98 protein-coding genes, 1 tRNA gene, 1 pseudogene and 3 riboswitches (1 of these 103 running past the window's edge) are annotated in these 115,343 nt (G+C 30.3%); of the genes and pseudogenes, 22 read left to right on the top strand and 78 right to left on the bottom strand.

Features of this window, described 5'->3' with window-relative positions:
• The 3 genes from ACJDT4_RS18120 to ACJDT4_RS18110 all read left to right on the top strand — a co-directional run.
• Positions 1 to 756, top strand: the 3' portion of a protein-coding gene (locus tag ACJDT4_RS18120) for a cation diffusion facilitator family transporter (RefSeq protein WP_406789000.1). The gene continues 102 nt to the left of window position 1, outside the view; only the last 756 of its 858 coding nucleotides appear in the window; its start codon lies off the left edge, out of view; the stop codon is at positions 754 to 756.
• An 80-nt stretch (positions 757 to 836) separates the two neighbouring features.
• Positions 837 to 1,301 carry a DUF4883 family protein gene (locus tag ACJDT4_RS18115; RefSeq protein WP_406788999.1) on the top strand — a complete coding sequence of 155 codons (465 nt, stop codon included), beginning with the start codon at positions 837 to 839 and terminating at the stop codon, positions 1,299 to 1,301.
• A 109-nt stretch (positions 1,302 to 1,410) separates the two neighbouring features.
• On the top strand, positions 1,411 to 2,262 hold the full coding sequence (locus tag ACJDT4_RS18110) for a PHP domain-containing protein (RefSeq protein ID WP_406788998.1): 852 nt from the start codon (positions 1,411 to 1,413) through the stop codon (positions 2,260 to 2,262).
• Between the two features lie 189 nt (positions 2,263 to 2,451).
• Here ACJDT4_RS18110 and ACJDT4_RS18105 read toward each other — a convergent pair whose 3' ends face one another.
• From ACJDT4_RS18105 to glpX, 4 genes are all read right to left on the bottom strand, one after another.
• On the bottom strand, positions 2,452 to 3,861 hold the full coding sequence (locus tag ACJDT4_RS18105; RefSeq protein ID WP_406788997.1) for an aminopeptidase: 1,410 nt from the start codon (positions 3,859 to 3,861) through the stop codon (positions 2,452 to 2,454).
• A 105-nt stretch (positions 3,862 to 3,966) separates the two neighbouring features.
• The gene (locus ACJDT4_RS18100; protein WP_406788996.1) at positions 3,967 to 4,509 is read right to left on the bottom strand and encodes a 5-formyltetrahydrofolate cyclo-ligase; all 543 of its coding nucleotides are present in this window, start codon (positions 4,507 to 4,509) and stop codon (positions 3,967 to 3,969) included.
• Entirely contained in the window at positions 4,502 to 5,422 is a 921-nt protein-coding gene (gene hprK / locus ACJDT4_RS18095) for an HPr(Ser) kinase/phosphatase (protein WP_406788995.1), read from the bottom strand. Before hprK ends, ACJDT4_RS18100 begins: the two co-directional genes overlap by 8 nt.
• Positions 5,423 to 5,458: 36 nt before the next feature.
• On the bottom strand, positions 5,459 to 6,433 hold the full coding sequence (glpX, locus tag ACJDT4_RS18090) for a class II fructose-bisphosphatase (RefSeq protein WP_406788994.1): 975 nt from the start codon (positions 6,431 to 6,433) through the stop codon (positions 5,459 to 5,461).
• Between the two features lie 385 nt (positions 6,434 to 6,818).
• Between glpX and ACJDT4_RS18085 the strand changes: the two genes are divergently transcribed.
• Entirely contained in the window at positions 6,819 to 7,016 is a 198-nt protein-coding gene (locus tag ACJDT4_RS18085; protein ID WP_406788993.1) for a Spo0E family sporulation regulatory protein-aspartic acid phosphatase, read from the top strand.
• A 262-nt stretch (positions 7,017 to 7,278) separates the two neighbouring features.
• Here the strand turns inward: ACJDT4_RS18085 and ACJDT4_RS18080 are convergent.
• Positions 7,279 to 7,353: transfer RNA gene (locus tag ACJDT4_RS18080), tRNA-Glu, on the bottom strand.
• A gap of 186 nt (positions 7,354 to 7,539) precedes the next feature.
• Positions 7,540 to 7,938 (bottom strand): hypothetical protein, encoded by a 399-nt coding sequence (locus ACJDT4_RS18075; RefSeq protein WP_406788992.1) that lies wholly within the window; start codon positions 7,936 to 7,938, stop codon positions 7,540 to 7,542.
• A gap of 301 nt (positions 7,939 to 8,239) precedes the next feature.
• Between ACJDT4_RS18075 and rocF the strand changes: the two genes are divergently transcribed.
• Positions 8,240 to 9,175: an arginase gene (gene rocF, locus ACJDT4_RS18070; protein ID WP_406788991.1), complete on the top strand. Its 936-nt coding sequence runs from the start codon at positions 8,240 to 8,242 to the stop codon at positions 9,173 to 9,175.
• Between the two features lie 163 nt (positions 9,176 to 9,338).
• Here rocF and ACJDT4_RS18065 read toward each other — a convergent pair.
• From ACJDT4_RS18065 to ACJDT4_RS18040, 6 genes and pseudogenes are all read right to left on the bottom strand, one after another.
• A pseudogene (locus tag ACJDT4_RS18065) lies at positions 9,339 to 9,599 on the bottom strand (GyrI-like domain-containing protein); the annotation flags it as partial.
• 12 nt (positions 9,600 to 9,611) lie between these two features.
• On the bottom strand, positions 9,612 to 9,776 hold the full coding sequence (locus ACJDT4_RS18060) for a hypothetical protein (protein ID WP_406788990.1): 165 nt from the start codon (positions 9,774 to 9,776) through the stop codon (positions 9,612 to 9,614).
• Complete coding sequence (locus ACJDT4_RS18055) at positions 9,760 to 9,936, bottom strand: MerR family DNA-binding transcriptional regulator (protein WP_406788989.1); 177 nt, start codon at positions 9,934 to 9,936, stop codon at positions 9,760 to 9,762. Before ACJDT4_RS18055 ends, ACJDT4_RS18060 begins: the two co-directional genes overlap by 17 nt.
• 219 nt (positions 9,937 to 10,155) lie before the next feature.
• On the bottom strand, positions 10,156 to 11,793 hold the full coding sequence (locus tag ACJDT4_RS18050) for an ABC transporter ATP-binding protein (RefSeq protein ID WP_406788988.1): 1,638 nt from the start codon (positions 11,791 to 11,793) through the stop codon (positions 10,156 to 10,158).
• Entirely contained in the window at positions 11,786 to 12,898 is a 1,113-nt protein-coding gene (locus tag ACJDT4_RS18045) for a helix-turn-helix domain-containing protein (protein ID WP_406788987.1), read from the bottom strand. Before ACJDT4_RS18045 ends, ACJDT4_RS18050 begins: the two co-directional genes overlap by 8 nt.
• 558 nt (positions 12,899 to 13,456) lie before the next feature.
• The gene (locus ACJDT4_RS18040; protein ID WP_406788986.1) at positions 13,457 to 14,686 is read right to left on the bottom strand and encodes an iron-containing alcohol dehydrogenase; all 1,230 of its coding nucleotides are present in this window, start codon (positions 14,684 to 14,686) and stop codon (positions 13,457 to 13,459) included.
• A gap of 240 nt (positions 14,687 to 14,926) precedes the next feature.
• On the opposite strand from ACJDT4_RS18040, the gene ACJDT4_RS18035 reads away from it, so the two are divergent.
• Positions 14,927 to 16,204, top strand: a complete 1,278-nt coding sequence (locus ACJDT4_RS18035; RefSeq protein WP_406788985.1) for an esterase/lipase family protein — start codon at positions 14,927 to 14,929, stop codon at positions 16,202 to 16,204.
• A gap of 182 nt (positions 16,205 to 16,386) precedes the next feature.
• On the opposite strand, the gene ACJDT4_RS18030 is transcribed toward ACJDT4_RS18035, so the two are convergent.
• The 9 genes from ACJDT4_RS18030 to helD form a co-directional block, all read right to left on the bottom strand.
• Complete coding sequence (locus tag ACJDT4_RS18030) at positions 16,387 to 16,872, bottom strand: sugar phosphate isomerase/epimerase family protein (RefSeq protein WP_406788984.1); 486 nt, start codon at positions 16,870 to 16,872, stop codon at positions 16,387 to 16,389.
• Between the two features lie 50 nt (positions 16,873 to 16,922).
• Positions 16,923 to 17,804 carry a hypothetical protein gene (locus ACJDT4_RS18025; protein WP_406788983.1) on the bottom strand — a complete coding sequence of 294 codons (882 nt, stop codon included), beginning with the start codon at positions 17,802 to 17,804 and terminating at the stop codon, positions 16,923 to 16,925.
• A 129-nt stretch (positions 17,805 to 17,933) separates the two neighbouring features.
• On the bottom strand, positions 17,934 to 18,656 hold the full coding sequence (locus tag ACJDT4_RS18020; RefSeq protein WP_406788982.1) for a metallophosphoesterase family protein: 723 nt from the start codon (positions 18,654 to 18,656) through the stop codon (positions 17,934 to 17,936).
• Between the two features lie 131 nt (positions 18,657 to 18,787).
• Positions 18,788 to 19,393 (bottom strand): TetR/AcrR family transcriptional regulator, encoded by a 606-nt coding sequence (locus ACJDT4_RS18015; RefSeq protein WP_406788981.1) that lies wholly within the window; start codon positions 19,391 to 19,393, stop codon positions 18,788 to 18,790.
• A gap of 11 nt (positions 19,394 to 19,404) precedes the next feature.
• A complete protein-coding gene (locus ACJDT4_RS18010; protein WP_406788980.1) occupies positions 19,405 to 20,364 on the bottom strand; it encodes a ketopantoate reductase family protein in 960 nt (319 codons plus the stop codon).
• A 453-nt stretch (positions 20,365 to 20,817) separates the two neighbouring features.
• Positions 20,818 to 22,344, bottom strand: a complete 1,527-nt coding sequence (locus tag ACJDT4_RS18005; RefSeq protein WP_406788979.1) for a M1 family metallopeptidase — start codon at positions 22,342 to 22,344, stop codon at positions 20,818 to 20,820.
• Between the two features lie 105 nt (positions 22,345 to 22,449).
• Positions 22,450 to 23,019: a class I SAM-dependent methyltransferase gene (locus ACJDT4_RS18000; RefSeq protein WP_406788978.1), complete on the bottom strand. Its 570-nt coding sequence runs from the start codon at positions 23,017 to 23,019 to the stop codon at positions 22,450 to 22,452.
• A gap of 557 nt (positions 23,020 to 23,576) precedes the next feature.
• Positions 23,577 to 24,755 carry an FprA family A-type flavoprotein gene (locus ACJDT4_RS17995; RefSeq protein ID WP_406788977.1) on the bottom strand — a complete coding sequence of 393 codons (1,179 nt, stop codon included), beginning with the start codon at positions 24,753 to 24,755 and terminating at the stop codon, positions 23,577 to 23,579.
• Positions 24,756 to 24,843: 88 nt separating this feature from the next.
• The gene (helD, locus tag ACJDT4_RS17990) at positions 24,844 to 27,147 is read right to left on the bottom strand and encodes an RNA polymerase recycling motor HelD (protein WP_406788976.1); all 2,304 of its coding nucleotides are present in this window, start codon (positions 27,145 to 27,147) and stop codon (positions 24,844 to 24,846) included.
• Between the two features lie 167 nt (positions 27,148 to 27,314).
• Between helD and ACJDT4_RS17985 the strand changes: the two genes are divergently transcribed.
• Genes ACJDT4_RS17985 through nadC form a run of 4 tightly spaced genes read left to right on the top strand, consistent with a single transcriptional unit; the run spans position 27,315 to position 30,890 of the window.
• Entirely contained in the window at positions 27,315 to 27,821 is a 507-nt protein-coding gene (locus tag ACJDT4_RS17985) for an ECF transporter S component (RefSeq protein WP_406788975.1), read from the top strand.
• Positions 27,822 to 27,851: 30 nt separating this feature from the next.
• Positions 27,852 to 28,763 carry a quinolinate synthase NadA gene (gene nadA, locus ACJDT4_RS17980; RefSeq protein WP_406788974.1) on the top strand — a complete coding sequence of 304 codons (912 nt, stop codon included), beginning with the start codon at positions 27,852 to 27,854 and terminating at the stop codon, positions 28,761 to 28,763.
• Positions 28,764 to 28,768: 5 nt separating this feature from the next.
• Positions 28,769 to 30,070, top strand: a complete 1,302-nt coding sequence (locus tag ACJDT4_RS17975) for an L-aspartate oxidase (protein WP_406788973.1) — start codon at positions 28,769 to 28,771, stop codon at positions 30,068 to 30,070.
• Positions 30,051 to 30,890, top strand: coding sequence for a carboxylating nicotinate-nucleotide diphosphorylase (gene nadC, locus ACJDT4_RS17970; protein ID WP_406788972.1), 840 nt, complete (start codon positions 30,051 to 30,053; stop codon positions 30,888 to 30,890). The genes ACJDT4_RS17975 and nadC overlap by 20 nt, the downstream gene beginning before the upstream one ends.
• Here nadC and ACJDT4_RS17965 read toward each other — a convergent pair.
• From ACJDT4_RS17965 to ACJDT4_RS17945, 5 genes are all read right to left on the bottom strand, one after another.
• Complete coding sequence (locus ACJDT4_RS17965; RefSeq protein WP_406788971.1) at positions 30,887 to 32,533, bottom strand: B12-binding domain-containing radical SAM protein; 1,647 nt, start codon at positions 32,531 to 32,533, stop codon at positions 30,887 to 30,889. The genes nadC and ACJDT4_RS17965 overlap by 4 nt on opposite strands.
• The gene (locus tag ACJDT4_RS17960; protein ID WP_406788970.1) at positions 32,505 to 33,041 is read right to left on the bottom strand and encodes a hypothetical protein; all 537 of its coding nucleotides are present in this window, start codon (positions 33,039 to 33,041) and stop codon (positions 32,505 to 32,507) included. The genes ACJDT4_RS17965 and ACJDT4_RS17960 overlap by 29 nt, the downstream gene beginning before the upstream one ends.
• A gap of 178 nt (positions 33,042 to 33,219) precedes the next feature.
• Complete coding sequence (locus ACJDT4_RS17955) at positions 33,220 to 33,939, bottom strand: zinc dependent phospholipase C family protein (protein ID WP_406788969.1); 720 nt, start codon at positions 33,937 to 33,939, stop codon at positions 33,220 to 33,222.
• Positions 33,940 to 33,951: 12 nt separating this feature from the next.
• Positions 33,952 to 35,241: a PQQ-dependent sugar dehydrogenase family protein gene (locus ACJDT4_RS17950; protein WP_406788968.1), complete on the bottom strand. Its 1,290-nt coding sequence runs from the start codon at positions 35,239 to 35,241 to the stop codon at positions 33,952 to 33,954.
• 63 nt (positions 35,242 to 35,304) lie between these two features.
• Complete coding sequence (locus ACJDT4_RS17945) at positions 35,305 to 35,871, bottom strand: metal-iron-binding protein (protein WP_406788967.1); 567 nt, start codon at positions 35,869 to 35,871, stop codon at positions 35,305 to 35,307.
• Between the two features lie 129 nt (positions 35,872 to 36,000).
• On the opposite strand from ACJDT4_RS17945, the gene spoVB reads away from it, so the two are divergent.
• On the top strand, positions 36,001 to 37,503 hold the full coding sequence (gene spoVB, locus ACJDT4_RS17940; RefSeq protein WP_406788966.1) for a stage V sporulation protein B: 1,503 nt from the start codon (positions 36,001 to 36,003) through the stop codon (positions 37,501 to 37,503).
• On the opposite strand, the gene ACJDT4_RS17935 is transcribed toward spoVB, so the two are convergent.
• Positions 37,504 to 37,977, bottom strand: coding sequence for a hypothetical protein (locus ACJDT4_RS17935; protein ID WP_406788965.1), 474 nt, complete (start codon positions 37,975 to 37,977; stop codon positions 37,504 to 37,506).
• Positions 37,978 to 38,243: 266 nt separating this feature from the next.
• On the opposite strand from ACJDT4_RS17935, the gene ACJDT4_RS17930 reads away from it, so the two are divergent.
• Entirely contained in the window at positions 38,244 to 39,467 is a 1,224-nt protein-coding gene (locus ACJDT4_RS17930) for a macrolide family glycosyltransferase (RefSeq protein ID WP_406788964.1), read from the top strand.
• Between the two features lie 89 nt (positions 39,468 to 39,556).
• On the opposite strand, the gene ACJDT4_RS17925 is transcribed toward ACJDT4_RS17930, so the two are convergent.
• From ACJDT4_RS17925 to ACJDT4_RS17905, 5 genes are all read right to left on the bottom strand, one after another.
• Positions 39,557 to 41,170: a putative polysaccharide biosynthesis protein gene (locus tag ACJDT4_RS17925; RefSeq protein ID WP_406788963.1), complete on the bottom strand. Its 1,614-nt coding sequence runs from the start codon at positions 41,168 to 41,170 to the stop codon at positions 39,557 to 39,559.
• A gap of 12 nt (positions 41,171 to 41,182) precedes the next feature.
• Positions 41,183 to 42,136 (bottom strand): RluA family pseudouridine synthase, encoded by a 954-nt coding sequence (locus ACJDT4_RS17920; protein WP_406788962.1) that lies wholly within the window; start codon positions 42,134 to 42,136, stop codon positions 41,183 to 41,185.
• Positions 42,137 to 42,159: 23 nt separating this feature from the next.
• Positions 42,160 to 43,344, bottom strand: coding sequence for a M20 metallopeptidase family protein (locus tag ACJDT4_RS17915; protein ID WP_406788961.1), 1,185 nt, complete (start codon positions 43,342 to 43,344; stop codon positions 42,160 to 42,162).
• Between the two features lie 22 nt (positions 43,345 to 43,366).
• Positions 43,367 to 45,439 carry a cell division protein FtsA gene (locus ACJDT4_RS17910; RefSeq protein WP_406788960.1) on the bottom strand — a complete coding sequence of 691 codons (2,073 nt, stop codon included), beginning with the start codon at positions 45,437 to 45,439 and terminating at the stop codon, positions 43,367 to 43,369.
• 71 nt (positions 45,440 to 45,510) lie between these two features.
• Positions 45,511 to 47,496 (bottom strand): fructose-1,6-bisphosphatase, encoded by a 1,986-nt coding sequence (locus ACJDT4_RS17905; protein ID WP_406788959.1) that lies wholly within the window; start codon positions 47,494 to 47,496, stop codon positions 45,511 to 45,513.
• Positions 47,497 to 47,669: 173 nt separating this feature from the next.
• Here ACJDT4_RS17905 and ACJDT4_RS17900 point away from each other — a divergent pair, with 173 nt between their 5' ends.
• Entirely contained in the window at positions 47,670 to 47,987 is a 318-nt protein-coding gene (locus tag ACJDT4_RS17900; protein WP_406788958.1) for a hypothetical protein, read from the top strand.
• A gap of 103 nt (positions 47,988 to 48,090) precedes the next feature.
• Here ACJDT4_RS17900 and ACJDT4_RS17895 read toward each other — a convergent pair whose 3' ends face one another.
• The 8 genes from ACJDT4_RS17895 to ACJDT4_RS17860 all read right to left on the bottom strand — a co-directional run bounded on the left by ACJDT4_RS17895 (position 48,091) and on the right by ACJDT4_RS17860 (position 57,556).
• On the bottom strand, positions 48,091 to 49,494 hold the full coding sequence (locus ACJDT4_RS17895) for a sugar porter family MFS transporter (RefSeq protein WP_406788957.1): 1,404 nt from the start codon (positions 49,492 to 49,494) through the stop codon (positions 48,091 to 48,093).
• A gap of 216 nt (positions 49,495 to 49,710) precedes the next feature.
• Positions 49,711 to 50,607: a myo-inosose-2 dehydratase gene (gene iolE, locus ACJDT4_RS17890; protein ID WP_406788956.1), complete on the bottom strand. Its 897-nt coding sequence runs from the start codon at positions 50,605 to 50,607 to the stop codon at positions 49,711 to 49,713.
• A gap of 25 nt (positions 50,608 to 50,632) precedes the next feature.
• Positions 50,633 to 51,649 carry an inositol 2-dehydrogenase gene (iolG, locus tag ACJDT4_RS17885; RefSeq protein ID WP_406788955.1) on the bottom strand — a complete coding sequence of 339 codons (1,017 nt, stop codon included), beginning with the start codon at positions 51,647 to 51,649 and terminating at the stop codon, positions 50,633 to 50,635.
• A 71-nt stretch (positions 51,650 to 51,720) separates the two neighbouring features.
• On the bottom strand, positions 51,721 to 53,667 hold the full coding sequence (iolD, locus tag ACJDT4_RS17880) for a 3D-(3,5/4)-trihydroxycyclohexane-1,2-dione acylhydrolase (decyclizing) (protein ID WP_406788954.1): 1,947 nt from the start codon (positions 53,665 to 53,667) through the stop codon (positions 51,721 to 51,723).
• Positions 53,668 to 53,697: 30 nt separating this feature from the next.
• A complete protein-coding gene (locus tag ACJDT4_RS17875; protein WP_406788953.1) occupies positions 53,698 to 54,498 on the bottom strand; it encodes a 5-deoxy-glucuronate isomerase in 801 nt (266 codons plus the stop codon).
• Positions 54,499 to 54,517: 19 nt separating this feature from the next.
• On the bottom strand, positions 54,518 to 55,534 hold the full coding sequence (iolC, locus tag ACJDT4_RS17870; RefSeq protein ID WP_406788952.1) for a 5-dehydro-2-deoxygluconokinase: 1,017 nt from the start codon (positions 55,532 to 55,534) through the stop codon (positions 54,518 to 54,520).
• An 11-nt stretch (positions 55,535 to 55,545) separates the two neighbouring features.
• Positions 55,546 to 56,391: a class II fructose-bisphosphate aldolase gene (locus tag ACJDT4_RS17865; protein ID WP_406788951.1), complete on the bottom strand. Its 846-nt coding sequence runs from the start codon at positions 56,389 to 56,391 to the stop codon at positions 55,546 to 55,548.
• Between the two features lie 10 nt (positions 56,392 to 56,401).
• The gene (locus tag ACJDT4_RS17860) at positions 56,402 to 57,556 is read right to left on the bottom strand and encodes an iron-containing alcohol dehydrogenase (protein WP_406788950.1); all 1,155 of its coding nucleotides are present in this window, start codon (positions 57,554 to 57,556) and stop codon (positions 56,402 to 56,404) included.
• 404 nt (positions 57,557 to 57,960) lie between these two features.
• On the opposite strand from ACJDT4_RS17860, the gene ACJDT4_RS17855 reads away from it, so the two are divergent.
• Entirely contained in the window at positions 57,961 to 58,716 is a 756-nt protein-coding gene (locus ACJDT4_RS17855) for a DeoR/GlpR family DNA-binding transcription regulator (RefSeq protein ID WP_406788949.1), read from the top strand.
• A 166-nt stretch (positions 58,717 to 58,882) separates the two neighbouring features.
• Here the strand turns inward: ACJDT4_RS17855 and ACJDT4_RS17850 are convergent, their stop codons facing one another.
• Positions 58,883 to 60,883 carry an ATP-dependent helicase gene (locus ACJDT4_RS17850; RefSeq protein WP_406788948.1) on the bottom strand — a complete coding sequence of 667 codons (2,001 nt, stop codon included), beginning with the start codon at positions 60,881 to 60,883 and terminating at the stop codon, positions 58,883 to 58,885.
• 341 nt (positions 60,884 to 61,224) lie between these two features.
• Here ACJDT4_RS17850 and ACJDT4_RS17845 point away from each other — a divergent pair, with 341 nt between their 5' ends.
• Both ACJDT4_RS17845 and ACJDT4_RS17840 read left to right on the top strand, forming a co-directional pair.
• Complete coding sequence (locus ACJDT4_RS17845) at positions 61,225 to 62,517, top strand: lactate racemase domain-containing protein (RefSeq protein ID WP_406788947.1); 1,293 nt, start codon at positions 61,225 to 61,227, stop codon at positions 62,515 to 62,517.
• Positions 62,518 to 63,089: 572 nt separating this feature from the next.
• The gene (locus ACJDT4_RS17840; RefSeq protein ID WP_406788946.1) at positions 63,090 to 64,568 is read left to right on the top strand and encodes a nicotinate phosphoribosyltransferase; all 1,479 of its coding nucleotides are present in this window, start codon (positions 63,090 to 63,092) and stop codon (positions 64,566 to 64,568) included.
• Positions 64,569 to 64,986: 418 nt separating this feature from the next.
• Here ACJDT4_RS17840 and thrC read toward each other — a convergent pair whose 3' ends face one another.
• The 10 genes from thrC to ACJDT4_RS17790 all read right to left on the bottom strand — a co-directional run bounded on the left by thrC (position 64,987) and on the right by ACJDT4_RS17790 (position 75,619).
• Complete coding sequence (gene thrC / locus ACJDT4_RS17835) at positions 64,987 to 66,477, bottom strand: threonine synthase (protein WP_406788945.1); 1,491 nt, start codon at positions 66,475 to 66,477, stop codon at positions 64,987 to 64,989.
• Between the two features lie 17 nt (positions 66,478 to 66,494).
• Complete coding sequence (locus ACJDT4_RS17830) at positions 66,495 to 67,784, bottom strand: homoserine dehydrogenase (RefSeq protein WP_406788944.1); 1,290 nt, start codon at positions 67,782 to 67,784, stop codon at positions 66,495 to 66,497.
• A gap of 74 nt (positions 67,785 to 67,858) precedes the next feature.
• Positions 67,859 to 68,680: an MBL fold metallo-hydrolase gene (locus tag ACJDT4_RS17825; RefSeq protein WP_406788943.1), complete on the bottom strand. Its 822-nt coding sequence runs from the start codon at positions 68,678 to 68,680 to the stop codon at positions 67,859 to 67,861.
• Positions 68,681 to 68,828: 148 nt separating this feature from the next.
• On the bottom strand, positions 68,829 to 69,278 hold the full coding sequence (gene ndk, locus ACJDT4_RS17820; protein ID WP_406788942.1) for a nucleoside-diphosphate kinase: 450 nt from the start codon (positions 69,276 to 69,278) through the stop codon (positions 68,829 to 68,831).
• 119 nt (positions 69,279 to 69,397) lie between these two features.
• The gene (locus tag ACJDT4_RS17815; RefSeq protein WP_406788941.1) at positions 69,398 to 69,616 is read right to left on the bottom strand and encodes a hypothetical protein; all 219 of its coding nucleotides are present in this window, start codon (positions 69,614 to 69,616) and stop codon (positions 69,398 to 69,400) included.
• Between the two features lie 166 nt (positions 69,617 to 69,782).
• The gene (locus ACJDT4_RS17810; protein ID WP_406788940.1) at positions 69,783 to 70,466 is read right to left on the bottom strand and encodes a DUF4430 domain-containing protein; all 684 of its coding nucleotides are present in this window, start codon (positions 70,464 to 70,466) and stop codon (positions 69,783 to 69,785) included.
• 5 nt (positions 70,467 to 70,471) lie between these two features.
• Positions 70,472 to 72,436, bottom strand: coding sequence for a DUF4430 domain-containing protein (locus ACJDT4_RS17805; RefSeq protein WP_406788939.1), 1,965 nt, complete (start codon positions 72,434 to 72,436; stop codon positions 70,472 to 70,474).
• Positions 72,433 to 73,134: an ECF transporter S component gene (locus ACJDT4_RS17800; protein ID WP_406788938.1), complete on the bottom strand. Its 702-nt coding sequence runs from the start codon at positions 73,132 to 73,134 to the stop codon at positions 72,433 to 72,435. Before ACJDT4_RS17800 ends, ACJDT4_RS17805 begins: the two co-directional genes overlap by 4 nt.
• The gene (locus tag ACJDT4_RS17795) at positions 73,131 to 74,756 is read right to left on the bottom strand and encodes an ABC transporter ATP-binding protein (protein ID WP_406788937.1); all 1,626 of its coding nucleotides are present in this window, start codon (positions 74,754 to 74,756) and stop codon (positions 73,131 to 73,133) included. Before ACJDT4_RS17795 ends, ACJDT4_RS17800 begins: the two co-directional genes overlap by 4 nt.
• 8 nt (positions 74,757 to 74,764) lie before the next feature.
• Positions 74,765 to 75,619, bottom strand: a complete 855-nt coding sequence (locus ACJDT4_RS17790; RefSeq protein ID WP_406788936.1) for an energy-coupling factor transporter transmembrane component T — start codon at positions 75,617 to 75,619, stop codon at positions 74,765 to 74,767.
• A 171-nt stretch (positions 75,620 to 75,790) separates the two neighbouring features.
• Positions 75,791 to 76,008, bottom strand: a riboswitch (cobalamin riboswitch).
• A 140-nt stretch (positions 76,009 to 76,148) separates the two neighbouring features.
• Between ACJDT4_RS17790 and ACJDT4_RS17785 the strand changes: the two genes are divergently transcribed.
• The 3 genes from ACJDT4_RS17785 (at position 76,149) to ACJDT4_RS17775 (ending at position 78,502) form a co-directional block, all read left to right on the top strand.
• Positions 76,149 to 76,652 carry a hypothetical protein gene (locus tag ACJDT4_RS17785; protein WP_406788935.1) on the top strand — a complete coding sequence of 168 codons (504 nt, stop codon included), beginning with the start codon at positions 76,149 to 76,151 and terminating at the stop codon, positions 76,650 to 76,652.
• Positions 76,653 to 76,730: 78 nt separating this feature from the next.
• Complete coding sequence (locus ACJDT4_RS17780; RefSeq protein ID WP_406788934.1) at positions 76,731 to 77,075, top strand: hypothetical protein; 345 nt, start codon at positions 76,731 to 76,733, stop codon at positions 77,073 to 77,075.
• Positions 77,076 to 77,200: 125 nt separating this feature from the next.
• A complete protein-coding gene (locus ACJDT4_RS17775) occupies positions 77,201 to 78,502 on the top strand; it encodes a D-alanyl-D-alanine carboxypeptidase family protein (RefSeq protein ID WP_406788933.1) in 1,302 nt (433 codons plus the stop codon).
• 84 nt (positions 78,503 to 78,586) lie between these two features.
• Here the strand turns inward: ACJDT4_RS17775 and ACJDT4_RS17770 are convergent, their stop codons facing one another.
• From ACJDT4_RS17770 to ACJDT4_RS17705, 14 genes are all read right to left on the bottom strand, one after another.
• Positions 78,587 to 79,609, bottom strand: coding sequence for an acetylxylan esterase family protein (locus ACJDT4_RS17770; RefSeq protein WP_406788932.1), 1,023 nt, complete (start codon positions 79,607 to 79,609; stop codon positions 78,587 to 78,589).
• Positions 79,610 to 79,705: 96 nt separating this feature from the next.
• Positions 79,706 to 80,326, bottom strand: coding sequence for a DUF488 family protein (locus tag ACJDT4_RS17765; protein ID WP_406788931.1), 621 nt, complete (start codon positions 80,324 to 80,326; stop codon positions 79,706 to 79,708).
• Between the two features lie 214 nt (positions 80,327 to 80,540).
• The gene (locus ACJDT4_RS17760; RefSeq protein ID WP_406788930.1) at positions 80,541 to 81,113 is read right to left on the bottom strand and encodes a xanthine phosphoribosyltransferase; all 573 of its coding nucleotides are present in this window, start codon (positions 81,111 to 81,113) and stop codon (positions 80,541 to 80,543) included.
• Positions 81,114 to 81,135: 22 nt separating this feature from the next.
• Entirely contained in the window at positions 81,136 to 82,446 is a 1,311-nt protein-coding gene (locus ACJDT4_RS17755; RefSeq protein WP_406788929.1) for a nucleobase:cation symporter-2 family protein, read from the bottom strand.
• Positions 82,447 to 82,527: 81 nt separating this feature from the next.
• Positions 82,528 to 82,629: riboswitch (purine riboswitch) on the bottom strand.
• 226 nt (positions 82,630 to 82,855) lie between these two features.
• The gene (locus ACJDT4_RS17750; protein ID WP_406788928.1) at positions 82,856 to 86,884 is read right to left on the bottom strand and encodes a DUF5057 domain-containing protein; all 4,029 of its coding nucleotides are present in this window, start codon (positions 86,882 to 86,884) and stop codon (positions 82,856 to 82,858) included.
• A 20-nt stretch (positions 86,885 to 86,904) separates the two neighbouring features.
• Entirely contained in the window at positions 86,905 to 88,347 is a 1,443-nt protein-coding gene (locus ACJDT4_RS17745; protein WP_406788927.1) for a hypothetical protein, read from the bottom strand.
• Positions 88,348 to 88,349: 2 nt separating this feature from the next.
• Positions 88,350 to 89,150 carry a PilW family protein gene (locus ACJDT4_RS17740; RefSeq protein WP_406788926.1) on the bottom strand — a complete coding sequence of 267 codons (801 nt, stop codon included), beginning with the start codon at positions 89,148 to 89,150 and terminating at the stop codon, positions 88,350 to 88,352.
• Positions 89,151 to 89,156: 6 nt separating this feature from the next.
• Positions 89,157 to 89,717, bottom strand: a complete 561-nt coding sequence (locus tag ACJDT4_RS17735; protein WP_406788925.1) for a prepilin-type N-terminal cleavage/methylation domain-containing protein — start codon at positions 89,715 to 89,717, stop codon at positions 89,157 to 89,159.
• 20 nt (positions 89,718 to 89,737) lie between these two features.
• Complete coding sequence (locus ACJDT4_RS17730) at positions 89,738 to 90,358, bottom strand: hypothetical protein (RefSeq protein WP_406788924.1); 621 nt, start codon at positions 90,356 to 90,358, stop codon at positions 89,738 to 89,740.
• A complete protein-coding gene (pilM, locus tag ACJDT4_RS17725; protein WP_406788922.1) occupies positions 90,333 to 91,922 on the bottom strand; it encodes a pilus assembly protein PilM in 1,590 nt (529 codons plus the stop codon). The genes ACJDT4_RS17730 and pilM overlap by 26 nt, the downstream gene beginning before the upstream one ends.
• Positions 91,923 to 91,951: 29 nt before the next feature.
• The gene (locus tag ACJDT4_RS17720; protein WP_406788921.1) at positions 91,952 to 92,725 is read right to left on the bottom strand and encodes a prepilin peptidase; all 774 of its coding nucleotides are present in this window, start codon (positions 92,723 to 92,725) and stop codon (positions 91,952 to 91,954) included.
• A 78-nt stretch (positions 92,726 to 92,803) separates the two neighbouring features.
• Complete coding sequence (locus ACJDT4_RS17715; protein ID WP_406788920.1) at positions 92,804 to 93,187, bottom strand: type IV pilin protein; 384 nt, start codon at positions 93,185 to 93,187, stop codon at positions 92,804 to 92,806.
• Between the two features lie 82 nt (positions 93,188 to 93,269).
• Complete coding sequence (locus ACJDT4_RS17710; RefSeq protein ID WP_406788919.1) at positions 93,270 to 94,520, bottom strand: type II secretion system F family protein; 1,251 nt, start codon at positions 94,518 to 94,520, stop codon at positions 93,270 to 93,272.
• 14 nt (positions 94,521 to 94,534) lie between these two features.
• Positions 94,535 to 96,232 carry a GspE/PulE family protein gene (locus tag ACJDT4_RS17705; protein ID WP_406788918.1) on the bottom strand — a complete coding sequence of 566 codons (1,698 nt, stop codon included), beginning with the start codon at positions 96,230 to 96,232 and terminating at the stop codon, positions 94,535 to 94,537.
• Between the two features lie 327 nt (positions 96,233 to 96,559).
• Here ACJDT4_RS17705 and ACJDT4_RS17700 point away from each other — a divergent pair, with 327 nt between their 5' ends.
• The gene (locus tag ACJDT4_RS17700) at positions 96,560 to 98,080 is read left to right on the top strand and encodes a hypothetical protein (protein ID WP_406788917.1); all 1,521 of its coding nucleotides are present in this window, start codon (positions 96,560 to 96,562) and stop codon (positions 98,078 to 98,080) included.
• A gap of 8 nt (positions 98,081 to 98,088) precedes the next feature.
• Here ACJDT4_RS17700 and ACJDT4_RS17695 read toward each other — a convergent pair whose 3' ends face one another.
• The 6 genes from ACJDT4_RS17695 to ACJDT4_RS17670 form a co-directional block, all read right to left on the bottom strand.
• Positions 98,089 to 98,469 carry a prepilin-type N-terminal cleavage/methylation domain-containing protein gene (locus tag ACJDT4_RS17695; RefSeq protein ID WP_406788916.1) on the bottom strand — a complete coding sequence of 127 codons (381 nt, stop codon included), beginning with the start codon at positions 98,467 to 98,469 and terminating at the stop codon, positions 98,089 to 98,091.
• Positions 98,470 to 98,572: 103 nt separating this feature from the next.
• On the bottom strand, positions 98,573 to 99,232 hold the full coding sequence (locus ACJDT4_RS17690) for a ribonuclease H-like domain-containing protein (protein ID WP_406788915.1): 660 nt from the start codon (positions 99,230 to 99,232) through the stop codon (positions 98,573 to 98,575).
• A 137-nt stretch (positions 99,233 to 99,369) separates the two neighbouring features.
• A complete protein-coding gene (locus tag ACJDT4_RS17685) occupies positions 99,370 to 99,765 on the bottom strand; it encodes a PilZ domain-containing protein (protein WP_406788914.1) in 396 nt (131 codons plus the stop codon).
• A gap of 53 nt (positions 99,766 to 99,818) precedes the next feature.
• Positions 99,819 to 100,541 carry a pyruvate formate-lyase-activating protein gene (gene pflA, locus ACJDT4_RS17680; protein WP_406788913.1) on the bottom strand — a complete coding sequence of 241 codons (723 nt, stop codon included), beginning with the start codon at positions 100,539 to 100,541 and terminating at the stop codon, positions 99,819 to 99,821.
• A gap of 16 nt (positions 100,542 to 100,557) precedes the next feature.
• On the bottom strand, positions 100,558 to 102,789 hold the full coding sequence (gene pflB, locus ACJDT4_RS17675; RefSeq protein WP_406788912.1) for a formate C-acetyltransferase: 2,232 nt from the start codon (positions 102,787 to 102,789) through the stop codon (positions 100,558 to 100,560).
• Between the two features lie 219 nt (positions 102,790 to 103,008).
• Positions 103,009 to 103,089, bottom strand: a riboswitch (ZMP/ZTP riboswitch).
• 59 nt (positions 103,090 to 103,148) lie between these two features.
• On the bottom strand, positions 103,149 to 103,946 hold the full coding sequence (locus ACJDT4_RS17670; RefSeq protein WP_406788911.1) for a ribonuclease H-like domain-containing protein: 798 nt from the start codon (positions 103,944 to 103,946) through the stop codon (positions 103,149 to 103,151).
• Between the two features lie 198 nt (positions 103,947 to 104,144).
• On the opposite strand from ACJDT4_RS17670, the gene ACJDT4_RS17665 reads away from it, so the two are divergent.
• Positions 104,145 to 104,609: an Lrp/AsnC ligand binding domain-containing protein gene (locus ACJDT4_RS17665; RefSeq protein ID WP_406788910.1), complete on the top strand. Its 465-nt coding sequence runs from the start codon at positions 104,145 to 104,147 to the stop codon at positions 104,607 to 104,609.
• An 84-nt stretch (positions 104,610 to 104,693) separates the two neighbouring features.
• A complete protein-coding gene (locus tag ACJDT4_RS17660) occupies positions 104,694 to 104,903 on the top strand; it encodes a DUF378 domain-containing protein (RefSeq protein ID WP_406788909.1) in 210 nt (69 codons plus the stop codon).
• A gap of 119 nt (positions 104,904 to 105,022) precedes the next feature.
• Here ACJDT4_RS17660 and ACJDT4_RS17655 read toward each other — a convergent pair whose 3' ends face one another.
• From ACJDT4_RS17655 to ACJDT4_RS17625, 7 genes are all read right to left on the bottom strand, one after another.
• Positions 105,023 to 106,759, bottom strand: a complete 1,737-nt coding sequence (locus ACJDT4_RS17655; RefSeq protein WP_406788908.1) for a phosphoenolpyruvate carboxykinase — start codon at positions 106,757 to 106,759, stop codon at positions 105,023 to 105,025.
• Positions 106,760 to 106,905: 146 nt separating this feature from the next.
• Positions 106,906 to 108,225, bottom strand: coding sequence for an argininosuccinate lyase (gene argH / locus ACJDT4_RS17650; protein ID WP_406788907.1), 1,320 nt, complete (start codon positions 108,223 to 108,225; stop codon positions 106,906 to 106,908).
• Positions 108,225 to 109,427 (bottom strand): argininosuccinate synthase, encoded by a 1,203-nt coding sequence (locus ACJDT4_RS17645; protein WP_406788906.1) that lies wholly within the window; start codon positions 109,425 to 109,427, stop codon positions 108,225 to 108,227. Before ACJDT4_RS17645 ends, argH begins: the two co-directional genes overlap by 1 nt.
• A 232-nt stretch (positions 109,428 to 109,659) precedes the next feature.
• The gene (locus tag ACJDT4_RS17640; RefSeq protein ID WP_406788905.1) at positions 109,660 to 110,664 is read right to left on the bottom strand and encodes an isocitrate dehydrogenase (NAD(+)); all 1,005 of its coding nucleotides are present in this window, start codon (positions 110,662 to 110,664) and stop codon (positions 109,660 to 109,662) included.
• A gap of 30 nt (positions 110,665 to 110,694) precedes the next feature.
• The gene (locus ACJDT4_RS17635) at positions 110,695 to 112,620 is read right to left on the bottom strand and encodes an aconitate hydratase (RefSeq protein WP_406788904.1); all 1,926 of its coding nucleotides are present in this window, start codon (positions 112,618 to 112,620) and stop codon (positions 110,695 to 110,697) included.
• 25 nt (positions 112,621 to 112,645) lie between these two features.
• On the bottom strand, positions 112,646 to 113,995 hold the full coding sequence (locus tag ACJDT4_RS17630) for a beta/alpha barrel domain-containing protein (protein WP_406788903.1): 1,350 nt from the start codon (positions 113,993 to 113,995) through the stop codon (positions 112,646 to 112,648).
• A 531-nt stretch (positions 113,996 to 114,526) separates the two neighbouring features.
• Complete coding sequence (locus ACJDT4_RS17625; protein ID WP_406788902.1) at positions 114,527 to 115,249, bottom strand: lysophospholipid acyltransferase family protein; 723 nt, start codon at positions 115,247 to 115,249, stop codon at positions 114,527 to 114,529.
• Between the last annotated feature and the right edge of the window lie 94 nt (positions 115,250 to 115,343).

The following is a 115,343-nucleotide window of genomic DNA, read 5'->3' as shown; positions in this document are numbered from 1 at the left end:
TCCGAAGGAATTCATTCCTCAATTGATCTTATAGCAAGCTTCATAGCTTTTATTTCTATAAAAAAATCATCAAAAAAGGAGGATGAAGATCATCCTTTTGGACATGGTAAATACGAAAATATCTCTGGTTTTGTTGAAGCTCTTTTAATACTACTTGCTGCATTTATAATAATATATGAAGCAGGTAAAAGATTATTTGAAAATACACCTGTAGACAATATTAATTCTGGAATATATGTAATGCTAGCATCTTCTTTAATAAATTTCTTTATATCAATAATTTTATTTAAATCAGCTAAAAAAACTAATTCTATAGCTCTTGAAGCAGATGCAGCTCATTTATTTACAGATGTACTTACTGCATTAGGTGTATTAGTAGGGCTTATTTTACTTAAAATTACTCATATAAAGATATTAGATTCTATAGCAGCACTAGCTGTTTCTTTACTAATAATTAAAACTTCTATAAACTTGATAAAAAAATCCGTTAAAGATTTAGTGGATAGCAGTCTGGATAGTATGGATATCGAAAAAATAGTAAATGTGCTCAAAGAATATCCAAACGTAAAGAGCTATCACAAACTTAGGACAAGAAAAAGTGGTAATACAAGAGAAATTGATATTCATATACAAATAATAAATACAGATTCTCTTACAGAAACGCATGATATTTGTTCATCTATAGAGAAGAAAGTCAGTTTAATATTTCCAGACTCTTATATAGTAATACATCCTGAACCATATGAAATGAAATAGTAATAAAAAGCCTCCTATAATCATAATTTATTATGTAAGACATAATAAGTCTTATAATTTAATCAATGGTGGTTTTATTTATGAAATCTATTAGATTTGCTAAATTTTCAATATTAATCTTTATTTGCCTTACTGCTTGTGGATGTTCTTTTTCGTTTAATCAAAAAAAGCCTTACATATTTTACTACACAAACGAGCTTTCAAAGAACTTCCATACAGAAAAGCAAATAAAAGCTTCATTAATTGATACAAGCTATTATAAAAATCATAATTTAAGTTCAGACGAAATAAATGATTTTTATAACTTTCTTTCTGCTTTAAGAAAACATAATTATATAAAAAGACCTAAAGATCTTCCAAACAAGCCTCTTTATAGGTTATTTTTTACATTTTCAAAAAACAAGTATGTGCTAGATGTTTATAATGAAAAGTATGCATCTATATACCCTTGGGATGGCAGCTATGAAAAAGACTTTTTAAATATATCAGATATTCCTGCTTCAATAAATCCTTACAGCCTTTGCAAATATGCTATTCCAAGATAATATAAAGCTTTGTCTTAGATAGATAAAAGTATTTATTTAAAGCAAAGCTAAATTATAAAATCGACAAATAAACTTATTTTTGATATATTAAGTTTAGGAGGCGATTTTATTGTATTTCAAAGGAGATTTTCATACGCATACAAATGCTTCAGATGGTAAGTTTTCTGCTCACGACCTACTTATCTTAGCCAAATCAAAGGGCATAGACATAATGGCAGTTACTGACCATGATACAACTGATAATTTAAACCCTGCTATAACCCTAAGCAAAGAGGCAAATATAAAAATTATACCTGGCATAGAATTATCAACACTTCATAACGGTGAAAGTATTCACATATTAGGATATTTTAAAGATTCCTCGTATAAAGAAAAAAACTTTCAAAATTTTCTAAGTGAAATGAAAGAGTATAGAATTTGGAGAGCAAAAAAGATAGTATCTAATTTAAAAAAGTTTTTTAATATAGATTTAGATTATGAAGACTTAACAAAATATGCAAGAGGCGTTATTGCAAGACCACACATAGCACGTGCTATAATGTCGGCTGGTTATAATTACACTTATGATTATATATTCGATAATATATTAAATAAAGAAAGTCCAGCATACATTCCTAATAAAAAAGTTTCAGTTGATGAAGGGATTAAAATATTAAAAAGTGCAAATGCAATTGTAGTTTTAGCTCATCCAATATTAATCAAGAAAACCTCTGTAGATGAAATGATAAAATTTAATTTTGACGGGATTGAAGCAATATATCCTTTAAACAGCAAAAATGACACTGAACGTTTTATATCGCTTGCTAAAAAAAATAATAAACTTATAACGGCAGGTTCGGATTTTCACACAGATGAAATTTCTGATACAAAACATGGAAAACTAGGAGATATTTATTTAGACGGTGAAAACTTAGATAAACTATTAAAAAAATTGAGAAGTAACAATGCTTCGTCACGTTAAAAAAATTCTATAAATCTAAGGTAAAAAAATCATAAGATCCTAAGATATTTCAATAACTCGCTAAAAAATGCTCAAACAGATTGAAATATCTAAGTATTTTATGATTTCTTTACCAAGATTTATATGACATGAGGAATATAAATCAACATTAACTGTCAATTATCCTCTGTCCTTTGTCAAGTGTATTTATTAACCTATAAGAAATGCTAAATATCCATTCTTAGTTTCATATATATCTGCTTTACTTGATATTTCCCATGGTGCATGCATATTTAAAAGAGCGACTCCGCAGTCAATAACCTCCATGCCATATTGAGCAAGTATATAAGCTATTGTTCCACCACCGCCTTGATCAACTTTTCCAAGTTCTGAAGTCTGCCATGAAACCTTATGCTTTGAAAGTATGCTTCTAAGCTCTGCTATAAATTCAGGATTTGCATCATTGCAGCCAGACTTACCACCTGAACCTGTATATTTATTGAATACAATTCCTTTTCCAAAATAAGCACAATTATTCTTCTCCATTACAGATGGGAAATTAGGATCAAAGGCAGCACTAACATCAGATGAAAGCATCTTAGAATTAGCAAGTGCTCTTCTAACTTTAAGTTCACTGTAGTCACCGCATAAATTCATAATTTCTGCAACAGTATTCTCAAAAAATCTAGAATGCATTCCTGTTGCTCCTATGCTTCCAACTTCTTCTTTGTCAACTAAAAGAGTAACACAAGTTTTATCACATTCCTTCATTTCTAGCATTGCCTCAAAAGAAGTGTACGCACAAATTTTATCATCTTGACCATAAGCCATTATCATGCTTTTATCAAATCCATAATCTCTTGCTTTTCCTGCTGGAACCACTTCAAGTTCTGCTGATACAAAGTCTTCCTCTTCTATTCCATACTTTTCATTAAGTATATTAAGTATGTTAGCTTTAACTTTATTTTTTTCTTCCTCATCCTTTAATGGTATACTTCCAACTAATATATTTAAGTTTTCTCCTTCTATACCTTTAGATAGCTTTTTTTCAAGCTGTTCTCTAGAAAGGTGTATAAGTAAATCCGAAACACCAAATACAGGATCGTTATCATCCTCTCCAACCACCACATTAAGAACAGTTCCATCCTTTTTTATGATGACACCATGTATTGATAAAGGTAATGTAACCCATTGATATTTCTTTATTCCACCATAATAATGTGTATCAAGCATAGCCATTTCTGTATCTTCATACAACGGATTTTGCTTTAAGTCAAGCCTTGGTGAATCTACATGTGCACCTAAAATTTTCATTCCATCTTCAAATTTATCTTTGCCTATAATAAACATTGCAAGTGTTTTGCCCTTATTATTTGCATAAACCTTATCTCCAGGTTTTAATACTGCTTTTTGTTTTATAAGGCTTTCAATATTTCTATAGCCTTTTTCTTCTGCAGCTCTTATAAATTCCGCTACACATTCTCTTTCTGTTTTACACTTTGACATAAAACCCTTATATCTTTCTCCAAGTGCAAAAACATTTTTCAAATCAACTTCATCATATTTGTTCCATGCATTCTCATATTTCTTTTCGAATGCCCCTTTTTTTGTTTCAGCCATAATGTCTTCCTCCAAACTAAAAAAATAATGTACCTAAAATGCACTAAAAAATGGCACTAAGGTACATTTAGCTTATTTTATACTTTTCATAAATGTTATATGCATTTAATCTTCAATTATGCCATCTATTCTAATATCATACTCCTCCATAGGAACATTTTCAATAACTTGAAAACTATAACATAATCCAATTTTAGCTGTTGACTTTTTTAAGAGTTTTAGGTACCTATCATAAAAGCCACCACCGTACCCAAGCCTTCCACCTTTTTTATCAAATGCAAGTCCTGGTATAAAAGCAACATCTATCTCTTCTGGTCTAATATAATTATTCTCGCAAGGCTCTAAAATTCCATATTTACTTCTTTTCAAATCAGAAAATCCTCTTATTTCTATAACTTCCATGCCAAGCTTTTTAGATATAACCTTTGGCACGAAAATCCTTTTACCATTCTTCAAGGAATATTCTATTACTTTGTGAGTATCAACCTCAGAACTATAGCTTACAAATATAAATATATTATTAGAATGCTTATACTGATAGCTATTTATGATATTATTAAAAATCTTACTGTCCTTTACCTGTTTTTCGTACACATCAATACTATTTCTAATTTCGAGAATTTTTTTTCTTAGCTCACTCTTATTCATGAATACCTCGGCTGGCTTCTTCCATGCGCTTATTTATAGTATCCACTGGAGAAATTTTTGTGCTTAAGCTATATCTATAATTTACAGCTGCAGTTTCTATTATTACCGCAACATTTCTACCAGGTCTTAAAGGCAACGTCATCTTTCTTACAGGAATATTTAAAATTTCTATATACTCATCAGCCGTTCCTAGTCTATCGTAGTCCTTACCTTCTTTCCATTGTTCAAGGTATATTACAAGATCTATAGTTTTTCCAGTAAGAACAGAACTAAGACCGTATAATGCTGGAACATCTATTATTCCCATTCCCCTCACCTCAAGCATTCCAGAAGTTATATAAGGTGAAGTTCCGCTTAATATTCCTTCTACTTCCTTTATATCAACTGCATCATCTGCAACAAGTCTATGTCCTCTTTTTATAAGTTCAAGTGCTGTTTCACTTTTTCCTATACCACTTTCTCCTGTTATAAGTATACCTATACCATAAATTTCAACAAGAACACCATGCATTCTGGTTTCAGGTGCTAATTTTTCATCTAAATACCCCATAATTTTACTTATAAATCTTGTAGTATGCGTATTAGTTCTAAGCACCCATCTATTATATTCTCTGGCACTTTCTAATAGTTCTTGCTGTGGCTTAAGGCCTCTAGCTATTATAGTACATGGAGTATCAAATCTAAAGAACTTTTCCAGTCTTTTTCTTCTAAGTTCTGATCTCATAGCATCAAGAAAACTCCACTCAGTTCTTCCTATAACTTGTACTCTTTCACTAGCAAAATAGCTATAAAAACCGGTAAACTGCAAGCCAGGTCTATTTATATCGCTCAAATTTATTTCTATACCTTTTTCACCCTCAACTAAAACTTCTAATCCCAAATCTTTAATTAAATTTTCCACATATACAGGCATCCCAATACCGCCTTTCATAAACTCAAATATATAATTTTATTCTATCACTAATTTGCTTTTATTCAAGTCATGTTTTGCTTCTACAAACCTTATTGTACCAGTTTTTGACCTCATTATTACTGAATGCGTTGTAGCCCATTCATCTTTTGAAAATACTATTCCTTTAAGTAGATCACATTCAGTTATAGCTGTAGCCGCAAAAAATACATCATCACTTCTAACTAAATCATCTATTCCTAAGACTTTGTCAACATCATTTATTCCCATTTTTTGGCATCTATCTATCTCTGCTTGAGAGTGTGGTACAAGCTGAGCCTGCATTTCTCCACCCATGCACTTTATAGCAGCGGCAGCTATAACGCCTTCTGGAGCTCCACCTATTCCCATAAGTATATCTATTCCTGTATCCTCAAAGCCGCATGCAAGTGCTGCTGCTACATCACCTTCACCAAAAAGTTTTACACGTGCTCCAACTTCTCTTGCAGCATCTATAATAAAATCATGCCTTTCCCTTTCCTGAACTATTACTGTAAGCTCTGAAACATCCTTTCTAAGAGCCTTAGCAACACTTATTATATTTTCCTTTGGTGATTTATTTATATCAATAGCTCCTTTAGCTTGTGGCCCTACAACTATCTTTTTCATATACATATCTGGTGCATGTAAAAGACTGCCTTTTGGTCCCATAGCAATTACAGCAACAGCATTTGGAAGTCCTTTCGCTATTAAAATAGTACCATCCAGTGGATCTACTGCTATGTCCATTTCTGGCATATACTCTTTGCCTACTCCTAATTTTTGGCCTATGTAAAGCATAGGAGCCTCATCTAGTTCTCCTTCTCCTATTACAACAGTTCCTCTAACTGGCATAAATTTAAATGCTTTTTCCATACCATCAACAGCTGCTTGATCTGCTGCCATTTTGTCTCCTCTTCCCATATACTTTGAAGATTCAATAGCGGCTGCCTCTGTAACTCTTACTAAATCCATTGATATATCAACATCAAACATTAATTAATTTACCTCCGATATATTAAATTTGTTTACACAATATATAATATCAGTTTTTCTTCAACATTCAAAACAATTTTTGCTCGAAATAAAAATTCATTATATTTATTTTGACCTATTTTGACCAATTCTATTATTTACAATTATTTACATATAGCTTTTTTTCAACATTTGCTATTTATGCAAATCATAAAATTCGAGTCGCTTACATTATTTTCCAGCTGTAAAAAATCATTTTTGGTAGATATATGTATTAAATTGACATCTTAAAAAGTTTTACATATAATGAATTATTTGGTAAAATAAAATCGCACCAAAAAAATATTACTCACTTTTTAATCTATCATTTATTATTTAGTATAAAAATTGATATATTGTTTTTATTTTGTCAGGAGGTGTTATTTTGAATTTTGAACTTGCAGTATTGATTTTGAAAATTGACTATTATAGGAATGCATTATACTCATTAATCAGCAATAGCAATTTGACTGACCCCAATGTAGTATTGTGCAGCCAGAAACTAGACAAGCTTTTGACTCGCTATGAGCAGATAAGAACTTATATGCAACAATCGGCAGCTTAATGTATTTATACTTTTTAATTAGTTTAATGTAAGTATTAAAATTCTGCCTCTTAATTTAAAATTATTTTTAAACATATAATTAAACCTTAATATATAGATAAACAGTTTCAAAGTAGTTTATCTTTAGTAAAATTATTTTATTAAAAATACAATTTGATTGGAAATAATATCAATCACTTCCAATCAAATTGATTTATTTAAAACAAATCTAGAAATAAAAAATAAGCAGACCTACAATATTGTAAACCTGCCTATCTTTAAATGGTAGCCCCATCGGGAATCGAACCCGAGATTCCGCCTTGAGAGGGCGATGTCTTAACCGCTTGACCATGAGGCCATAACTAGTGCTCAATGTTTTACCCCTGAGCACTTATTTATTATAACATTTTATTTTATACTTTCAAGTACTTTTTTTTTGATATACTTTCCATATTGACATTTAACATAGTTTATCTGTATATTTCTCCAAAATTCAAGTCTATCCATATAGATATGTTTATGTGGAGAACTATATGTTATAATTTTACAATTTAAGTTCATCAAGAACATTATCAATATCAAATTCTTGATCCTTATCAAAAAAGATACCTATAGCTTCACTATATTCATATTCATCTGCACTAACATTGTAAACCACAAACTGAGTTCTTATTCCAAGTTCATCCATACAATTTTCCATTATTTCACCTATACTATCTGCCGCCAAATCATCCAAATATGGAAGAAAAAATTCACCATACCATACCTCTCCACGAGATTCGCCATCACATTCGTCATTTGCAAAAGCCTCTGCTGCATTCAATTCATCTGCATCAAAATCATAATAGAATCTTAAAACTAAAACTTGGGGTTTGTATTTTATTTCCTCTATGTCTTCTATATCCTCACTTTTAATAAACTCCAAAACCTTATCTTTATCCATATTTTCACCTCAATTTTTTTAATAAATATTTATAAACTTTTTTGGTTAAAGTTATAATATATAATGTATTTAAAATTCATATTATCATATAATATGCTAATATAAAATATTTATACAAAATTATTTTATGCATGATTATTACTTTCACAATTTTTGAAATATTTTGTATATGTATTTACTACTTTATATTTTCTGTATTTAATATATAATAAGGTGGCAGAAGGATTAAAGCTTTTGAATTTGATTGCACTTATTAAAAACTTAGTTAAATTTTTCTAGTTCTTTTTTGGGAGGTATAATAATGAACATAAACTTAATAGGCGTACCACTATATTACGGTTCTGATAAAAAGGGTGCAGATCTTGGTCCAGATAAAATACGTGAAAATAATGTAATGGATATATTCCAAAAATATAATCACGATGCCTATGACCTTGGAAATATCTTTGTCCCAAAAGTATCTGATGAAGACAAATTTTTATTTAATAATAAAATGAAATTTTTAAAACCAATTGTTGATGTTACTACTAATTTAGCTGAAGAAGTATATAATTCTATGTTTTCAGGAAATTTCCCGTTCATAATAGGCGGCGATCATTCTCTTGGACTTGGAAGCATTTCAGGGGCTAGTAAATATTATGACAATTTAGCCGTTATATGGGTTGATGCTCATGGTGATATAAATACAGATAAAACAACTGAATCAGGAAACGTACACGGAATGCCTCTTGCCGCTGCTATGGGTATAGGTTCACCAGAACTCACAAATGTATATTACAGCGGAAGAAAAGTAAAACCTGAAAATGTATTTATAATTGGAGCACGTGATCTTGATGAAGGAGAATATAAGTTAATTTCAGATAGAAAATTAAATGTATATTCTACAAAAGATATAAACAAGTTAGGTATTAAAGCTATATTAGCTGATGTACAAAAAAAGCTCACCCAAAACTCTGTGGAAGCCGTTCATTTAAGTTTTGATATAGATTGTATTGATAAAGCATTGGTACCTGGAACCGGAACTCCTGTATCAAACGGTATGAGTGTCGATGAAGGTAAGTATCTCATTGAATACCTTATGAATACTGGTCTTATTAAATCAATGGATTTAGTTGAATTTAATCCATTACTCGATAAGAATGATAAAACTCTAAAGGTAGTAATGGATTTAATAGATTGTACTTTTAAAAGCACTTATAATGCAAATAGTACTATTTCTACTATGTCTGCTAAATAAATATAAATGGTATTATGAGAAACTCCAAATGTTTTTAAAACATTTGGAGTTTCTCATAATACTAAGATTTATTTGTATTCAATAGGAATTCTTAAAACCGTTTTTAAGTTTTCAGCTTTTGTTTTTCTTGGATCAGATAGATAAATTTCATGATGTCTTTTCAATCTTCACACCACCATAAGCCTTCAAGTGGAGGTATCACATATTCAAAATATCCTTCCAGTTTATTTCCTCCCATTTTAATTGTATATGATAATGCCTATAACAATTCTACAGCTGCCCTATATTCTCCATCTTCCTCATTAGGATTGCCCTTACCATCTACCATAATAAAATTCATTTGAGGTACATCAATTAGGCTAGGTTTTCTTTTTGGCATATATAAATCTGTAAATTCTTTTTTATAATCTAATTTATTTTCCATGCTTTTGTCCTCCTATACTATAGGTACAATAATATGAGTTATATAATTATCTGGATTTCCTTTAACTGCACCATAAAGTCTTCCAAAATACTTTGAAACGTCGCTGTATTTGCCTTTAAATCTAATGGCTGCCACAAGCACCTCTTCAATATTTTTAATTTCAACTTTGTAATTCATATAATTTACCTCTTTCCTTTCTGGATTTATGTAGAGGTCTATTTTTTTTATAAGCGCCTTTTCCTTTCTCATTTTTTCTTCTATAATTTTCTTCATCATAGTACCTTAAAATTTTTACCGTTAAACCTGCAATCTTAGAAAATTCACCTATCTTATACACTTTATCACCTCTACAAAAATTAGTATAAACTATCCCCCGCACTGGAAAGTCAAGAGTCTATATAACAAAAGTACATATAAGCTTTAAATTACTAAACCCTTTTAACCACATTTAATTATTAAATAGAGTAAAGAATACAATTGACAGAGGACAGTGGAGGTAGAGTTGACTTCTAATTTAACATTATGAATTTGATATTAGTAATTTTAATCTTACAAGTCATTCATCTATATTAACAGTCTTATCTATAAAATTCATCTCATCAATTAAGTGTGAAACCACAATAAGTATTCCTTTGAATTCTCTTGTTCTTAAAATACTTAATACTATTTTCCTTGTCTCTGCATCTATATTGGAAATAGGTTCATCTAAAATTATTACATCTTTATCTCCCAGCATTGCCCTTATAAATGCTATAATCTGTGCCTGTCCTCCTGAAACTCCACAAGTATTCTGACTTATTTCTGTGTCTAAGCCTTTTGGCATTTTATTTACATACTCCTCTAAATTTAATTCCTGTATTACTTTCTCCGCATCGCTTCGATTTTTCTCATTTTGTCCATATAATATGTTTTCAAGCACAGTTCCTTTAAACAAAAATATATTTTGTGATACTATTCCAACTCTTTTTCTGAGACTTTCAGTGTTAATTTCCTTAATGTCAAAATCATTATAAAATATGCTTCCAGAGCTTACACTATAAAGTCCCAGGAGAAGCTTAATAAGTGTTGATTTTCCAGAACCATTTTCACCTTTTATAAGTACTTTTTCGCCCTTTTTAATTTCAAAGTTTAAAGAACTCAAAACAGTTTTATTTTCGTCATATTTAAAACTTACATTTTTTAGTTCTATAGATTTTATTCTTTCATTTAAAATTTTATCTTTTCCAAAGTTTTCGTCTTTCATGTCCAAAAGTTCATAAATCCTTTCTATGCTAAGGCAGGCTGGTTTCATAGTTGTGCCTATTGTAGCTATTCCTTGTGCACTTGAAAAAACTTTGCCTATATATAGTGAAAATGAAGTGTACAAGCCTATTGTAAATTGTCCCTTTAAAATTAAAATTCCTGCAATGAGTAAAATTAAAAGAGAACCAAAATTACTTATAAGCTCTGTATTTTCCATAAAAAGAACCATTGATTTACTCTGCTTTATGCTTACCTTTATAAGTTTACTTAACTTTTCTTTGAACTTCATAAGCTTACTTTTCTTACCATTAAGCACTTTAATAGTCTCAATTCCATTTATTATCTCATAAGACTCACCGTTTAAAAAAGCACTGGCTTCCATCATAGCCATTGTATTTTTCATAAAATTTTCAGCCGATAACTTTGCCGAAAAGAAAAATACAGGTGCTAATAAAATTGCAACAATAGCTAATTTATAATTTATTACAAACATAGTTACTACTGCAAGCCCAGCATCTACAATGCTCAAAAAAACACTGATAATTGATGGTGAAAAAATGCTTCCAACAGAGCTGCACTCATTTATTCTACTTTGAACATATCCTTTTTCTGTTTTTGCGAGATAACTCATGGGTAAATCCATAACCTTCTCCATAACAGAGCATCTCATTTCATTTACCACTAAATTATTTATTTTTACAAAAATATATTTTGAAGCAAAAGAAATTGCATATCGAAAAACATATAAAAGTGCTATTATTCCTATATAAAAGTAAAGTTCATTAAAACCCTTTTTTCCTAACAATACCTTGTCCATTAAATATCCTATTATATATGGAACTGGAGTTGAGATAGCAGAGCTTAAAATCATTCCTATAATTCCAGCGGTAAATATTATCCAATACTTTTTCAAAAACGGCTTTAACTTTAAAATACTACTAAGCTTACCCAAGTGAAACACCTCTTTCTTTAAGAGCATTTAATTTATTAATTATTTTCCTAAAGTTTTCATTTTCTCTTACAAGATCAAATACTGGTTCTTCTAAAATTTTAATTATATTTTCATATAAGTTCATAGTTATAGCTCTTTCGCCTTCTGTAAATTCATTAAAGCACCACACTGAACTAAATTTTCGCGGTTTATTTAAATCATTATGCACCATATCATTAAGCATTTTATTTAACATTTTAATTGCCTTTTCCTTTTCGTTAAACTTTAAATAAGCTTCTGCTAATCCTAAGTAATCTTCCCATAAACTAAATATTAAGTATCCTTCACTAGAAAAAATTTTCTTAATATCAATAGATAATTTATAATACTTCTCCACAAAATTTAAATTTTTTTCATTTTCAATATATGAATTGGCCAATGCCATAGAAACAACATTAGAAAAGAATATGTCTTTGTAAAGTTCGCTTTGAAATATTTTTCTGCCTTTTTTTATATCACCTTTTTTAATATAAATACTTGCAAGAATTATATTGGTATTAATTTCACTTTTATGAATTTTATTTAAAGCTTCTATTGCATCATCCTCTCGCCCCTGTGAACTATAAATATTACTAAGTTGAACCAACGCTTGCTCTACTAACTCTGCTTTGTTACAATTTTCAACCACATCTTCATACATTTTCATGACCCTTACTTGCATTTTTTTAGTTGTGTCTTCACTATTACTTTTCCATGAATATATAGTAAATAAAAATCCTATCCTAAACTTTAAATAGTAACTTGATTTATATTTTAATAAATATTCTTCACATTTATTAACCGCAGCATCAAATTTTCCTTTACTAAACAATCTATCGCATTCTTTGAATATTTCCATAACTTCATCCTCTGAGAGTTCAACCTTATAATTAAGAAGTTCATCTATAGAAACATCAAAAAAAGCAGCAAGAGAAGGCAGCAGTGTTATATCTGGATAGGAATTTCCGCTTTCCCATTTTGACACTGCTGCTGTAGATACCCCCATAAAGTTTCCAAGCTCCTCTTGAGTAATCTTCTTCTTTTTTCTAAGCCTGAATATAGTTTCACCTATCTGCAATTTGTCCATGTTTTATCACTCCAGTAATTTTATTGTAGAATTTATATTTAGTATATATTACATAAATGATTATTCCAATGGATGTGTAGTTAAATATACTAAAAAAATTTAACCAGTGGTTAAATTTTATGATACAATTGCAATAACAGGCTTTTCTGAAAATAAAAAAGTCACAAATTCTTAACTAAGAGGAACTATACTTTATGATTGAGTATAAAAACGGAAAAGAATACTGGAAAGGTCATGAATGCACTGATAATTTCATATTTCGTACATTGGCAGACATGTTCCCACAAGATTATGAACGATATCAAATAGAATCACTAGAATTTAAGAAAAATCATATTGTTTTTTGCTGTTCTAACTGTGGTTATAAATTGGTATTAAATAATCCTAACACATCTGATATAAATTGTCCTTCATGTAAATCAACATCTGTTAACAGAATAGTATAATGAAAATAAAACTTAAATACCAAATCATAAAATTCTTACAAGTTTCAGTGTGTTTTATCTTTAACAGTGAACTATTGGAGCTTGCTAGAACTTTATGATTTATTAGCTTTATTTAATGTTTCAAGCCATTATCCATATACAATTTTTTAACAAGTTCCTCACATTCACTAACACTTATTATTTTAGGTACTGGATAAGCTGGATTTCCCTCTTTAGTCGCCCTTCTAGCAATTAAAGGTATATCCTCATCTTTTAACTCTTTAATACCTAGTGGTATACCCATATTTTTGTTCATACTTTTTATTTTTTCTATAAATTTTAGAGCTAAATTTTTTGAGGACTCATTTTTATCTCCTAATCCTGAATAAACTGCCATTTCGCCAAGTTTTTCATATGCAGTCTCTCCATAATACTCTAACACCTTTGGAAGTATTATAGCATTAGCAAGTCCATGAGCAACTCCATATAAACCACCAATACTGTGAGCTATAGCATGAACATATCCAACATTAGCTCTAGTAAAAGCATGGCCTGCGTAATTTGAAGCTAGTAACATAGCATTACGCCCTTCAATATTAGTTCCATCTTTATATACCTTCTCTAAATTTTCTATAATCATTTTTGCTGCCCTTAATGCCTTGTCATTTGTAAAACTTGTTCCATCATTGCCTACATAAGCTTCAACTGCATGAGTTAATGCATCCATCCCTGTTGCAGCAGTAAGATGCGGAGGAACTCCAACTGTTAATTCCGGATCAAGTATTGCAAAATCTGGCATAAGCTTTAAGTCTGCAATTGCATATTTTTCATGTGTTTTAGAATCCGTTACCACTGCTGCAACAGTAGCTTCTGAACCACTTCCTGCTGTGGTTGGAACTGCAAAAAGAGGTGGTATAGGTTTTTTCACTTTTAAAAAGCCTCTTAAATCCTTAATTTGCAGATTATTATTAGTTGCCCTTGCTGCTACTACCTTTGCACAATCAATAGGTGATCCTCCTCCAATTGCAACTATAGCTTTACATTTACTATCTTGATAAATCTTAAGGCACTCTTCAATGTTATCTATGCTTGGATTAGGTTTTACATTATTATAAGTTTCATAAAATATGTTATTTTCCTTTAGTTTTTCAAAGAACTCATTTAGCAAACCAGATTTCATTATAGTATTACTTACTACAATAAAAATTCTATCTATATTTTGCTCTTTTATTATGTCTGGTAACTTATTTATACTTCCAGCACCAGATATCAATTTAGGCTCTTTAAACTTTACAAGATTAATTCCTGCCTTCATCGCCGCTTGAACTGTTCTGTAATAGACCTTTTTTAATGTCCAAATCATATTTTATCCCCTCACTGATAAACTCAATTTTTATAAAACGTAAAAAAATACCAATTTCTTTTTATATCTTATATCTTATTTAAAATAGCTGTCAAGTTTTATGTGTTATATTTTTGTTTCACAATTTACTATTCATATGTTTGCTGATATTTGTCATCAAAAATGGAAATTTATTCTTTTACATTTATATACATATATTTAATATTATGCTATAATATTTTTTCATAAGGAGATGATTTAATGAGAAAAAACATCAAAAAATTTTTAATTACATTACTTCTTATTGCAAATATATTTTTATTTATGCCAAACAACAGTTATGCAAAATCAACTCATATCACATCAAATAATAACTACCCTATAGTAATGGTTCATGGCCTTTTCGGTTGGGGGAACAATGAGCTTTTCGGGGAAAATTATTGGGGAGGCTTTGAAAGTCTAAGAGATGTTTTACAAAGCAAAGGTTATACTGTTTTTACCCCAACTATAGGTTGTGTATCTAGCAATTGGGATAGAGCTTGTGAACTATATGCCTATTTGAAAGGTGGTACTGTAGATTATGGAGAAGCTCACTCAAAAAAATATGGTCATGCAAGATATGGAAGAACTTTTCCTGGTGTATATCCAAGCTGGGGTACACTTTCTAAATCAAATCAACTTCAAAAGGTTCACCTAATTGGTCACAGCATGGGTGGACAAACCATAAGGGTGCTAACTCAATTACTGGAGAACGGTGATAAAAATGAAATTGCTGCAACTCCAAAGAAAAATATCAGTCCCCTCTTTGTAGGGTACAAACATTGGGTTGACAGTGTTACAACCATAGCCACTCCACATGATGGCAGTCAAGAAGCATATAAAAATTATACTCTAGAGCCTGCATTTCATGATTTTTTTGCAGCTATGGCAGCACAAGGCGGATTAACAAGCTCCAATAATCCATGTCTTGATTTAAAACTAGATCAATGGGGACTTAGAAAACAACCTAATGAATCCTTCAAGCATTATTATACTAGAGTGTTTTCCAGCAATATATGGAAAAGCACTAAGGATTTAAGTATATGGGATCTAAAACCTGAAGGTGCCAAAGAATTAAATTCATGGGTAAAAGCTCAAAATGATGTTTACTATTTTTCAATAAGCTGTAAAGACACCCACAAAAGTTTATTAACTAGTCATCAGATTCCAAACATAAATATGAATCCTGTTCTTTTACAAAGTTCATATTTTATGGGAGCATTTACAAATAACAAAGCCGGAGAAGTAAAAATTGACTCTTCTTGGTGGGAGAATGATGGAATAGTAAGCATAATATCTGCAATAAGCCCTAAGGTTGGCTCCACAGATAAAGTAATTGACTACAATGGTACCCCTCAAAAAGGAATTTGGAATTACCTTGAAAAAATAAATAATATAGATCATATTTCTGTAGTTGCCTTTAGAAATAATTCAGATAGAGCTTATTTAGAAAATAAATATGTTGATTTAGCTAAAATGCTGTACAATCTTCCTAAATAATAAAAAAGGTAAAGTAACAATGATTTAGAGCATTAAATAAAGCTAATAACTCGTTCATTCATCACTGTTACTTCACCTCCCTCGATAGTGCAAGGAAAAAATTTCTCCGTGACCACGGAAGTTTAGGTGTGAATCTTTGTAACCAATTAAATTTTTATAACATATCATCCAAACATCATAGTCTATATTAATTCATGTGTTTTTAAATATTCTACTGACTTTTCAAGTGCATCTACTGTTTTCGTTTCAATAACACACCTACATCCATTATCTTTAGCAACTTTAAATCTTTCTTTCAAATTTATTTCGCCACTTCCAAGTACTAAATGATTTTTTTCTCCCTTTGCATCGTGAATATGCATATGTATTAATCTACTACTATTTTCAAGTAAGAGTTTTATACCATCAAGCATATAATTTTTGTAACCATCAGTGTTCTCAATACAAATTTTAATATTGTTGCCTCTGATTGCCTTATCACAAACATCTCTAAATTTCTTTAAATAAGCCATATATCTTTCTTCATACTCATCAAATAAATATACTTTTTTATCTGGTAGTGTAAAATGAACCCCTTCTGCCATGTGCATATTTAATACTGGTATCTCCAATTCCTTTGCAAACTTTATTGCCTCAAGTACAGTATCCGCGTAAGCTACTGCATTCAATTAATGTTGGCATTCCAAAAATAATATTATTTTTCATTGAAAAAGCCTCATCAAAGCTTTAAATTCCTTTTATTCTCATTAATATTTCTCATTAATATTACAAATAAATATATACAGCCTAAGTTTGCTATTAAAAAAATAACTATTTGAATTAAGCTTACCACAACCCCAGAAAGCATCATATTAATCATCATAACAGTAATTGTTGTAAGCATTGAAAATCCTTTAACAATTATTATAGATGATATTAAATAACCATAATTATTTTTCCTAATGAGGAGAATTCCAGATAAAATGGCAAATGGAACAACAAATCCTAAGTCCATTCCTTGAATAACCAAGGTAGTATAATGTTCTAACCCATCTGGTGCTGCTCCCGTCTTTAAAGCTTGTGCTATCTTGCCAAGCCACATCAGTCCTATTGCTGTACCTATAAATATTTCAAATCCACCTATTAGCTTGTTTGGCAGCTTGTCACTAAAGTTGTTTTTCATATTAGATATATCAATTTCCATAATTGACAATATAAAAGCAAACAAACTACAGGACATTAATATAACATAAACCAAAAAAAGATAATTGAAATTCCAAAGAAAAGTATAAGACATGTATGTGTATAAAAAGTAACCTAAGGTTCCTGTAAGAAGCAGCTTCCCTCTCAAACTTTCCTTTCTAAGAATAACCATAGAAATTATAAGCATAGGGATTCCAAGTATTAGTGTCACCAAATCCTGAGCCTTACCTTGAGCTACAACTGAAATTGAATCATTTTTGTATATTCCTCTTCCATAAACAGTAATCTTTTCTCCACTTACTGATGTTATTACATGCTGTCCATCACCACCATGAGATAATAATCCTACAAATGAAGAAACCGCCGCCAAAATTATTATTATGGCTACCAGAACCCTTAGGTATTTTTTTAACTTCATAAAAATCATCTCCTATACTTGAATTTTTTCTTTTGTTTAACAGTGTTTAATTCATTAACAATGTTAATTCTACCATTAGAGATAAATTCAATCAATGATTTTTAGTATAAAAAATTAAGTACTTGAAAATTAAAGTTTTCCTCTATACTCTGCCGTTTTTAATTCCTTTATATATGACTCTAAACCTGGCATTTTACTTTTAACTGCAAGCTTAATAGCTTTTCCAATATCATATGGAACTCTTACTAAACTTATGGACAATGCTAAATTTTCTTTTTTACCATATTCCCCTTCAATAACAGCATAGGACGCTTGAATTATTTCTAATGGATTCCCCACACTTCCTGCATTAAATATTGTTTTCCCCTCAAAACTATCCATATAGGCTTCATGAATATCTCCATAACCAATTACATCAGCTCTATTATTTCCGCCCTTTGGATCTTTAAAAAGTGTATTTTTTTCTTCATAATCAGCTGCAAATTGAACTCTATGAAATACATCATCTGGAGCTGCATGACACAGCCTTACAAGTCTGCCGCTCATAAAAAATTCTGCATACATTGGAAGACTTCTTAAATAATCTAATCTATCTTGTCCTAGTTTTTTTCTATGCCATAGTATAGTTTTGTTATCATCACATTCTGTCATAAAATAATCCCAGTTTCCTTTAACAACAATTTCACAATTTTCTTTTATCATATCTACTGCTATATCTGAATCCGGTCCTTTTCCTGCTATGTCACCTAAACATATTATTCTTGTTATTCCCCTAGCTTTTATGTCAGCTAGTACAGATTCTAGAGCTGGAATATTTCCGTGGATATCGGAGATTATGGCTAGTTTGTCCATGGTGGATACCTCTTTTCTTAATCATTTAATTTTGCTGGACCTATATGCAAAATCTAAAGGCTTCCTATTATTAATGTCATTTATTAAAAACTCTCAAATATTAAAAAAAACAAAAATATCATGTATGCATATTATTCCATCCATTCCTTCAAATTAATATCAAGCATTTTTTCAAAGCAAAAATATAATTCTTTCATGATAGCTTCAGCATTTATTGGTGCTGATGTAATTCCAAATATAGAAAACATAATAGAATATGCTCTTGCAGTAGTATCATCAATTCTAAAAACCCCTTCATCGCGACCATCATTAAGAAATACTTTCATACTTTCAGATAATTTGTAATAAGCTAAAGTTCTTAGCGTATCTAAAGATTGCTTATTATACTTTTTTTCTGAGTTGTAATCACTCATTAATGGCTTCATTTTAGAAAACCGAATTTCACATGCTGACAGTACTTTTTTTAACCTTTCCTTAACCGAAATTGAACTTTCCTCTAATATATTAGCAATTCCTGTAACAAATTTTTCGCTAACAACGTCTAAGGCTGCCAAAAAAAGTTCCTGCTTAGTTGAAAAATATCTATAACAAGTTCCCTTTACAATGCCAATTTTTTCTGCTATTTCCTCAACTGAAACATCATAATATCCTTTTTCTATAAAAAGATTTGCTGCAACCTCCAGTATTTCCTGTTTACGCTCTTCTGGAGCTTTTGATACTCTTGTTTTTTTATTCATATTACTTACCCCTAAGTATTCTTTTTATCTACATACTTAATTAAGTATTCTCTAAGCTTATTTATATTTGGTGTTGATAAATTTGATTTTTTAATCCATTCTAATAAAGCTTTGTCTAAATGATCCATTTCTCTCCAACCAGATTTACAATGATCGCTTATTCCCAATTTTCCAAGTGGTGTTGCTGCACACACTTTTAATCCCAAATAAGTTATTCTTCTATGATTTTTTACAAAACGTTCGCTGCTCTCTGGATCAATCTTGTATCCCAACTTAACTAGTACATTACATCCTTCTATTATAGCATCAATAGCAGCATTTAGTGCTTTTTTATTTCTACATATTTTTCTCATATCACAATTTGACATATAAGCAAGGTATGCTAGTGGCATAATAAATACAATATGTGTCTTAAAAAAATCATCCATATTAGCGTGATAATGTACTTTGAATCTTGTTTTCTTAAATATTCTTTCTATAATCGATTTATAATCATTCTCACCATCTAAATCTCCGATATCAAAATCTGGATGCTTAGTATGTACACTAATTACTTTTCCCTCTTCACGCCTTCCTCCAATACTAAAAAATCCAAAAAGTACTCTAGGGTTACTTGAGGATGTTTTTTTAATTTCCTCACTTATTTCTTTTGCATTATCTTCATTACCAACAAAAACAAACATTGGACACTTAACATTGGCACTAATAGCTGGTAATACAGACTTAACTTGTGAATTCTGCATAACTATAAAAGTCACATCATATTGATCTTCTGGCAACAGTTCTTTCACTACATTTATTTTATCTACTGTTGTTTTTCTTTGGAGATAGTGCCTAATAACTAGGCCTTTTTCTTTTAGTTCTTCATATCTTTTACCTCTAGCTAAAATCGTAACCTCATGACCTACTCTTTTTAATTCATAAGCAGCATATGAGCCTAAAACACCTGCTCCATATATTAGTATTTTCATAAAAATCCTCCCCACATAATATTTTTTATAGTTTCTTAAATGCTATTCCATTATTTTTAACTTACAACACAATAATACTTCTTTAATGACTAATAGTCAATGACTATTAGTCATTAAAGAATAAAAAAAAATAAAACTGTTATACTAAAAATTTTTTGCAACTAATAAAGAATATGAGGTAATATCATCTTGGAATTAATTAGCTACAAATATTCGCACTTAAAATTCCGTAGATACGGATGAATTTTTTCCTTGCACCTAAGGTGGGCGCGAAGTAACAATGCTGAAGGAGCAGTTTAAAAAAATTCTAATAAATCTTGGCTCAAAAATCATAAAATACTTAGAGTTTTAAATCTGTTTGAGCATCTTTTCAGCGAGTTATTTAAAACTCTTAGGATTTTATGATTTTTGAGGCTTAGATTTATAGAATCTTTTTAATGTGACGAAGCATTGTTACTTCGCATTGTTTCCTGTCAGTTCTCCCTTTAGCCACTCTCCAGTATCTTTACCACACTGCTCTTCAACTACCTTATAAAAATCTTTTAAGGTTCCAATCTTAAACTTATAATTTTTATAGTATTCTTTAAAAATATCTATAAACTTTTCATCTCCAACCTTTTGTCTTAATCTTTCAATAACTTTAGGCGCATCAGTATATATTGCAGTTTCATACTGTTCAAGACTGCTATACTTATCTACAGCTCTATTTAAAGGCTCATCTTGGCTTATATTCTTTTGAAGGGTATTATCATCAGATATTTCAAAGTCACTAATTCCAAATAAAGTATCTTTACCAAACTTTGCACTCATAAAATAAGAGGTAAAATATGAAGCAAGACTCTCATCCAAAAATGACTCCTTAAATTCATTATTTCCGACTGTAGAATACCACCACTGATGTAAAGTCTCGTGAATTATTGCCATATCAAATTGAGATAAATCCCTATCCGTGCAATTTTCATTAAGCTTATTGTAATTGCCCATTTGCGTTACAGTAGGATACTCCATATCTCCACCATCCAAGTAAGTTTCTGCAATATTGTATTCACTGAAAGGATACTTTCCTATTTTCTCATCAAAGAACTTAATGGTATCACATGCAAGATTAAGCATTCTCTTAGCTGAGCTTTCATAATCAAAATAATAACTATTCACTTTTATACCATCAATTTCAGAGGTAACTACCTTATAATCCTTAGACATAAACATATCAAAATCTCTATTATCTTTTGCTTCAAAACTGTACTTATCCAGAGCACCAGATTTATCTTCTGAAGTTTTTACACCTGTAGTAGCTAAAATCATACCCTTAGGAACTGCTATATTAACCCTATAATCCGAACTTTCACTATAGTTTGATTCACCTACTGGACAAAAAGGATTTTCATCAAATTTGCCACTTTCTTTATCGTAAATTGACAATATTGGATACCAATTAGTTACCGAAATTACATTTTGAAAATATCCCAATCTTTGCTTTCCTTCCGGTATCTTAAGCGTAAAAGCTATATTTACCTCTGCCTCTTCATCCTTTTTTAATGGCCTTTTCAAGGTTATTTTTAAAACTTCTTTGTCCTGCGTATATTTTTTTACTCCTTCACTGGTTTTTACTGAGTTTATATTTATATCTCCAAGTTCCTCCTGTGTTACAGCAAATCTTTTTTTGCCAACGTCCGGCATAGTATCTTTTGAATTATAGGAATCCGCATATAAATGAAATACTAATTCTTTAAGATCTACCCCGTAATTATTTTTTAATTTAACCACTTCATTACCGGTTATAGTTTTATTTTCATCATTTAAGGTTAAATTCATATCATATCTTGTTCTTTCAAGTGAAGATTTTTTAATCTTATGTATTGTACTAATAACTGGTTTCTCTGCCTTTTTATTTTTTGTACCCAATTCAATATAGCAAGCTGTAGAAACAATTGCTGCACAAATTACTACTGCCGCTATAATTTTCACTCTTTTTTTCATAGCATACACTTCCCCTAATCTTTTTAGATAAGAAAATGATACCACAGAATTGTTCCAAAAATGTCACAAGTATATTTATAATAAAAAAAAGTACAGAACAAAATTCTATACCTTCTTTTTAAAAATATATATCACAAAAAACCCTCTATCATCTTCATTTTCAATGTACCTTACTAATTCAAATGAACTATGTAAACTTTCAAAATCCTCTGGCTTTATTAAATCTTCCTCTTTAATTTTAGAATCAACCTTATGTTTATGTCCAAAACCACATACAAATAAAATTCCGCCTTCAGCCATATGCTTTCCTAGATTTTTAATGTTATCTAAACTTAATCTATAATGGTTGATTACAATATTATCAAATACACCTAAATCTTTTAGGGCATCCTGTTTTGTCAAATCAACCTGCTTTACAGAAACCTTTAAATTTTTTCTTACTGCAAAATTTTTAAGTCTTTCTAAAGCTCTAGAACTAAAATCAATTCCTGTTACTTTAAAACCTTTTTCAAGAAGGAATATTGAATTTCTCCCATCACCACAGGCCACATCAAGAAGTGATCCATTTTTTAAGTATTTAATATTTTCTACTAATGAACCTTCTGGACTTAAAATCTTATCCCCCCTACTTAAAAACTTTTCGTCCCAGTACTGCTTGTCTCCTATATAATTCATAATTTATCCATCCTTTATTACAAATTACGTTATATTTTTACTCTTCAATAATATTAATTACATCTGAATATACTAGCATAGTGTCCATTTTACGTCAAACACACTACTATCCTCCTATAAAACTAGATTTTATAAATTATATTTAGTCATTGTTCAATTACACAACATAAAGAAGGCGTACTAGAAAAAGCTAGAGATATGGTTTACTTGGACAAGGCACATTAATTATAGATATGCAGCTTGGAAAGTTTAATTTACTAATGTGAAATTAAACCCATAGAACTAGGATTTAACTTATGGTACAACATGGTACAATTAACAGAAGACAGTTAAGGATGATTTTTATCTGCTACTCTTTGAAAAATCTTAAACTTAATAATTACGCATGGGGTAAAACATAGTGTTCAGCATGGCTAACACTATTAAGTTCTAAGATTCACCTAAGCAAAGCGAAAGGTAAACCATCCTTAACTGTAAATTGTACACTGAGATAAATTTTAGTTTATATAGATACACTCAGTACTGACAATTTAAATCTTTCAAGTTGTATATATATACTATAGTAACTCCACGTATTTGTCTACAAATTCATCTGCTTCTTTATAGTTCTTTTCTCCTGGAACAAATTTAAATCTTAATCCTTCATCAGTTGTTTTAAATTTTAGTGATTTAAGTCTATCCATCATCATAGGAACACCTTCACCACTCCATCCGTATGATCCAAAAGCTGCCGCTGCTTTACCCCTGTTTGTTATAGGGCAAACAAGTGAAAGTACATCCCAAACCGGTTTTACTGCATCCTGGTTTATTGTAGGCGAACCTATTAAAACTCCATCAGCATTTGAAATTGCATTTACAACTTCATCCATCTTCATATTTGTTATTTCATGTGCTTCGGCTTTTATACCCTTTTTATTTATCTCTTCAGCTAAGTAATTTGCCATTTTACCTGTGTTGCCATAAGCTGTTATATAAAGTACTTGAACATTCTTTTCTTTAGGATCTTCTAGCTGTGCCCATTGCCTATAGAGCTGTATGCTTTTTTCTACATCGTCTATATGTATAGGTCCATGACTAGGAGCTGCAACATCTATATCAAGATCTTTGATTTTATCTAGTCCCATAATAACGAACTTCTTAAAAGGTCCCATTATTACATCAAAATAGTATTTCATTTCTGGAAGATAACCTTCTCTATCCTTATCCATTACAGAACCTTTAGGACAATAATGGCATCCCATTACATCACATGTAAAAAGTATCTTTTTATTTTCCAAATAAGTAAACATAGTATCTGGCCAATGTAAATTAGGTGCTGAAATAAATTTAAGTGTATTTTTTCCCAAATTAAGTTCCTTAAGACCTACTGCATCAATACTTTCAAAATCTCCATTTACTATTTCTTTCAAATATGTTATGGCTGCTTTTGAAGCTACAATTTTAGCTTCCGGATAATCCTTTATAAGTCTAAAAATAGAACCACTGTGGTCAAGCTCTGTGTGCTGAACTATAATATAATCAACTTTCCTATCTCCAATTACGCTTTTTATATTGTTTAAAAATTCATCATAAAACCCATCTTTTACACTATCAATTACCGCAACTTTTTCATCATCAATAAGGTAAGAATTATATGTTGAGCCTTTTTTAGTTTCCATTATTATATCAAAAACTCTCAACTCTTCATCCTTTACACCAACAAAGTAAACATCATCTTTAATTTTTTCTACTCCCATATTATTACCTCCAAACCAATATCTATCTTATGTTAATATTATAACACATTACAATTCAAAATCAATAGTTATAGATAATTATTATCTGTTAATAATAATTATCTATAAGTTTTGATTTTTTTCCATTATAAAATATATATTCAAAATGAAGAGCCCTTGTAAGAACAACATACAATATTTTTTTATCTAGCTCATTATTAGAATAGTCATCATCACTGCAATTATATACGATAGTACAATCAAACTCCAAACCTTTAGTCATATAGGATGGTATCACTACTCTAGTTAAATCGTAGTTTTTCTCATTATCACGAATAAGCTTCCAATCATATTTTCCATATCTTCTTAAATAATCTTTTATCCTTTTACATTCTGCATGATTTTTGCCAACAACAGCTATTGTTTTTTTGCCAGCCTTTTCAACATCTACTACTATAGCATCAACTTTTTCACAAAACTCTTTGTTACATTTAAATTCAATAACCTCTGGAGCTTTTCCATGTCTTAAAACTGGTTTTGCAGGTTTTAATCCATTGCTTTGCTTTTTTAAGACTTCATTTGCAAAATTTATAATTTCAACAGTGGAACGATAGCTTTGAGTTAAAGCAACATATTTAAAGTTCTCATTAAATATATAGCTATTTAAGTCCTTCCAATTATCAATACCCTTGTAAAAATATATTCCTTGACCTAAGTCACCTACTATTGTAAATGAATCATTTAAACTCAATTTTCTAAGTGCCGAAAATTGAAAAATGCTGTAATCTTGAGCTTCATCAATAACTATATGCTTATATATACTCTTTTCACTTATTTGTTCTATGCTAAATTTTATATAAAGCATAACAGCTAAATCGTCTGCATCAATCGTGTCATTTTTAGTATTTGAATTAAACTCATCAACCATATATTTTAGAAGCTTTGAAGGTACTTTGTTTCCTACAATCTCTTTCATTACTTCTTTACTATTAAAGAACTCCCCTAAAAGCTTTTCCGTATTTGTGTGCTTCCAGTTTTCAAAGTATTCATCCATCCTTTTCCTAGAAAGATGAGTTATATTCTTTTTTCTAAAATCCCTTTCATCGTAAAGTTGTATTAATTTTTTTCTTCTCTCAATTCCATCTTCCATAGTTTTTTTAATTCTAGCAATATTATACTCATAATTAAAGGATATTTTTTCGCATATGTTGATTATTTTATCGTTTATTTTAAGTTCAAAATATTTTTTTATCTCGTCTTTTCTCTTATCTATAGGAAGATGGGCCATATCACCTACAAAAAGTCTTTTAACTTCCTTTTTATCAAACAATACATAGTTTTCAACCTTTATATCTTCTATCTCTGAGTCCTTTTTTTCAATATATTTTAAATATTCATCTATTATTTCCTTAAACAGCGGAGAACCCTTTAAAGTACTCGCAGCCGTTATACATTTTCTTTTTATCTCATCATTTTCCTCAAGTACATCCGCAAGCTTTTTATCCTTTGTATATACTTTGCCTTTTAAATTAAGAAGTTTTAACGCCATATCTTCAAAAGTAACTTGTTTTACTTTATTGGCTCCAAGTCCCGGAAGTACATCTGAAATATAATCAAGAAAAAGTTTATTTGGTGCTACTACAAGAACATCTTTTCCAGAAATACTTTTGCTGTGTTTATAAAGAAGATATGCAAGCCTATGAAGTGCTATTGTAGTTTTTCCAGATCCAGCAGACCCTTGGACCACAAGAGCAGAATTTCTATCACTTCTTATAATATCATTTTGTTCCTTTTGAATGGTAGCAACTATATCCTTTAACTTTCCACTTATATTTTCTTCAAGATTTATTCTCAAAAATTCATCAGCTAAAGCATTTTCTCCATTTTCTGCTGACCTCAAAATTATTTCATTTATACCTTCATCAAAAGCATCTTTAAGTTTAGAATCCTTTATAATAAACTTTCTCTTAAGATATAATTCACCATCCACATAGCCATTTGGAATTTTATAAGTAACTTCTCCTTGAGTCCCACTGTAATAAACATCAGCTATAGGCGCTCTCCAATCTATTACTTTTTCTTCGCCATTTGTATTATCACCAAGTCCAAATTTTCCTATATAATAGCTTTCTATATTAATACTTCTTTTTTCTCTAAAATCTATCCTTGCAAAATATGGAGTTGGTTTTGCTTCTAAGTATTTTTCTAAATTTTTATGAGTTATATTATAGAGTTTTTCTGATATCTCAAGTTCCTCATTGTATCTTCCCTTCGATTGCTTTTTCAAATCTGCAATTTTATCCTCAAGCTCTTTATCATTTTGCTTTGCTATTTTAATTTGGTTATCAATCCATTTTTCAGCTTCATAAAGTCTTTTATCTTCTAATTGAAATTCTTTTTTTTCTATTGCCACACAATACACTCCTTTTAAATGATAAGCTCTATACTATTCTTAAATATAAATATTATAAGTTAATAAGTCAACACTTATATAAATAAAATATTTTTTTATATTTACAGTTAGTAAGCATTGTTGTATACTACTGTATATACACTAGTATAGGGAGGTATAAAAAACAAATGAAAACCAATATAAAAAAATTAACCTTTTCAGCACTCTTAACAGCACTTGCGATAGTAATTCCTGTAGTTTTTGGAGGATTTCTAAGAATTACGCTTCCGCCATTTTCCGCAACCTTGGCTTCCCATGTCCCTATGTTTATAGCCATGTTAATTTCTCCAGAAGTTGCAATAATAGTTGGAATAGGCTCCGCTTTCGGATTTCTAATTACAGCAACACCTGTTATAGCTGCAAGAGCTTTAACACATGCTGTTGTAGGATTTGTAGGTGCTCTACTTATAAAGCGTGGAGTTTCTTTTAAAAAAACAATTATCTTTACTGCACCTGTACATGCTATATTAGAAGCACTTATAGTCATTCCATTTGGCTTTACAGCTTATAATGCTCTCATTGTCGTTGGCGTTGGTACTATTATTCACCATTTTGCAGATGGCATACTATCTTCAATATTTGCGGGTTCAATACAAAAGGCTTTAAAAATAGATTTTAAAAAAATAGCAGCTTAAAATTGCCTGCTTTAGAAAGAAGATGTAATTGTGATTGAAAATTTAGAGGATGAAATTCTTGAGCTTAAAGCAAAAAGAAATGCTATAATACTAGCTCACTATTATCAAAATCAAGAAATTCAAGAAATAGCTGATTTTGTTGGAGATTCATATGAATTAAGTAAAATTGCAAAGAACAATTCAGCTGATGTCATAGTACTTTGTGGAGTAAGATTTATGGCAGAAAGTGCAAAAATTCTTTCACCACACAAAAAAGTAATTCTACCAGCTATAAACGCTGGATGCCCAATGGCTGATATGGCAAATGCCCCTAGCTTAAATAAGCTAAAAAATGAGCATAAAAACGCAAAGGTTGTTTGTTATATAAACTCATCTGTGGAGGTAAAAGCACTATCAGATGCTTGTTGTACCTCCTCTAATGCTGTAAAAATTGTTAAAAACATAGATTCAAATGATATCATATTTCTTCCAGACAAAAATCTTGGTTCTTATGTTAAAGAACAAGTTCCAAATAAAAACATTATACTTTGGAATGGCTTTTGCAGAGTTCATGATATGGTCACCCCTGAAAATATAATAGAAGCAAAAAAACTAAAGGAAAATTTAAAAGTTCTCGTCCACCCAGAATGTTCTTATAACGTAAGAGAGCTTGCAGATTTTATTGGAAGTACTGCCTCTATGATAAGATACGTAAGCAGCGACAAAGACACCTGTGAATACTTAATTGTAACAGAAACGGGAATAATGTATAAAATGCGAGAAGCAAATCCAGACAAGAAATTTCATACATTAAACAAAATGATTTGTGTAAATATGAAAGCTACAAAATTAGAAGACATATACTTAAGTTTAAAAAATATGACCAACGAAATAAATATTGAAGAAAGCATAAGAAAAAAAGCTTTTGATGCTTTGAATAATATGCTTATACTTGGGAGATGATTTTTGTGGACATGTATTCTGATGTCCTTATTATCGGGACAGGAGTTGCTGGACTTTATTCAGCTCTTAATATTTCAAGTGATCTTAGTGTAATAATTTTATCAAAATCCAAAGCCTCTGAATGTGATACTTACTTAGCTCAAGGTGGAATTTCAAAGGCATTAAACGAAGAAGATAAAAAATTGTTTGTGCTTGATACCTTAAAAGCAGGTCACTTTAAAAACAACAAAAAATCTGTTGAAATACTTGCAAATGAATCCATAGAAAACATATCAAACTTATCAAACTTAGGAGTTAAATTTGATATTAAAAACAATACTTTTGATTATACAAGAGAAGGTGCACACAGCGTAAATAGGATAGTTCACAGTAGTGATAAAACTGGTAAAGCTGTTTTTGATGCACTTTTCTTTAATGTACTAAATAAAAAAAATATAGAATTAATTGAAAGCACCTGCATATTCGATTTAATTACTGAAAATAATCATTGCTTTGGAGCTGTGGGAATACACAATAGTGAAGTATACAATTTTCACTCAAAGGTTACTATTTTAGCCTGCGGTGGTATTGGCGGAATATTTAAAAATTCTACTAATCAAAAGACACTTACAGCAGATGGAATTTCAATTGCCGTAAAAAATCATATAGAACTTAAAGATATAAATTATATTCAGTTTCATCCAACTGCATTATATGAAGAAAACCTATTGAATAGAAACTTTTTAATATCAGAGTCGGTTAGAGGTGAAGGTGCAAAACTCCTAAATATAAATAATAAAAGATTTGTAAACGAGCTCCTTCCAAGAGACGTTGTAGCTAATGCAATTTACAAAGAGGAGTTTAAGAGTAAAAGTAATTATGTTTACCTTGACTTGTCTTCAATGGACGGTAATTTCATAAAAAATAGATTTCCTCTAATATATAATGGCTGCATGGAAAGAGGCATAGATATAACAAAAGAAAAAATACCTGTAACACCAGTCCAACATTATTTTATGGGTGGAATAAAGGTTGATTTTAATGGTAAAACATCAATGAATAATCTTTATGCTACAGGTGAAATTAGCAACACAGGAGTTCATGGTGCAAATAGGCTTGCGAGTAACTCTCTTCTTGAAGGACTTGTTTTTTCAAGGAGAGCCTCCAAAAATATAAATAGCACAATTTCAAATATACTGCCAAAGGATATTAAAACAAAATTCACCTTTGAAACTGCTTTAAATGAAATACATAATAACAAACGAATTGCAATAGAAACTTTTAAAACTGCTCTGGGAGGTAAAAAAAATGAATTGGTCACTTTATGATGATTTTATAAAAAATGCGCTAGATGAGGATGGAGCCTATAATGATATTACAGTAAATTCAATTATCCCTCATAATTCTGAAAGCATAGTAGATATAATCTCAAAGGATGATGGTATTATAGCAGGTATAGAAATATTTAAAAGAGTATTTTTTATACTGGGAAACACTAAAGCTACCTTTAAAATAAACGATGGAGACAAAATAAAAAATGGTGAAATTATAGGAAGTATTAAGGGCAGTACTTCTATTATACTTTCAGGAGAGAGGACCGCACTCAACCTTCTTCAAAGGCTCAGTGGTATAGCTACAACTACTAATAAACTTTGCAACGCCGTAAAAGACACTGGAGTTAAAATTGTTGATACTAGAAAAACAACTCCAGGAATGAGGGTAATGGAAAAGTATGCAGTTAAAATTGGAGGCGGGTTTAATCATAGGTTTGGATTATCTGATGGGATATTAATAAAAGACAACCATATAGCTGCTGCTGGAAGCATAAAAAATGCCATAGAATTAACAAGAAAAAACACTTCCTTTGTGAGAAAAATAGAAGTTGAAACAGAATCAATTTCTGAGGTTAAAGAAGCCTTGGAAGCTGGTGCCGATATAATAATGCTAGATAACATGAATGCAGAAGATATAAAAAAATCCATTAAGATTATAGATAAAAAGGCTCTAATTGAAGTATCTGGCAACATAACCTTTGATACCATAAAAGCTAAAGCTATAAAAGGAGTGGATTTCATATCCTGCGGTATGATAACTCACTCCTCTAAGAATCTAGATTTAAGCATGAAAAATTTAAGAAATATAACTTAGAATAATATGTAATTATCCCCCAAAATTTTTAAATCTTCATTTATGTATTTTGTAATATCAATGCAAAACTTCTCAAAATGCATATTTTTATTGTATTCACCTTTTTCCTTAAGCATATTCTTTATTAGGCTTTCCTCGTCTTTCTTGTTATATCTATTTAAGAAAGGAGGAATCCAGCTTTTTTTATTAAACTTTAAATAATCGTACTTAATAATTTCCTTAAGGATGCTATTATCTTCTTCTAAAACTTCATCATTAAACTCAATAAATGCTTTGTAGTAACCACTTGAAGAAACATTTCTATTTAAATATCCTTTTCTATAAAAAAACTCTCCAAGCTCGTGATAGAAGTAAAATGGTGTTTTAAACTTAGGGACCATATAATTTAGTATATTAGAAAACTTACCACTATTATAGTACTTATCTACTACAGCTTCTACTCTCTTTAAAAGCATTATTTCATCAAAGGTAATATCCTTAGTTCGCAATATCTCATATGGAGGATAAGGGGAATAGGACATTCCCCAGCTTTCTGCTTCATCCCTCATAGGTGAACCTTTTAGAAGCTTTAAAAAACCAAGTTGAAGTTCTTCTGGTTTAACTGAATAAACATCATTAAATGATTTTATAAATGATACTAAATCTTCACCTGGAAGACCTGCAATTAAATCCAAATGTTGTTTTATATTATTAAACTTTTGAATACAGAGTACTTTTTTCTTTATATCTTCAAATTCAACATACCTATTCACATTTCTTAAAACCTCATCGTTAGTGCTTTGAACTCCAACTTCTAGTTGAAACCTACCCTTTGGAGCTTTGTTAAGCACTTCTAAGCACTGATCTGTTAGTATATCTGCTGAAATTTCAAAATGGAATAAAGTATCCGTATCAAGATCAGCCAAGTACTTCCATAATTCTATTGTAAGCTTGGGGTTAGCATTAAAAGTTCTGTCCACAAACTTAACAAGCTTTACCTTTTTATCAGATAAAAATTTAAGCTCTTTTTTTGCCCTTTCTAACTCTAAAAATCTTACTCCTCTTATGGTAGAAGATAAACAGTATTTACAATTAAATGGACATCCGCGCGAAAATTCATAATAGACTATTTTATTTGAAAGATCATCGTCCTCACCATATGGAAATACTACAGAATTCATATTCATAAGTTCCCTTGCTCCTCCATATAGTATTTCGCCATCTGAGTTTTTACTATAAAGCCCCTTTATGGTGCAATCCATTCTTTTGAAACCATTTTTTAATTTCCATAGAAAAAATTCACGAAGGGTCTCTTCTCCCTCTCCCTCTATAACAAAATCTCCTGCACTTTTCAAAAGAAAATTTCGGCTATCATAAGAAACCTCTGGCCCGCCATATAATATTTGTATGTTCGTATCTACTCTTTTAATTAAATTAGCAAGCTTTTCTACAAATTCTATGTTCCAAATATAACACGAAAATGCAACCAAATCAGGCTTTTCATCCATAATAGAAGCAAAAACTCTCTCAAGTCTATCGTTAATTGAAAACTCTTTTATGCTTATATCAAAATCAATGTCCTTTGTATAAGCTTTTAAGTATCTTACTGCTAAATTGCTGTGTATATATTGTGAGTTAACCGCAGTAAGCAGCACTTTCTCCATTTATATTACTTCCCTTCTTTTGTGCCTTAATGTAATATACATTATTAGAACGCTTTAATTCTTGTATTTCAAAATATGGTTTCATCATACTACATATTTTATCACAAGAATTATCCGAAAGTATATTAAAATCATTTATCTCTATCTCTTTAATTTTCACATCAGGAAGCGCAACCTTGAATTTCCCTCTGAATGTCCTAAATACGGTCTTATCAATATCCCATAGATACATAACTCCATCATCTTTCATAAAATCATGCATATCCTTAAAGAATTTCTTTTTTGCACTATCTAAAGTTATATCTTTAAGTGCAAAAAATGCTACACAGCTATCATAAGCATTTTTTCCAATATACTTTTTTTCCTCTTTTCCCTCTACATAGTCAATATCAATTGCCTCATCATTATTTTTGCATAAGTCATAAATTATGCCATAATTTTTTAGTCCAACATCTAAAACATTCCCCTTGAAAATTTCCCTCTCAAAATTAATAAATACCTTTTCCATAATACACCTTCCCCTAAATGTATTTTATGCATAGTGATTGTTCAACTTATAATTGAACCAACATTACTATGCTATAAACATATTAATGTTTAAAATTTTATGCAATTCTACAAAATCTTTATATTATAGATATTCGATGCCTTTTGTGTAATTCCTCCAACTAATTTAGAAAATATGCTTAATTTTCATTAAATTTTGTTATTTCTAAATATTCTTTATAATATTTTAGCATAAAGCCTGATGTAACCATCTCAGCTCTTGGTATTATATTATTAGCTATCCCTGCGTATCTAATTTCTTTATTTAAAACAGCATTATATTTATTATATACCCTATTAGAAAATTTTGCATTATCTTTTACACATTTTTCCAAACTGTTTTCAAAAATTATTTCTGAAGCCTTTTGAAATTTATATCCTGAAAGTAATTTTCCAATAATCCACATTTCAAATTTTCTATGTTTATCTAAAAGCCTATTATGCACATGCTGTGGCACCGTAGAATCCTGAAGTACATGACACGCCACTCCAAAGTAAAATAGAGATCTATTTTTATCACCACATCTTAAAGACCTTATGGACATATTATAATATTTTTTACATTCATCAAGAGCATTTGAAAATCCATAAAGGCCTTTGTTTCTCTCATGATGAAAAAAGTGATTTGATGATCTAAAATCCTGATCTGCCCAAACAGTTCCCTTATTTATAGTATCTAGATTTTTACTAAAAAATCTATACTCATTTTGAAAACCATTTTTCTTTAATAGCTCTACGGCAATGCAATTTATGTGTTTATGAACTATACATGTAGTCTTAATAAATATCTTTTTAATAGGATTAGCTAAAAAATAAATTCCTCTTACTGTTTTTCCAAAAGTTTTTTCTACTGTAAGCATAAATTTTTCCTCCTAGTTTTTCCTCATCCCATATATCAGTATAATCAAAGCTGATATTCCAATAGCCGCAGCTATGCAATACAAAATTTTTTTATCCACAATAAGAAGTGCATTTTCATGATGCTGATAAAACCTTAAAAGACATCCCTCCTTAGAATCAAGTACATAAATACCATCTTTATAAATTCTGAAATCTTCTACGTAGGATTTACGAGTGAACATAATATACTTATTCATCTTATTTCCGTTTATGCATATAATATTGTTATTTTTTTTATCATACACATACATCAAATCTTTTAAACCTAAAATTCCATTTGAATCTATACTAATAGAATCTAAGCTTCCCACATTGTCATATTCATAAAGTGGTGCTGGTGGATTTATATTAGGCACCTTATCCAGTATACGCTTTGTTTTATTTTTAAACTTAGGTGAATCTACAGGGTCACCTCCACTATAATCTGGCCATCCGTACCATTTTCCCTTTTCTATAGAATATATATAGTCAACATCTCCCTTAATTGGTCTTAAGCCTCTATTTTCCATTCCACCAACTGATGCTATTATTTTGCCCCCGCTTGTAAAATCCATTCCACATATATTTCTTATTCCCCACGCATAAGTTTCTGCTGCTTTAGTATTTAAATTTACAATAATCACAGAACTATTTCCCGGAAAATGATTAGGTATTATCTGCCCTCTTATATTTGAAGTTTTATATGGAACAAAGGCTCCTGTTTTATCTTTCCCAAAATTTATTCCTTTTAACGTTATACTATTCGGAGTTATATCGAAACCATAAGGATTTATGCTAGTCCACTTATTGTCACTACCTACAACTCCACTATTTGTAGCTGAACCAATAGATGCATATATATAGTCCTTGTATGCTTTCATTATAATCTTTTTATAGTCACCAAAATTAGGTATGTTTGTTATTAAGGCTTTAAGCTCTTTACTTTGAAAATCATAATAGTATATGCCATGCTCTTTTGCCATATAAAGTTTACCTCTGTAATATAAAATAGACATTATCCCTTTCGCATCATCCTTTATAATATCAATGCTTTTCCCATTGCTGTAAATTGCTTGTACTTTATTATTGTAGGCAATGTAAAAGGTTCCATCTTCTCCCTTATCAAAATCAACGGCCTTATTGAGCCCTTTATATTTAATAGAATAATTCATATTTTTATCGGTACATTTAACATCATATGTAGCATATAGCCTATTCACAATAAAATATGACAACAAACTTATTAAAGAAATAACACATACAGTTTTAATTATTTTTTTCACTTTCTCCTCCTAAAACAAAAATCCTCTCACCTTAATTATATTATCAAGGTAAGAGGATATTCATTATATTTCATTCAAAGTTAACTGTATATGAATTTTTTCAACATCCCTCAGTATTTTAAATATCTTTGAAAGCACCTTATTATTAATTTTCTTAGAATACTTTTCATAATAATTAACCGCATGTTCTTCTCTCATTGATGCTGCTTTTAAAAGTTTTTCATCTGTATCATAGCTGCTGTAATTCATATTTATAAGTACAGGTGTTTCCTTAAATCCACCAAGTCTCATATGTATTCTTGAATGCTCGTACTCAATGCTACTAAGAGATTTAAACATTTCTTTTAATTTATCACTTTTACACATCTCGGATGCTTTTAGATAAAAATCACCATTAAATATTTCAAGTTTAACTGCATGATCTATAATTTTAAGCGTATTTTTATCAAGTTCCTGTGAATTTATATTATAAACTTCTCCTGAAGTAGAAAAGAAAATACTACTGGCACCACAAAAAGGACAATATACTATACTATCTTCCTTATTCTTATCGATAAAAGCCTCACTATTAAAATTATAATTATTTGCATTTACGTATTTTCCACATACAGGACATTTTAAATTAGTCATAAAAACTCCCCCTAAAGATGATTTATAAATATTATATATTCATCAATATAATAAATCAAATACATATTTATATTTGAAATTTCATAGTTATTTATATGCACACTTTTACGTATTGATGGAGGATGATGTATGAAACTCGATAAATTTTATGAAGATACTATTATACTTACAATATCAAATTTTGCCACTGGAATTTTAAGATTTATTTTTTCAATAATACTTTCTAATAAGCTTGGTGCTGAAGGTGTTGGACTTTATGGACTTATAATGCCTGTTTATGATTTATTCTGCTGCCTTGTATGCGGCGGCTTAATTATTGCAATATCCAGAAAAGCATCTATATTATACGGAAATAAAGATTATAAAAATATAATTCTTTTAATTAAGACATCTCTAATTTTTACTTTCGTATGGTCAGCTTTCGTATGTGTAATTTTATTTTTTAATATGGGATTTATAAGTAAAATAGTAATAAAGGATGCAAGAACAATATATTCTCTTGAAGTAATTTGCCCCGCTGTTTTATTCGTTGCCTTATCTTCTGTATTTAAAGGATATTTTTATGGAGTATCAAAAGCAAAAATACCAGCATACATAGATATTTTTGAAAAAGCAGTAAGAGTACTAGTTGTTATAGGCATAATTGATTTGCTTATGTTAAAAACAATAACTAAAACAGTAACAGCAGTTTATGCTGCTCTAAGCCTAGGTGAATTCATGAGCTTGATCTTTCTTTATTTTGCCTTTGTCATATCCAGTAAAAGATTAAAATCAGACTACACTTTATATGAGGGAAAAGGACAACTTCTTTTTGATGTACTTATAGTTTCTATTCCTCTTTGCGTAAATGGATTTGTATCTTCAATACTCTCAGCTGCCTCAACACTTATTCTTCCAAGAAGATTAGTTTTCGCTGGTTTTCCATACAAAGCAGCTCTTGAGATGATAGGTAAATTTTCAGGAATGGCATTATCAATAACATTTTTTCCAATGATAATAATCAGCTCTATGGCAACAGTGCTTGTGCCAGAGATTTCTCAAAACATAAATCAAAAAAACAAGTTTGCAGTTGAAAAAAGAATATCTGAGGTACTGAAGATTTCCTTTTTTCTAGGGCTTGCAACCTTGATAATATGCTTAAGCATACCTGAGCTTCTTGGAAAATTGTTTTACAATAGAAATGATCTTGGAAAATACATAATGTTTTCAGCTATTTCACTGCCATTTTCATATGTATCTGGCTCTACCTTTGCAATATTAAGCGGAATAGGAAAACAAACCAAGATTCTTATAAATTCAGTAATAATATCAGTTGAAGAACTAATACTTTTATATGTACTTACTGGAATAAGCTTTATAAACATATACGGATATGGTATAACCCTTATACTCACAAGTATTACAAGCTATATTCTCAACATGCGCGATATAAGAAAATTCTGTGAGATACATTTTAATTTAGGCGATATATTTATAGATATACTATTAAGTGTGTTTTTATATTTAATCCTTGGGATAATGAACAACTTAATACCAGATTCCTACTTTATATCAAAAACTCTTTCAATTATATGTGCAGGTTTTATATTATTCTTTTTGTCACTTAAGACAATCAGAAGAAAATTAAGATAATTATAATTGCACATCTTGATAAAGACTCATAAGTTCGGTTAGAGTTAATTCATCATAGTTATGTATCTCTGTAAAGTACTCACCAGTTCTACAAGAAACCAAAGAATATTCTAGAGGTTCATCTAATGCCTTAAAACAGACTATAAACGAAAAATTATCCCAGGCCTCCATCTTAAAATAAATTTCAAAAGGTGATTCTATATCATTATCTTTAACCTTTTGAACTCTTAAAAATAAACAAGCATTTTCCTCTTCAAATAGCATGTTTGAGTCATAATAAGGAATTTCATAAAATAATCCTTCTCTTTTATAAAGATTATTAATATCTATTCTTGGAATATCAAAAAAATCTTTACTCATAAGCGCACTAAATAACCTCAGACCCATTTCATAAACTTTTTTATCTTCATCAACTAAGCAATCTATTTTAGGTTTTTCTACTTCTAGCATTTTAATTATAACCTCATTAGCCATTTGGTATTTAATCTCCTTCTTATTTATAGCACTTTTTCAATATATATTATAACTTATTTTTATAATTATTTATATATGCAATAACATATCTTTACGAATATATTATTAAAATTTAATTTTTTACATTTTTGAATAAATATGAACTAATATTTAAATCAAAATTTTTTTAGAATTTATAGTTGAATACTTATTTATCAAGAATTATAATGTATATATTGGAATTACATACATTATAATGAAAATAAATGTAAAAGGATGTGTTTAATATGAGTAAAGTATTATTCTTAAATATACCAGCCTATGGTCATGTAAACCCAACCTTGGGTATTGTAAATGAACTAGTAAAATCAGGTCAAGAAGTAATTTATTTTTGCACTGAAGAATTTAGAGAACGAATAGAGAAAGCAGGCGCTGTATTTAAAAGTTATGGAAACATAACAAATGATTTAAATGCAAATAAAAATCACTTTAATGTTCAAAATATAACCTTAGAAACTGCAGTAGAATTCCTTAACAACAAATTATCTTCTTGTGAAAAAAGTATTGAAAGCATCTTAGAGCAAATAGAAGATATAAAGTTTGACTATGTTGGTTATGCATCAGTTTGCCCTTTAGGTAAAATCATGTCACAAATATTGCATTTACCGTCATTTTCTTCATTTGCAGTATTTGCTACTCCAAAAGAAATTGCACCTAAACTTGCTAATGAAATCAACGAAGAAACACTGAAGAAATATCCTGTTATGGATACTTATAAAAAACTTTCACATAATTTAAAAGAAAAATATAACATAACAATACCCAAAATTACGGATTTGTTTTTTAGTAAAGGTGATGTAAATTTTGTATATACATCTAAATATTTTGTTCGCCATATTGAATATTATGATGATACTTTTAAATTTATAGGACCACCAATATATGATAGAAAAGAAAATACAGATAACTTTCCGTACAAGGAAATTAAAGGTAAAAAGGTTATATACATTTCTTTAGGTACAGTTTTCAGCGGTACTAATATTAATCTTTATGATATATTTTTTAAGGCTTTAAAAGATGAAGATGCAGTAGTTGTTATGACCGCCTATAATGTTGATTTGTCTGAATTTGATATACCCCAAAACTTCATAGTTAGAAATTACATTTCTCAAAGCGAAATTTTAAAATATGCAAGTGCTGCCATAACACATTGTGGGATGAACAGTACAAATGATTTACTAGTTAATAACGTTCCATTTGTTGCAATACCCTTAGGTGCAGATCAAACTTATATGGCTTCAAGAAGTGCTGAACTCGGAGCATGTATTTCTCTTGATAAGGACAAGCTCACTCCTGAGCTTTTAAAAAGCTCTTTGAATAAAATATTATCAGATCCAAATTATAGTAAAAATATTAATAAAATAAATGAATCCTTTAGAGAAAGTGGTGGATACAAAAAAGCAGCCCAAGAAATATTAAATTTAGGCTGTGTTTTAAATAAATGCTTATAAAAAACTTAGCTTAAAAAATAGTTCACAATTAACAGTATATAATTACTGTTAATTGTGAACTACCATTTTCCGCTGCTAAATAAAGTATTCTATCTCACTATAGCCATAATAGATTTAGGTATAAATCTTTTTATTTTATTAGGAAAGGAGTCCAAATCACTTTTTCTAATTCCTCTAATAAGTGCAAGAAATAAGAAATACACAAACATACCTGCTGCTGCTGCAAAAATCAGTGCTATAAGATTATCTAAATAAACCTTTTTTATTACAAGCTGCATTATAAAGTTAATTGTAGAATAAACTAAGCATACAACTCCCCCCATTATAATTGAGGCCACAAGAGGCTTTACTGCATGTCTTAACATTTTAATTTTTATTCTCATGGACTTCCTCATAAGCCTATAATTTAAAAATATAGTTGTGCTATAGCCTAAAATGCTTCCTATAATAATTCCATATACATTTATGCTAGGTATTGCAATTAAAATATAATTTGATATTATTTTTACTACTATACCTATTATGGAATAAATAGTTACATTATATATCTTTCCAACTCCTTGAAGTATGCTTGTTTGTATCTGAACTAAAGACATAAAAATAAGAACCTCAGATCCCAAAAACATAAGCCTAAAACCCTGAATTGGAAACAAAACTCTGTAAACCGGCAAGCTCATGACAGAAAATCCAACAGCAGAAGGAATTGCAATTAAGAAACATACTCTAAAAGCATAGTTTATCTTTTGAGTAAGAACTTTTTTATCCTTTATAGCTGCTGATGCTGAAATTGACGGCAAAATAGTCACTGCAAGGCTGCTTATTATTGCAATTGGAACATTCATAAGTGTTTGATATTGTCCAATAGTACCAAAAAGCGATCTAGCTAAATTATATTTTAGCCCTCCCGCTAATAGCCTAGACATGGTATTTCCTGTATCAATTAAATTACCTGCATTTTGCATTCCAATACAAAGAGTTATTGGTATTCCATAATTCGCTATCTTGTATGCTATCTGTTTATTTGTATGTTTTATAGTCTGCTTTTCGTAGTATTCCTTTGGAACTCTAAAATGCTTATTTTTTTCATAGGTTGCCACAAGATATATTGCCGAAACAAAGGCTCCTACTGTAGTACCGACTGTTGCACCAGCACAAGCAGCTGCTTCTCCATATTTAAATAATAAGGCTGCAAATACTAAAGATAATACTGTATTTAAAATTTGTTCTAAAAGCTGCGAAACTGCTGTTGGTGTCATATTTCCTCTACCTTGAAAATATCCTCTATAGGCCGATGATACGGAGGTACACAAAATAGCAGGACTCAAAGCCATTACCGCAAGATATGACTGTGGAACTTTCATTAAATTAGAAAATAATCTAGATGCAAAAAACAATATAACTGACATGACACTTCCAATTATAATGAGCATAAATCTAGACATTTTAAAACTTTTTACTGCATCTCTATAGTTCTTTACTGCAATAAATTCTGATACTAGCTTTGATATTGCAACTGGAATTCCTGCATTTGTAAGTACATAAACAAATACATAAATTTGATATGCCGCATAATATATTGCATAAGTTCCAGAACCACCGAGTATCTTTACAAGGAATGGAAGATATAAAAGAGATAATATCTTCCCAAGAATAGTTGCCATGGATAATATCGCAAAACCTTTTGCCGTAGACTGTTCTTTCATAAAACTTACTCCTTAAAATTTAAACACATCTTTTTTTACTTTTTTAAATATTGGTGGAAGAGCCTCCGCTATTGTTTTGTTTTCCATGTAACTTAATTTTTCAGGACAATTTCTAAAGACTAATTTGTAAGCATACAAAAATTGAAAGTTAAAGCCAAATTTATTATTAAAATAAGCATTTATCTGCTTTTCACCATACTTAGAATCACCAAGAATAGGATTTCCTAAATGACTAAGATGCGCCCTAAGCTGGTGACTTCGTCCTGTTAAAAGCTCAATTTCAATAAAAGAAAATGCCCCACAGCTTTCTATGTTCTTCACTTCCATGGAAATTCTTTTAGTGTTTTCTCTTTCTTCATCAAATACTACAGATATGTTTGAATCCTCATTTTTATGTATATATCCTTCATAAATTCCATCTTTTATTTTACCCTTTACAAGAGATAAATAGTATTTTTCTATTTTTTTATCTCTTATCATCTCATTTAAAATTTTAAGTGACTCAAAATTTTTACCATAAACAACTATACCTGAAGTATTCATATCCAATCTATTGCAAGGTGCTGGAATAAAAGTAACTTCCTCCTCAGGTCTATAATCTCCCTTATCATATAAATATGAAAGCACATAATCAGTTAAAGTAGGTGCACCATCTGGCTTATTAGAATGTACAAGTACTCCAGGCCACTTTTCAACTAAAAGCATATTATCATCTTCATATACCACTTTAAAGTTGTTGTCTATTCTTTTAAACTTTTTCTTCTCAGGCGATGATTTAACATATTTAACTACTAAAACATCTCCTTCTACTAGAATATATTTATCCTTACACTTACTGCCATTTACCCTTATGTCACCCTTTCTAAAAGCCTTATATATGGCACTAAGTGGGACATCATTAAGCCACTTTCTTATAAATTTATCTGCTCTCTGTCCTGCTTCGTTTGGTCCTATTGTTATTTCCATCTTTCCTCCTGTGATAAATATATTTATTTTTGTGAAAGTTTTTTTAATGCTTCAAAAGCTGCCTTGCATTGAAGTGCAGCACCTATATGAAGACAATTTTCATCTATATCAAATAAATTTCCATGAGCTGGATTTATTATACCTTTTTTTTCATTTTTAATTCCAAGGTAATAAAATACTGATGGTCTCTCCATAGAAAAATATGCAAAACTTTCTACACCAAGGCTAGGCTCTTCAAGCTCTATTACGTTTTCCTTGCCAAGGAGTTCTTCTGCTTCTTCCTTCATAAAACTATACATACTGTCATCATTATAAAGACATGGGTAACTCTCTTCTATATTTACTTCTGCTTCAGCTCTCATAGAATTTGCAACTCCACGAGCAACTTCTACAAGCCTTTTTTTAGCAAATTCCCTATCTTCACTTTTCATTGTCCTTATTATACCACCTATTTTAACCTCATCTGGAACTATATTTCCAGCAGTTCCTCCATGAATATATCCAATTGTTATTACAGAAGGATTTGTAGGTGAAATTTCTCTACTAACTATAGTCTGAATTACGTTCACTACATTGCAAGCAATAGTGATTGGATCAACGCCTAAATTGGGATGTGCCCCATGAGTTCCTTTTCCTTTTATTAATATTTGAAATGGATTGGACGCTGCATTTACTACCCCTTTTTTTATACCTATTTTTCCACAATCTATAGTTTCTGAAACATGAAGCCCTAAAACCGCATCTACTCTTGGATTTTCAAGTGCTCCCTCTGAAATCATAATTTGGGCTCCGCCTGTAGTTTCTTCTGCTGGCTCAAAAAATAATTTTACATTTCCACAAAGTTCATCTTTCATGCTATTTAAAAGTTTAGCTGCTCCCATAAGTATAGTAGTATGTGCATCATGTCCACAGGCATGCATTTTACCATCAACTTTTGAAGAATACTCACATAATTTTTTATCTTTTAGTGGAAGTGCATCCATATCACCTCTAAGAGCTACTGTCTTACCTGTATTCTTTCCTTTTATAATTGCGCATATTCCTGTTTTCGCTGTTTCTATATACTCTATACCTTCTTTTTTTAAGAACTCCTTTACTTTACCACTTGTTCTTTGAAGTTCAAAACCAAGTTCAGGATTTTGATGAAAATCCCTTCTAATAGAAACAAGCTCTTTTTCTATTTTTTTTGCTTCACCTATGTAATCCATTTCTTCACTTCTTTCTTTAAAATTATTCCCATCTGACTTCAATTATATCTTTATCATGTAGTTCATCAAAAAATCCAGCATTGTTCCCATTAAGCTTTAAAACAAGATTTCCTTTTGGTATTGTTAACTCAAACTGAAAGAAATCAAATATATCCACAAATTTATATTCATCTTTTCCAGTAAGCTTTATAGGATTGTCATTTATAACAACCACTATCTCTGAAAAAATCTCATCTTTTAAAGCCTCTACATTTTTTTCTTCAAGCTTAACTTCTTCATTTTCTTCTGATTTTGTGTTCTCCTCAGATATATCTTCTTTTTCTATTTTAATATAACTTTCATCCTCTTGTGTACTTTCCTTGTATGTATATATCTTATCTCCTTCACCTATAATATAATCATCATTTAATCTTTTATTATTTAGATAATACTCTTTATTTAAATCCTTATCAAAATATTTTATATAATGGAGTAAAGTTGATGGATACACAGTTTCTACTTCATCACCTTCATGAATTTCACTATCAAGAGAAGCATTTTCTCCATTTATTAAAAAAATGGGCTCTAGATTTACAATGTTATCATCCACATAAAATCCAACGCTGTAAAGTTTATTTACATAATTTCTTACTAGAGGATGTGCATCAACACCATCTTCTGCGTATTTAATCTCTATTTTATCATTTTCTTTTATCTCTGAATCTATGTTAGAGATAACACCATTTACCTTTATTTCAGCATTTTTTGCTACTGTTCCAAATGCTACTCGCTTATCACCATTTAATGTAAATCTTATGTTTTTGCCGTTTTTGCCCATTAAAAGCTTAGGATTTATTCCAGACTGAACAACAACATCCATAACATTATGAACTCTTGAATTAAACAAACTTACTATACTATCATTAAGCATAACATCTATAAAATCATTGCCAAGTCTTCTTATAGCTACAAGAGCTATGCCAAGAACTGTAACTCCTGTACTTTCTAAGGAATTATCTGCGCATATGCAATCTGTTACAGCTTCTCTTCCTTTTATAGCAACTCTTTGAACTTGAAGACCTAGTTTTTCTGCTATCAATTCTTTTACAAGAGGTGTATGAGCTCCTCCACCAACGAGAAACAAGGCATTAGGCGATTTACCACCATTAAGCTCTATTATTCTCTTTGATATTTCTTCTGTAAGCTTTTCAACTGTGGGTCTTACTACTTTTATAACTTCTTCTCCCTTAACCATACCCTCAATTCCAAGCACATCTGTATATTTTATTTCATTATCTGCAGTACATTTTCTTTTTATAATTTCGGCAGTATTAAAATCCACAAGATAATTTTGTGCTATAATCTCTGTAACTTCATCTCCTGCTATTGGCACCATTCCATAAGCACTTATGGTATCCTTTGAACTTATAGCTATATCTGAGGTTCCAGCACCTATATCCACAAGTGCTATATTTAAAAGTCTTAAATTTTTAGGAACTGCTGCTTCCATTGCTGCAATAGGTTCAAGAGTTAAATTACATACATTTAATCCTACCTTCTTAATTACAGTATACAAGCTATCAACTACAGATCTTGGTAAAAACGTTGCTATAACTTCAGCAGCTGCACTGTGACCTTTGTGAGAAAGTAAATTTGACATAGCATATCCATTTAAATAGTAGCTTTTTGTGCTATAACCAACACAATAAAGTTTTCCCTCTGTATCCTTATTTACCTCTTCTGCTGCTTTTTTAACAGCTGTAAGTTCAATACTTCTTATTAAATCATTATCTATTTCTTTATCCTCATCTATTTCAATTTCAGTTTTAACTTCGGCTGTTCTAAGAAATCTTCCTGCTGCTGCAATAGCCACATCTTTAAGTGTAAAACCAATTTCATCCTCTATTTCAGTTTTAATCTTGTTTACAGCTTTTGCTACAAGACCTATATCATGAATTTGACCATCTACCATAGCTCTTTCTTCGTGCTCTGTATACTTTTCTGCTATTACCTGAAATTTTTTATCTTTTACAATTCCAACTGTTCCAATAACTGTTCTGGTTCCGATATCAAGTGAAAATATTAAATCTTCTAAATTAATATTCATAAATTCCATATCCCATCCTTTTAAGTATATTAAAATTATATAATACTAAATTAAAATATTCAACAAACGAAAATTCAAACTTATTTTTTTATGCTCTCCTTTACTAAGCCCTTTCTGTAAGCCAAAAGTAAAAGTTTAAGTTCATGAAGCTGTCCTTTAAGTTCTCTTCCTATATCCGTATCCCCAACTCTTTTTCGCTTTACCGCCTTCTCAAATATAACTGTAGAAGACAATATATCCTTTTCCTCTTCAATTGCTTTCTCTGTAGATTCAAAATGCTCATGTGATACAAGTTGAAGTCCAAAGGAATTATATATTAGTGTATATCCCGCAATTCCTGTTTTATTATGATATGCTCTTGAAAATCCTCCATCTATTACTATAAGCTTTCCTCCAGCCTTTACTGGGTTCTCGCCATCCTTTTTTTTCACAGGGACATGACCATTAATTATATGTGATTCACTAGGCTCAAGTCCAAATTCACATAAAATTTTGTTACATATATCATCATTATTCCTATAGAAATAATATGGATCCTTTTTTTCATAATGAGTTTCACCTTCATCAATAAAATATCTTTCAAAGGTAGTCATTTTTTCTTTTCCAAAAAGAGGTGAAAAAGGTCCTGTCCATAGATACCATATCATATCAGCAGCATTTTGTTTTTCCTCTAAGCTTGATTCATAAAAGAATCCTTCTCTCGCAAGCATATCAAGTTTATCCAAAAGAGCCTTTCCTTTATATTTTTTATTTTCTATAAGTACCTCTTTAAAACTTCCATCGTCATTTAAAGGTATACATCCATGATAAAGTAAATTTGAATTAAATTTTAAATATAAACTTCCATGAGAAAAGAGAAAACGAACATGTCTATTTAGTTTTTCACTATTTACAAAGGAAGATCTCAATTTTTCAATCAATTCAACTTCCTCATCTAAAAGCTTATACGGATCTTCTTTATCTACAGTTGGGAAGCTATTGTCATTAAGTTTATATTCCTTTCCATAAAGCTGTATGGTTCCACTCTTAAAATCTATATCATTTAAAAGAAGTCTATGATCCATTTTAAACTCTGGATGTCTTTTAATAACTTCTCCTTCAAGTTTAAATTGTATCACTGAAATAGCTTTATGCATTTTTGCTATTAAATGTATTTCTTTTACAGTATAATTTTTTTCCGTTTCGATTTTTGGTAAAAATCTCTCACATGGATCATTTCCATAAAATTCAACTGCAAAAGTAGCAAGTGGTAATAGATTAATTCCGTAGCCATCCTCTATTGTTGACAAATTAGCATATCTTGCAGAATTTCTAATGACATTCGCCATACATACAACCGAACCTGCAGCTGCCCCCATCCACACAATATCATGATTTCCCCACTGAATATCCACTGAATGATATTCTTCAAGCTTATCTATAATTATATCTGCACCTGGTCCTCTATCAAATATATCTCCTATAATATGAAGTCTATCTACTACTAAACGCTGAATAAGCTTTGATATAGCAATTATAAAATCCTTTGCCCTATCTATATCTATGATTGTATTTATTATTTCATCATAGTATTCCTGCTTATCTACTCCATGCGGCTCTTCATGCAAAAGCTCTTCTATTATATATGAAAATTCTTTGGGCAGAGCTTTTCTAACCTTTGAACGGGTGTATTTAGAGGAAACGTTTCTGCAAACTTCTATTAGTCTATATAATGTAATTCTATACCAGTCATCCATATTTTTTTGTTGCCTTAATATCATATCTAATTTTTGTTCTGGATAATAAATTAAAGTAGCTAGGCTTTTTTTATCTTTCTGCATTAATCTATTTCCAAAAATATCATCTATTTTTCTTCTGATTACTCCGGAGGCATTTTTAAGTACATGTACAAACTGCTCATATTCTCCATGAATATCTGAAAGAAAATGTTCCGTTCCTTTTGGCAAATTTAATATAGCCTTGAGATTTATTATTTCTGTTGCTGCTTCATTAATCGTTGGATATTGCTTTGAAAGAAGCTTTAAATATTTTATGCATTTATCAATATCTTCATTTTTTAGTTCCATACATTTTTTTCCTCCATTTATAAAAATAATCGTCCGAGTTTAATACATTCATTATAATACAAGGCTATTAGAACATACTACAAAAAAATTTAATTTTTTTTAGCTATCTTTACACGCGACTCATCTTATGGTAAAATATGGATATCATGTTGAAGATTTGTAGGGGGTAGAAAATGATTTATAAAGAAGATATAGAAGATTCAAGTGATGTAAAAAAACACTCAGAAGAAGGTAATAAATTAAATTCATCAGATCTTTATTCTAAAATAATAGAAACGAACGAAAAGTTAATAAAGTCTAACACTGAAATTAACAATAAAGTTGACAAGCTGCAAGTACTTTTAGATAGTCAAGAAAAAAAATTAAAAGCAAAAGATGAAAGACTTATAAACTTAATTATATCCGAAATATATTCAAATAGTTCTGAAAATACAGACAAAGCTAACATATTTAACAATATATTTAAGAAGTTTAAAGGTATTGTTGAATAATATTAAGCAAACATAATTGTCGTTAAACTCCAATATTAAATAGAGAATGAAAGTTTAAAAGCTTTCATTCTCTATTTAATAATCTTAAAACTCTTTTAATCCTTCACACATTTATGTTATTAAGATTTTTATCATAATTTCTAAAGTATAGTTCCATTTCTTCTAATGACCTTCCTCTAGTTTCAGGTACAAATTTAGCTACACATCCTATACATACAAGTCCAAGTGCTATAAATATTATAAATGTCTTAGAAAGTCCAAAAGCTGCTATTAATACAGGAAAAGTCAAACCTACCGAAAAATTACCTATCCAGTTAAAGAAAGTTGCAACACCAAAACCAATTCCTCTTACTCTGAGTGGAAAAATCTCAGATAACAAAAGCCATGTTAATGGTCCTATAGTAGCTTGATCAATAGCAAGGAACATCATAGTCAAAGTAATTATCATATAAGGTAGTACAGCTGCACCTGCAAACACATGCGAAACTATAGATATAATAAGCCAGATTACAGTGGTTCCACAATATCCAAATATTAGTACAGTTCTTCTATTGCACCTGTTTGCCATTACGTGCATATAAAACCATGATGAAATAACAGACATAACTCCATTACCTATATTAGCAATCAAAGCTGTTTTAGTTCCAAAACCTGACTTTTCTAAAAGAGTTGTACCATAATACATCATTACATTTACTCCTGCAAACTGCTGAATAATTGCAATTACGCATCCAATCACTACAATACGACGTATCCATGGAGTTCCTAAATCCTTAAAAGTAGCACGATCCAAATGCTTTTCTGATTCAATGTTTTTCTGAATTTCTTTAATTTCCGCTTCTGCCGCTGCTTCGCTACGTACTTCCTTCAAAACCTCTAGAGCCTCAACAATTCTTCCATTTGCCGCTAACCATCTTGGAGTCTCAGGAACTACTAACATACCGAACCACAAAACTACTGCAGGAATTGATGACAACGCTATCATATAACGCCAAATACCAGGGTTTTGAGAAACGTTACCCAAAACACCATTAAACACATATGCTAAGAGCTGTCCTGTAACAATCATAAGTTGATCTTGGGAGACAAGACTTCCTCTTATTTCAGTAGGTGCCATTTCTGCAAGCAATGTTGGTACAACTACTGATACTCCACCTACTCCTAATCCAACTATAAATCTACATACAATAATAACTGCTGCAGTAGGAGATAAAGCACATCCTAAAGTTGAGAGAAAGAAAATCGCTGCAAGTAATTTTAGAATTTTCTTTCTTCCATATTTATCAGAAAAACGTCCCATAATTACAGCTCCCAAAGCTGCTCCAAGCAATAAAGAGCTCGTAACAAATCCTTCAGTTAAAGGTGTAAGATTAAGTTGATCCTTTCTAGATATAAAACTAAGTGCACCATTAATTACTCCACTATCATATCCAAATAAAAGTGATCCAAAAGTTGCTAATATTGATATCTTTCTCAAGAATTTTTTCTTACCTCTATCCTGTTCCATTTTGGTTCCCCCCATTTATTTACACATACTTTGACTTAAACCCTGTTTTGTAAAATATTTCGTCACTTTAACTATTGATTTTTTAATCCATATAGTATATCTTTTTAGTGTATGAGAATTGTTTTAAATAACTTTTTCTCATTCATTCTAAGCATCCTTTTTATTTTATACACAAAACCGTTATAAAGAGGATGCTTTATTGCACAGATCTTTTCTTTACAATTTAGCTGTTTTACGAATATACTCTCTACCTTTAATTGCATATTCAAGGGGATTTGCTATGGCTGGATCCTGCTCTGCTTCAACTAACATCCATCCTTCATAGTCACTATCAGCAAGAACCTTAAATATTGGTTCAAAATCTATGCATCCATCTCCAGGCACTGTAAATGCCCCCAATCTAACCCCTCTAAGAAAACTTAAACTTTCCTTTTTCACTTTTTCCTTCATTTCTGGTCTTACATCTTTTAAATGCACATGTTTTATTCTTTTTGCATATTTCTTTACTATAGCTACAGGATCTTCTCCTGAATATACTAAATGTCCTGTATCAAATAATAAATAAACAAGGTTATCATCTGTCATATCCATAAGTTTGTCTATTTCTTCAGTAGTTTGAACTACTGTTCCCATGTGATGATGGTAAACTATCTTCATATTTTTTTCTTTTGCAAGTTTTCCAAGTTCATTAAGTCCATTTGTAAGCATTTTCCATTCTTTTTCATTCATATGATATTTCCCTTCAAATATAGGAACATCCATTTCTCCTTGTATACTGTGTCCTTGCTCCGATACAACTATTACCTTCGCGCCCATGGCATGTAAGAAATCCCTATGTTCAATAAAAGCTTTTTTGGTTTCTTCAAAAGGTTTAGTTGTTAAAAATGAACTGAACCAAGCACTTGCTATTTGTAATCCTCTTAAGTCAAGAGCTCTTTTTAAAACCTTTACATCTTTAGGATATTTATTTCCTATTTCTGTACCTTTAAATCCTGCAAGAGCCATTTCACTTACGGCCTGTTCAAAAGTATTTTCTTTTCCTAAATCAGGCATGTCATCATTTGTCCAACCTATTGGGCAAATTCCTATTTTCACTTTATCTTGATTAAACATCTTATAATTCCTCCTACCTTTAGGTTTAATATTCTATCTCTGATATTTTAACAGGTCTATTCTCTTCTAGAGATTTCCTAGCTGCAAGGCCTATAAGTACAGGCTTCAAGCCATCATCTGCATTCACTGGAGTGTCTTTGTCATTTACTATAGCATCAATAAACTCTCTTATTTCTTCTGCATAAGCTTGCATATATCTTTGAAGGAAGAAAAACATTGGTTTTTCACCTTTAACTCCATCTTCTGTTGATATGACTGCTGAAGAATCCGAATCATTTGATATAGCAACTTGACCTTTTGATCCGAATACTTCTGCCCTTTGATCATATCCATAAGCTGACTTTCTTGAGTTATCAATAACTGCCATTGCTCCACTTGCAAGTTTTAAAGTTATTATAGCCGTATCTATATCTCCAGCTTCTCCTATGGCATTATCAACCAAAACATTTCCTGCGGCATAAACTTCAACAACTTCACTATCCATAAGGTATCTAACCATATCAAAATCGTGTATTGTCATATCAAGGAATATTCCACCAGATACTTTTATATAACTAATTGATGGTGGTTCTGGATCTCTTGAAGTTATTTTAAGTATTTGAGGCTGGCCTATTTTTCCCTCAGCAACAGCTTTTTTAACAGCTTTGAAATTATGATCATATCTTCTGTTAAATCCAACCTGATATTTAACTCCAGGATTCTTCTTAAGTTCATCTATAACCTCTTTTATTTTAGACACATCATGATCTATTGGTTTTTCACAGAAAACATGCTTATGAGCTCTTATAGCTTCTATTGAAATTTTTGAGTGAGTATCTGTTGAAGAACAAATTAAAACAGCATCAATTTCAGGATCTTCTAATATTTTTTTGTAATCAGTGTATGCATATGGTATTCCTTTTTCCTTAGCCCACTCTTTTTGAGCTTCATTTAAAAATGGATCAGCTATTGTTTTGATTTGTGCTTCCTTTACATACTTTGTTATACTTTCTCCATGCACCTTTCCTATTCTTCCTGCACCAATAATTCCAACCTTTAACATATAATACATCTCCTTAAAATTTATAATTATTTTAAATTTATTTAGTGTTTTAAAATGTTAACCAAATTCATTTAGTATTTTCTTGCATTGCTTAAAAATTTTTGTCTTTTTATATAAGCATTTTGTATAGACTCTTTATTCGAAACTTCAGCAACACCAACATGCCACCAAGCATTATAACCATCTGTCATAGTCTTAGGTAAAATCTTTATATCAATTAAGGTAGATACACTCTGATTTTTAGCATCTTTCAACGCATTTTTTAATTCATCAATAGTCTTTACTGTATATGTCTTAGCTCCATATCCTTCTGCACATTTTGCAAAATCTATAGGAACATAGTCAGCATTTAGCCTATTCTGTTCTTCATTTCTAAATCTAAATTCTGTTCCAAAACTATCCATTCCATTTGCCATTTGCAGATTATTTATGCATCCAAAGCCACAATTATCAAACAAAAGAACATTTATTTTCTTTCTTTCTTGAATTGAAGTTATAAGTTCTGAGTGCAGCATTAAATAACTGCCATCACCAACCATGGCATATACTTCTTTATTAGGTTCTGCAAGTTTTACACCCAAAGCACCTGATATCTCATACCCCATGCATGAATAACCATATTCCATATGATAACTATATTTCTTGCTTGATCTCCACAATCTTTGTAAATCTCCAGGAAGGCTTCCAGCTGCGCCAATAACTATATAGTCACCATTAAGCTCTTCTTCTAGAAATTTATTAATTTGTCCTACAACCGTAGTTTGTGGAAGTGCTGATCCATACATTTTATAAAATTCTTTCAAAAATCCTTCATTTTGTCTAGCTATTTCAGGTTTAAAATCTGCTTTGGGATATTCAATGCTATATAACCTCTTTACTTCATTTTCCCATTTTTCTTTTGCCTCTGCTATTTCATTTGTATATGAGCTCTTATATCCTAATTTTTTAAGAGTTGCTCCTAATTGTTCAAGACATGCCTTAGCATCTCCTACTACCTTTGTTCCATCCATTTTATAAGCATGGAATACAGAAGCATTTACTGTAACAAAATCAACATTTTTATTTCTAAACAATTCCTTCGAGCCTGATGTAAAATCAGTGAATCTAGTTCCAACGCCTATTATAAGATCTGCACTTTCAGCTATAAGATTGGCTGCTAAATTTCCTGTAACACCAACACCTCCAAGATTTAATTCAAAATCGCTTTCTATTGAACTCTTTCCAGCTTGAGTTTCTCCAATAGGTATATTAAATTCTAAAGCAAATTTTTTAAGTTCTTCACCAGCTTCTGAATACTTTACACCACCCCCACAAATAATTAGCGGCTTTTTCTTTAAAACTATCAATTTAATGGCATCTTCTATTTCCTCATCATCTGCTTTCCTTCTAGGAATTACATGTATCCTCTTTTTAAAGAAATAATACGGGAAATCATAAGCTTCCCCCTGAACGTCTTGAGGTAGAGCAATACATACTGCTCCTGTATTATCTACACTTGTAAGAACTCTCATAGCATTTATCATAGCATTCATTAATTGTTCAGGTCTGGTTACTCTATCCCAATATTTACATACGGCTTTATAGGCATCATTTGTGGTAACAGACGCATTATTTATATGTTCAACCTGCTGAAGTACAGGATCTGGTTGCCTTGTCGCAAAAGTATCCCCTGGGAGTAATAAAACCGGTATATTATTAGCAGTTGCAGTTCCAGCAGCTGTTACCATATTTGCTGCCCCAGGTCCTACAGATGATGTACAGGCATATATCTTTTTTCTCTTGTTCTGCTTTGCAAATGCCACAGCCGCTTGAGCCATGCCTTGTTCATTTTTTCCCTGACGAACCTTAAGTTCTCCAGGATCTTGCTGTAATGCTTGACCAAGTCCTAACACATTTCCATGTCCAAATATTGCAAATACTCCCTCTATAAATTTATCTTCTTTTCCATCAAATCTTATATATTGATTGTTTAAAAATCTAACTAGCGCTTGAGCTGTAGTAAGCCTAATTGTGCCCATTTCAAATCCCCTCCTATTCTTCTTTACCAGTTATTTTTCCGGCCATATTTTCACATCTTTATCCCATAGCCATTTATGTTCATCCACATCTATCCTATCAGTCCATGGATTATCTTTAAGGTGCCTTATCATCCAGCAATAGTACATAGCATATCCTGGTGCTGACGTTTGAGGATGCACATCTCCTCCATGTATGGCAACAAAACTATTATCTGATATCTTATGTGCATCATCTCCTGTAAGGCATAACCCTAGTCCTTGAGGTTTATTAAATTTATAGTAATAAACTTCTGGTTGTGGATGATAATGTGGAGGATAACTTGACCATTTACCAGGATAAGTTATAACTTCTCCCATTACCATATTAGAATAAGGGGCGTTGTGATAGTCAAATACTGTTCTTACCACCCTTCTTGCAGTATCATTCCATACTCCCTTTCCAAAAACATCACTTTGGCAGTCATTTGGATAATAAAACTTTGCTTCAAAATCTCTTTCATTTTTTGCAGCCTGATATACTATTTCGCTCTCTTCATCAGCTTTTACTGTTACTTTTGTGCCATGTGGTACATGAAGACACCATGGATCCTCATCAAATACAGAATGCCTTTCCATAACTTTCTTGTTATGTGACCATTCTATTTCTATTTTCCCTGTTAAAAGAAGCACAGCTATTTCCTTTTCACTTTCTTCATAAACTTCACTTGAACCTTTTTTTAATTTGTTTACGGAAATATCCATAAGCATTTCTTTATATGAACCATCTATACTACATATCTTATTAGTTCCATATTTTAAAGAACCTAACTCACCAAATTTACTCATACTCATATATAAATTCCTCCTAACTCTAAGCTCTTGCTACCATTTCTCCATATTCAGCCTTTTCCGTCATTATAAATTCCTTTATCTCATCAGCTGTAGGCATTGCATCTGAACAGCTGTGGCTTGCAACAAGCATTGCAGCAGAAGCACTACCAAACTCAAGTGCATCCATCATGTCCCATCCTTCTAAAAGTGCATATATAAATGCAGAACCATAGGCATCTCCACCACCAAAGGATTTTAAAAGCTTTACAGGGAAAGGTTTTATATTGTAACTCTTTCCATCGCTTGTATATGCCGTTGAACCATCTTTACCATGCTTTATAACCACAATTTTATTTCCATATCCAATCCACCTTTTAGCAGTTTCTTCATCACTGCTGTCCTTTGCAATTAGTCCTTCCATAAGATCAAATTCTTCCCTTGAGCCTATTACCAAATCACTACTTTTCCCAACTATAGAATAATAAATTGCAATTTCATCTTTATTATGCCAATTATATTCTCTATAATCTATATCAAAAATAACTACTGTATTATGCTTTTTAGCATATTCTAATGCTTTTAGGGCAGCCTCTCTAGATGGACTTTGTGCTAATGCTGTTCCTGATATTGAAATAGCCTTTGCATTTTTTATATATTCTTCATCAATTTCATCTACATTAAGACTTAAATCTGCAATGCTATTTCTATACATTAAAATACTGCTCTCTATAGGACTTAATATTTCTGTAAATGTAAGTCCTAAGGATTCACCATTTTTTGCTCTACAAATTTGCGATGTATCTATTCCTTCTTTTTTAAAGTAATCAATTATAAAATCACCAAATCTATCATTTGATACCTTTCCTATAAAGCCTACTTTTTTCCCTAATCTTGCAAGTCCAACTGCTACGTTTGCAGGCGAACCTCCTAGATACTTTTTGAAAGTTGTGCTTTCAGCCAAAGTTTTATTTATATCTACTGGATTAAAGTCTATTGCTGCTCTTCCAAGTGGTATTACATCAAATTTTCTATTATTATCAAATTCAATATACTTCATTTTTATCCCCCCTACGCTTTATTTTCAGTTCCAAATATTTTAATATGCTTCTTTGCATTTAAGTAAGCGCCATTAATCTCTGCTTCATGAAATTTAAAATAATCAACGCTGTCACATTTTTCACAAAGCGCCTTTACATTTTTAGCGACAGACATAAATGTAGCAGTTGCTATATTTATTTTTCTAATTCCCAAAGCCACACATTTTCTAAAATCATCATCACTTATACCTGATCCTCCATGGAGTACTAGTGGTACGTTTACATTCTCATCTACATCTTTAAGCACTTCAAAATTTAAATTAGGTGAACCCTTATATACTCCATGGGCATTTCCAATTCCTACAGCCAGTGCATTTACACCCGTTTCTTCAAAGAATCTTTTCGCTTCACGGGAATTAGTATACATGGCCGATATTTTTTCAGATCCGTCTTCACTTCCACCAACCCTTCCTATTTCAGCTTCTACAGAAGCCCCATATTTATTTGCTTCCTTTATAACTTGTTTGGTCAAATTTATGTTTTTCTCTAATGGATATTTTGATCCATCAATCATAACAGAAGTAAATCCTAACTTAAGAGCCTCCATTATGCATTCCATACTAATACCATGATCCAAATGCACTGCCACAGGAACTTTAGCATTGATTGCTGCTTTCATCATAACAGGTCCTATTAATTGAAGTGGAGAATAAGGTAATCTTACTTCTGCAATTTGAAGTATAATAGGTGCATTTAATTCTTCTGCCGCCTTTATAACTCCCATTACCATTTCCATATTTGCAATGCTAAAAGCACCTACTCCATAACCTTCTTTATCTGCTTTAGTTAATAAATTTTCTAATTTTTCTAATGACATAAGCCTCGCCTCAATTCCACAATCCTTTATATATGCATATTATATCTTCTTTCTTTACTTCTCTTCTTGTATTTTGTGGGCTTCCACTAGCTAGTGCATCTTCTGCCATTTTGTCTAAGCTATTGAAAAATCTATTTTTATCTACTCCAAACTCTTCTAAACTTTGTACATGTAAATCACAGCACAGCTTTCCAACTTTATCTATAAATGCCTGACCAGCCTCTATATTGCTCATTCCGTCTTTATATATTTGAACGGCTTTTGCAAGATCATAAAACTTATCAGTAGCACCAGGTAACGCAAACTTTAAGCAGTCTGTAAGAAGCATTGCATTAGAAAGACCATGTGGCACATGAAAAAGAGCTCCTATTGGTCTACTCATGCCATGTACTATAGTAACTGAAGAGTTATTAAATGCTATTCCAGCCTGAAGTGCTGCTATGGACATTTCTGTTCTTGCTTTAACATTAGTTCCATTGTTATAAGCTTCAAGCAAATTATTAAATATCTTTTTTACGGCAGAAATTGAAAATATTTCAGACATAGGTTGTGCAAGTTTTGATGTATATGACTCAATTGCATGAGTTAATGCATCAAGTCCTGTTGCAGAAGTAACACTTTTGGGAGATGTCATTGTAAAAATAGGATCTATGACTGCAACAGTTGGAATCAAATAAGGTCCTTTCAAAAGCATTTTTATATTTCTACCAGTATCAGTTATTATAGTAAATTGAGTTGCCTCTGAGCCCGTTCCTGCTGTTGTTGGTATAGCAACTAGTGGAGGTGTTTCCTTTTGTATTACTTTTCCTAGATAATCATTTATATTGCCAGGATTAGTTATCATTGCTCCCACAGCTTTTGCTGTATCAATAGGACTTCCTCCACCTAATGCTATTAAGAAATCACAATCTTCCTCTTTATATTTCTTAACTCCATTGTTAACCATAATATCAGTAGGTTCACCATTTACTTCATGATAAATAAAAAACTCTACATTTTCTTTTTCCAATAAGCTTGTAACATTGTTCACACTTCCTAATTTCATCATAACATCATCTGTTATAATTAGAGCTTTACTACCAAGTGATTTTATTTTTTCACCTGCTGTATTTAAAGCTCCTTCTCCTGTGAAAGCATACCTTGGCATCAAAAATAAATTACTCATTTATTCACCCTCTCCTCATTATATTTATCACTGTATCGTTATATTATAATTATATTATGGTTATATTATAATTATGTATTGATTATTTTATAATTATATTTTGATTATATTGCAATTACGTTTGTTCATATATTACCACCAAGACATTTTATTGTCAATATTTTCCATAACCTTTTTAATATTTTTTTATTTGCCTTGTATTCTTAGCAACTTTATGAGCATATTTTGGCTATATTTTAACTAAATTTACCAATTAATTGTTTACTTTTATGAATTTAAATGTATAATATATAGTATAAACACTTGAATTTACTCAATAGTAATAAAATTTCAAATTACATCATAGAAACATTTATTCTACACAGTAAATATATTTATGAGACTTTGTCAAAAGGAGAAAGCCTATGAAATCAACGAGAATGAACCAAATAGAAGAGTATGTTTTAGAAAATAATACTGTGACCCTTGATAAACTAACTGATATTTTTAAAGTTTCTAAAAATACTATAAGAAGAGATATTCAAGAATTAATCAAAAGAGGAAATATAAAAAAGGTATATGGAGGAGTATCTGTTAACTTCAATTCGCTAGTACCTTTTAATGAAAGACAAATAAAGAATAGTTCTTGTAAAACCTTAATAGCTAAAGCAGCTTCAAATTTTGTTAATGATGGAGACATAATATTTATAGACTCTGGCACAACCACAGTAAATATGGTGGATTTTTTAAAGGATAAAAACAATCTAACTATAATAACTAACAATTTAATTTTCATCACAAACTCCACTAAATATGAAAATTTAAATATAATCTCTACTGGAGGTACCTTGGTTAGAGAAACCAATTCTTTTGCAGGAATAGATTCACTAAATTTGCTCAAAAATTATAATATAAATAAAGCATTTATGGCCACTACAGGTATATCAACAACTAATGGAATTACAAATTCTTCTCCTCTTGAGGGAGAGATAAAAAAAATGGCTGTAAAAAAAAGCAATAAGGTATTTGTACTAGCTGATTATTCAAAATTCGATGTTTGCTCTTTAATAACCTATTGTAATTTGAGCGATATAGACTATTTAATAACAGATAAAACTCCACCTAGTGAATATGTAGACTTTATTAAAAAAAATATGATAAACCTAATCATATCTGAATAAACTATTTTTATCAAATTAATTAAGTTAAATAAATAGCCATCAACTTATTGAAGTTGTCCCTCTTAGTTTAACAACCTCAACTAAGCCGATGACTTTCTTTTAGATAGAAAAAATTAAAAAAGCTCAATCTCCTACCTTAAAAAGGAATGTATTTATACACTGATGATTAGTATACTTTTTTAACCAAATCACAGTTAGCAAGTACCGTAGTATCAAATCTCCTAACTGCATTTTCAAATTGAATTTCCGTAACCTCTGCATCAAGTTTTATTATTTTTCCCTTGCCAAAGGCTGTATGCTCAACAACATCTCCTTCTTTAAAAGCAAGTTCTACTCCATTTTCTTGAAGCTTACATTCCTTTATGAATCTCGAGGGTTTTCTTACGCTGCCTTTTACTTCATTTGCTATGCAGAGCCACAAGTTATCTATTGCTCTTGTTATTCCAACATAAAAAAGTCTTCTTTCCTCTTCAATGTTATCTGGAAGGCTATTTTTATGTGGTATGTTGTCCTCCACACAATTTACTATGAATACATTTTTAAACTCCATTCCTTTTACGCCGTGAATGGTACTTAAAATCACTCTGTCCTCATCCTTATGGAATCTACCCTTTTTCATGGTTTCCGCTACCTTATCAACATGAATCAAAAAATTAATTATTGTACTATAGCCTTCACACGAACTTTTAAATTCTTCTATTATATCATTGAGTTCATTTACATCAAGTCCATATTTTATAGAGTATTCTTTTATGTAATCAGCGTAGCCAAGGTCTGAAATAATATACTGTACTGCACTCAAAAGAGATACTTTATTTAACCAAATTATATCTTTCTCAAGTTTGTCTATAGAATTCAATTGGAATACAGGTATATCCTCTATTTTTCTTAACGTGTCAAAACAGTTTTCTTTATAATATTCTTTTCTAACCTTTTCAAGAGCAAGCTTACTTATATATCTAAAAGGCTTATTTATTATTCTAAGAAAACTTTCCTTATCACATTCATCTACACTAAGTTTTAAATATGCAATTAAATCCTTGCATATGAAATGCTGAAAAAAATTATATTCCCTATCTAAAAATGTAAAAGGAATATTTCTTCTTATAAAACTATCGATTAAACCTCTGCTTTCAACATTTGTTCTATATAATACAGCAATATCAGAATATTTACATTCCGAAGCCGCCTTTACTTTTTGTATCTCCAAAGTTATCTTTTCGGCTTCAATGTTTTCATTTTTACTATTAATAATAGCTATATTTCCTTGGAATTCTTTAAAAGAATTAATATCTTTGGAGTTTCTCATAACGTTATTTCCTATAAGTTCCTTTGATATTTCAACAATATTATTTACACTTCTATAGTTGGTATTTAAATATACCTTTTCCCCACCATTAAATATATTTTGAAATTCCACCATACACTCAGGCTTTGAACCTCTAAATGAATAAATACATTGATCCTCATCGCCAACTGCATATATACTGCTTGTATCATTAAACATCTTAAGCAGTTCTATTTGAAGTGAATCTACGTCTTGAAATTCATCCACTAGAATATGTTTGAAAAGTCTTCCATATCCTTCAAGAAGCCTTTTATTCTCTTTAAACAATTTTATACATTCTATCTGTAAATCATCAAAATCCATAAGTCCATTTTCGGATTTATACCTATTATATCCCTCAAAACATTCTTTAAAAACTTCTAAATCAACGTGAGACTTAAACGTATTTATGTTTTCTTCCCTGCTTCTCATTAAAGATATATCATTTATAACTTCCTTTATTTTATCATCACTTATTTCATCCATATACTTCAATAAAATACCACGAATAAGCCTGTATTTCTCATATTCCTCAATTATCTTTATGCTTCCTTTATACCTTTTTAGTATCTTATAAAACAGTCCATGAAAGGTTCCAAAAAATGGTGTATTGTTTTCTCCGTAAATTTTAATATACCTTTCTTTCATATTCTTAGCTGCTGCTTTTGTAAAAGTTATGACAATGATGTTTTTGGGCTCTATTCCTTTATTTTTTATTAGATATGCAGTTCTATTTATTATAACAAGTGTTTTTCCAGAGCCTGGTGCCGCAACAACAAGTACATTTTTTTCATTTAAAGTAACTGCCTTCTTTTGTGAATCATCTAGTTTATACTTCATAATATCTCCTTAATAATATTTAACTAATATAGCTAAATTTATATTTATATCACAAATGCTAAAAAATTGCAATAATCAAATATAAGCATATTAAATTGTCAGGCATCTTAGTTTTACATATTCTATAATTAATTATGTACATTTTTTCACTTATAATAACACATGCACACTTTTTTTTAAAATTTATATAATTTACTATTTTGTATTGACATAATAGCTACCCGTAGTAAAATCTAAGTAATTATTTCATATTTATGAATATTAATCAAACTACAGTTAAAATACATGGATTTAAAAATGAAAACTTTACTACATATAATTATGAAAAGAGGGCTATTAAAATGTATAAAAAAATGAAATATGGGAATTTAGAAATAGATATTCCAGTAGATGAAAAAAATATAATCCAAGTAATCAAAAGTAACGAAGTTAAAGTTACAAAATCAGAGGAGCAAATTATACAAGATGCAATAGAACATCCTACGGATAGTGCTAGATTAAAAGAATTAGTACATCCTGGTGAAACTGTTTGTATAGTAATACCAGATGTAACAAGAGCATGGCAAAGAACAGACAAATATCTTTCTAAACTTGTTGATGAAATAAATGCTGGCGGAGTACAAGACAAGGATATAACTTTTCTATCTGCTACAGGAACCCATAGAAGCCAAACTAAAGAGGAACATGAAGAGCTTTTAGGGAAAGAACTTTCTAAAAGATTTAAGATAATCGATCATGACTGCCTTGACAAAGATAATTTAGTTTATTTAGGAAAAACAAATTATGACACACCAGTTTCAATAAACAAAATAGCATTAAATTGTGATCATATTGTTATAACTGGGGGAATAATATATCACTTTTTAGTTGGTTTTAGTGGAGGTAAAAAAACCATACTTCCAGGAATAGCTTCTTATGAAACAATAATGGCAAATCACGCTTTATCCTTAAGCAAGGATTTTGGAGGTGGAACATATCCAACTGTTCACTCTGGAAACATCGAAAATAATCCTGTACACATAGACATGCTTGAAGCTGCAAGTTTTGTAAAGCCAGATTTCATGTTTAACGTAGTAGTTGATAAGAATGGAACTATTGTTGGTGCAGTAGCTGGCAATTATATATCTGCTCATGCAAAAGGTCGAAAAATGGTAGACGATCAGGACGGCGTTAATATATCCGAAAAAGCCGATATTACCATTGCAACAGCTGGAGGATATCCAAAAGACATTAATTTATATCAATCTATAAAAACCATGATAAATGCTAGAACAGCAACTAAAGATAACGGTACAGTTATAATTTTATCTGAATGCAGAGAAGGGCTTGGCGGAGATGAAGAAATGCAGTCCATGCTTTTGAACTTTGATACTTCAGAGGAAAGAGAAAAAGATCTTAGAAATAAATACAGCATTTCAAAATACGTTGGTTATTATTTCTGTGAGAGCGGAGATAAATTTAACGTTATTTTAGTATCCTCTTTAAATCCAGACTTACTCAAAAGGACAAATATAACTGTTGTTAAAACCATAGAGGAAGCTTTAGAACTAGCTTATAAAACAAACAGCAAGGATGCAACAATAACCCTTATGCCTCAAGCTGCTAATACTCTTCCTAAACTAAAACAATGCTAAGTAACAATGCTTCGTCGCGTTAAAAATAATCCATAAATCTAAGATAGAAAAATCACAAAATTCTAAGATATTTCAATAACTCGCATATGCTCAAACAGATTGAAATATCTAAGCATTTTGTGATTTTTCTATCAAGATTTATTGGATTATTTTTAAATTGTTCCTTCAGCATTGTTACTTAGCTCACACGGTAGTGCAATGTTGATTTACCTTTCGTTTCTCTCAGGTAAATCTTAAAGCTCATTAATATCAGCTGCGCTGAATATTATATTTCAAGCCATGCGAGAAGCTTAAGTTTAAGATTTTTCAAAGTGATAGTGGAAAAAAATCATCCTTCACTGTACTCTAAGTATAATCCTAGTTTTCTAGGACAAATTTGTGTTAATCATTTCAAACTTTCAAGTTGTCTATCTATAGTTACTTCCACTATTCTTTGTATATACAAAAGTATTGTAATAATAGCAATATGGTATTACAATATAATATAAACATGCTTCCATGTGATGGTAAGTGTGTATGTTTAAAAATAATAATCTAATTTAGGTTATTTAATTTATGATGGGAGAATTTTTATGGAGTACAGAAAAAATTTTGATTTAAGAAATGAACGTAACCTAACTATGCTTGTTGATTTTTATGAACTAACTATGGGAAATGGGTACCTAAACAAAAATTTAGGAAACAAAATAACTTATTTTGATATGTTTTTTAGACAAATCCCAGATAACGGCGGATATTGTATAATGGCTGGTGTTCAACAGCTAGTAGAATATCTTTCAGCTTTAAAATTTACTGATGATGATATAGAATATTTGAGAAGCAAAGGTGAATTCTCAGAAGAATTTTTAAATTATCTAAAAGATTTTAAATTTTCTTGTGATGTTTGGGCTGTTCCAGAAGGCCATCCTGTTTTTCCAGGTGAACCTATTGTAACCGTAAAAGGCCCTGCAATTCAAGCGCAACTTGTTGAGACCATGGTGCTATTAACTATCAACCATCAAACTTTAATTGCAACAAAAGCAAACAGAATATGCCGTGCTGCTAAGGGAAGACCTGTTATGGAGTTTGGTTCTAGAAGAGCTCAAGGTTATGATGCTGCAATATACGGTGCAAGATCTGCTGTAATAGGCGGTTGTAGCTCAACTGCATGCACAATTTCCGAGCAAATGTTTGGCATAAATGCTGTAGGTACAATGGCTCACAGCTGGATACAGTTATTTGATACTGAATACGAAGCCTTTAAAGCTTGGGCTGAGGTTTACCCAAATAATTGTCTTCTTTTAATTGATACTTATAACGTACTTAAATCTGGACTTCCAAATGCTATAAAGGTTTTTGATGAAATATTAAAACCACAAGGAATAAAACCTGCTGGAATAAGAATAGATAGTGGAGACATAACTTATTTAACAAAGTTATGTAGAAAAGCGCTTGATGATGCTGGCTATCCTGATGCTAAAATCGTAATTTCAAATTCTCTTGATGAGCACATAATTGAAGATGTTCTTACACAAGGTGCATGTATTGACAGCTTCGGTGTTGGTGAAAGACTTATAACAGCAAAATCAGAACCTGTTTTTGGCGGTGTATACAAGCTTGTTGCTGTTGAAAATAATGGTGAAATAATTCCAAAAATAAAGATAAGTGAAAATGAAGCTAAAATAACAACTCCTGGTTTTAAAAAGATATATAGAATTTTTGACAAGAAAACAGATAAAGCTGTAGGTGATTTAATAGCCTTGGATGATGAAATAATAGATGAAAGTAAGCCTCTTGTAATATTTGATCCAGTTTATACCTGGAAAAAGAAGAAACTTACAAACTATTATGTAAAAGATTTAAGAGTTCAATTATTTAAGGACGGAATTAAAAAATATGAAAGTCCAGATGTTCTTGAGATAAGAGATATAGCAGAGAAAGAAACTGAAAAGCTTTGGCCTGAAGTTTTGCGTCTTGAAAATCCTCATACTTATTATGTTGATTTATCTTCAAAACTTTGGAACTTAAAGCACAACTTACTTCAAAGTTATTCAGATACTTTTAATGAATAAAAGGTTAAGAAATAATGCGAAGTAACAATGCTTCGTCGCATAAAAAAGATCCTATAAATCTAAGGTGAAAAAATCACAAGATCCTAAGATATTTCAATAACTCGCTGAAAAGATGCTCAGACAATTGAAATATCTAAGTATTTTGTGATTTTTTCGCCAAGATTTATTAGGATTTTTTTTAACTGTTCCTTCAGCATTGTTACTTCGCTCCCACGATAGTGCAAGGAAAAAATTCCTCCGTACCTACGGAATTTTAGGCATAAATTTTTGTACTGTTATGATATAATTATTAAATTCTATTGTCTAACCATGTTTACAATGCATTTTTCGTAGAGAACTGGAGAAAAATATTCCTTGTATTTCTGGCTTAGCGAAGTAACAGTATTGAAGAGATGATTTAAATGAAAGCTAATAAATCTTATAAATTCAAAAACTTTTCAACTGTGTTTTTCATTTCATCCTTCTTACAAGTATTGTTATGAAGAATTTCTCTTTCATTTATATCACGTATTCCTGCTGGTATTTCTGATTTCATTAAGCTGCTCATTTTTTTCATAAGTTCAAAACTGTCACAGTTAGTATACTTATCATCTACAGCTTCCATTACTGCATTTGTAAATTTATATGGACTTGCTGTTGAAGCTATAATAGTCTTTGTATTATCATTTTTTTCATATTTATATCTTGCATAAACACTATATGCTACTGCTGTATGAGTATCTATTAAATAGTCATTTTCACTATACATCTTTGATATTGCCTTTTTAGTTTCTTCTTCTGTAGCAAAGCCTCCACAGAAATCTAAAAGTTTATCCTTCATCTCATTTGTTATTTCATACCTTCCATTAGATGAAAGCTTGTTCATAAGCTCAGATACCTTCTTAGGATCCCTGCCGCATGCAAGATATATAAGTCTTTCAAGGTTACTTGATATCAAAATATCCATAGATGGAGATATTGTAGTTACAAATTCTCTATCCTTATCATAAGTTCCTGTTTTAAAGAAATCGAAAAGAACTTTATTGTCATTTGAAGCACATATTAATTTATTTACAGGAAGTCCCATACTCTTTGCAAAATATGCAGCAAGTATATTTCCAAAGTTTCCTGTTGGGACAACGAAGTTTACTTTTTCACCACAATCTATTTCCTTATTTTTGCACAAGGTACCATAAGCATAAAAATAGTAAACAATTTGCGGAACAAGTCTCCCTATATTTATTGAATTAGCCGATGAAAATCTATATCCCTTTTTCTTAAGCTTATCGCTAAACTCTTTATCGGTAAATATTTTCTTAACTCCGCTTTGAGCATCATCAAAATTCCCTTCAATACCAACAACATGTGTATTTGCTCCCTTTTGAGTTACCATTTGGAGCCTTTGAACCTGACTTACTCCATCTTCAGGAAAAAACACTATAATTTCCGTACCATCTACATCTGAAAAGCCTTCAAGCGCTGCTTTTCCAGTATCTCCAGAAGTTGCTGTCAAAATAACAATTTTATCTGTGATATTATGTTTTCTTGCTGAAGTTTTTAATAAATGTGGAAGTATTGAAAGTGCCATATCCTTAAACGCAAGTGTAGGACCGTGATACAACTCAAGAAAATAAGCATCTTTAGTCTTTTTCATAGGTGCTATTTCTTCTGTATCGAACTTAGCATCATATGCCTTTTCTATACAGGTTTTGAGTTCCTCTTCAGTAAAATCCGTTAGAAAACTACTCATAACAGTATATGCTGTTTCTTTATAATCGAATTTTGAAAGTTCTTTAATGCTGCATTTAAGCTTAGGAATTTCATTTGGAATAAAAAGCCCACCATCTTCTGAAATTCCCTTTAAAATTGCTTCCGAGGCACGAACTTTTATTTCGCTATTTCTTGTACTACTATAATAAATATCTTCCATTTTAAAGCTCCTCCAATTTACTGTATATTTTCTATTCTTATTATGTTATCTATGCATTTTACATGACCAGAGGCCTTTATTTTTTCTATAGCTTTATCTATATTTCCTTCAAGTGTAGTATGTGTAAAATATACTACAGATGCAAATTCCTCACGTTTACCCTTCTGCATTACTGAAAGTATACTTACTCCTTCCTCACCAAAAATCGTAGAAATTTCACCAAGCACTCCTGGCAAATCCATAACCGATATCCTTACATAATATTCACTTTCTGTATTTTCCATTGGACTAGGTTTTATATTCAAATAATTATTTCTAACTGCACTTATAGCCTCCACATCAGTACTTCCTCTCAGTATTGATATTATATCAGATACTACCGCACTTCCTGTTGGAAGGTCTCCTGCACCTCTTCCATAAAGCATCATATCTCCAACTGCATTTCCTCTTATAAATATAGCATTGAAAGAATCATTTACACTCGCAAGTGGATGTCTTTCTGGTATCATTGCTGGATGAACTCTCATTTCAAGCTTTCCTGAAACTTCTTTTACTATTGCTATAAGTTTAATAATATATCCAAAATCTTTTGCATATTTTATATCTATTGGCTTTATCTTTGTTATTCCTTCCCTATATATGTCTTCTATATTAATTCTTGTTCCAAAGGATAATGAAGATAATATTGCAAGTTTATACATTGCATCATAACCTTCAACGTCAGAAGTTGGATCAGCTTCAGCAAAGCCTTTTTCCTGAGCTTCTTTTAATGCAGCTTCAAAAGTCATATTGTCAAATGTCATTTTAGTAAGTATGTAATTTGTAGTACCATTTATTATGCCTATTATTTGCTCTATTTTATTTGCAGTTAAGCTCTCATTTATAGCATGTATTATTGGTATACCACCTGCAACACTAGCTTCATAATAAAATGCTACTCCCTCATTTTCAGCAGCGGTAAATAGCTCATCACCTTCTGTTGCAAGAAGCATTTTATTCGCAGTAACTACGTGTTTTTTATTTCTGATTGCTTCCAATATATAATCCTTAGCCGGATCAACTCCACCCATAATCTCTACTACTATTTTAATTGAATCATCTTTTAATACATCCTCTGGATTTTCTGTAAGAAGTTCCTTTGGTACATCAATGCCTCTATCTTTGTTAACATCTCTAACCAAAATTTTTCCGACTTCAATGTCATATCCAGATCTCTTTCGTATCTCTTCTTTATTTGTATTTAATATCTTCCATACACCTGTTCCTACATTTCCTAAACCTAAAATACCTATTTTAACCTTATTCATATGCCCCAAACCTCCTATATATAGATGTTAATAAATCCTTTTTTATAACTTCTTATATCTTAACATGTTTAGTGTCAAAATACAATTGTTTGCCCAACATCTACAATTTTTATTGAACCATCATTTATAGTATTAAGCCTTTTTAAGGTTTCATTGTCATCATCCTGAGCCAAAATATATGTTTTATAGTGTATTGGTATCATTTGTTTTGCCTTCATCATCTTAAACATTTTAAAAGCCTGCTCTGGTGAACAGTGCATTTTTAGAAATTCATCAGGTTTATAACATCCTACAGGCATAATTGCAGCATCAGCCTTTATATTCTTATATACTGTTGTGTAAGCAGTATCTCCTGCAAATAATACACTTTTTTTACTTCCTTTTATAAGATATGAATTGCTGTCCTTATAACCAAAGAAATAATATCTTTTTCCATTATGATTAGCTCTTATTGCATCTATTTCTATATTTTCATCCTTATAAGCTTCATTTTCGCTAAGTATATTAATTTTCTTAAATCCTATAATTTTAAGAGTTTTTTTAACTCCTTTTGAACTTATAACAGTAGCGTCTTTATCAAGTCCTGCAAGAACACTATAATCGAGATGATCCATATGTCCATGAGTAATTAATATATAATCTATCTTTAAATTTTTTAAGTTTACGGATGGCTTTACAAGTCTTTTCATGTATCCTAAGTGTTTCGTAACAGGATCGGTTAGTATAATCTTTCCTTCCATATTTATTATGGTAGTAGCATGCCCAACCCATTGGATTGAATTTGTAACTATTTTTTCAGACTTTGGCCTTAATGGCTTTCTTAAATAAGCTTTAAAATTTCTTTTATTAAGCTCAAATATATCTTTAGTTTTCATAATAACCTTAGATTTACCCATATAACCACTTTCCCTTGATTTTTAATATATTTATCTATATTTTATCACATAAACCAAATTGCATTAAAATAAAACTGCTTAAAAATTTATCTTCAATAATAAATTTTCAAGCAGTTTATTTTTAAAATATAATCATAGAATACCAATTTTATATATTAATAGACTTTTTTTCATCAAAAGCAACTTTGCTTACTGTGTCTGGAAACCATATTGCTATTTCTCTTTCTGCATTTTTAAAATTATCGGAAGCATGTACTAAATTCCTTGTTTTATCATCGGCATATTTTCCTCGTATACTTCCCAATTCGGCTAAGTTTGGATCCTTATTTCCATTAATTTTTCTAACTATATTTATAGCATCTTCTCCTTCTATAATCATAGCACATACTTTTCCGTCAATAATATAGTTTATTAATTCTTCAAAATAAGGTTTTCCTTTATGCTCTTCATAATGTCTTTCTGCTGTTTTTCTACTACATTGAACAAGTTTTAACTCAACTATATTGAGATCCTTTTGTTCGTAAAAACTTATTATTTCTCCCATTATTTTTCTTTTTATACCATCTGGTTTTATTAAAACTAATGTTCTCTCAGTCATAAAAAACACCCTTTCAAATATTTTTCCAGGTATACAATTATAAAGACCTAAAATATGAACGAAATCTTGCACCACTTTTTAGTTATTATATCCATACATTCAATATATATTCACAAACATTATAAACTGGAACCAACATACTTTTTATAATGTTCAATTATATCATTTTCATCATCTTTCATGGTAACATATTCATACAATGCTGTAGCATTACTTTTGTTTGCTTCAGCTCTTTTAAAAGGACACAAATTATGATTATTTTTTTCTTTAAAAAAGACACACTCCTTAAAGCATTCCACTCTTTCATCACTTGTGGTTAAAAATGGACAATCATCCATAATACATACCCCCTATTGATAATCCAAAAACTAGAAATTGATTTTGTTTATTACATTATACAGCCTCGTAGACTAAATTTAAAGCATTTTCTTAATTTTTAGAAAATTTTTTTTGTGATTAAAATAGTGCAGGTAAAAATTAAAGAGGGCATTGCAATTGCCCTCTTTAATTAGATGAATATTTCCAAGTGACTTTATCACCTTGCTTAAGCTTATAAGAACCACAACCAATCTGAGGTGAACTTCCATTTACAAAATATATCCATCCGCTATTCTTACCATGTTCCTTTTCCCTAACTCCTGCTATAGCTGAAATATACAAACTATATCCAGATCCTGTAGTCTCAACTGATATTCCCTTTGAACTTAATGCATTTAGTGTAACCTCTCCAACAGTTTTTCCACTTACATCAATATAAGTGGAAAGTATTGTTCTGTTACTTACGGTGTCTAATACAGTAAGATTAGGTTCTTCACTTGGCTTTGGACTTGGTGCTGGAGTAACAATTCTATTACTACTTGCGCTTTTATTAGAAGGGGCACTACTACTTCCACTATTTGGGTTTGAGCTGCTTTCCTTATTGCTTACAGAATTTTCCTTGCTTTTATCAGTAGCTTGTTTATTGTTTGCAGCTTTTCCAGCATCTGAATCTTTTGTTTGGGCTTTTGAAGTATCCTTAACTGAAGTATCTTTTACCTGCTTTTTCTTAACCTGATTTACAGCTGTAATCTTTTTAGAAACATTATTACTATTATTATCTGTTAGCTTGCTTCTTAAAGCATTACCACCTAGAATTAAAATTAAAGATAAAATTATTATTGAAACACTTAAAATTACTTTTTTCTTCAATATAATCAATTTCTCCTTTTAGATATATATCCTTTAATATTTTTTATTTTAAACAATATATACGCTTTTTTCTCAGATACACATATTATGCAAAAACCCACTCCAACAAGAACTATTCCAAACATAAATAACAATTTAAAATCAAAGAAATATCCTGTTTGAGGAAGTACTTTATAAGCAGCCGCATTAATTTTTGTAGTTGAAGCTGCTGCTGAGTTTTTAGAATTATTTGCCTTAGATTCGCTATTTGATGGAACATTGTATACTGGCAGATTAGCTGCATTTATATTGCTTGCATAATAATTATATGCAGCTTTATTTTTAATAAACTCATTAATTGAAAATAAAGCTCTAAAGGCCTCTTCAGTAGAAAAATCATTTGCTTCTTCATCTGATAAATTATGTTTATATTGTCCATTTGAAGTTTTATATGATAGAAAAGCATCTACTAAATTTCCTTTTGACTTTGCAAAATTAACTTCTCCATTTGATAGCTTTGTATCTCCATATGGAGTAACATTTACAGATAAAAGTCCCATAATAACAAAAGCATTTGTTTCACTGGATGGTCCATAAGTTCCAGGCACATAACCATTATCATCTTCAATATCATTTAAATGTTTAATAGCTGAATCTACAGAAGAAACAACTTCTTTATCTCCAGAATTGTAGTAAGAGGATAAAGCTGAAATAGCTGCTCCTGTCATATCAGCATCTGCTGCTTTAGTTGAAGGATCATATGACCAACCTATAGCATTACCTTTATCATCTTTTATAACATTTTTAAGTATATAATTTTTAAGAGTATCCTTCTTTATTTTATAATTTGCATCATCTATATTGGCAAATTTATAAGATAAAAGTCCATAAATAGCATCATTTATAAGAAAATCATCTATATTTCTATTGTAAAGTTCAGATACCAAATTTACTCCTGCAAAGTTGTAAGGTGTGTATCCTGCTGCTGTTAATCCAATTATTAACTTTTCAATTTGAGTATTATAGTATTTTGATACTCCCTTTTTATTTATATTATTTAAAGCATCACTTATAAATTGTTTATTTATACCTCCCTGCATTCCTAATTTATTAAGATCTAATGCTGCCCATTCATCAGTATAATTTTTAACTGCATTTTCTGTTAACTTCATTTCATTTTCAATATTAGCATTGCTATTAGTATTACTGCTGCTTCCACCCTGTGCACTTCCCGGATCATTTCCAGGATTACTAGCAGCAGAACCATCCTTAGTTATAGTAAACTTAAATCTATCTGCTGCCACCTTAGGAATTGAAGTTTTGCTATAATCACTTAAATCTAAATAATAATCCCCTGCTTCAAGTCCATTATTTATGTTTATTGTATTCTTGCTTAAAGAAACTGGTACATCATCACCATTTTCATTCGTGAGCTTTACTGTTATATTCTCAATTGGTGTTACGACAGTTTTATTTGTATTCCAATCAAGATCTTTATTGTTAATTGAAATATTAATAGGCTTACCTGCTTCTTTTGTTGAGAACTCTATGTCATTGGCAAGATAAGTAGTTCCCCAAAGAGAGAAATACACTATAAGTTCATCCATACTATCAAGCTTTGTCTTATCAATAGAAGTATCTGGAGTTACATATGTTCCATCTGATTTTTTTACTGCATACATCCATCCAGAACCTTTTTGAACATCATTAGTTTTTAAATCATTTATACTATCTATGAATTTTCCATACTCACCATCAGGCACGCTGTATTTTATTCCCTTGCCGTCTAGAACTTCTTTCATAGCATCTAATGCATTGTAATTTTCAGTATCGCCTCTTGCAATTTCACCTTGAGTACCATCAATAACAACCTTTATTGTTTTTACATCTGCCTTTACATTTAACCTTTGGAAATTTAAAGAATATGCAAAAATAATAATAAAACTAAGCATAAAACAAATAAATTTCCATGTTAATTTTTTTAATTTCATGTCTTTTCCCCCTCTTTTAAATATGTTACTTTCATTCTCTTCTTAAATCTAAGAAGTATTTTATAAAATTTTTCATAAAATACAATACAAAATATAAAATTACCAACTGCATGCATTACATCAAAAGTAATTCCTGACAAGTATGCTAAGAATACAGTTTTTATATTTATAGGCCTTATAAAGCCTAGAACATGCCACAAATCCATTATCCAGTCAAACATAAAGCCATATAAAAAACATATCACAGCAAACACCTCAACGGATAATTTTTTATCTTTTCTACCAATAATACCTGATATATACCCTACAAGCCCCCATGAAAACATCTGCCAAGGTGTCCATGGTCCTTGACCAAAAAATATGTTTGATATAAAAGCTGTAGTGCTTCCAACGAGAAAACCCTCAAAGGAACCAAAAACAAGTCCAGAAAGTGCTACAATAAATGTGACTGGCTTAACATTCGGTATAGCTACAAATACAATCCTAGATGCAGCTGCAAAAGCAGAAATCCCTCCAATAAGTACTATTTCCTTCGTGCCCATATAACTTTTTTCAAAGTAAACATATGAGATAATAACAATTCCAAAAACAGCTAAAGTAATTATTATAGGAAAATAATTTTCTCCTCCATATTTAAATGCTATAATCATAAGAAATAGTACAAATACTAATATTAAAAAAGAAAGCAATCTTCTCACCTTGCTGCATCCCCTTTTATGTCTTCAATTACAAATACGTTTGAATTTATATCCCTAAATAATTTATTAATATTTGTTGTGTAATATATCCCTTGCTTAAGTACTTCATATTTACTTCCACTTGTAATTTTTTTACCATCAAACATTAAAATAAAATTACTGCAAAATCTAGCGGCAAAATCCAAATCATGTGTGATCATTATTATAGTAGAGCCATTGTTATTTAAATTTTTAAGTATATCTCCAAGCTTATACTTCACATCTTCATCAAGTCCCCTTGTAGGTTCATCCAATATTAAGATTTCTGGTTTAAGTACAAGTACAGAAGCAATAGCAACCCTTTGTTTTTCTCCCCCACTTAAATCCCTAGGATTTTTCAATTTAAATTTATAAATATCAAGCTCTTTTAAAGTGTAATCTATAATCCCATCATCATCTAAACCATAATTGTCCAGTGTAAATTTTAATTCATCATAAACTGTATCTTTTGACAAATAATCATTTGGATTCTGAGATACATAGCCAATCTTTACTCCTATATCTTTAAATTTTAATTTTTTCACCTCATGTCCCATTAATTTTATACTTCCGCTATACTTTACAAATCCCATAACAGCCTTAACTAAAGTACTTTTTCCTGCACCATTAGAACCTATAATTGCATTAAAGCTTCCCCTTTTTATATTTAAATCAATATTGCTATTTGCTATAGTATCTCCGTACTTACAGGTTACTTTTTTTATTTCAATAACATCTTCCTCTGGCAAAGCTATTTCACCTGTTTTTTTAGGCTCTATTAAATTTGAAGAAGTATTTAAAACTTTTCGAAGCTCCCTAAAGCTACCAGGCATTTTTTCTATACCTAATATCTTGGAAACCTTCAGATATGATGGAAAAAAACTTTTCACTTCATCTAAGCTACTGCTGTACATTTCCACCTTGTCTCCATAAAAAACTATTTTTCCATCCTTCATTACGGCTACTCTATCTGCTATATCAAAACATCTATCTATTCTTTGTTCTATTAAAACAACTGTAATTCCAAGCTCGTTGTTAATCTTTTTTATGAGATTTATAATTTCGTCTGAGGCCTCTGGAGCAAGCTGAGAGGTTGGTTCATCAAACACAATAAATTTAGGCATATATGCAAGAGCTGAAGCCACTGCTACTTTTTGTTTTTCTCCACCAGAAAGCGTATTTATAAACCTATCTTTTAAATGCAATATATTGCAAAATTGCATGGTTTCAATTACCCTTCTCTTTATAACACTGCTCTCTATTCCTATGTTTTCAGGTCCAAAAGCTATTTCCCTAAACACCTTATCCATCAAAATTTGCTTTTCAGGATCCTGAAATACCATAGTCACCTCGGAAGCTCTTTCCCTATCTGAAAGTTCTTCCAGCTTCTTACCATTTAATATTATGTTTCCTCCAATGGTTCCACCATAAAAGTTAGGAACTGCTCCTGTAAAGCACCTTCCAAGTGTAGATTTTCCAGAACCTGATTTACCACAAAGAAGAAGTACATCTCCCTTATGTATTTCAAGATTTACATCACATATACTTGCACTTTTTTCATCAGGATAGAAATAACTTAAATTTTCTACTTTTACGTAACTCATGTAATTTCTCAACTCTCCACTCTGTTTGATTTTCTAAGCAATAAAATTAAACTAAGCAATGTTACAACTATAAATGTGTAGACAGATAGATTAAAAAACGATTTTTTATTTATACCCTGAGAATATATTTCAAACTTATCAAGGCCTAATAAATGAACTACAAGAAAGCATAATGAATAGCTTAAATATACAAGCATAAACATGTAATCTTTTTTATGAAATTTTTGTTTTTCATACATTGTTCTTTTTCCACTTAAAAAACCTCTTACATATGAGGTCTCAGCTATATTAAAAAAGGTTTCTAGAGAATCCTCTAAAAGAACAGATAGTATTTCCATGACACCTTTTACTTTACTTTTTAAATTTCCACTTTCAAACTCAACGCCACGAATTTTATATATCATCTTTATATTTTTCAATCTTTCCTGCATTGCTGGAAAAAACTTAAATCCAATCATCATTGCTAAAGTTGTTTTAGGAATTTTACTTAAAAAATATGAGACCGCTGCATCAGAATCTATAAGAATGCCCAGCAGTAGAAAAATGTATATAACTACTAAAAGCTTAAGAGTAAGTGTAAAAGCATAAATAACAGCCTCAAGTGTAAAATATCTTCCCCAAATATTTACAAGCACAAAACTTCCTTTGGATACAAATAGCATATTTATTATTATAGTTACAATAGCAATTGGTATAAAATATATAAATGCACTTTTTAGTTTCAAAAACTCATGGCTTTTAATAATATTGGTGACTACAAATGCAAATATACAAAATATTACAAGAGGGTTATCCTCTAAGAAAGTTATTATTAGCAAGGCCAAGCATAGATTAACAGGACTAATAACATGAAGCTTATTCAAATTTACCACCTTTAACCATCAAATTTATTTACAAAAAAACAAAAAGAACCCTAAGGTTCATAGTATGACAAAAAAGCTAAGCATAGCCTCTTTTTATAAAACCTTAACCTTCCCTCCGAAGGTGGAATTGCTATAGACAGGAGACCAATAAAAACGCTAAAGTTCAATATCGATTTCCACTTAATATAAGATATCCTGGCTTGCACCTCATCCTCATGATTTACCTTCCCCAAATGCTCATATTTCCATAAAAATAATCTTACAAATGAGTGGTGTTAAAGATATGCTCTACAAATCATTTGTCCATGCTTACAGTAGCGGGGGCTGCTGCGGCATATACCGCATTCCCTTATATTAAAGCCAATATTAAAATTGTTAAGCTTATATTATCATATATTCTTCATTTTTTCAAATATACATTAAAACTAGTTCAACTATACATGTTCTAATCATAATATTAAAATTTATACTTTAAAAATTTTATTTTTTATTTTATAATTTTACTAAAGGATTATACGGAGATGATATTATGAAAAATAAAATACTAAATACAATTTTAACTTTACTTATTTGCCTTATAATTGCACCAATTGTTCTTTATGGTGTTTTAGGCACATCATCTTTTGAACATATAGTATACTTAATTCCCAAAAAAAATATCGTTGCTATGTATATATTTGTAAGCATATTAGGAATAGTAATTTACACCATATTGAAATACGCAAAGAATCTAATACTGTACAAAATAAGTAAAAGCCCAATTATGCGTTCAGAAATTATTTCTATAGAAAAAGTTTCTGAAAAATCACTGGCGCTTGGCTTTATAGAAATAGGCTATGATTCTGAAGATGCTTATGTAGTTAAATTTAAGCATAAAAACAAACTAATAGATATTACAATTCCAAAAGATGATGTACAAAAGGACTTACCTACAAATGAAAATCCATATATAGAATATCAATATATAAAATTGATAAGTATTTTTAATAAATTCAAAAATATAAAGGTGCACACTAATAAAAGCAGAGTATAATTTTCTATTTTAAGGATAAACTTATAGTAAAGTAAACAAAATTATATTTTATTCACTTTACTATAAGGAGCGATTTTCATGAATGTTACAACTATATCTTTATCATACTGGTTTTTAGGCATAGCCTTAATTGGAATTGCATTTTCAATATACTTTAAATCATTAGTTGCTAAAACCTCTCCAGGAAGTAAATCTAGAGATAAGATTTTGGGCAATATGAAAGATCCTATGTCCTGGCGTCAAAAAAATAATATGCTATCATACATATCTATATTTTGGACTGTTATTTCATTGATACTATTTATATATTTAAAGTTTTTGTCTACCGCCGGCTTGCTGCCAGTTTATTATATGTTTGTCTATGTAGCTTTAATTGCTCTTTCACTACTTTTTGTAAATGTAAAAGGTAAAAGTGCTGAATAATTTTATTAAACATTGCTTCAAAAATTACAATTTTATTATATTTTTGAAGCAATGTTTTTTTACTATCCTTATTATGATATACTTTTTATGTAATTTTAAATACTTAAATAAATGGAGCGATGACATTGAAACACAAATTTTTATCTACATTAATAAGTTTTACGCTAATATTTTCTATATCCTCAACTACCTTTGCTGCAACTTCAAAGACTTCTTCAGAACCAAGTATAGTTGCAAAAACCGCTATATCTATCGATGCAGAAACTGGTGAAGTAATTTATTCTAAAAATCCAGATGACAAAATTTATCCAGCAAGTACGACTAAATTATTAACTGCTCTTTTACTTACTAAAAGTAAAAAACCTTCTGATATGCTAGCTTACTCAAATAGTGCTAAAGAGCAGCCGGAATTTTCTCTAAATAAAAACATTCATCCAATAAAAGTAGGAGAAAAAATGTCAGCTGACAGCGTTATGCAGGGGCTTTTAATTTATTCTGGAAATGATATGGCATATGTTATTGCATCAAATATACTAGGAAAGATTAATGATTCTACTAATGAAACCAAAAATAATTTTTCATCCATTATGAATAAAGAAGTACAAGCTCTTGGTTTAAAGAATACTCATTTTGTTACTCCAAATGGTCTTCATGACGATAATCATTACAGTACTGCTTATGATATGAGTAAGCTTGCCAAGGCAGCTTTTAAGAACAAATGGATATATGACACTATTTCTAAGCAAAAATCAACTATTTATACTGAAGATAAAGTAAAATTTCCAATAACAAACACAAATAAAATCATAGACCCTAAAGAATCAGTTTATGATAAAACTTGCATAGGTGGTAAAACAGGTTCTACATCAAATGCTGGCAAATGTCTCATAGCCTTATACAATAGAAATGGAAGAAAAATAATAGGTGTAGTAATGAAATCTGTATATGATAGCAAAGATCTTCAAGTATTTAAGGATATGCAGAGTTTAATAAATTATAGCTATGAATGCTCACCTACTACACTGCATAAAAAAAGCACTGCATACAGCACAATAAAAGTATCCTATAAGCCATTTAAATTTTTCGGACCAGAAAAAACGGCAAATATTAATTTAATTTTAGATAAAGATATAGTTTATTACAAAAACCAGTTAAATGATACTGAAAAATCCGTTACTCAAAACATTTCCAGTATAAATCCTTGGAAATTAAATTCAAATAATTCTGTTGGAACAGTAACTCTCAGTGAAAGAGGAATTACTAAAACCTATAAATTATATCCATCAATATCTACAAAAGATTTATTAGGTACTAATAAACTTTTATATGGATTAACTTTACTTGGAATAATTGCAATATTGGGAGTTTTAATTACCATAATTTTTAAAATAGCTAAAAGATCAAGAAGTAAAAAATCATATTTCTAAAATAATAGAAGCTGCTATCAATAAAATATTAATAGCAGCTTCTATTGTTTAGAAATTCTCATTTAATTGCTAAATTATTAAGCTTCATTTTACTTTCATCCATTTTGCTATCCAGTAATAGCACTTTTCTCTAATGTCCTGTGGGAATGAACTTTCACTGTTAAACACTATGCTGCTGTATTTATTAGGTACCCTCATATCCAAATATTTTTCCCTAACCCTATCACTTACTTTTTGAAAATGCTGTTCAAACTCATTTTTACTATTTCGCGTAAAAATAAAGGGTCTTGGTGCAATACCTGAAAGTATGTCACATTCTGCATCATACTTATTTAATCCAGGAATAGAAATACACATGTCAAACCCTTTAATAAATTTCATATTAGTATCGCTATACAAATTGCTAGCAAAATACATATTGTAGTTGGCACATCCAACTTTTATTCTTTTGTCTAAAAATATAGTTAACATTGCAAGTAATCCACCTTCTCCAGAGCCGATTACACCTATTTTTTCACTATTTACTTCCTCAAAACTTTGAAGTACATCAATTGCTCTTTTCATTTCAAACATTTCACATCCCATTTCAGTATGTCCACTATATAAAAGCTTACTGCACTTAAACATTCTATAGCTTTCGTTTACGTTTGTCTTCTTACTTATAGAATTTTTTTTAATAAAATCACTATAAAAATTAGCTTCTTCAATTCGCCTACTTTCATAAGGAAATCTATCTGGACATATAACTACATATCCATTTAAACAAAGTTCAAGTCCATATCCTAATTCATCATTCTTGCATATTCCAGCAGCTGTACTTTTTCCAAGCTTATATTCATCCCCTTTATCGGTTCCGTGTATTGCCAGAACCCCTGGGACTTTGCCTTTTATGTTCTTTGGAATGAGTAAGTATGCCTCAACCTTTTCATTTGAACTAACTTCATATCTAATTAATTTTCTTGTGTACTTATCAAACTCTTCAACTGAAAGTATATCAACCTTTCTATCTAATTTTTCTTCATTATAGCCTATGAGTTCCATAAACTTTTCAGGAGTTAACTTTAAATTTTCACATTTTTCATTCTCTAATACATGATTAAACTTCATAATTATCCCCCCAAGCGTAAACGTTATCGTTATAATAATTATAAAGTTAATTTTCATATTTTGCAATAATTTAGAAAAATCAAAAACATTTTTATTTTATATCTTCTTGTTCAGCTCAGCATTCCTAACTCTATAAGCTTCTTCAATCATTTCATTTTTAAAATCTTTTTCATCCATATCAAGATCTACATTGCTTTTAATGCTTTTTATGGATAGTTCTGCAACTTTCTTTATAAGTCTAACACCATATAATTTTAAGAGTTCCTCTTCAACATCAATTTGACTTTTTAAAGTTTCCTTATCAATTATATGCTTTAAATTTATTCCCCTATGTTTAAGCGCATAAGCTACAATTATGCCCCTATTGCAGTAAATAGGCTCTTTTTCTATCCCCATAACTGCAATTTTAAATCCCTTTTTAATTCCATTTTCTATTCTAACTATTCCATTTGTAAAATACTCACTTAAACGTACCTTTTCAAAATCATTTCTATCAAACTCTTGTTTACTTAAGTCAAATTCTTTTTCCATAGGTATATAATAAATTCCAAGCTTATTGAGAAACTTTTTAATATTTTCTCCATTATAATCACCAGTTATATTGCTTTGAACAGATCGTATATCCACTATACAATTAATATTGTACTCTTTTAAAATATCACTAAAATCCTTTAACTTTCTATTATCGTGTCCTATTGTATAACATAAATTTATCATAAAGTCATCTTTCCTTAATTTTTAAATATAATATTTCATTATAATTGTAGTCAAATAAAAAAATACTGTCAATGCTGTAGTTTCACTATATAAACAAAATAAAGGTTGATATAAAAAAATTGCAAGATACACTTGAATAAAAAATGTGGGTTCAATGATCGAAACCCACATTTTTTATTTAGATTATATTTTAAATAAATGTCTATTTTCAAACTTATTTAATAAATTCAATTAAATCTTTTCCAAGCTTCTTTATACGTGCAAGTGAATAAACATCATATCCCCTTTTTTCCAAAACTTCACGTCCAGGTTGAAAGGATTTTTCAATAACAATGCCTATTCCCGAAACCTTTGCACCACATTCCTCCACTAAACGTATTGCCCCTAAAGATGCCTCTCCATTAGCCAAAAAATCATCAATTATAAGTATATTATCATCTTTTGATATATACTTTTTTGATAATGTAAGCTGATAATCTGAACCTTTAGTAAATGAATGAACTATAGTTTGATAAAAATCGTCATTTAATACCTTTGATGCCTGCTTTTTTAATATAACCATAGGTAAATTCATCTGCATTGCTGTCATAACTGCTGGAGCTATACCTGAACTTTCAATGGTAAATACTTTTGTAATACCTCTATTCTCAAAATACTTTTTAAAATTTGTTCCTATTTCATACATCAATTTAGGATCAACTTTATGATTTAAAAAAGAATCCACCTTTAACACTGCCTCGTTAAGTGCATGTCCTTCTTTTAAAATCCTATCACGCAATTCTTCCATTTTTAACACCTCGTATATATTATTATTTTTTTTCTTTTAGTATAAGATTTAGTACAAGTGCAACGATTGTTCCTGTTGAAATTCCTGATGAAAATATCATCTTTAAACTTTCTGGAAGACTTGATAAAACCTCTGGTCTAAAGGTTACTCCTAAGCCTAAACCAATTGAAGTTGCTATTATCAGTAGGTTTCTGTTATCTAACTTCACATGGCTTAAAGTTTGAATTCCTGCAGCAGCTACCGTTCCAAACATAACAATACCAACTCCTCCAAGTACTGGTTGTGGCATTACATTTATAATTGCTGCAAATTTAGGGAATAGACCTAAAATAATAAGAAGTATTCCAGCAGTCATGGTTACAAATCTACTTGCAACTTTAGTAAGAGGGATAAGTCCTACATTTTGACTAAATGAAGTATTTGGCATTGCTCCAAATATACCAGCAAGTACACTTCCAACTCCATCTGAAAGTATTCCTCTAGAAATTCTAACATCATCGTCCTTAATACCAGAAATTTCATTAATAGCTCTTAAGTTTCCAACAGTACTTATGACAGATACACAGTATGCAGGAATAAAAGGTAAAAGCACATCAAAATTAAACTTTACACCATTAGCGAAAAACTGTGGAAGGGATATTAGATTTGCCTTAGCTACTGATGAAAAATCGACCATACCAAGACAAATACAAATTATATAGCCTACCGCCATTCCTATTAAAATTGACGCACTGCTAAAAAGTCCTTTTCCATAATGATTTAATAAAAGCGTAACTAAAGTTACAATTAATGCTATACTTATATTATTTAAGCTTCCATAGTTATGTGATCCAGAACCTCCTGCTGCCCAATCTATTGATACTGGAAGTAATGTAAGTCCTATTAAACAAACTACAATACCTGTTACAAGCTCAGGAAATAATTTCATTATGTACTTAATAAAGAAACTTAAAATTATTACTAAGAAAGCTCCTAATATGGTAGCTCCAAAAATCCCCGCTAAGCCAAATTTTTTACCCACTACTGCAGCAGGTGCAACGAAAGTTATATCCGTTCCCATTATACAGGCTACACGTGCTCCAATAGGTCCTATACCCTTAGACTGTATAAATGTAGCAATTCCAGCCATTAAAATTGCAGCACTTATCAAAGCTGTTGATGTTTTTGCATCAAGTTTCAAGGAAGATGCTATAATTATAGGTACTACTATAATACCTCCAAATGCAGCAAAAATATGCTGAAATCCAAGTAAAATTTGTGATAATACTTTTGGCTTATCATCTACTTCGTAAGCTAGCTCAATCTGTTTTTCATTTTCCTTTTGCGTCTCCATCTTTTTCTCCCTTACATTTTATTATTATATAATAAAGGACACCTCATAAATAAATATGAGGTGTCCTTGAAAACAATAGTACAATAATCAAAAACCCCTCGTAGTCTGCTTATTTAAGGTTAGCAGGTAGAAACTTTCGGACCATATTACCGATTATATACGAGTTTAAAAAATCACAATAAAAATTATATCATATTTTATTGCTTAATTCTATTTTAGGTGCAGTTGAATCTGACAATTTAAAGATATAATATGATTTTTTATCTTCCTTTTGATCTATTTGTACCCTTTCAATGTTTAATACTACATAAAACCTATAGTTTTCCTTACTAAGCTATAAGTTCAACAAGCGTCATCCCCTTACATTTATCATTTCTTATGAACTGTTCCACCTTTATCCCTTCACTTCTTAGTATAATAATCCGCTTTCATTTCCAATTACCTTAACTGTTTTTGTTAAAGATATATCTGTTAAAACTGTTTTTCCGTCTTCCTTTTTTTCTAGGGTAACAACTATATCTGTACTCTTACCAGCTTCACCATTCATTCCAAACGCTGTTACAGTATCGCCACCATCTCCAGTTACAACTCCGCTTAAATCATTGTTTACTCCACTTAATTTTCTATTATTTTTATTTATAGTTATTATATTTCCATCACCTGTTGTTACAGTAACCGTTAAATTATCACTTGGTACTGCATACTTAGGGGTTCCATCCTTGTTCATGCCTATTCTAACTTTTACATTAAAATCAACATGCCCTCCTTCAGGTATAGTATTAAAGGTTAGTCCTTCAAGTTCAATATCACTATTATCTATAAGATTTACTTGAAAGGAAGCGGTATCTGAATAATTTCCTGCTTTATCCCGTTCTCTTGCATACACAGTACAGTTGCTTTTAATGCCATCAATATCTTTACTTGCTAAGTCTGACTTAAGCCATGTTATTCCATCTAAACTATATTCCATTGTATCAATACCAGATCCGTTCTCATTATCACTTCCAAAGGTTATTGAAACATCCCCCATACAAAAGTCACCACTTTTGCTTACTATTGTAGGTTCTGCAGGTTTTACTTTATCAATTTGTATATCCTTTTCACTTTCACTGCTGCTGCATAAGGAAACTATATCAACGGTTCTTGCCTTAATTTTATGCTGTCCATTATCTTCAATTTCAACTGGAAGAGTATAATCAAGCCAAGGACCATCGTCAATTTTATACTGCATTTTTTCAAGCTTATCGAGAAAATTAGCTGGACTTATTAAGCTGAAGGTAATATCAGTATTATTCCAACCATTTTCATTGGCAGTAGGATTTACTTCTATGCTCGGTGCCGCTAAAGTTTCAAAATGAAGCGTAATGGTTTGCTTTGGATTGTCATATGACAAATCTATATTCTGAGTGCTGCTATCAACAAGAGTATATCCTGTATTATTTTGAACGGATACTTTATAATTACCAGAGCACTCTTTTAAAAACTCAGCTCCTCCTGCACTATCAGTATTCTTGCTCTCAACACTTCCGTCTGGCCGTGTAATATTAATGCCAACTGATGGAGTAAATACTCTTCCAGAACTGTCTACACACTTTATATAAATATCCCCCTCTTTAACATTTAAATTATAATCATACTCGTAATTTCTCTGAACCTTATTATCAAGCTTTAAAAAATTGTACTTAAATAAATTTTGAACCTTATAGCTTCCTACATTATCAAATTTAAAAGTAAAGTTTTTAGGTACATTCTTATTGTCAACTTGTGGTGTAAAATTAATATCCTGTAAATCTGTTTCAGATGACTTCAATATATCAGAATCACTTCCACTTAATGCATTTATGCAACTTACAGACAATCCATCTCCAACTATAGAGGCTGAATCTTTTTGGCTTAAAAACATAGTATCTACAACTGAATTAGTGGAGTTTACAGCATCTATCTTCAACTGAGTTTGTGCAGTATCACCTATTAAATAACCATTTTTAAGTCCATTCACACTTGCACTAAGAGATGGTTCATCTACATATTTAAAAGTTATAGTTTTTTCTCCTTTCGCATTTTGTGTATCTAAAACTTCAATTCTAACCGTAACCTCAGAATTGCCTCCTGCTAATTGATTTAATCTACCTTTTGGTATAGATACATTTATCGTGTCTCCAGAAGTCATTGTCTTATAATCACTTACACTGTTGCCATTTTCATCTATTGAAGTATCATTAATATAAATTTTTCTCCTTAAGGCGTCTTTTTTCTCATCATTTTGATCTGGATCCTGTGCCGTAAAACTAAAATCAAGAGAACTTTGATTTTTTGATACATACTGACCATCATTTAAATTAAATACATTTATAGTAGGAGCATGGTTTGCTGTTCTAGCTGCTTTAACAATTGTATTTAAGAACATTTCTTGCTCATCCTGGGAATCCCTCGGAGAACTGTGACCTGTACCAGAATAGGTTATGTTGCCTTTACAATAAGTGTAATAATAATTTCTAGGATCATTTACATTACCGGCACTTCCACCAGTATTTATTACACCACTTAAATCATACCATGGCACAACGTCTTCATCCTCTAAATTCAATTGAAAATATTGATGATGAGTTTGAGATATATTTAAAGTATTGGGATCGTCATTATTTCTACCTAAAATATATGGATACTCAGAAAAAACCCCATCATTCACTTTAGCCGCCTTCCTATGATCAAAATAACCATGACCATCCAATGATTGAGGCTTTTCATTATTATAATTATTATGAGACATTATCATATCTGTTGTAAAACCATATGATGGTATTTTATTAGCATCTGGATAGTTATCATGTGGAATTTTGCTTCCATCATAATCAGTTTCATTAGGATTGTTTTCATCTACATATCTACTTTGCCCTAGATAATCTCTAAGTTTTTTATTAAATTGATATCCATACATGTTACTCCTATCATTTGTTAAATAAGTAGAAAGTGTATCATGAGTAAGCATAAGACTTTGACCTGTCTTTATAAAATCGATTATAGTATCTGTTGCATTTTGGGTAAAACTAGATCTTCCATACATATCTGAGAATCCAATTATAACCATATCGTAATTTCCATTAAGAGATATTCTTGAACTTTTTACCTTATTAAGATTGTCCCTAGCATCATTAAGCTTCTGAAGATAATCTATCGGATTCCACCATGAACCACCATACCTTCCGTATTTATTATAATTATTTAGCGCAGTATTATATTCATTTAAAGCCTCATTGTAGCTTGATTGATATTCTCTATCATTATATTTATTAAATTCATCACAGCTTTTCTTAGTTATTTGAATGTTATAGTATCCTTGTTGTTGTAATTTAACTTTTGTTAAATCCTGTGTCAAATCTAATAAATTATTTGCAGGATATATCTGTAATACTCTTATCGGAGCAAGATTATCACTTTTATAAAGTGTATATCCATATTGATAGCTTTTCACATTCGTATTATCATCTGTAACCTCAAGCTTCCAAGGCATTAATCCAGCAAAGTAATCAGGTACCGTATAACTTAATTGTAAGTTAGTTCCACACTTCTGCTTATCTATAGTTGCATAACTTTCATAATCCTTAAAAAGCCCATCACCATTCATATCACAATATAACTTAGTAGTAAAAGTATGAGAATTGTTACCATCTATATCAAATACAAAATCCATATTTCTATCTGGATTATAATTTTTCAAATCACCATTATATGGAAGTGGTGAGCTTTTTATTGTAATATTAGGCTTTTTATTACAAATATTACTATCATTATAATACTTCATTATTGAATCTGAAGTTAAATTTGAATCTATACCCTTAAAATTGGGCATATTCTGATAATTTTTTAGATTATTTAGCAGCTTTGATCCATCAAGTTCTTTATCCTGTAATATTGATTTATCAAATAAAAATAGCTGCCCCGATTTTATAAATTCTACAAGTTCCTGAGCTTTCTTATTCGTAATATCATTTTCACTATAATACTCAACATGACTAGGATCATCTTGGTCACTTTCGCCAAAATCAACACCTGTGTTATTAGCTTTTTTACCAACTTTGCTATATTTAATTGTATAAGCATTTTGACCAGAGATACCATAATAGCCATAGGTTGTAACATATTTTGTATAAGTTTTATTCCCAATATACACAATATCATACATTCCGTTTACCTTATCTATTTTGCCTATAAATTTCGACATAGGCATTTGTGTAATATCAGCATCAACATTGCTTGGAAACATGCTTTGATTTAAAACATACTGATCCCCTGGTTCTATCTCAAGTATTTTCAGCCTAGTTATATTGCTATTTCCATCTGCTTTTACGCTTTTTACGTTTATATTTATGCTTAATTGTACCAGTATAATAATTAGTGAAAGCATTAAGCTAAGTACTTTTTTTATACACCTCTTCATTATCCCACCCTCATATAAACTTAATTTTCTTCCCAGCCAATAATTTTAAATTTAAGCCCATAAGCATATTCATTAATATTTTTAACAAAAAAACTATTTATATAGTATCTAGCATCTTGACTAAATTTGCCTACTGCACCACCTGGAAACACCGAAACAGCGCTTTTACTACTATTAAGTGTCTTCCAAAACCCATCTAATCTTGTATACGGCTCAGGATCATCATCATAATTCATTATATGTTTAAGTATTAAGTCTTTAGCCTTATCTGATCCTATTCCAATAATTTGTACCTTAGGTTGAGGGTTAAGTGCTGCCCCTCCACTTTTAAAAACAACCTTTTGGTCATTCGTATCATAATATGCTAAATCTTGTGCTTTTCCATCCTTATCAGCTTGTTCAATATTACTTAAAGTATATGGCTTTCCATCTATAGTTATAGCCTTTGCATATATATTGCAATTCCAAAACTTAACATCATCTGAAGAGTTAAATTTAATATTTCCACTACAGTATATTACGTAATTTACAAGAGGCCTTTTTATCTGTCCTATATTTATATCTCCATTTATAAATATGACCTTATACATAGTTGAATATTGAAGCATATTTTCAAAATCATTTTCTCCACTAGCATTTTTTATGCTAATATAATCATCTAAACTAAACTTCTTAAACCCCGGTAAATTACTCTTATAATTAGGGTTAAGAGAAGTAGGTATATACTCTTTTTCAAGTTCTTCTTTACTCACATCAAAGCTTACATTTCCTCCCTCTATATAATTATACATTTTATCTAAAATATCTCCCAAGGTTGTATGTGAAGGATCTGCCTCTTTGTATGCAATTGCCTCAGCTTTACCTTGTAGATTTGATATTACTTGAATACTATCATTGACAGCTGCTCCATCATTAATATCGCTATCAAAAGTAAATATGTCGCTTTCATCATCTTTTATACCTGTTAAAGGGTTATTAAATAATTTATCAAAATATTCATTAGAAATATCATCTTCTTCTATATATGCAGCTATGGTTTTAGTTATAGATTGATATTTTCCAGTAGATGTTATTTTAATGCATTTAACATCTCTTTCACCTGTTACATTGTTATCATGGTTAGCCTCTTCAAAAGCTACACTATAGTAAGCTCCATTTTCAAATTGCTCATTAGGTATATTATCTGGCAGTTCATTTTTACCAAACCCAACATTAAGTTCATTATCCTTAATTTTAATATATTTAAACCAGTCATCCTTTACTACCTTGGTTTTTAATTCTGAAATCCCCCTATCTATTCCTGACTCTGCCGCAAGCTGTGCCTTGTTTTGCCTATCTATAGATGCACTAGAAATTCTATTAGTAGATAAAATCAATAAAATAGCCAGTGTAAGGGCACTTAAAAGCATAACCACACATATTACATATATAAGTGCAAAACCCCTTTTTTTATTTTCTTTCACTACTAATCATCTCCCCCATATTTTATTTTTGAAATGCACATAGTGTAACTCTTTTTGAGAGCTGTATATTTTTTACCTGTAAGTGTAACAAAAACATTATATGAATTGGGCTGACCTTCGCTTTTTGTGATAGGAGTTACCGAAAATAAATAATCATTTTTAGCTATTATCTTCTCACTTGAAGGTTCCACAGTTATATCATTAGCTCGTTCTGCAACTTCAACCTCATAGTGTACATTTTTTATAGCCTCTAAATGATATACAAGATAAAACTTTTGATTGTCTTCATAAATAAAATCGCATTCCCAACTTGGAGGAATATTTTCTTTGCTGCACAAATTATTACAATCTATTGTATGTTTATAATTATCTGCATTGTAATCCAATATGCTGTTTCCATCTTTTTTTTCTGGCAATGAAAATATAGTTTTTGAATCAAGTTTAAGTCTTACAATAGTTTTGTTTCCGCTGCTATCAGTTTTTACAGCATACAGATAGTTATCTCCACTTATCTCTTCTATATAAACAACAGGTGTGTAATTAACTGGAAGCTTTAGATTTTTAAACCTATCTTCTTCAAAGTTGTCTACCTGTACTGAGTATTTACTTTGCTTTGCTCTTCTTATATCCTGTGATATTTGGGTTACAGATATCTTACAATCAAACTGTAAATCTGCTTCTTCTTTTTCATAAGCATATATTTTAAAATTTTCACCTTCAAAACTGTACACTGCAAGTGAAAAAATAGCTATCATTGCAACTACTGCAATAGCCTCTATTAAGGTAAAGCCTTTATGTTTCATTTTTTATCACCTACTTACACTGGTACTTGAACTTGCTATAGAATTACTGCCCGCATCCATATCCCACACCTTAATCTCTACAGTGTAGTAATTATAAAACCATTGTATATTGAGGCTATCAGGTTTATTTAAATTTTTATTTACCTCTCTCTTTATCTCCATATAAGCAGCATACTTTTTGCTTGAAATTTTATCCTTGTAATTTTTAATATCCTCAAAACTTGGGTTATATTCATCAATCCCTCTTATATATGTGCTTGTATCCTCCAAAGTCTTGGGTAAATCTTCATAATTAAAATAAATAACGTAACCTTTTCTATTAAGTGCATATATATCTGCTATAGAATTTATTGCTCCACCTGTAGTCGGACTTCCTACTCCCTTAGCCTTTAACTGCTGGATTAGACTATTTACAGCAGATGATGTTGAAAATTTAACATTTTCCCGTTTATAGATTTTAGCAGAAGCATCTATTGTAAAAACTATAATAGAAGATGATATTGCAAATATAGCTATAGCTGCTATGATTTCTATTATAGTAAATCCCTCACGTTTCACCTTTATCATAAAAAAACACCTCTAAGCAGTTATTTATTCGAGTTAAAATTATATTGAACCTCATCATTGGCTTTACTTACAACATAGAAATAATTTGCATTTATACTGAGTATAAAATTGTTTTTTTCTTTATTTACAATTATACTTGCATTCTTTATCTGAGAAATTCTATCTGCCATTTCAAACTTACTTAAAAAACTCACAATATTATCTTTAGAACTTCCTACAACATTCACATTTACCGGTATCTGAATTAAATTTCCTTTTTCATTTAAAGAATTATTGTTATTTTCACTGCTATTAAAAGCTTTAGGATCACCAAAAACCACACTTGAAACTACAACATTACTAGCTGATGCCATATTTTGTATATCATATTCTATTTCTGGGTTTCTTTCATTGATGGGTAGTTTATTTTGAGATGCATCATATTCTTCAGTTATGATTTTCAATTTTTTCTTCATACTTGTATTTTGTATCCTAGTGGTATTCATTTCATTTACTCTTATATTCAAATCATTTATAGCACTTTTACTTTTACTTATTGACTTTAATGAAGGTAGAAGTATAAATTGAAAATATAAAAAAATTACGATTACTGCTGATAAAATTATTAGTATCTTTTTATCCTTTTGAGTTATTTTTTGCACCTGAACCATCTCCCAAATTTACAGTAAATTTATATACATTCTGTGAAGCTGAATCTTGAGAATTTGCAATACTTGTAAGTCTTGCATTCTTATAGGTATCAGACATTTGAAGGTTTGCAACTAATGCTGCAACTGATTTACCATTAGTGGTTTCTCCTGATATAACCATTCCCTTCTCACTATCAAAATTTATTTCATCCAATTCAATATCTGAGGGAATATACTTATTTATATCCTGAATTTTTACGTTTACCATAGCTTTATTTTTAGTGAGCTTATCTACAAGTTTTATTCTGGAATTATAGACATTCATTTTACTTACAAGTACATCATGCTCTCTTTGTAAGGAATTTAAATTTCTCAATTTATAACTTCCGATTTTCTCTTTATTTGAATAACTTCTTGCTATAAAAATTGGCACTGCACAAGCTACCATAAAAGCAATTATGGTCGCTGCCACTACTGCCTTAGTTATGTTTGAGTTAAAAATGCTGACTTTGTATTTTCTTTTATTGTCAGGTATTAAATTTAATTCTTTTTTTCCTTTTCTTAATAAGGAACCATACACATTTAAATAGTGATTAAAATTGATTTGATTTTGAAAATTGACCTTTAAATTTATTGTTTCTGGGCTTTCAATTATAGATACGTCCATCCCCATAAAATCTTGAAGATATGCCTCTATGCCATATATTTTTGCACCTTCACCAACTATAAATATTTTATCCAGCGTCTTTTTGGTTTTACCTGCCGTATAAAATTTTACAACTCTATCAAAAGCCTTAAAAATATCATCAAAATTGCTTTTTATATTTCCATATATTTCATCAGAATAATCCTGTTTTGCAAAATTAAATTTTGACATAAAATATAGATATGCTTGTTCATAATTCTTATGAAATGAATCCTTAACTACACCAACTGCGTCACTTATGCCTTTATCTATTTCTTTTTCTATGAAAATTTTTCCTTTGCTGAGTATAACTATGCTGCTAAATCTATTTTCTATTTCAATAATTCCAACACTAGCTATCTTACTGTTTTTTTCAAAATAACTTTTAAAGCTTCTAGATACACTAATTGAAAGTATATCTATAGCCTTCAGTTTCATTTCTAGTTTATTAGTTAATTCCACATATCCATTAATTTTAACTCTTGGAACTGCTGCAACAAGAACTTTATATATTTTTTTCTCATCATTATTTATTTTATCTATAATTTGATAGTCTATATAATAGTTAACACCTTGTCTTGGAAGATACTGACCTATTTCTCTTATAGCCGCTTTTCCAACTTGTACTTCCTGCATTATAGCTATTTCCGTATGTCTTATTATGGTATCCTGACCGTGAATCGTATATATTACATCATCCGTATCAATTTTATTTATTTCCATAAACTCGTTTATAGTATTTGAAATTGCTTCTACATCAACGATCCTATCATTTTCGACAGCCCCTTCTGGCGTATTCAAAACCCCACTTTTTGAAATCTTCCCCCTATTTCCGACCACTATTTTTATGTATCTGCTTTCTATTTCAACAGCCATGATTTCTTTTACCATATATAAAATCCCCCTCATATTTATGAAATTTAAAGCATTCCTAAATACCAATTAACAATTCCTTCTCCAAACAATACAGCAATAATTGAACTAACTGCTATAAATGGGCCAAAGGGTATATAGTCTGTTCTTTTCCTTTTTCCAAGCAAAACTAACAAAATTCCTATTATTCCCCCTATAACTACGGATAAAAACAACATAAAAATCACATTTTTAATTCCTAGGAAAAGTCCGCAAACAAAACATATTTCTGCATCTCCACTTCCCATACCATGAGTAAAAAATATTATAAGAAAAATGAAGCCTGCCCCAATAACTCCTCCCAGAACATAGTTAAAAATAGAAAGCTTAACATCAAAATTTGCTTCAAACAAAATATAATCTACTAAAATTGCAATTATAAAACCCACTACACCTACAATTATTGTAGAACTATAGACATCTGTCGTATCTAAATCTATAAGTCCTATAACAATTATTAATGAGGCAAATATAAAATATTTAATTGTTTCAAAGCTAAAACCGTATTTCAAATAGATGAGTAAAAATACAGTTCCACACATAAATTCTACTAATGGATATCTACAAGAAATTTGGCTTTTACAAAATCTGCATTTTCCTTTTAGAACTACCCAGCTTATTATTGGAAACATATCATACCACTTTAGCTTTTCTCCACAATTCATGCAGTGCGAGGGTGGAAAAACTATAGACTGGCCTATTGGTATTCTAAATATACATACATTTAAAAAGCTTCCGATTATAGTGCCAACTACAAAAACAAAGAAATATATTACAAACATGAAATCCCCCTAATGCATTACAATATTTTTTATAGAAGCTTCATTATAATACAATGAAGCTTCTATATTTAATTAATACTACTTTTGATAATAAGTTGAAAAATAACTCCAATCATTGGTATTATTGTCAATTATGCTCTGTAATTGTGATTCATTTAAACTTTGTAAACTATTTGCTGGAGCCTTTGATGGAGCTAAATCTGAATCTCCACCTGAATTTGTGCTAATAGCTTGTACATAAGTTGCATTATTATCTAAACTACCTGATGATTGAGCCCTAGCTGTTTTTATTATATTAAGTACAACCTTAGCATCACTTTTTACAGTTGCTATTTTAGACCTATTTACATAGCCTACAATATTAGGTACTAAAAGCACAGCAAGAATTATCAAGATTGCAACAACCGCAATAAGTTCAATGAGTGTAAAGCCTTTCTTTTTTCTTTTTCTGATTATTTTCATATAACTTCCCCCTACATATTTTTATATTTATAATAAAACAGACTCAAATAAAATAATTTATCCCCCCTTTTATTTTATAAAATTATAAATATGAATCTGCTATATGCATTATTACTCCTAAGTTTGAAGTTTCATTATACATTTGGAATATAGGCAAAACTATAGATAAAACTATAAATCCAACAACAAATGCTAGCAATACGATTATTAATGGTTCTATCATTGTAGTAAGTTGAGTTACTGTGGTTTCAACTTCCGTATCATAAAACTCAGCTACTTTTTTTAAAACATCCTCTAAGTTTCCAGATTCCTCTCCTATTTTTATCATCTCTATAAGCATTGGAGGAAAAATCTTTTTTTCTTCAAAAATATTTCCTATGCTTGAGCCCTTTTTTATATAATTTTCAACTTCCTCAAGTGATTTTTCTATAAATTTGTTATTTACTATTTTCCCGCATATTTCAATAGACTTTATAAGAGGAATACCACTAGATACAAGCATTCCAAAGGTTCTTGCAAATCTAGAAGTTACTATTTTGTAATTCAGCTTTCCAATAATGGGTAATTTTAATTTTAACCTATCTAAAGTTTCAGTATTAGTACTATATTTTTTAATAATTTTAAACAAAACTGCTAAAGCCACAACAAAAATTATTATAAGAACAAAATTATGTGTGACCAAGTTACTAAACCCAATTGAAACTCTAGTTGGCCAGGGTATTTTATTTTTACCTGCAATGCTTACAATATTTGATATAAGCATCGGTAATATTTTTATTGCTAAAAAATTCACCACAAGGAAAGCAAATATTGCTACTATAATTGGATAAGTTAGTGCCTGCTTAACCTTTTGCCACTGTCTATATTCACTGTAATAATATTCAGCCATTCTAGTCATAATTGAATCTAAAGTTCCACTGGCTTCTCCTGCAGCTACCATATTCACCAGTAAATCAGGATATTCCTTATTTTTAGCCATAGAGTCAGCCAAACTCTTTCCACGTTCAACATCCTCAAACACTGCATTTGTTACTTTTTTTAATTTCTTATTTTCAGTTTGCTGCCCTACTATATTAAGAGCTCTATTCAAACTTATACCGGCATTTAAAGTATAAGAAAGCTGCCTGCAAAATATTGATATATCCTTACTGCTTACCTTTGAGTATAATTCTATGTCTCCACTCAAACCTGATGTATTTTCTTCTCTAATAGAAATAAGCCAGCAATTCTTTGTTCTCAGGTAAGTTGCTACAGCTTCTTCATCTTCTCCTTCCATTTTTCCCTTCTCAATTGCACCTTTTATATTCTTAGCTTCATATAAATATACCGCCATGAACTATCCCCCTCCTAGCTCTTTAAGAATGCTATTTTAACAAGTTCATCTACAGTAGTTATGCCCCTATACACCAATTTCTCGCAGCATTTTCTTATGGTAAGCATTCCATTTTCAATCGCTGCTTTTCTTAATAGTTCTATATCTCCACTTCCTGCAATTATCTCCCTCATTACTTTTGTTATTTCCAATATCTCATAAACTCCAGTTCTCCCCAAATACCCCGTGCCATTGCACTTAGGGCAACCTTTTCCTCTATATAAAGTTATATTTTTCTCTTCTTTAATTCCTAGTATGTCCTTTTCATAGTTTTTCGCTTCATACTCCTCCTTACAATGAGGACATATGGATTTTACAAGTCTTTGCGCTATTATGCCACTTAATGAATTTGCTACAAGATAAGGCTGAATTCCCATGTCAAAAAGACGTATAATAGAAGATGCAGCATCATTTGTATGTATTGTACTTAAAACTAGATGCCCCGTTATTGCCGCCCTTACAGCAATTTCAGCTGTTTCATTGTCTCTCATTTCTCCTATCATTATTATGTCCGGATCCTGCCTTAAGATTGCTCTCAAACCACTCGAGAAATTCAGTCCAGCCTTTACATTAACATTAACTTGATTTATGCCTTCCATCATGTATTCAACCGGGTCTTCAACAGTAACTATATTTCTATGCTCATTATTAAGTTCCTTCAATATGGCATAGAGCGTTGTAGATTTTCCACTTCCTGTTGGTCCTGTTGCAAGTATAATTCCATATGGACTTTTAATTATATTTTCTAGCTTTTTCATATTTTCGCTGTCCATACCAAGCTTTTCTTTATTTATATTTTTACTATCATTTTTTAATATTCTTATGACAGCTTTTTCTCCAAATACCGTTGGCAGCGTCGATACTCTTAAATCAATATTTTTTCCATCAATAAAAATTTTCATTCTTCCATCTTGAGGAAGTCTTTTTTCTGCAATATTTAAATTAGAAATTATTTTTATACGGGTTATTATTGATTGAAGTGATTGTATTTGAATTCTCTGTTTCTCATGCAATTCTCCATCTATTCTATATCTTACTTTTATATACTTTTCAAAAGGCTCTATATGAATATCACTACTCTGCAGCCTTACTGCTTCTCTTATTATAAAATCAACAAGCTTAACTATAGGTGCATTATTAACATTTTCATTTGTAAACTCATCTATATCTCCTTCTATATCCTTTTGGTTTATATCATAATTTTTTGTTGCCTCTTCTGCTGCTTTTTCAATTTTTTGAGATGTATAATAAGTTTCAATAGCCCTCTGTATTTGTGTAGATGTAGCAATCATAGGTACAATTTCATGTCCAGAAGCTATCCTTACATCATCTAAGGCAAACATATTCATAGGATCACTCATAGCAACATTTAGTTTATCACCATTAAATGATATTGGAATTAAATTGTACTTTTGAGCTAATCCTTCTGGTATCGTTAATACTGCCTTTTTATCAACAAAATATTCATCAAAATAAGCTTTTGGTATTCCTGTTTGCATTTGGAGTATATCTACAATTTCATCTTCAGTTACAATTTTTTCACTTACTAATATTTCTCCAAGCCTTTTCCCTCTATATTTTTGTTTTTTTAAAGCACCTTTAAGCTGCTCATCTGTTATTACTCCATAATCAACTAATAAATCACCCAGTTTTTTATTTGCCATATACTTCATCCCCGATATTATATATTAAAGTTACTTATATAGTGAAACCACTGCGAAACTTAAACTATTTATGTTCCAAAATAGAATTCAGCTAATTTTAATATTCCAAGTTGTTTATCTATAATAGTCTTTATATTTTGTAAATATTTGTATATATTTTTATATTTTTATATTAATTTATTTTACATAACTATTATATACTATAGTCCACAAATTTACAATTATATTTAATATTTACTGTATTATAAAATTTAGTTTATTTTTTTAAATATTATATTAACATTTACAGAATGATGATATAATAATATAAAATTGTACTATTGGGGGGTTATAATTTTGTCCATTAATTTTTCAAAAAAAAAGGCTTCGGATGGTAAGTTATTATTAAGTATACTTTTTTTTATAGCAATTATAACTTCTTTTTGCATTGGAGCCAATTTTGATGTTATAAACGATGGTTTTTGGCATATAAAATCCGGAGAATACATTATAAAAAATGGTTTTGTACCTAAGGGGGCTATATTTTCATGGTATGGTATTGCAAATAATCTTAAATGGATAAATCATGAATGGCTTTTTGGAATAGTTGCTTATTTAATTTACTCTATAGATGGCTTCACTTCTATTACAATATTTATGGGATTACTTAATGCGGCTGCAGCCATCTTAGTGTATGTATATTCATATAAGCGCTGTAAAAACTCTTTTCTTGCTCTTATATGCTTATACTGCTATACACTTTTCAGCTTCTATACTATGTCCTTTAGACCGATGATGCTAACTAGAATTATACTATTAACATTTTGCATATTACTGGAGCATAAAAAATATATACCAAGTCTTATAATCTTAATCCTAGGAATAAATGTACAAGGTGGGGTTTATCCTTTATATTTATTTATATTGGGCTGTTATGCACTCTTCAAACATTATAAATATTTCATTGCAGCATTTATATGCATATTAATAAATCCATACACCTACAACCTATATCTATATGATTTTAATCTTTTTTCTTCCTTTAAGGGTACCCCTAAAATTTCAGAATGGAATTATACTCAAATTTATAGCTATAAGGTACTGCTTTTTATAATTATTATAAGTGTTCTTATTTACTGGCTTTCTAATATATCTATAAGAAATATTGTTTTTTCTGGTGGGCTTATTTTCTTATCTATAACTGCTGTAAGACAAATACTTGTACTATTTATGCTGCTGCCTGCTGTTATAAGTCCTTTTTTTAAAGAAAGCATATATAAATTTTCCACGCTATATCTCCCAAATAATAAATTTACAGCAATTCTCGAAAATAAATTTAAGAAATCAAAAGAAAAAATAATTATAAATATTTGCTATTTTATAATTTTAACATTATGCTTTTTTAGTTCAGTATCCTTTCTCGACGATTACACAACAAAAATATTTATAGAACATAGAAATTTTTCAATTACTCTATATAATTCACAGTATCCTATAGATGCTTGCACCTATATAAACAATCATCCTTCTATTAAAAACTCAAGGATATTCAATGATTATAATATAAGTCCATATTTAATTTTTAGAGACATTCCAACATTTGTAGATAGCCGAACAGATATATTTATCAATGGATTTAATAAAACAAACTCTTTCATCGATCAAAATAACGCTACCAATGATTACAGACAAATGCTGATTACTTTAAAAAATTATAATATTGATTTTATTTTTATGAAAAAAGACTATATGAATGTAAGAATAATAAAAAGAACAAATATAGTAAGTTCTGAATATGAAGATCCTTACTATATTATCTTAAAAGTAAATAAAGCAAATCTTAAAAATGCAATAAACGGAAGTGAATTTTTCCAATAGATATGTAGTTAATTTCCATAATATTTTTCATAATCTTTCCAATCTGAACTCTTATTATCAATTATTCCTTGCAGAGTATCTTCATCAATATTGCTTAAATTAGCTGGAGGTTCTTTTGAAATTTTAAAATTTGGATCTCCTCCCTTTGAATTATCAATAGCATCCTTATATGTAATTATATTTTGTGAATCATCTGAAGAAACTTGAGCAGTTTTAATTACATTTAACACAGTTTTAGCATCATTTTTAACAACTGATATCTTAGACTTATTTATATACCCAATTACATTTGGTATTAATAGCAATGCAAGAATCATTATAATTGACACTACTGTAATTAATTCTATTAATGTAAATCCTTTTTTTCTACTTTTTAAATATAGCTCCATTTAGCTGCAGCCTCCTATCACAATTTATAAATAGCATAAAAAATTCCCTATAAATAAATTGTGAACAATTTTCATAAAAATAATCAGGAGCAGCAAAATAATATTATTGATCTAATTTATGTGCATATGTTGACCAGCTAACTAACATATAAAACAAGCTAATTACATCCTGGCCGTTATAAGTCATAATTTTTGTTTTCTTTTCATCTGGCATTCTATTAAAATATTCATCATCTTTAATTACTTTATAAAAAGTTTTTGCAAGAGTTGCCCCACCTATCAATTCACTTTCTCTTGCAATATTAAATATTTTTTCTAAATTTTTAAGGCCTATAACTTTCCCTACAATTTTTTCATATTCTCTTTGCAAATCAATTGATTTAAAATATTCATTTACTTTAACATTGATATTATTTTTTTCAAATAAATAATTTATAATTGTAAAATCATTATTTCCTGAAAAAGTAACTATATATTCTTTATTTAATTTATTTTTAGCTTTATAAAAATAATCCTTTGCCAAACTAAGTATAGCTGCAGCATCAGATTTGTTTTCTATCATATATTGGGTTAACTTAAGCTCTTTTGATGCATCATCATAATATGCACATCCAAAAACCCCAATGCAAATTGGCTTCTTATAAATATAATGCTCCAAATCAAAAAACAGTGCCTTCTTATATATCTCTCTGCTACCATCCTTTTCAAAGCATTCATTATTATCTATATCACTTATATATATACTTTTTTCTTCTATTATCACTTTTACCACTCTTTCTGAAAGATTACATAATTATTATGTCCTATAAATATTATTGTAACACAATATTTGCATTTTTTGCATAAAGTATAAAAAGAGATTGTCCAAATACTTCAAACAATCTCTTTTTATACTTTACACTAACATTTTGTTTTTACATATTCCCTTATAGCCTGTATTTGTACAAGGCTTTGGGATATGAATTCACATCCAGCAACATAAAAATTATCATCGATGCTAACCCATTTCACTACAGCCATACACCAAAATGAAGGATTTTTATCAATCTTAAGAGAGAAATTAATAAAATCCCCAACCTTAAGCTTGATTTTGCTTTTAAAACAAATACCTTGTTCCGACAAATTTACCGCCTCTAATACAGATTCATCTAATCCATATTTTTCATGTACACTTTCATTATTTAATCTTGGATATAAAATTTCAACAGGAAACTTAATTCTGTATTTTTTTCTCTTTTCATTTTTATACTTATATTCTCTTTCTTCATGAAGATTGGACTTTGAAGTTAACGACACATAAATCCCCCCTATATACTAATTTTACCCTTTTATAATATTATTTTATAGTACTAGGATTTATTTTTCAAGGATTGTTTAACATAACTCTCAAACTTTAATGCAGCTTCTTTATCCATTGGTTCTGTATCCTTAAGCCTGTATCTAATGTCCAACTTATCATACTTTTTTACCCCAAGAGTGTGGTATGGTAAAACTTCAAATTTTTCTATATCTCTTAATTCTCTTATTACATCTATAAGATTATCCATAGCCTTATAATTATCTGTAATACCAGGAACCATAACGTGTCTTATCCATATGCTGCTTTTTGCTTCATTAACTGCTTGTAAAAATTTATAAAATTCATCCATATCTCCGCCAGTAAGCTTCTTGTATCCATTCTTATCTACATGCTTTATATCTAGAATTACTGTATCTGTATAATTTAATATTTCCTTATAATTTCCTTTTCCAAATCCAGCTGTATCAAGTGTTGTATTTATTCCATTTTCCTTGCAAAGTTTAAAAAATTCTAATAAAAACTCTGGCTGCATAAGAGGTTCTCCTCCAGAGCAGGTAACCCCTCCACCTGATGCTTTAAAATAAGTCTTAAATCTTTTTACTTTATCTAAAAGCTCATCAGGGCTTAACTCCATAGTTCCTCCATTAAAATCCCATGTATCAGGATTATGACAAAATGCACATCTAAGTCTGCAACCTTGGAAAAATACAACAACTCTTATTCCCGGACCATCAACAAGCCCCATTGTCTCTATCGAATGAATTTTACCCATATAATAATCACCTTTCTTACACTCTTTCGTGGAAAGTCCTATTTACAACTTCAAGCTGCTGCTCCCTAGTAAGTTTTACAAAATGAACTGCATATCCTGAAACTCTTATTGTAAGTGTAGGATACTTGTCTGGGTTCTCCATAGCATCAAGAAGTGTTTCCCTATTCATTACATTTACATTTAAGTGATGTGCACCTTGAACAAAATATCCATCTAAAAGTGCTTTTAAATTATTTATTCTAGAATCCTTATCTTTTCCAAGAGCATCTGGAATAATTGAGAACGTATTTGATACTCCATCCTGACATACACTTCTATATGGTACTTTAGCAACACTGTTTAATGATGCAAGTGCTCCATTTTTATCTCTTCCATGCATTGGGTTTGCTCCTGGTGCTAAAGGCTCTCCAGCTTTTCTTCCATCTGGTGTAGAACCTGTCTTCTTACCATACATTACATTTGAAGTTATAGTTAATGCTGATAATGTGTGCTCTGCATTTCTATATGCCTTAGTTTTTCTAAGTTCTTTTATAAATTTATTTACGATTTCTACTGCTATATCATCAACTCTGTCATCATCATTTCCATACATAGGAAAATCTCCGTCTATTTCAAAATCAACTGCTATTCCATTTTCATTTCTTATAGGCTTAACCTTTGCATATTTTATAGCACTTAAAGAATCTGCTGCAACAGAGAGACCTGCTATACCACATGCTAAAAATCTATGAACATCAGTATCATGAAGAGCCATAAGTCCAGCTTCATATGCATATTTATCATGCATATAATGTATAGTATTAAGAGTATTTACATAAAGCTTAGCTACATATTCTAAAACTTTAAAATAATTTTCTTTAACTTTTTCATAATCTAAAACTTCATCATTTATCTTTTCAATACCCGGAACTACTTTCTCAAACTTTTTCTCATCTATTCCACCATTTATTCCATAAAGAAGAGATTTAGCAATGTTGCATCTAGCACCAAAGAACTGCATTTGTTTTCCTATTTGCATTGCAGATACACAGCATGCTATTCCATAATCGTCTCCATAAATAGGTCTCATTACATCGTCATTTTCATATTGAAGTGCATCAGTATCTATTGACATTTTAGTGCAGTATTTCTTAAATGTCTCTGGAAGCTTTTCTGACCATAAAACTGTCATATTTGGTTCTGGTGCTGGTCCCAAGTTTGTCAAAGTATGAAGAAATCTAAATGAATTTTTAGTTACTAAGGTCTCTCCATTTATGCCCATTCCTCCTATAGATTCTGTAACCCAGTTAGGATCTCCAGCAAATAATTCATTGTATTCAGGAGTTCTTAAATGTCTTTCTAATCTTAATTTTATTATAAATTGATCTATAAGCTCTTGTGCCTCTTTTTCTGTCATAACCCCATTTTTTAAATCTCTTTCAATATATATGTCAAGGAAGGTAGATACTCTTCCAAGTGACATTGCTGCACCATTATTTTCCTTTATCCCAGCTAAATATCCCATATAAGTAAATTGAACAGCTTCTTTTGCATTAGACGCAGGTTTTGAAATATCTATACCATAGCTTTGAGCCATAGCCTTCATTTCTTTAAGCGCCTTAATTTGCATTGAAATTTCTTCTCTTCTTCTTATTAGTTCCTCTGTCATATCACCTTTTGAATCAGATAAGTCAATTTTCTTTTGTTCTATTAAATAATCAATTCCATATAATGCTACTCTTCTAAAATCTCCTATTATTCTTCCTCTTCCATAAGCATCAGGAAGTCCAGTAAGTAATCCTACATGTCTTGCAGTTCTCATTTCTTCGGTATAAGCATCAAAAACGCCTTCATTATGAGTTCTTCTGTATTTTGTAAATATTTCATATACATCTTCATCAATTTGAGATCCATAAGCTTCTAATGCCTGCTTTGCCATTCTTATTCCACCAAATGGATTTACCATTCTTTTTAATGGTTCATCAGTTTGAAGTCCCACAATAACTTCATTATCCTTATCAACGTAACCAGGTTTAAAACTATTTATACCTGAAATTGTCTTAGGATCAGTTTTTAGTACCCCACCTTTTTTAATCTCTTCTAAAATTAAAGCTTCACACTTATTCCATACTGCCTTTGTCTTCTTAGTTGGTTTTTCTAAAAAACTCTCATCTCCTTCATATGGAGTGTAATTCTTTTGTATAAAATTTCTAACATCAATAATCTCATTCCAAGTTCCTGTTTTAAAATCTGTCCATTCTTTTCTCATATTATACCATCCTTTATTTATTATTTTGATAACTAATACTCACTTTCATTTACCTTTTTACAATATAATCCTTATACTTTAATGTCAATACACTTAAAAATACAATTGTCGAAATTTTCTCATAATTATTTTTAACATAATATGTTTTTAAAATAGTGCACTGTTTATTTGTATTTTTACCATTTTATAGATTCAAAAGAGTCAAAAAACCGCCTAGGCTAATTTTGCCCAGGCGGTCGGCTTCCTACATAAATCATACTCCCTGTGGTTACTCCACTTCCGCCGGTTATATGACTCATTATATTTGAATCTTATGATAATAAAATATCATATTTAAAACTGCATGTCAATATTAAAATTTAGCAGTATTTATCTATAATCTTTTTAAGTTCATTAACTTCTGTTTCTCCACCTAATAAAGCGGATATAACTTTTGAAGCACTTTTTCTAGCTATTTTTTCTAGTTCAATATCTAGAACTATATCATTTTTAGATAACAAATACTTTAAATAGCTTAACTGTTTGTCTGTAATATGATCTTCTCTTATAAAGCTACTTTCATTTTGAATTTTCCAAACTATTTGAAATATACTAGGAAGATTTAAAACATCCTCAAAATTATGCAGCATAATTTTTTTTCTCAATTTTCCATCCTTATTCTGGAGATATTTTTTATAAAGTTCAACACACATTCCACCATCAATTGTGTCTTTTCTAATTATACCTGCGTACTTTTCCACCGATTTCAAATTACATCTTTCTAGCTTAAGCTGCTGTTTGTATGGTTTTATCATTCTATATAAATCAATATGTTCATTCGGTAAATCAAAATAGGTTTTATACTTATCCATCCTATATCTTATAAAAGGCTCATCAAATGCTTTTCCATTATATGAACACCACACTTTAAATTTCTTTAAATCTTTGAAAAAATTTTTTAATATATTTTTTTCATCTTCTAAACTTTCCCCAAAATATTGCTTTACCTTAAAAATACTATCTTTGACATAATAGCCTAAAGAGATTAAGATTACATTATCCTTCTCTTTATCAAATCCAGTTGTTTCTATATCAAAATATGCTATATTAAACATGTTATAGTGCAATACTATCTGAGGAGAGATATTTATTTTACGTTCAGTTTCAGTTATATACATATTTTACTCCCCCTAATAATCTACAGATTTTTATTATACACCAACTAAATTTATAATAAAATACTACGAATACAAATAATGTGCCTTATTTAATTAAATTATTAAATAAAATTTTTGATATATAAGCATTAAGTTTGATATATGGGTGCTAAGTTTGATATAATATTAATGTCTACTTAATGTATAGGAGTGATTTAAATGAATTTGCAAGTTAATGGATTAGATGATTTGGATTTACAAATATTAGATATTTTAGTTAAAGACTCAAGAACACCTTATCTTGAAATAGCAAGACAATGTCATGTAAGTGGTGGTACAATACACGTAAGAATGAAAAAGATGGAGGAAATGGGCATAATAAAGGGTACTAAGCTTATATTGAACAACCCAAAACTTGGCTATGATGTTTGTTGTTTTATAGGCATATACCTTGATAAAGCTGCAACTTATACAAATGTACTTGATTCTATGAAAGAAATTAAAGAGATAGTTGAACTTTATTACATAACAGGTGATTTTTCAATTTTTGCCAAAGTAATATGTAAAAGTATTTCCGACCTTCAAGATCTTTTAATCAATAAAATACAAATGATAGAAGGTATTCAGAGGACCAATACATTCATATCGCTTTCTCAACCAATAGACAGAAACATAGAAATATAAAAATATTTATTTTGAACATAAACATAATATATTAAAATTTGCGCATAATAATGCTGTAAAAACTATTTAAAGGAGATGTATAACATGAAGACTTTAGACATAATTGCACTGCTTTTAGTTATAATAGGGTCTGTAAATTGGGGATTAATAGGCTTCTTTAATTTTGATTTAGTTGCAGCATTATTTGGTACTATGTCCTCAGTTAGTAGAGTAATATATGCCATTGTTGGAATAGCTGGATTATATGCTATATCATTCTTAGGAAGAGATAGAGAAGTAAGAGTAGAAAAATAAATGTACACTTTAAAACTCATACAATAATTTTTCTATATGTTTTATATGTAATGGTTTTTATAGTAAATTATTTATTATGTTTCATAAAAAAAGGTTGATTTAAATCAACCTTTTTTATATTACAATGTTTTAACTATATCCAAAAGTCGAATAGCTGCCTTTTTAGGTCCAGTTTTTTCTTGCCCTTTTATTCCAAGACGCGTTCTTATTTGTCCAACTTTAACACCAGTTTCAAAAAGCTTATTAAAATATACATCTATTAACTTTTCAGTTTCACTTTGCTTTTGAGTTGGTCCAAATGGATTTGCAAAAAATGTCTTTACAAGTCCTTTTTCTGTTGTTGTTCCTTTAGCCATTCTCGCTCCACTCTTAAACACCTCAATGGCTTCATCTACTGATTTAAAAAATTCTAATTCATCTCCACCAGCTTCATAATTATTAGCATACAAAAATATATCTACTGGATATCCTCTTGTTATATCATTATAAGTGGCAACCGGTATCACAAGTCTAGCATTAGTTTTATCGGGATTCATAAATATACTTCTATCTATCTCTCTGAAAGCATATCCTGGATCAAGATCATCTAGTCTTACAAATGCACCTATTTCTGTACCATATCCCTTTGGTTTACTATTTTCATTTAATTTAATTACACCCATATCATCAAATATTACAGTCATATCACTTATATATTTTTCTCCAAGTTCTCTAAATGCTTCAAGGCTTTCCGATTTTCCAGCTCCACTATCCCCCATTATTACTGCATTTACTGTCTTTCCGTCCTTTGTAATTATATTCACCATAGCCCCATGAATTGGTAAATACCCTCTTTTTATCATAATTAAATTATGCAGTGTAAGGGTCATCTTTTTCATATATCCAAAATAATCTATATCTTCACTGTAATTTATATAACCAAGCATTATATCATTTTTCTTATCATCATAAAATATTGTTCTCGTCGTTTCACTATTATCTTTTGCACCAAATACAAAAATTATATTAGGTTTTGAATTAGTATATTCGTTCTCTTTGGCTATTTCAAACAAATTGCATAGTGTAATTCCATGAGCCATAAAGTCTCTATGAAAATATACAAAAGCAAGAAGTTCACCAACCTTTATAGGAAAACAAAACCAGTGATCTCTATTTATTCTACAATTTAATGGATTCTCAAATACCTCAGAAAAAGTTCCATCTCTTTTTATCTTCTTAGGATAAGATATAAAAGGTGGGTCTATAAATACGGAATCAATCACGGGAACTCCATTTAAACATTCATATCCTTCTGGATACTTCCACTTTATACTATTAACAATAAGTCCTGCATTTGCTCCTGCTGGAAGCTGTCTATAAACCTTAGGCTTTTCCCCCTGAATATTTTCTTCTATTTTTCTATAAGTATTAAGTATAAGCTGTGAAAACTGTGTATTTGAATCAACAAAACTTACATTTTCTAAACCATCATTAAGTTTGCTATTATGAACTATAGTATACCTTTCTAGCCTTCTCCAAAATCCATATATATCTTCTGTAATTTTTATAAGCGAATCTGGATTTTCTAGCAGATTTTCATATCTAGGATTGATTTTTATAACTTCTTCTCTTGCAAACACCAATAACAACTTGTAAATTTCCACTACCTTATTTACGATTTCATCGCTATCATTTTCCTTAATGGCCTTTTCAATATACTTGAAGTCATTTGAATTTCTAAATTTTATGTTTTTTATAAAAGCCTCTATAATTTTTTTAAATCCATTACTGTTTAACACTTTTTCTGAAGTATCACAGTATTTAGCTGTAAAATTAATTATTACTTTATCATTACTCATGGAAAATTCTTTTTGCATGTTATTATAACCCCCTAATGCGAAAAATGAAAGTTGAATAGTTAGTCTCATTCAATTTCAACCGCGTCAATGAGTATTATATCACATTTATGAAATTTTTTCACTATTATTGTTTCATTTTTTTGATTTTTTGAAAATATTACCTGCTATAATTTCATTATTTTTTTTATTCCTTTTTTCAAAATCTCGTTATAATCAATAGAATTATAAACATCCTCTTCAAACAATGTACTAAATGCTTTAAATTCTTCTAATGACAGCTCTTCTATACTCTTCTGATTTTCTTCACAATAAATCACTATTTCACCAGAAATTCTATGTGCATCTCTAAAGGGTATTCCTTTTTTAACAAGATAATCAGCAACATCTGTTGCATTTAAAAATCCTTGTTTTACAGCTTCTTTTAACTTTTTTTCTTTTACTACCATTGTTGAAACCATTCCTTGCATAACCATTAAGCACATTTCTAAAGTATCTGCCGCATCAAAAAATTGTTCTTTATCCTCCTGCATATCTTTATCGTAAGCAAGTGGAAGTCCTTTCATAACAGTAAGCATTGCCATAAGGCTTCCGTAAACTCTTCCTGTCTTTCCACGAATAAGCTCTGCCGCATCAGGATTCTTTTTTTGAGGCATTATACTGCTTCCAGTTGAAAATTTATCATTCATTTCAATAAAGCTAAATTCTTTAGTACTCCAAATAATGAGTTCTTCACTTAGTCTACTTAAATGCATCATACAAATAGAAAAACTTGAAAGAAGTTCTATAACATAATCTCTATCACTAACTCCATCAAGAAAATTATCTACTGGCTTTTTAAAATTAAGCTCCTTTGCAGTAAACTCCCTATCCGTATCATATATAGTTCCTGCAAGTGCACAGCACCCAAGTGGACTCTCATTTAAAATTTCCACTGCATTTTCAATTCTTTTTTTATCTCTTTTAAGCATGCTGTAATAAGCCATCATATGATGAGTAAATGTAACTACCTGAGCCCTTTGCATATGTGTATACCCTGGCATTATATAGTTATTTTCTTCACCTTTTTCTTTTAGCGTTTTTAGCAAATTATCTATGCACTTTACTATATTCATTGATACTTTTTTAGCATACATTTTCATGTCAACTGCAACTTGATCGTTTCTACTTCTTGCCGTATGAAGCTTCTTACCGTCTTGACCAATTCTCTCAATTAAATTAGTTTCAACAAAGCTGTGTATATCCTCATATTCTCCATTTATTTCGAGTTTTCCTGTTTCAATATCTTTTAATATGCTCTTTAATCCATTAATTATATTTATGCATTCATCTTCATTTACTATTCCACATTTATTAAGCATTTTTACATGAGCAATGCTTCCAGTAATATCTTCCAAAAATAATCTTTTATCAAAGCTTAAAGAAGCATTAAATTCTTCCATAAGCTTACTTTCACTTTCTCTAAATCTTCCACCCCAAAGCTTCATTATTTATCACCTAAATGTTTCATAGCTTTTATTTTACTTGGAAGACTAAATAAATTTATAAATCCTTCTGCATCCTTATGGCTGTACAACTCACTAGCTCCAAAGGAGGATATTCCCTCATCATAAAGTGCATATTCTGTATCTATTCCAGCTACCTTTATATTTCCTTTATACAATTTAAGTTTTACTGTTCCAGTTACATTTTCTTGAGTTTTATCTACAAAGGCATCAAGTGCTTCCCTTAAATTAGTAAACCATAATCCGTCATATACGAGTTCTGAATACTTGTGTTCAAGAACTTGTTTGTATTGAAATGAATATTTTTCAACCGTTAAAAATTCAAGTTGAGTATGAGCTTCATAAAGAACAGTTCCAGCTGGAGTCTCATATACTCCTCTTGATTTCATTCCTACGAGTCTGTTCTCTACAAGGTCTGCAACACCTATTCCATTTTCTCCTGCTATCTTATTTAATGTTTCCATAAGTTTAACAGGAGATAATTCCTCTCCATTAACCTTACACGGAACTCCTTTTTTAAAAGATATACTTAAATAGGTGACCTCATCCTTTGCTTTTTCTGGAGGCACAACCATTGAGTACATTTCTTCTTTATGCTCATTTTTAGGATCTTCAAGATCTCCACCTTCATGACTTGTATGCCATAAATTTTTATCTTCTGAATATATCTTTTCCTTTGTTACAGGAACTTCTACTCCTTTAGATTTTGCATAATCTATTTCCGCTTCTCTTGAATCAATATCCCAAATTCTCCATGGCGCTATAATTTTTATACTAGGATCCATTGCAGCTATTGCTGTTTCAAAACGAACTTGATCATTTCCTTTTCCTGTGCATCCGTGGCATATATATTTCGCTCCTTCTTTATGAGCAATTTCAACCAATTTTTTTGCTATAAGAGGTCTAGCAAACGAAGTTCCTAAAAGGTATTTACCTTCATAAACAGCATTCCATTTAATTGCCTGATATAAATAGTCTGTTACAAATTCCTCTTTTACGTCCTCAACATATATTTTAGCAGCACCGCTTTCTATTGCTTTAACTTTAACCTTTTCCATATCATCATCTTGACCAACATTAACGCATACTGCTATTACATCAACATCATAATTATCCTTAAGCCATGGAATTGTTACTGAAGTATCCAATCCTCCTGAATATGCTAAAACAACTTTCTCTTTCATATATAACAATCTCCTTTTCATATATATTAAAAAATTAACTTTTCTGATTTAATGATTATTATTATACAACTTTTGTTATAAATATTCAACATATTTTATAAATATTCATTTGAAAATATGAATACAACTTCCTTAAACTTAATAATGCACAAAATTTTTAAATATAGCTTTGCATAAAAAAACAGCAGATAATTTTGTTTTATACAAAACTACCTGCTATTATTAAATCTTACTAAAGATTTTTGATTACTTCCTCTGTGAATTCACTAGTTGTAGCTTTTCCGCCAAGGTCAACTGTAAGAGCTTTTCCTGTCTTTAAAACATTTTTTATGGCAGCATCAATCTTATCAGCAGCCTCCATTTCACCTATAAATCTAAGCATCATAACGCCTGACAATATTGCAGCAGTTGGATTTGCAATATTTTTGCCTGCAATATCTGGTGCTGAACCATGAATGGATTCAAAAACAGATATTTCATCTCCTATATTTGCTCCAGGTGCTACTCCAAGTCCACCTACAAGTCCAGCAGCCATGTCAGACAATATGTCTCCATAAAGATTAGGCATTACTAGCACATCATACTTTTCTGGGTTTTGAACAAGCTTCATACTCATAGCATCTACAATCATATCTTCAAATTCTACATCACCATACTCTTTTGATACATTTCTTGCGCATTCTAAGAATAATCCATCGGAAAATTTCATAATATTAGCCTTATGCACAGCTGTAACCTTTTTTCTGTTTTGTTTTTTTGCCATATCAAAAGCAAACTGTGCAATTCTTGTACTTGCTTCTCTTGTAATAATTTTTATGCTTTCAGCTGCATAATCTCCTATTTTATGTTCCACTCCCGCATATAAATCCTCTGTATTTTCACGTACAATTATTAAATCAACATCTTCATATCTTGTAGGGATTCCTTCATATGTTTTTATTGGTCTAACATTTGCATACAAATTAAAAGCTTGTCTAAGTGCAACATTTACACTTCTAAATCCTGAACCCACTGGTGTAGTAACCGGTCCTTTAAGTGCTATTTTATTCTTTTTTATGCTTTCAAGGACATAATCTGGAAGTGGAGTTTTATATTCATCCATAACCTTCGCTCCTGCTTCAACCACATCCCAATTAACCTTAACTCCTGCAGCTTCTATTACCTTTATTGCTGCACCTGTAACCTCTGGTCCTATACCATCACCAGGAATCAAAGTTATCTCATGTATCTTTGCCATACTTTTACCTCCAAATTTATATATTATGTCCTATGCGTTTTGCTTTTTTATTTGATTAAGCTTTCCACCACAAATAAGCATATCCTTTTGTCTCTCTGGTATATCTAAAACCATCTCATAATCTTCATTTTTTGTTTCATTATGCACAGTAACAATGCCTTCATTTATTTGATTTACAACATTATCTATTACGATTTTATCATTCTTTTCTATCTTATCATAATCCTCACTATTCTTAAATACAATAGGAACTATACCGTTATTTATTAAATTAGCCTTGTGTATTCTTGCAAATGATTTAGCAAGTACAGCTTTTATACCAAGATACAAAGGTGCTAAAGCTGCATGCTCTCTACTTGATCCTTGTCCATAATTAGATCCACCAATTATAAATCCTCCACCATTTTCCTTTGCCTTTTTAGGAAAGTCTGGATCACATGGAGTTAAGCAGTAATCTGCAAGATGAGGAATATTTGATCTAAATGGAAGAAGCTTTGCATTTGAAGGCATAATATGGTCTGTAGTTATATTATCTCCAACCTTTGTAAGTGCAATTCCCTCTAATTTAGCTGCTATAGGTTTTGCCTTAGGGAATGGCTTAATATTAGGTCCTCTTACAATTTCAACTTCTTCTCCATCTTCTGCTGGCGGAACTATCAAATTATCATTAACCATAAACTCCTTTGGAAGCTCAACATCAACTTTGCCATCAAAAGTAGTAGGATCTGTCAAATATCCTGTCAAAGCAGATACAGCAGCTGTCTCAGGACTTAATAAATAAACCTGAGCTGAAACAGTTCCCGATCTTCCTTCAAAATTTCTGTTAAAAGTTCTTAAGGATACACCATCTGTACATGGTGATTGACCCATTCCTATGCAAGGTCCGCATGCACATTCAAGTATTCTAGCTCCTGAAGCTACAAGCTGTGCTAATACTCCATTTTCAGCAAGCATAGTTAAAACCTGCTTTGAACCTGGTGCTATTACCAGTGAAACATTCTCTGCTATAGTTTTTCCTTTTAATATCTCTGCAACTTTCATCAAATCAAACAATGATGAGTTAGTACAGCTTCCTATAGCAATTTGATTTACTTTTAAATTTTTTATTTCTGAAACCTTTTTAACCTTATCAGGGCTATGTGGACATGCAACTAAAGGCTCTAATTCATTTAAATCTATAGTTATAGTTTCGTCATACACTGCATCTTCATCTGGATTTATAACTTTAAAATCACTTTCTCTTCCTTGTGCTTTAAGAAAATCAAGAGTCTTCTCATCACTTGGGAAAATAGATGTTGTCGCTCCAAGCTCTGCACCCATATTACATATTGTTGCTCTTTCAGGTACTGATAAAGATTTTACTCCATCACCAACATATTCAAAAACCTTTCCCACACCACCTTTTACAGTAAGCATACTTAAGACTTTTAGTATTATATCCTTAGCGGATACCATTGGTTTAAGTTTTCCAAGTAAGTTAACTTTGACAACCTGAGGCATTATTATATAATATTCTCCGCCACCCATTGCTACAGCAACATCAAGTCCACCTGCTCCTATTGCAAGCATTCCCATACCGCCTGCTGTAGGAGTATGACTATCCGAGCCTATGAGTGTTTCACCAGGAACATCAAATCTTTCAAGGTTAACTTGATGACATATTCCATTTCCTGGCTTTGAAAAATATATTCCATGTTTTTTTGCTACAGTTTGAATATACAAATGATCGTCTGCATTTTCAGGACCAGTTTGAAGTATATTATGATCAATATAAGCAACAGATCTTTTAGTTTTTACTTTATCTATCCCTAAAGCTTCAAACTGCAAATAAGCCATAGTACCTGTTGAATCCTGTGTAAGAGTATGATCAATCTTTATTCCAATTTCGCTGCCTTTTTTCATTTCGCCAACTACTAAATGATTCTGTATTATTTTTTCTGTCATTGTTAAGCCCATTATATATATCACTCCTTGCGTAAAATTAACTTGCTCTAGTTTTTTCTATATCTATTAATTCTTCAAAATATCTTTTAACTTCAATTTCAAGTTCTTTATTTGCTATAGGTGTTGTTCTTCCATTTTCATACTGATCGTCAACCCATTTTTTTATTTCTAAAATTCTTTTATCCCTTTTACTTATTTTATCTTTGTCTGAAAGCTTAAAGTAAGTGTTAATCCACGCTGCTATGCCTGCAAGTCCCGAATACTCATTAACAGCTACAACTACAGGCCTATTTAATATTTTATCCGTATCAAAAATATTATAGATTTCCTCATCTTTTAATATTCCATCTGCATGAATTCCTGCTCTTGTAACATTAAAGTCATCTCCAACAAAAGGAGTTCTAACAGGTATTTCATATTTCATTTCTGTTTTAAAGTACTCAGCAATTTCTGTAACAACGTCAAGTCTTAAATCCTTTTTGCCCTTTAGCTGACAATATTGAAATACCATACCTTCCAGTGGACAATTTCCAGTTCTTTCACCTATACCAAGAAGGGTAGTGTTTACAGATGAGCATCCATACATCCACGCTGAAACGGCATTAGGTACAACACAGTAAAAATCATTGTGTCCATGCCATTCTAACGCTTCTGATGGCACATTGCAAGTCTTTTTAAGCCCACCTATTATCCCTGGAATACTTCTTGGCATTTCTACCCCTGGGATACTCACACCAAGTCCTAGTGTATCACATGCTCTTATTTTAACTTGAATATTATATTTTTTACTTAAATCCATAAAGTTTCTTACCAAAGGTACAACAAATCCAAAGAAATCAGCCCTCGTTATATCCTCTAGATGACATCTTGGAACTATTCCGTTTGAAAGAGCTTCTTCAACAATTTCACTATACTTTTTTAAAGCTTCATCTCTATTAAGTCCTAGTTTCTTAAAAATATGATAATCAGAACATGACATGAGTATACCTGTTTCTTTTATATTCATTTGCCTTACTAATTTGAAATCATTTTTATTAGCTCTTATCCAGGTAGTTATTTCTGGAAATTTATATCCTCTCTCCATACATCTAAAAACAGCTTCTCTATCATGAGGATTATACAAAAAAAACTCAGTTTGTCTAATAACACCAGAGTTGTTATCAAGCTTGTTCAAATAATCATATATCTTAACTATTTGTTCTACCGTAAATGGTGTCATGGACTGTTGACCATCTCTAAACGTAGTATCAGTTATCCATATATCTTCTGGCAAATCAACTACATTTTCACTGCCATTAAATTTAATCTTAGGGACTTCAGAATATGGGAATATATCTCTATAAAAATTCGGTCCTTTTCCTTCATTTTCACGACTAAAATTATTCATTTTAACAATTTCACTTCCTACCTCAAAATAAAAATGACTTATTTTTTTAAAATTATTCATCTTAAAATATAAATATATATATCATTTATTGTATAAATATTATATTCATTGAGTTTATGTTAATCATTTTTCTAATATAGCCAGTTTTTTTAATAAGTATAATAGTTTTTATATGAATATATTAACACATTAAATTTATTATTTCAATTATGAATTTTTTATTTTTTGAATTTATCACCTATTAAAATTTCATTTCGTTTTAAAATTTACATATATTTAGAGTTTTTTGCAAGTGCTTTTTTATCAGCTTGAAATTTAATTTATATATATTACAAAATTCTATACTAATTTTTATATTTCTTAAGCTTACTATAGGTCATAATATTAAGTTTAAATTTTAGCGATTATGAGTTAAAAACTAACTTTTTGTTAATAAATAATTATAAAAAAAATACATGCAAAATGTTAGTTACATTTTGCATGTATTTTATAAAATACCAACTAATTTTTAAACTTAAATGAAATTTAAAACTAATGCTTAATAGCTTTAAGCTCTAAATCTATTTTATCTCTAAGACTCTCTGATAATTCTGCCTTTTGCTTTCTATCCAATTCATTAATATTTATCGGTTTTAAAATTGACATTTCAACAGTTCCAGATTTCAGTTTACCATTACCATCCTCAAAGATTCTATAAGTACCATCTAAAACTATTGGTACTATTGGTACATCTGTCTTAGTTGCAAGCTTTAATGCACCTTTCTTAAATTCTCCAAGTTCACTTCTTTTACTTCTTGTTCCCTCTGGAAAAATAACCATAGAATAGCCCTTTTTAATATTTTCTACACCTTTATTAATAGCTTTAAGAGAATCTCTTACATCGCGTCTATTAATAAAGACACAATGCATTTTTTTCATCCAACCACTTACAATCTTTATTTTTAAAATTTCCTTTTTAGCTAAAAAACCTATATGCTTATCTATGTTGGCAAGTATTACTAAGAAATCAAAATTTCCCTGATGATTAGAAACAAAAACACATGTCCCTTCAGGTATATTTTCAATTCCCTTTATATTCACTTTTACTCCAACAGCTTTAAGTATATTTTGAGACCAATGCATAACAATCTCATGTACTAATTTTTCATATTCAACTTCACCTTTATACTTTTTCACATACGCAAGTTTTATTTGAAAAAATAGTGTTACAATCATATAAAATACAAAGTAAATGTATAAAAATATCGTTTTCATATTTATACCTCTAATATTTCAAAAAATAAAATGGCTCCGCGAAAAGGATTCGAACCTTCAACCTATCGGTTAACAGCCGAGTGCTCCACCGTTG

Origin of the sequence: Clostridium neuense, assembly GCF_045310695.1 — a bacterium.
Taxonomy (GTDB): domain Bacteria; phylum Bacillota; class Clostridia; order Clostridiales; family Clostridiaceae; genus Clostridium_S; species Clostridium_S neuense.
The sequence above is the reverse complement of the archived record's forward strand: the minus strand, read 5'-3'. Positions and strand labels throughout refer to the sequence as shown.

Coding starts and splice junctions, on each gene's coding strand:
- ACJDT4_RS18115 (WP_406788999.1), top strand. CDS start 837: ATGAAATCTATTAGATTTGCTAAATTTTCAATATTAATCTTTATTTGC.
- ACJDT4_RS18105 (WP_406788997.1), bottom strand. CDS start 3,861: ATGGCTGAAACAAAAAAAGGGGCATTCGAAAAGAAATATGAGAATGCA.
- ACJDT4_RS18100 (WP_406788996.1), bottom strand. CDS start 4,509: ATGAATAAGAGTGAGCTAAGAAAAAAAATTCTCGAAATTAGAAATAGT.
- hprK (WP_406788995.1), bottom strand. CDS start 5,422: ATGCCTGTATATGTGGAAAATTTAATTAAAGATTTGGGATTAGAAGTT.
- glpX (WP_406788994.1), bottom strand. CDS start 6,433: ATGTTTGATGTTGATATATCAATGGATTTAGTAAGAGTTACAGAGGCA.
- ACJDT4_RS18075 (WP_406788992.1), bottom strand. CDS start 7,938: ATGGATAAAGATAAGGTTTTGGAGTTTATTAAAAGTGAGGATATAGAA.
- rocF (WP_406788991.1), top strand. CDS start 8,240: ATGAACATAAACTTAATAGGCGTACCACTATATTACGGTTCTGATAAA.
- ACJDT4_RS18060 (WP_406788990.1), bottom strand. CDS start 9,776: ATGAATTACAAAGTTGAAATTAAAAATATTGAAGAGGTGCTTGTGGCA.
- ACJDT4_RS18045 (WP_406788987.1), bottom strand. CDS start 12,898: ATGGACAAATTGCAGATAGGTGAAACTATATTCAGGCTTAGAAAAAAG.
- ACJDT4_RS18040 (WP_406788986.1), bottom strand. CDS start 14,686: ATGATTTGGACATTAAAAAAGGTCTATTACAGAACAGTTCAAGCGGCG.
- ACJDT4_RS18035 (WP_406788985.1), top strand. CDS start 14,927: ATGAGAAAAAACATCAAAAAATTTTTAATTACATTACTTCTTATTGCA.
- ACJDT4_RS18025 (WP_406788983.1), bottom strand. CDS start 17,804: ATGAAGTTAAAAAAATACCTAAGGGTTCTGGTAGCCATAATAATAATT.
- ACJDT4_RS18020 (WP_406788982.1), bottom strand. CDS start 18,656: ATGGACAAACTAGCCATAATCTCCGATATCCACGGAAATATTCCAGCT.
- ACJDT4_RS18015 (WP_406788981.1), bottom strand. CDS start 19,393: ATGAATAAAAAAACAAGAGTATCAAAAGCTCCAGAAGAGCGTAAACAG.
- ACJDT4_RS18010 (WP_406788980.1), bottom strand. CDS start 20,364: ATGAAAATACTAATATATGGAGCAGGTGTTTTAGGCTCATATGCTGCT.
- ACJDT4_RS18005 (WP_406788979.1), bottom strand. CDS start 22,344: ATGAAAAAAAGAGTGAAAATTATAGCGGCAGTAGTAATTTGTGCAGCA.
- ACJDT4_RS18000 (WP_406788978.1), bottom strand. CDS start 23,019: ATGAATTATATAGGAGACAAGCAGTACTGGGACGAAAAGTTTTTAAGT.
- ACJDT4_RS17995 (WP_406788977.1), bottom strand. CDS start 24,755: ATGGGAGTAGAAAAAATTAAAGATGATGTTTACTTTGTTGGTGTAAAG.
- ACJDT4_RS17985 (WP_406788975.1), top strand. CDS start 27,315: ATGAAAACCAATATAAAAAAATTAACCTTTTCAGCACTCTTAACAGCA.
- nadC (WP_406788972.1), top strand. CDS start 30,051: ATGAATTGGTCACTTTATGATGATTTTATAAAAAATGCGCTAGATGAG.
- ACJDT4_RS17965 (WP_406788971.1), bottom strand. CDS start 32,533: ATGGAGAAAGTGCTGCTTACTGCGGTTAACTCACAATATATACACAGC.
- ACJDT4_RS17960 (WP_406788970.1), bottom strand. CDS start 33,041: ATGGAAAAGGTATTTATTAATTTTGAGAGGGAAATTTTCAAGGGGAAT.
- ACJDT4_RS17955 (WP_406788969.1), bottom strand. CDS start 33,939: ATGCTTACAGTAGAAAAAACTTTTGGAAAAACAGTAAGAGGAATTTAT.
- ACJDT4_RS17945 (WP_406788967.1), bottom strand. CDS start 35,871: ATGACTAATTTAAAATGTCCTGTATGTGGAAAATACGTAAATGCAAAT.
- spoVB (WP_406788966.1), top strand. CDS start 36,001: ATGAAACTCGATAAATTTTATGAAGATACTATTATACTTACAATATCA.
- ACJDT4_RS17935 (WP_406788965.1), bottom strand. CDS start 37,977: ATGGCTAATGAGGTTATAATTAAAATGCTAGAAGTAGAAAAACCTAAA.
- ACJDT4_RS17930 (WP_406788964.1), top strand. CDS start 38,244: ATGAGTAAAGTATTATTCTTAAATATACCAGCCTATGGTCATGTAAAC.
- ACJDT4_RS17925 (WP_406788963.1), bottom strand. CDS start 41,170: ATGAAAGAACAGTCTACGGCAAAAGGTTTTGCGATATTATCCATGGCA.
- ACJDT4_RS17920 (WP_406788962.1), bottom strand. CDS start 42,136: ATGGAAATAACAATAGGACCAAACGAAGCAGGACAGAGAGCAGATAAA.
- ACJDT4_RS17915 (WP_406788961.1), bottom strand. CDS start 43,344: ATGGATTACATAGGTGAAGCAAAAAAAATAGAAAAAGAGCTTGTTTCT.
- ACJDT4_RS17910 (WP_406788960.1), bottom strand. CDS start 45,439: ATGGAATTTATGAATATTAATTTAGAAGATTTAATATTTTCACTTGAT.
- ACJDT4_RS17905 (WP_406788959.1), bottom strand. CDS start 47,496: ATGGAACTAAAAAATGAAGATATTGATAAATGCATAAAATATTTAAAG.
- ACJDT4_RS17900 (WP_406788958.1), top strand. CDS start 47,670: ATGATTTATAAAGAAGATATAGAAGATTCAAGTGATGTAAAAAAACAC.
- ACJDT4_RS17895 (WP_406788957.1), bottom strand. CDS start 49,494: ATGGAACAGGATAGAGGTAAGAAAAAATTCTTGAGAAAGATATCAATA.
- iolE (WP_406788956.1), bottom strand. CDS start 50,607: ATGTTTAATCAAGATAAAGTGAAAATAGGAATTTGCCCAATAGGTTGG.
- iolG (WP_406788955.1), bottom strand. CDS start 51,649: ATGTTAAAGGTTGGAATTATTGGTGCAGGAAGAATAGGAAAGGTGCAT.
- iolD (WP_406788954.1), bottom strand. CDS start 53,667: ATGGGCACAATTAGGCTTACTACAGCTCAAGCGCTAGTTAGATTTTTA.
- ACJDT4_RS17875 (WP_406788953.1), bottom strand. CDS start 54,498: ATGAGTATGAGTAAATTTGGTGAGTTAGGTTCTTTAAAATATGGAACT.
- iolC (WP_406788952.1), bottom strand. CDS start 55,534: ATGAAGTATATTGAATTTGATAATAATAGAAAATTTGATGTAATACCA.
- ACJDT4_RS17865 (WP_406788951.1), bottom strand. CDS start 56,391: ATGTCATTAGAAAAATTAGAAAATTTATTAACTAAAGCAGATAAAGAA.
- ACJDT4_RS17860 (WP_406788950.1), bottom strand. CDS start 57,556: ATGAGTAATTTATTTTTGATGCCAAGGTATGCTTTCACAGGAGAAGGA.
- ACJDT4_RS17855 (WP_406788949.1), top strand. CDS start 57,961: ATGAAATCAACGAGAATGAACCAAATAGAAGAGTATGTTTTAGAAAAT.
- ACJDT4_RS17850 (WP_406788948.1), bottom strand. CDS start 60,883: ATGAAGTATAAACTAGATGATTCACAAAAGAAGGCAGTTACTTTAAAT.
- ACJDT4_RS17845 (WP_406788947.1), top strand. CDS start 61,225: ATGTATAAAAAAATGAAATATGGGAATTTAGAAATAGATATTCCAGTA.
- ACJDT4_RS17840 (WP_406788946.1), top strand. CDS start 63,090: ATGGAGTACAGAAAAAATTTTGATTTAAGAAATGAACGTAACCTAACT.
- thrC (WP_406788945.1), bottom strand. CDS start 66,477: ATGGAAGATATTTATTATAGTAGTACAAGAAATAGCGAAATAAAAGTT.
- ACJDT4_RS17830 (WP_406788944.1), bottom strand. CDS start 67,784: ATGAATAAGGTTAAAATAGGTATTTTAGGTTTAGGAAATGTAGGAACA.
- ACJDT4_RS17825 (WP_406788943.1), bottom strand. CDS start 68,680: ATGGGTAAATCTAAGGTTATTATGAAAACTAAAGATATATTTGAGCTT.
- ndk (WP_406788942.1), bottom strand. CDS start 69,278: ATGACTGAGAGAACATTAGTTTTAATAAAACCAGATGGTATAAAAAGA.
- ACJDT4_RS17815 (WP_406788941.1), bottom strand. CDS start 69,616: ATGGATGATTGTCCATTTTTAACCACAAGTGATGAAAGAGTGGAATGC.
- ACJDT4_RS17805 (WP_406788939.1), bottom strand. CDS start 72,436: ATGAAATTAAAAAAATTAACATGGAAATTTATTTGTTTTATGCTTAGT.
- ACJDT4_RS17795 (WP_406788937.1), bottom strand. CDS start 74,756: ATGAGTTACGTAAAAGTAGAAAATTTAAGTTATTTCTATCCTGATGAA.
- ACJDT4_RS17785 (WP_406788935.1), top strand. CDS start 76,149: ATGAAAAATAAAATACTAAATACAATTTTAACTTTACTTATTTGCCTT.
- ACJDT4_RS17780 (WP_406788934.1), top strand. CDS start 76,731: ATGAATGTTACAACTATATCTTTATCATACTGGTTTTTAGGCATAGCC.
- ACJDT4_RS17770 (WP_406788932.1), bottom strand. CDS start 79,609: ATGAAGTTTAATCATGTATTAGAGAATGAAAAATGTGAAAATTTAAAG.
- ACJDT4_RS17765 (WP_406788931.1), bottom strand. CDS start 80,326: ATGATAAATTTATGTTATACAATAGGACACGATAATAGAAAGTTAAAG.
- ACJDT4_RS17760 (WP_406788930.1), bottom strand. CDS start 81,113: ATGGAAGAATTGCGTGATAGGATTTTAAAAGAAGGACATGCACTTAAC.
- ACJDT4_RS17755 (WP_406788929.1), bottom strand. CDS start 82,446: ATGGAGACGCAAAAGGAAAATGAAAAACAGATTGAGCTAGCTTACGAA.
- ACJDT4_RS17750 (WP_406788928.1), bottom strand. CDS start 86,884: ATGAAGAGGTGTATAAAAAAAGTACTTAGCTTAATGCTTTCACTAATT.
- ACJDT4_RS17740 (WP_406788926.1), bottom strand. CDS start 89,150: ATGAAACATAAAGGCTTTACCTTAATAGAGGCTATTGCAGTAGTTGCA.
- ACJDT4_RS17735 (WP_406788925.1), bottom strand. CDS start 89,717: ATGATAAAGGTGAAACGTGAGGGATTTACTATAATAGAAATCATAGCA.
- pilM (WP_406788922.1), bottom strand. CDS start 91,922: ATGGTAAAAGAAATCATGGCTGTTGAAATAGAAAGCAGATACATAAAA.
- ACJDT4_RS17720 (WP_406788921.1), bottom strand. CDS start 92,725: ATGTTTGTAATATATTTCTTTGTTTTTGTAGTTGGCACTATAATCGGA.
- ACJDT4_RS17715 (WP_406788920.1), bottom strand. CDS start 93,187: ATGAAAATAATCAGAAAAAGAAAAAAGAAAGGCTTTACACTCATTGAA.
- ACJDT4_RS17710 (WP_406788919.1), bottom strand. CDS start 94,520: ATGGCGGTATATTTATATGAAGCTAAGAATATAAAAGGTGCAATTGAG.
- ACJDT4_RS17705 (WP_406788918.1), bottom strand. CDS start 96,232: ATGAAGTATATGGCAAATAAAAAACTGGGTGATTTATTAGTTGATTAT.
- ACJDT4_RS17695 (WP_406788916.1), bottom strand. CDS start 98,469: ATGGAGCTATATTTAAAAAGTAGAAAAAAAGGATTTACATTAATAGAA.
- pflA (WP_406788913.1), bottom strand. CDS start 100,541: ATGGGTAAAATTCATTCGATAGAGACAATGGGGCTTGTTGATGGTCCG.
- pflB (WP_406788912.1), bottom strand. CDS start 102,789: ATGAGAAAAGAATGGACAGATTTTAAAACAGGAACTTGGAATGAGATT.
- ACJDT4_RS17670 (WP_406788911.1), bottom strand. CDS start 103,946: ATGTATATAACTGAAACTGAACGTAAAATAAATATCTCTCCTCAGATA.
- ACJDT4_RS17665 (WP_406788910.1), top strand. CDS start 104,145: ATGAATTTGCAAGTTAATGGATTAGATGATTTGGATTTACAAATATTA.
- ACJDT4_RS17660 (WP_406788909.1), top strand. CDS start 104,694: ATGAAGACTTTAGACATAATTGCACTGCTTTTAGTTATAATAGGGTCT.
- ACJDT4_RS17655 (WP_406788908.1), bottom strand. CDS start 106,759: ATGCAAAAAGAATTTTCCATGAGTAATGATAAAGTAATAATTAATTTT.
- argH (WP_406788907.1), bottom strand. CDS start 108,225: ATGAAGCTTTGGGGTGGAAGATTTAGAGAAAGTGAAAGTAAGCTTATG.
- ACJDT4_RS17645 (WP_406788906.1), bottom strand. CDS start 109,427: ATGAAAGAGAAAGTTGTTTTAGCATATTCAGGAGGATTGGATACTTCA.
- ACJDT4_RS17640 (WP_406788905.1), bottom strand. CDS start 110,664: ATGGCAAAGATACATGAGATAACTTTGATTCCTGGTGATGGTATAGGA.
- ACJDT4_RS17635 (WP_406788904.1), bottom strand. CDS start 112,620: ATGGGCTTAACAATGACAGAAAAAATAATACAGAATCATTTAGTAGTT.
- ACJDT4_RS17630 (WP_406788903.1), bottom strand. CDS start 113,995: ATGAATAATTTTAGTCGTGAAAATGAAGGAAAAGGACCGAATTTTTAT.
- ACJDT4_RS17625 (WP_406788902.1), bottom strand. CDS start 115,249: ATGAAAACGATATTTTTATACATTTACTTTGTATTTTATATGATTGTA.